This is a genomic window from Rhodococcus sp. MS16, assembly GCF_013277795.1.
GTDB classification, from domain to species: Bacteria; Actinomycetota; Actinomycetes; order Mycobacteriales; family Mycobacteriaceae; genus Rhodococcus_F; species Rhodococcus_F globerula.
Map to the genome: position 1 here is coordinate 1 of NZ_VBTM01000001.1, position 115,343 is coordinate 115,343.

The 115,343-nt window shown below is 62.4% G+C and carries 108 protein-coding genes (1 of these 108 running past the window's edge); 72 read left to right on the forward strand and 36 right to left on the reverse strand.

The features are described 5' to 3' along the window. On the forward strand, window positions 1-1,259 hold a 1,259-nt coding region (locus FEZ60_RS00005; protein ID WP_242484356.1), incomplete at its 5' end, for a thioesterase domain-containing protein. Here FEZ60_RS00005 and FEZ60_RS00010 read toward each other — a convergent pair. From FEZ60_RS00010 to FEZ60_RS00020, 3 genes are read right to left on the reverse strand one after another with little or no spacing between them, the layout of a single operon-like run. Further along, on the reverse strand, window positions 1,143-1,469 hold the full coding sequence (locus FEZ60_RS00010) for an SMR family transporter (protein WP_084702742.1): 327 nt from the start codon (window positions 1,467-1,469) through the stop codon (window positions 1,143-1,145). The two genes, FEZ60_RS00005 and FEZ60_RS00010, sit on opposite strands and share 117 nt — an antisense overlap. Beyond that, entirely contained in the window at window positions 1,466-1,816 is a 351-nt protein-coding gene (locus FEZ60_RS00015; RefSeq protein ID WP_095887787.1) for an SMR family transporter, read from the reverse strand. Before FEZ60_RS00015 ends, FEZ60_RS00010 begins: the two co-directional genes overlap by 4 nt. 14 nt (window positions 1,817-1,830) lie before the next feature. Beyond that, a complete protein-coding gene (locus tag FEZ60_RS00020; protein WP_172935282.1) occupies window positions 1,831-2,175 on the reverse strand; it encodes a hypothetical protein in 345 nt (114 codons plus the stop codon). On the opposite strand from FEZ60_RS00020, the gene map reads away from it, so the two are divergent. Continuing rightward, a complete protein-coding gene (gene map / locus FEZ60_RS00025) occupies window positions 2,174-3,031 on the forward strand; it encodes a type I methionyl aminopeptidase (protein ID WP_033234952.1) in 858 nt (285 codons plus the stop codon). The genes FEZ60_RS00020 and map overlap by 2 nt on opposite strands. 2 nt (window positions 3,032-3,033) lie before the next feature. Then, window positions 3,034-4,548: a cobyric acid synthase gene (locus FEZ60_RS00030; protein WP_172935599.1), complete on the forward strand. Its 1,515-nt coding sequence runs from the start codon at window positions 3,034-3,036 to the stop codon at window positions 4,546-4,548. Between the two features lie 13 nt (window positions 4,549-4,561). Here the strand turns inward: FEZ60_RS00030 and FEZ60_RS00035 are convergent, their stop codons facing one another. From FEZ60_RS00035 to FEZ60_RS00050, 4 genes are all read right to left on the reverse strand, one after another. Then, complete coding sequence (locus tag FEZ60_RS00035) at window positions 4,562-5,422, reverse strand: PhzF family phenazine biosynthesis protein (protein WP_172935283.1); 861 nt, start codon at window positions 5,420-5,422, stop codon at window positions 4,562-4,564. 73 nt (window positions 5,423-5,495) lie between these two features. Further along, window positions 5,496-5,876 carry a hypothetical protein gene (locus FEZ60_RS00040; RefSeq protein WP_033234950.1) on the reverse strand — a complete coding sequence of 127 codons (381 nt, stop codon included), beginning with the start codon at window positions 5,874-5,876 and terminating at the stop codon, window positions 5,496-5,498. 99 nt (window positions 5,877-5,975) lie between these two features. After that, the gene (locus FEZ60_RS00045) at window positions 5,976-6,392 is read right to left on the reverse strand and encodes a hypothetical protein (protein WP_172935284.1); all 417 of its coding nucleotides are present in this window, start codon (window positions 6,390-6,392) and stop codon (window positions 5,976-5,978) included. A gap of 197 nt (window positions 6,393-6,589) precedes the next feature. Next, window positions 6,590-7,393 (reverse strand): hypothetical protein, encoded by an 804-nt coding sequence (locus FEZ60_RS00050; protein WP_172935285.1) that lies wholly within the window; start codon window positions 7,391-7,393, stop codon window positions 6,590-6,592. A 94-nt stretch (window positions 7,394-7,487) separates the two neighbouring features. On the opposite strand from FEZ60_RS00050, the gene FEZ60_RS00055 reads away from it, so the two are divergent. Both FEZ60_RS00055 and FEZ60_RS00060 read left to right on the forward strand, forming a co-directional pair. Then, a complete protein-coding gene (locus FEZ60_RS00055; protein WP_172935286.1) occupies window positions 7,488-8,243 on the forward strand; it encodes a tryptophan-rich sensory protein in 756 nt (251 codons plus the stop codon). Window positions 8,244-8,361: 118 nt separating this feature from the next. Beyond that, window positions 8,362-9,282, forward strand: coding sequence for an NAD(P)-dependent oxidoreductase (locus FEZ60_RS00060; RefSeq protein WP_033234948.1), 921 nt, complete (start codon window positions 8,362-8,364; stop codon window positions 9,280-9,282). Between the two features lie 139 nt (window positions 9,283-9,421). On the opposite strand, the gene FEZ60_RS00065 is transcribed toward FEZ60_RS00060, so the two are convergent. The 3 genes from FEZ60_RS00065 to ctaD all read right to left on the reverse strand — a co-directional run bounded on the left by FEZ60_RS00065 (window position 9,422) and on the right by ctaD (window position 12,088). After that, the gene (locus FEZ60_RS00065) at window positions 9,422-9,724 is read right to left on the reverse strand and encodes a hypothetical protein (RefSeq protein ID WP_172935287.1); all 303 of its coding nucleotides are present in this window, start codon (window positions 9,722-9,724) and stop codon (window positions 9,422-9,424) included. A gap of 106 nt (window positions 9,725-9,830) precedes the next feature. Further along, window positions 9,831-10,235 carry a YtxH domain-containing protein gene (locus FEZ60_RS32305; protein ID WP_045067238.1) on the reverse strand — a complete coding sequence of 135 codons (405 nt, stop codon included), beginning with the start codon at window positions 10,233-10,235 and terminating at the stop codon, window positions 9,831-9,833. A gap of 122 nt (window positions 10,236-10,357) precedes the next feature. Then, window positions 10,358-12,088: a cytochrome c oxidase subunit I gene (gene ctaD, locus FEZ60_RS00075; RefSeq protein WP_172935288.1), complete on the reverse strand. Its 1,731-nt coding sequence runs from the start codon at window positions 12,086-12,088 to the stop codon at window positions 10,358-10,360. Window positions 12,089-12,240: 152 nt separating this feature from the next. Between ctaD and FEZ60_RS00080 the strand changes: the two genes are divergently transcribed. Genes FEZ60_RS00080 through FEZ60_RS00095 form a run of 4 tightly spaced genes read left to right on the forward strand, consistent with a single transcriptional unit; the run spans window position 12,241 to window position 15,149 of the window. Beyond that, on the forward strand, window positions 12,241-12,687 hold the full coding sequence (locus FEZ60_RS00080) for a PPOX class F420-dependent oxidoreductase (RefSeq protein ID WP_045067240.1): 447 nt from the start codon (window positions 12,241-12,243) through the stop codon (window positions 12,685-12,687). 25 nt (window positions 12,688-12,712) lie between these two features. Further along, on the forward strand, window positions 12,713-13,327 hold the full coding sequence (locus tag FEZ60_RS00085; RefSeq protein WP_346343312.1) for a TetR/AcrR family transcriptional regulator: 615 nt from the start codon (window positions 12,713-12,715) through the stop codon (window positions 13,325-13,327). Further along, a complete protein-coding gene (locus FEZ60_RS00090; protein ID WP_172935289.1) occupies window positions 13,324-14,337 on the forward strand; it encodes a TIGR03617 family F420-dependent LLM class oxidoreductase in 1,014 nt (337 codons plus the stop codon). Before FEZ60_RS00085 ends, FEZ60_RS00090 begins: the two co-directional genes overlap by 4 nt. Next, the gene (locus FEZ60_RS00095) at window positions 14,334-15,149 is read left to right on the forward strand and encodes an enoyl-CoA hydratase-related protein (protein WP_172935290.1); all 816 of its coding nucleotides are present in this window, start codon (window positions 14,334-14,336) and stop codon (window positions 15,147-15,149) included. Before FEZ60_RS00090 ends, FEZ60_RS00095 begins: the two co-directional genes overlap by 4 nt. A 22-nt stretch (window positions 15,150-15,171) precedes the next feature. Here the strand turns inward: FEZ60_RS00095 and FEZ60_RS00100 are convergent, their stop codons facing one another. After that, a complete protein-coding gene (locus FEZ60_RS00100; protein ID WP_172935291.1) occupies window positions 15,172-16,203 on the reverse strand; it encodes a phosphotransferase family protein in 1,032 nt (343 codons plus the stop codon). Next, the gene (locus tag FEZ60_RS00105; protein WP_172935292.1) at window positions 16,196-17,341 is read right to left on the reverse strand and encodes a hypothetical protein; all 1,146 of its coding nucleotides are present in this window, start codon (window positions 17,339-17,341) and stop codon (window positions 16,196-16,198) included. Before FEZ60_RS00105 ends, FEZ60_RS00100 begins: the two co-directional genes overlap by 8 nt. Window positions 17,342-17,440: 99 nt before the next feature. On the opposite strand from FEZ60_RS00105, the gene FEZ60_RS00110 reads away from it, so the two are divergent. From FEZ60_RS00110 to katG, 3 genes are all read left to right on the forward strand, one after another. Continuing rightward, entirely contained in the window at window positions 17,441-18,070 is a 630-nt protein-coding gene (locus FEZ60_RS00110; RefSeq protein WP_257012975.1) for a TetR/AcrR family transcriptional regulator, read from the forward strand. Window positions 18,071-18,280: 210 nt separating this feature from the next. Further along, the gene (locus FEZ60_RS00115) at window positions 18,281-18,724 is read left to right on the forward strand and encodes a Fur family transcriptional regulator (protein WP_033235028.1); all 444 of its coding nucleotides are present in this window, start codon (window positions 18,281-18,283) and stop codon (window positions 18,722-18,724) included. Window positions 18,725-18,760: 36 nt separating this feature from the next. After that, a complete protein-coding gene (gene katG, locus FEZ60_RS00120; RefSeq protein WP_116103912.1) occupies window positions 18,761-20,986 on the forward strand; it encodes a catalase/peroxidase HPI in 2,226 nt (741 codons plus the stop codon). A 67-nt stretch (window positions 20,987-21,053) separates the two neighbouring features. Here katG and FEZ60_RS00125 read toward each other — a convergent pair whose 3' ends face one another. Beyond that, a complete protein-coding gene (locus tag FEZ60_RS00125) occupies window positions 21,054-22,859 on the reverse strand; it encodes an alkyl sulfatase dimerization domain-containing protein (protein ID WP_141486059.1) in 1,806 nt (601 codons plus the stop codon). Window positions 22,860-23,016: 157 nt separating this feature from the next. Next, the gene (locus FEZ60_RS00130; protein ID WP_095886004.1) at window positions 23,017-23,604 is read right to left on the reverse strand and encodes an XRE family transcriptional regulator; all 588 of its coding nucleotides are present in this window, start codon (window positions 23,602-23,604) and stop codon (window positions 23,017-23,019) included. Window positions 23,605-23,729: 125 nt separating this feature from the next. Between FEZ60_RS00130 and FEZ60_RS00135 the strand changes: the two genes are divergently transcribed. The 3 genes from FEZ60_RS00135 to FEZ60_RS00145 are packed head-to-tail and all read left to right on the forward strand — an operon-like array spanning window position 23,730 to window position 28,142. Beyond that, complete coding sequence (locus FEZ60_RS00135) at window positions 23,730-25,184, forward strand: MFS transporter (protein WP_172935293.1); 1,455 nt, start codon at window positions 23,730-23,732, stop codon at window positions 25,182-25,184. A 43-nt stretch (window positions 25,185-25,227) separates the two neighbouring features. Then, window positions 25,228-27,135 (forward strand): alkyl sulfatase dimerization domain-containing protein, encoded by a 1,908-nt coding sequence (locus tag FEZ60_RS00140; protein ID WP_172935294.1) that lies wholly within the window; start codon window positions 25,228-25,230, stop codon window positions 27,133-27,135. A gap of 26 nt (window positions 27,136-27,161) precedes the next feature. After that, window positions 27,162-28,142, forward strand: a complete 981-nt coding sequence (locus FEZ60_RS00145) for a linear amide C-N hydrolase (RefSeq protein WP_172935295.1) — start codon at window positions 27,162-27,164, stop codon at window positions 28,140-28,142. Window positions 28,143-28,319: 177 nt separating this feature from the next. Here the strand turns inward: FEZ60_RS00145 and FEZ60_RS00150 are convergent, their stop codons facing one another. Both FEZ60_RS00150 and FEZ60_RS00155 read right to left on the reverse strand, forming a co-directional pair. Next, window positions 28,320-29,717, reverse strand: coding sequence for a DUF1254 domain-containing protein (locus FEZ60_RS00150; RefSeq protein WP_202025560.1), 1,398 nt, complete (start codon window positions 29,715-29,717; stop codon window positions 28,320-28,322). Window positions 29,718-29,958: 241 nt separating this feature from the next. Further along, the gene (locus tag FEZ60_RS00155; protein ID WP_033235026.1) at window positions 29,959-30,267 is read right to left on the reverse strand and encodes an amphi-Trp domain-containing protein; all 309 of its coding nucleotides are present in this window, start codon (window positions 30,265-30,267) and stop codon (window positions 29,959-29,961) included. 161 nt (window positions 30,268-30,428) lie between these two features. Between FEZ60_RS00155 and FEZ60_RS00160 the strand changes: the two genes are divergently transcribed. After that, a complete protein-coding gene (locus tag FEZ60_RS00160; protein ID WP_045067266.1) occupies window positions 30,429-30,974 on the forward strand; it encodes an alpha/beta hydrolase in 546 nt (181 codons plus the stop codon). A 95-nt stretch (window positions 30,975-31,069) separates the two neighbouring features. Here FEZ60_RS00160 and mtr read toward each other — a convergent pair whose 3' ends face one another. Beyond that, window positions 31,070-32,446: a mycothione reductase gene (gene mtr / locus FEZ60_RS00165; RefSeq protein ID WP_172935296.1), complete on the reverse strand. Its 1,377-nt coding sequence runs from the start codon at window positions 32,444-32,446 to the stop codon at window positions 31,070-31,072. Continuing rightward, window positions 32,443-33,474, reverse strand: coding sequence for an alpha/beta hydrolase (locus FEZ60_RS00170; RefSeq protein ID WP_172935297.1), 1,032 nt, complete (start codon window positions 33,472-33,474; stop codon window positions 32,443-32,445). Before FEZ60_RS00170 ends, mtr begins: the two co-directional genes overlap by 4 nt. A 146-nt stretch (window positions 33,475-33,620) precedes the next feature. Here FEZ60_RS00170 and mqo point away from each other — a divergent pair, with 146 nt between their 5' ends. From mqo to FEZ60_RS00220, 10 genes are all read left to right on the forward strand, one after another. Further along, entirely contained in the window at window positions 33,621-35,159 is a 1,539-nt protein-coding gene (gene mqo / locus FEZ60_RS00175; RefSeq protein ID WP_084702743.1) for a malate dehydrogenase (quinone), read from the forward strand. 11 nt (window positions 35,160-35,170) lie between these two features. Further along, window positions 35,171-35,647, forward strand: coding sequence for a GNAT family N-acetyltransferase (locus FEZ60_RS00180; protein ID WP_045067941.1), 477 nt, complete (start codon window positions 35,171-35,173; stop codon window positions 35,645-35,647). Between the two features lie 208 nt (window positions 35,648-35,855). After that, complete coding sequence (locus tag FEZ60_RS00185) at window positions 35,856-37,799, forward strand: VWA domain-containing protein (protein ID WP_258957206.1); 1,944 nt, start codon at window positions 35,856-35,858, stop codon at window positions 37,797-37,799. Window positions 37,800-37,822: 23 nt separating this feature from the next. Then, window positions 37,823-38,437, forward strand: coding sequence for a cob(I)yrinic acid a,c-diamide adenosyltransferase (gene cobO / locus FEZ60_RS00190; protein ID WP_033234930.1), 615 nt, complete (start codon window positions 37,823-37,825; stop codon window positions 38,435-38,437). After that, on the forward strand, window positions 38,431-39,807 hold the full coding sequence (locus FEZ60_RS00195; protein WP_172935298.1) for a cobyrinate a,c-diamide synthase: 1,377 nt from the start codon (window positions 38,431-38,433) through the stop codon (window positions 39,805-39,807). The genes cobO and FEZ60_RS00195 overlap by 7 nt, the downstream gene beginning before the upstream one ends. Beyond that, a complete protein-coding gene (locus tag FEZ60_RS00200) occupies window positions 39,800-40,240 on the forward strand; it encodes a cobalamin biosynthesis protein (RefSeq protein WP_084702745.1) in 441 nt (146 codons plus the stop codon). Before FEZ60_RS00195 ends, FEZ60_RS00200 begins: the two co-directional genes overlap by 8 nt. Continuing rightward, complete coding sequence (gene cobA / locus FEZ60_RS00205) at window positions 40,237-41,463, forward strand: uroporphyrinogen-III C-methyltransferase (RefSeq protein WP_172935299.1); 1,227 nt, start codon at window positions 40,237-40,239, stop codon at window positions 41,461-41,463. Before FEZ60_RS00200 ends, cobA begins: the two co-directional genes overlap by 4 nt. A gap of 11 nt (window positions 41,464-41,474) precedes the next feature. After that, the gene (locus FEZ60_RS00210) at window positions 41,475-42,986 is read left to right on the forward strand and encodes an MFS transporter (RefSeq protein WP_095886014.1); all 1,512 of its coding nucleotides are present in this window, start codon (window positions 41,475-41,477) and stop codon (window positions 42,984-42,986) included. Between the two features lie 79 nt (window positions 42,987-43,065). After that, window positions 43,066-43,494: a CBS domain-containing protein gene (locus FEZ60_RS00215; RefSeq protein WP_033234926.1), complete on the forward strand. Its 429-nt coding sequence runs from the start codon at window positions 43,066-43,068 to the stop codon at window positions 43,492-43,494. 35 nt (window positions 43,495-43,529) lie between these two features. Further along, window positions 43,530-45,038 (forward strand): protein adenylyltransferase SelO, encoded by a 1,509-nt coding sequence (locus tag FEZ60_RS00220; RefSeq protein ID WP_172935300.1) that lies wholly within the window; start codon window positions 43,530-43,532, stop codon window positions 45,036-45,038. Between the two features lie 73 nt (window positions 45,039-45,111). Here FEZ60_RS00220 and FEZ60_RS00225 read toward each other — a convergent pair whose 3' ends face one another. Next, window positions 45,112-45,978 (reverse strand): AraC family transcriptional regulator, encoded by an 867-nt coding sequence (locus FEZ60_RS00225; RefSeq protein ID WP_172935301.1) that lies wholly within the window; start codon window positions 45,976-45,978, stop codon window positions 45,112-45,114. Window positions 45,979-46,153: 175 nt separating this feature from the next. Further along, the gene (gene yaaA, locus FEZ60_RS00230; RefSeq protein WP_151531134.1) at window positions 46,154-46,897 is read right to left on the reverse strand and encodes a peroxide stress protein YaaA; all 744 of its coding nucleotides are present in this window, start codon (window positions 46,895-46,897) and stop codon (window positions 46,154-46,156) included. A 55-nt stretch (window positions 46,898-46,952) separates the two neighbouring features. Between yaaA and FEZ60_RS00235 the strand changes: the two genes are divergently transcribed. From FEZ60_RS00235 to FEZ60_RS00255, 5 genes are all read left to right on the forward strand, one after another. Then, window positions 46,953-48,698, forward strand: a complete 1,746-nt coding sequence (locus FEZ60_RS00235; protein WP_033234923.1) for a proline--tRNA ligase — start codon at window positions 46,953-46,955, stop codon at window positions 48,696-48,698. Between the two features lie 79 nt (window positions 48,699-48,777). After that, entirely contained in the window at window positions 48,778-49,449 is a 672-nt protein-coding gene (locus FEZ60_RS00240; RefSeq protein ID WP_033234922.1) for an O-methyltransferase, read from the forward strand. A gap of 22 nt (window positions 49,450-49,471) precedes the next feature. After that, entirely contained in the window at window positions 49,472-50,131 is a 660-nt protein-coding gene (locus FEZ60_RS00245; RefSeq protein ID WP_172935600.1) for a rhomboid-like protein, read from the forward strand. Between the two features lie 58 nt (window positions 50,132-50,189). Next, window positions 50,190-51,920 carry an acyl-CoA dehydrogenase family protein gene (locus FEZ60_RS00250; protein WP_172935302.1) on the forward strand — a complete coding sequence of 577 codons (1,731 nt, stop codon included), beginning with the start codon at window positions 50,190-50,192 and terminating at the stop codon, window positions 51,918-51,920. Then, entirely contained in the window at window positions 51,917-52,696 is a 780-nt protein-coding gene (locus tag FEZ60_RS00255; RefSeq protein WP_172935303.1) for a ketosteroid isomerase family protein, read from the forward strand. Before FEZ60_RS00250 ends, FEZ60_RS00255 begins: the two co-directional genes overlap by 4 nt. 53 nt (window positions 52,697-52,749) lie before the next feature. On the opposite strand, the gene FEZ60_RS00260 is transcribed toward FEZ60_RS00255, so the two are convergent. Together FEZ60_RS00260 and FEZ60_RS00265 are read right to left on the reverse strand one after the other, a co-directional pair. Next, complete coding sequence (locus tag FEZ60_RS00260; RefSeq protein WP_095886019.1) at window positions 52,750-53,175, reverse strand: pyridoxamine 5'-phosphate oxidase family protein; 426 nt, start codon at window positions 53,173-53,175, stop codon at window positions 52,750-52,752. 50 nt (window positions 53,176-53,225) lie between these two features. Next, window positions 53,226-54,626, reverse strand: a complete 1,401-nt coding sequence (locus tag FEZ60_RS00265; protein WP_172935304.1) for a PLP-dependent aminotransferase family protein — start codon at window positions 54,624-54,626, stop codon at window positions 53,226-53,228. Here FEZ60_RS00265 and FEZ60_RS00270 point away from each other — a divergent pair. Further along, window positions 54,625-55,617, forward strand: coding sequence for a DMT family transporter (locus tag FEZ60_RS00270; RefSeq protein ID WP_172935305.1), 993 nt, complete (start codon window positions 54,625-54,627; stop codon window positions 55,615-55,617). The genes FEZ60_RS00265 and FEZ60_RS00270 overlap by 2 nt on opposite strands. Here the strand turns inward: FEZ60_RS00270 and FEZ60_RS00275 are convergent. The 3 genes from FEZ60_RS00275 to FEZ60_RS00285 form a co-directional block, all read right to left on the reverse strand. Beyond that, a complete protein-coding gene (locus FEZ60_RS00275; RefSeq protein WP_045067289.1) occupies window positions 55,579-56,409 on the reverse strand; it encodes an SDR family NAD(P)-dependent oxidoreductase in 831 nt (276 codons plus the stop codon). The two genes, FEZ60_RS00270 and FEZ60_RS00275, sit on opposite strands and share 39 nt — an antisense overlap. After that, a complete protein-coding gene (locus FEZ60_RS00280) occupies window positions 56,406-56,903 on the reverse strand; it encodes a nuclear transport factor 2 family protein (RefSeq protein WP_033235020.1) in 498 nt (165 codons plus the stop codon). The genes FEZ60_RS00275 and FEZ60_RS00280 overlap by 4 nt, the downstream gene beginning before the upstream one ends. 92 nt (window positions 56,904-56,995) lie before the next feature. Next, window positions 56,996-57,595 carry a TetR/AcrR family transcriptional regulator gene (locus tag FEZ60_RS00285; protein ID WP_172935306.1) on the reverse strand — a complete coding sequence of 200 codons (600 nt, stop codon included), beginning with the start codon at window positions 57,593-57,595 and terminating at the stop codon, window positions 56,996-56,998. A gap of 106 nt (window positions 57,596-57,701) precedes the next feature. On the opposite strand from FEZ60_RS00285, the gene FEZ60_RS00290 reads away from it, so the two are divergent. Then, window positions 57,702-59,114, forward strand: coding sequence for a DHA2 family efflux MFS transporter permease subunit (locus tag FEZ60_RS00290; protein ID WP_172935307.1), 1,413 nt, complete (start codon window positions 57,702-57,704; stop codon window positions 59,112-59,114). Between the two features lie 52 nt (window positions 59,115-59,166). On the opposite strand, the gene FEZ60_RS00295 is transcribed toward FEZ60_RS00290, so the two are convergent. Together FEZ60_RS00295 and FEZ60_RS00300 are read right to left on the reverse strand one after the other, a co-directional pair. After that, window positions 59,167-59,613 (reverse strand): ferritin-like domain-containing protein, encoded by a 447-nt coding sequence (locus FEZ60_RS00295; protein ID WP_095887792.1) that lies wholly within the window; start codon window positions 59,611-59,613, stop codon window positions 59,167-59,169. Continuing rightward, complete coding sequence (locus tag FEZ60_RS00300) at window positions 59,610-60,113, reverse strand: hypothetical protein (protein ID WP_287162376.1); 504 nt, start codon at window positions 60,111-60,113, stop codon at window positions 59,610-59,612. Before FEZ60_RS00300 ends, FEZ60_RS00295 begins: the two co-directional genes overlap by 4 nt. 268 nt (window positions 60,114-60,381) lie before the next feature. Between FEZ60_RS00300 and rimP the strand changes: the two genes are divergently transcribed. The 11 genes from rimP (at window position 60,382) to truB (ending at window position 71,562) form a co-directional block, all read left to right on the forward strand. Next, window positions 60,382-60,987: a ribosome maturation factor RimP gene (gene rimP / locus FEZ60_RS00305; protein WP_033234911.1), complete on the forward strand. Its 606-nt coding sequence runs from the start codon at window positions 60,382-60,384 to the stop codon at window positions 60,985-60,987. Beyond that, window positions 60,984-62,015, forward strand: coding sequence for a transcription termination factor NusA (gene nusA / locus FEZ60_RS00310; protein ID WP_033234910.1), 1,032 nt, complete (start codon window positions 60,984-60,986; stop codon window positions 62,013-62,015). The genes rimP and nusA overlap by 4 nt, the downstream gene beginning before the upstream one ends. A 44-nt stretch (window positions 62,016-62,059) precedes the next feature. Further along, complete coding sequence (locus FEZ60_RS00315; protein ID WP_045067292.1) at window positions 62,060-62,410, forward strand: YlxR family RNase P modulator; 351 nt, start codon at window positions 62,060-62,062, stop codon at window positions 62,408-62,410. A 108-nt stretch (window positions 62,411-62,518) separates the two neighbouring features. After that, window positions 62,519-65,521, forward strand: a complete 3,003-nt coding sequence (gene infB / locus FEZ60_RS00320; protein WP_172935308.1) for a translation initiation factor IF-2 — start codon at window positions 62,519-62,521, stop codon at window positions 65,519-65,521. A 139-nt stretch (window positions 65,522-65,660) separates the two neighbouring features. Beyond that, a complete protein-coding gene (locus tag FEZ60_RS00325) occupies window positions 65,661-65,951 on the forward strand; it encodes a DUF503 domain-containing protein (RefSeq protein WP_033234909.1) in 291 nt (96 codons plus the stop codon). Window positions 65,952-66,100: 149 nt separating this feature from the next. After that, window positions 66,101-66,586: a 30S ribosome-binding factor RbfA gene (rbfA, locus tag FEZ60_RS00330; protein WP_033234908.1), complete on the forward strand. Its 486-nt coding sequence runs from the start codon at window positions 66,101-66,103 to the stop codon at window positions 66,584-66,586. A gap of 12 nt (window positions 66,587-66,598) precedes the next feature. Next, entirely contained in the window at window positions 66,599-67,603 is a 1,005-nt protein-coding gene (locus FEZ60_RS00335; RefSeq protein ID WP_172935309.1) for a bifunctional oligoribonuclease/PAP phosphatase NrnA, read from the forward strand. A 70-nt stretch (window positions 67,604-67,673) separates the two neighbouring features. Further along, window positions 67,674-69,032, forward strand: coding sequence for an MATE family efflux transporter (locus tag FEZ60_RS00340; RefSeq protein ID WP_245006139.1), 1,359 nt, complete (start codon window positions 67,674-67,676; stop codon window positions 69,030-69,032). After that, on the forward strand, window positions 69,017-69,940 hold the full coding sequence (locus tag FEZ60_RS00345; protein WP_172935310.1) for a metallophosphoesterase: 924 nt from the start codon (window positions 69,017-69,019) through the stop codon (window positions 69,938-69,940). The genes FEZ60_RS00340 and FEZ60_RS00345 overlap by 16 nt, the downstream gene beginning before the upstream one ends. 14 nt (window positions 69,941-69,954) lie before the next feature. Continuing rightward, window positions 69,955-70,614 (forward strand): 4'-phosphopantetheinyl transferase, encoded by a 660-nt coding sequence (locus tag FEZ60_RS00350; RefSeq protein WP_045067296.1) that lies wholly within the window; start codon window positions 69,955-69,957, stop codon window positions 70,612-70,614. Window positions 70,615-70,638: 24 nt separating this feature from the next. After that, a complete protein-coding gene (truB, locus tag FEZ60_RS00355; RefSeq protein ID WP_045067298.1) occupies window positions 70,639-71,562 on the forward strand; it encodes a tRNA pseudouridine(55) synthase TruB in 924 nt (307 codons plus the stop codon). A 19-nt stretch (window positions 71,563-71,581) separates the two neighbouring features. Here the strand turns inward: truB and FEZ60_RS00360 are convergent, their stop codons facing one another. Continuing rightward, window positions 71,582-72,250 (reverse strand): metal-dependent transcriptional regulator, encoded by a 669-nt coding sequence (locus tag FEZ60_RS00360; protein ID WP_230590186.1) that lies wholly within the window; start codon window positions 72,248-72,250, stop codon window positions 71,582-71,584. Between the two features lie 210 nt (window positions 72,251-72,460). Here FEZ60_RS00360 and FEZ60_RS00365 point away from each other — a divergent pair, with 210 nt between their 5' ends. The 21 genes from FEZ60_RS00365 (at window position 72,461) to FEZ60_RS00465 (ending at window position 95,549) form a co-directional block, all read left to right on the forward strand. Then, window positions 72,461-73,441, forward strand: a complete 981-nt coding sequence (locus tag FEZ60_RS00365; protein ID WP_045067300.1) for a bifunctional riboflavin kinase/FAD synthetase — start codon at window positions 72,461-72,463, stop codon at window positions 73,439-73,441. A 157-nt stretch (window positions 73,442-73,598) separates the two neighbouring features. Continuing rightward, window positions 73,599-73,868, forward strand: coding sequence for a 30S ribosomal protein S15 (gene rpsO / locus FEZ60_RS00370; protein ID WP_033234901.1), 270 nt, complete (start codon window positions 73,599-73,601; stop codon window positions 73,866-73,868). A 427-nt stretch (window positions 73,869-74,295) separates the two neighbouring features. Next, window positions 74,296-76,566 (forward strand): polyribonucleotide nucleotidyltransferase, encoded by a 2,271-nt coding sequence (locus FEZ60_RS00375; protein WP_172935312.1) that lies wholly within the window; start codon window positions 74,296-74,298, stop codon window positions 76,564-76,566. 127 nt (window positions 76,567-76,693) lie between these two features. Further along, window positions 76,694-78,097 (forward strand): pitrilysin family protein, encoded by a 1,404-nt coding sequence (locus FEZ60_RS00380; protein WP_230590176.1) that lies wholly within the window; start codon window positions 76,694-76,696, stop codon window positions 78,095-78,097. A 29-nt stretch (window positions 78,098-78,126) separates the two neighbouring features. Then, entirely contained in the window at window positions 78,127-79,245 is a 1,119-nt protein-coding gene (locus FEZ60_RS00385; protein ID WP_095886024.1) for an alcohol dehydrogenase catalytic domain-containing protein, read from the forward strand. Window positions 79,246-79,420: 175 nt separating this feature from the next. Beyond that, window positions 79,421-81,115: a cutinase family protein gene (locus tag FEZ60_RS00390; RefSeq protein WP_033234898.1), complete on the forward strand. Its 1,695-nt coding sequence runs from the start codon at window positions 79,421-79,423 to the stop codon at window positions 81,113-81,115. 156 nt (window positions 81,116-81,271) lie between these two features. Continuing rightward, window positions 81,272-81,601 carry a hydrogenase maturation nickel metallochaperone HypA gene (locus FEZ60_RS00395; protein WP_172935313.1) on the forward strand — a complete coding sequence of 110 codons (330 nt, stop codon included), beginning with the start codon at window positions 81,272-81,274 and terminating at the stop codon, window positions 81,599-81,601. Window positions 81,602-81,603: 2 nt separating this feature from the next. Beyond that, window positions 81,604-82,398 (forward strand): hydrogenase nickel incorporation protein HypB, encoded by a 795-nt coding sequence (hypB, locus tag FEZ60_RS00400; RefSeq protein ID WP_045067305.1) that lies wholly within the window; start codon window positions 81,604-81,606, stop codon window positions 82,396-82,398. 164 nt (window positions 82,399-82,562) lie between these two features. Continuing rightward, window positions 82,563-83,636, forward strand: coding sequence for a hydrogenase expression protein HypE (locus FEZ60_RS00405; RefSeq protein WP_033234895.1), 1,074 nt, complete (start codon window positions 82,563-82,565; stop codon window positions 83,634-83,636). Between the two features lie 36 nt (window positions 83,637-83,672). Then, a complete protein-coding gene (locus FEZ60_RS00410; protein WP_172935314.1) occupies window positions 83,673-85,466 on the forward strand; it encodes a nickel-dependent hydrogenase large subunit in 1,794 nt (597 codons plus the stop codon). 111 nt (window positions 85,467-85,577) lie between these two features. Further along, window positions 85,578-86,468 carry a NifU family protein gene (locus FEZ60_RS00415; protein ID WP_172935603.1) on the forward strand — a complete coding sequence of 297 codons (891 nt, stop codon included), beginning with the start codon at window positions 85,578-85,580 and terminating at the stop codon, window positions 86,466-86,468. A gap of 14 nt (window positions 86,469-86,482) precedes the next feature. After that, window positions 86,483-87,085, forward strand: coding sequence for a DUF5947 family protein (locus FEZ60_RS00420; RefSeq protein WP_084702856.1), 603 nt, complete (start codon window positions 86,483-86,485; stop codon window positions 87,083-87,085). Next, window positions 87,082-87,720: a DUF6084 family protein gene (locus FEZ60_RS00425; protein ID WP_045067309.1), complete on the forward strand. Its 639-nt coding sequence runs from the start codon at window positions 87,082-87,084 to the stop codon at window positions 87,718-87,720. Before FEZ60_RS00420 ends, FEZ60_RS00425 begins: the two co-directional genes overlap by 4 nt. Continuing rightward, complete coding sequence (locus tag FEZ60_RS00430) at window positions 87,717-89,132, forward strand: hypothetical protein (RefSeq protein WP_095886027.1); 1,416 nt, start codon at window positions 87,717-87,719, stop codon at window positions 89,130-89,132. Before FEZ60_RS00425 ends, FEZ60_RS00430 begins: the two co-directional genes overlap by 4 nt. A gap of 122 nt (window positions 89,133-89,254) precedes the next feature. Continuing rightward, window positions 89,255-89,743: a hydrogenase maturation protease gene (locus FEZ60_RS00435; RefSeq protein WP_045067313.1), complete on the forward strand. Its 489-nt coding sequence runs from the start codon at window positions 89,255-89,257 to the stop codon at window positions 89,741-89,743. Window positions 89,744-89,745: 2 nt separating this feature from the next. Next, window positions 89,746-90,015, forward strand: a complete 270-nt coding sequence (locus FEZ60_RS00440) for a HypC/HybG/HupF family hydrogenase formation chaperone (RefSeq protein WP_033235014.1) — start codon at window positions 89,746-89,748, stop codon at window positions 90,013-90,015. Beyond that, the gene (hypF, locus tag FEZ60_RS00445; RefSeq protein WP_172935315.1) at window positions 90,012-92,312 is read left to right on the forward strand and encodes a carbamoyltransferase HypF; all 2,301 of its coding nucleotides are present in this window, start codon (window positions 90,012-90,014) and stop codon (window positions 92,310-92,312) included. Before FEZ60_RS00440 ends, hypF begins: the two co-directional genes overlap by 4 nt. Before the next feature lie 16 nt (window positions 92,313-92,328). Next, entirely contained in the window at window positions 92,329-92,628 is a 300-nt protein-coding gene (locus FEZ60_RS00450; RefSeq protein ID WP_033234887.1) for a HypC/HybG/HupF family hydrogenase formation chaperone, read from the forward strand. Further along, window positions 92,625-93,737 carry a hydrogenase formation protein HypD gene (hypD, locus tag FEZ60_RS00455; protein WP_033234886.1) on the forward strand — a complete coding sequence of 371 codons (1,113 nt, stop codon included), beginning with the start codon at window positions 92,625-92,627 and terminating at the stop codon, window positions 93,735-93,737. Before FEZ60_RS00450 ends, hypD begins: the two co-directional genes overlap by 4 nt. Beyond that, window positions 93,727-94,797: a hydrogenase expression/formation protein HypE gene (hypE, locus tag FEZ60_RS00460; RefSeq protein ID WP_045067318.1), complete on the forward strand. Its 1,071-nt coding sequence runs from the start codon at window positions 93,727-93,729 to the stop codon at window positions 94,795-94,797. The genes hypD and hypE overlap by 11 nt, the downstream gene beginning before the upstream one ends. Further along, entirely contained in the window at window positions 94,797-95,549 is a 753-nt protein-coding gene (locus FEZ60_RS00465) for a DUF6390 family protein (RefSeq protein ID WP_033234884.1), read from the forward strand. Before hypE ends, FEZ60_RS00465 begins: the two co-directional genes overlap by 1 nt. Before the next feature lie 15 nt (window positions 95,550-95,564). Here the strand turns inward: FEZ60_RS00465 and FEZ60_RS00470 are convergent, their stop codons facing one another. Beyond that, the gene (locus FEZ60_RS00470; RefSeq protein WP_172935316.1) at window positions 95,565-95,720 is read right to left on the reverse strand and encodes a hypothetical protein; all 156 of its coding nucleotides are present in this window, start codon (window positions 95,718-95,720) and stop codon (window positions 95,565-95,567) included. Window positions 95,721-95,909: 189 nt separating this feature from the next. On the opposite strand from FEZ60_RS00470, the gene FEZ60_RS00475 reads away from it, so the two are divergent. Further along, entirely contained in the window at window positions 95,910-96,959 is a 1,050-nt protein-coding gene (locus FEZ60_RS00475) for a biotin/lipoate A/B protein ligase family protein (RefSeq protein WP_033234883.1), read from the forward strand. A 32-nt stretch (window positions 96,960-96,991) separates the two neighbouring features. On the opposite strand, the gene FEZ60_RS00480 is transcribed toward FEZ60_RS00475, so the two are convergent. Together FEZ60_RS00480 and FEZ60_RS00485 are read right to left on the reverse strand one after the other, a co-directional pair. Then, window positions 96,992-98,152: a hypothetical protein gene (locus tag FEZ60_RS00480; protein WP_172935317.1), complete on the reverse strand. Its 1,161-nt coding sequence runs from the start codon at window positions 98,150-98,152 to the stop codon at window positions 96,992-96,994. Continuing rightward, on the reverse strand, window positions 98,145-99,089 hold the full coding sequence (locus FEZ60_RS00485; RefSeq protein WP_172935318.1) for a metal-dependent hydrolase: 945 nt from the start codon (window positions 99,087-99,089) through the stop codon (window positions 98,145-98,147). The genes FEZ60_RS00480 and FEZ60_RS00485 overlap by 8 nt, the downstream gene beginning before the upstream one ends. A 187-nt stretch (window positions 99,090-99,276) precedes the next feature. On the opposite strand from FEZ60_RS00485, the gene FEZ60_RS00490 reads away from it, so the two are divergent. Continuing rightward, window positions 99,277-99,885 (forward strand): TetR/AcrR family transcriptional regulator, encoded by a 609-nt coding sequence (locus FEZ60_RS00490; protein WP_033234880.1) that lies wholly within the window; start codon window positions 99,277-99,279, stop codon window positions 99,883-99,885. On the opposite strand, the gene FEZ60_RS00495 is transcribed toward FEZ60_RS00490, so the two are convergent. Together FEZ60_RS00495 and FEZ60_RS00500 are read right to left on the reverse strand one after the other, a co-directional pair. Next, window positions 99,882-100,610 (reverse strand): energy-coupling factor transporter transmembrane protein EcfT, encoded by a 729-nt coding sequence (locus FEZ60_RS00495; RefSeq protein ID WP_045067321.1) that lies wholly within the window; start codon window positions 100,608-100,610, stop codon window positions 99,882-99,884. The two genes, FEZ60_RS00490 and FEZ60_RS00495, sit on opposite strands and share 4 nt — an antisense overlap. Continuing rightward, a complete protein-coding gene (locus tag FEZ60_RS00500) occupies window positions 100,607-102,640 on the reverse strand; it encodes an ABC transporter ATP-binding protein (protein WP_084702754.1) in 2,034 nt (677 codons plus the stop codon). Before FEZ60_RS00500 ends, FEZ60_RS00495 begins: the two co-directional genes overlap by 4 nt. A 103-nt stretch (window positions 102,641-102,743) precedes the next feature. Between FEZ60_RS00500 and dapB the strand changes: the two genes are divergently transcribed. Then, the gene (dapB, locus tag FEZ60_RS00505) at window positions 102,744-103,508 is read left to right on the forward strand and encodes a 4-hydroxy-tetrahydrodipicolinate reductase (RefSeq protein ID WP_033234877.1); all 765 of its coding nucleotides are present in this window, start codon (window positions 102,744-102,746) and stop codon (window positions 103,506-103,508) included. Between the two features lie 28 nt (window positions 103,509-103,536). Next, on the forward strand, window positions 103,537-104,004 hold the full coding sequence (locus FEZ60_RS00510; RefSeq protein ID WP_033234876.1) for a hypothetical protein: 468 nt from the start codon (window positions 103,537-103,539) through the stop codon (window positions 104,002-104,004). A gap of 6 nt (window positions 104,005-104,010) precedes the next feature. Here FEZ60_RS00510 and FEZ60_RS00515 read toward each other — a convergent pair whose 3' ends face one another. The 3 genes from FEZ60_RS00515 to FEZ60_RS00525 all read right to left on the reverse strand — a co-directional run bounded on the left by FEZ60_RS00515 (window position 104,011) and on the right by FEZ60_RS00525 (window position 106,946). Continuing rightward, entirely contained in the window at window positions 104,011-104,679 is a 669-nt protein-coding gene (locus FEZ60_RS00515; RefSeq protein WP_233366178.1) for a DUF3105 domain-containing protein, read from the reverse strand. Between the two features lie 37 nt (window positions 104,680-104,716). Beyond that, window positions 104,717-105,664, reverse strand: coding sequence for a hypothetical protein (locus tag FEZ60_RS00520; protein WP_233366177.1), 948 nt, complete (start codon window positions 105,662-105,664; stop codon window positions 104,717-104,719). Between the two features lie 121 nt (window positions 105,665-105,785). Continuing rightward, the gene (locus tag FEZ60_RS00525) at window positions 105,786-106,946 is read right to left on the reverse strand and encodes an isochorismate synthase (RefSeq protein WP_045067324.1); all 1,161 of its coding nucleotides are present in this window, start codon (window positions 106,944-106,946) and stop codon (window positions 105,786-105,788) included. A 154-nt stretch (window positions 106,947-107,100) separates the two neighbouring features. On the opposite strand from FEZ60_RS00525, the gene FEZ60_RS00530 reads away from it, so the two are divergent. The 3 genes from FEZ60_RS00530 to FEZ60_RS00540 all read left to right on the forward strand — a co-directional run. Further along, window positions 107,101-107,331 (forward strand): phosphopantetheine-binding protein, encoded by a 231-nt coding sequence (locus FEZ60_RS00530; RefSeq protein WP_045067325.1) that lies wholly within the window; start codon window positions 107,101-107,103, stop codon window positions 107,329-107,331. Between the two features lie 40 nt (window positions 107,332-107,371). Beyond that, complete coding sequence (locus tag FEZ60_RS00535; protein ID WP_045067948.1) at window positions 107,372-107,824, forward strand: flavodoxin family protein; 453 nt, start codon at window positions 107,372-107,374, stop codon at window positions 107,822-107,824. Between the two features lie 243 nt (window positions 107,825-108,067). Further along, on the forward strand, window positions 108,068-115,343 hold the 5' portion of the coding sequence (locus FEZ60_RS00540) for a non-ribosomal peptide synthetase (protein WP_172935319.1). The gene runs 5,180 nt beyond the window's last position; 7,276 of the gene's 12,456 nt are visible here — the first part of the coding sequence; its start codon is at window positions 108,068-108,070; its stop codon lies off the right edge, out of view.

The following is a 115,343-nucleotide window of genomic DNA, read 5'->3' on the forward strand; positions in this document are numbered from 1 at the left end:
CGGTGGTGGTGGTTGACGAGTTGCCGGTCACTCCGAATGGGAAGATCGACCGGGATGCATTGCCCACACCCGACTTCGAAGCCCAGCGCGCAGAATATCGGCCGCCTCGAGAAGGCGTGGAAGCCGCCGTCGCCGCAGCGTTTGCAGATGCACTGGGTATATCGCGAGTGGGCGCCGACGACAATTTCTTTGCACTCGGAGGCAATTCGTTGACAGCCACCGCAGTGGCTGCGCGATTGCATCAATCGATTGAGACCGAAGTGCCGGTTCACTGGATTTTCACCGAGTCGACGCCCGCGACGTTGGCGCACCGAATTGCGACGTGCACAGCGGAGACGAACGACGCGGTCGGGGTAATGCTTCCCCTGCGGGCCACGGGGAATCGTGAACCGCTCTTTTGTGTCCATCCCGCGGTCGGGTTGGCGTGGTGTTTCAGTGGATTGGTGCAGTATGTGGACAGTGACCGCCCGATCTACGGAATCCAATCACCCGCACTGACAGATTCGTCCGTGCATTTCGATTCGCTCGACGATCTCGCGGCCCGCTACGTCCGTGAGATCCGATCCGTGCAGCCACACGGGCCCTATCATCTGCTCGGATACTCGGTGGGTGGCCAGATCGCACATGCAATGGCGGCCAGGCTTCGTCGTGACGGTGCTGACGTTGCAACGCTCGCGATGATGGACAGTCGCTTGATGACGGAGGTTGACGCTCCGATGCCGTCTGTCGCGCGATTGGTCGCCGAGTTCGCCGAGGTTGATTCTCTCGATGCGCTCGAGGAAGACCCCACATTCGATCAGGTCGCGGAGTTGTTGCGCCGCAAGGGCGGATTCTTTTCGACACTGACGGCCGATCACCTCGGGACTTTGTACCGGCAGTACTGCAAGCTGGTCGATGATGCCGTGGCGCACCACCCGTCGAACCTTGATCTCTCCGATCTTCTCTACTTCAGCTCTGTGGAATCGCGCGAAGCCGAAAGGAATGGCGGACCCGAAGGCTCGATCGGGGCAGCGGACTGGAAGGACTACATCGTGGGCGACATCCACGAGTACAAGATCCCCACGACGCATGAGCAGATGACGAGCCCTCCGGGTTTGGCAGTCATCGGTCCGATCCTGAATCGCCACCTGGCGTCGGTTGGCCTAGTGACCGGCGCCGAGTTCGATGAGGACAACACCGGCGGCAATCAGGGCAATTCCCGCCGCCATGAGCTTCGTCAGGGCTTCGCGAAACAGGATTCGGCACGCGAGGGCAGTTAGCGCCACCCCGCAGGCCGTCCAGATTCCGTACGCCACTCCGAGGGCAAGGCCGGCGTCGAGCGCGAGTGTCAGAAATGCGAAGGAGGCCACATAGCCCGCGCCCACCACGACGAACCACTTCTTGTTGCTTCCAGTTTGCGACGCCATACGCAGCGCCAGGGTGGCGGAAACCTCGGACAGGATCGCCGCGATCAGAAATATCCAGGTCACGCGGGGTCACCCGATTCGCGAGTGGCGGCTGCTTGCGAGCCGAGTTCGACACACAAGACTCCACCGATGACCAAGGCAATGCCAAGTCCCATCGTCGCAGTCAAGGGATCGCCGAAGAGAAGCGTTGCGAGAATTGCGGTCAGGACAACTCCGGTCGCTCCCCAGATTCCGTATGCAACACCAAGTCCCATACCTGCGCGGAGAACGAACGACAGCGCGGTGAAGGCTGCCACGTATCCCACCGCGACCACTACGTACCAGGCAGGGTGATCGAGAGCTGCGCGCAACGAGAGCGTGGCGGTGACCTCGGTCACGATTGCGGCAATCAGTAGTAGCCATTTCTTCACAAGCCGTGATTCTGTCAGAGCAGTAGCCGCTGCTCCGACGGAGAACTTGCGGCGACGCAGATTCTCGACTGCGTCACTCCCGGGTGCAGCGCATGGACTCGGTGATCGATCGCGCCTCGCCCCCGTCCGGCGGAGGTTTCCTCGACAGCGAGTACCTGGCAGCGGCCCACGCCGTCGTCCAACGGAATATTCGAGCTGTGTATGGGCTCGACGACACACAACCGGCTTCGGCGACGCTCAGACGTGGACGCGGATCGTGCAGCCAACGACTTGCCGTGCTGGAGGGGCTGGCCCGCAGTCGCGGGAACTCTGGAGTGCGTCCGGCTAGCGCCGTGATCGGGGGCTAGGCTGTTCGGCATGTCTGTGCGTACACCGTTGGTCCCCGGAACCGTCTCACCCGTCCTTGCTGTGCCCTCGAAGATCGAGCGGCCCGAGTACGCGTGGAAGCCGACAGCCAAGGAAGGCAACGAGCCTTGGGTCCAGACGCCGGAGACCATCGAGGCGATGCGCGTCGCGAGCAAGATCGCCGCGCGGGCGTTGCAGGAAGCGGGCAAGGCCGTTGCACCCGGCGTCACGACTGACGAGCTGGACCGCATTGCTCACGAGTACATGATTGATCACGGTGCGTACCCGTCGACGTTGGGCTACAAGAGCTTTCCCAAGTCCTGCTGCACCTCACTGAACGAGGTGATCTGCCATGGAATCCCCGATTCCACGGTCATCCAGGACGGTGACATCGTCAACATCGACGTCACCGCATACATCGGCGGCGTGCACGGCGACACCAACGCCACCTTCCTCGCCGGTGATGTATCCGAGGAGCATCGACTTCTTGTCGAGCGCACCCACGAAGCCACGATGCGGGCGATCAAGGCCGTCAAGCCGGGCCGCGCCCTCAACGTCATCGGTCGAGTCATCGAGTCTTATGCTCACCGATTCGGATACGGCGTAGTGCGTGATTTCACGGGCCACGGCATCGGCGAGACCTTCCACAACGGCCTCGTGATCCTGCACTACGACGAGCCCGGCGTCGAAACGATCATCGAACCCGGAATGGTCTTCACCATCGAACCGATGATCAACCTCGGCGGCATCGACTACGAAATCTGGGAAGACGACTGGACCGTGGTCACCAAGGACCGCAAGTGGACGGCTCAGTTCGAACACACTCTGGTTGTCACCGACACCGGTGCCGAGATCCTGACTCTGCCTTGACCCTGCGCGGTGCCCTGCTCGTAGCGGGTACGACCTCCGACGCGGGCAAGAGTGTCCTTGTCGCCGGGTTGTGTCGGATGCTGGCGCGTCGCGGTGTACGCGTCGCGCCCTTCAAGGCGCAGAACATGTCCAACAACTCCGTCGTCACTCTCGACGGCGGGGAGATCGGCCGTGCTCAGGCACTTCAAGCCCGTGCCTGCGGTCTCGAACCGAGTGTGCGGTTCAACCCGGTACTGCTCAAGCCGGGAAGTGACCGGACATCGCAGCTGGTCGTTCGTGGCAAGGCGATGACAACTGTCGGTGCGCGGGACTACATGCAGCACCGTGCGTGGCTGCGCGGCGTCGTCGCGGAGGATCTGGCGTCTTTGCGCGGCGACTTCGACGTCGTGATTTGTGAGGGTGCCGGTTCACCGGCTGAAATCAATTTGCGGGCAACCGATCTCGCGAACATGGGATTGGCGGAAGCGGCTTCCATACCGGTAATCGTGGTCGGCGACATCGACCGCGGTGGGGTGCTGGCTCATCTGTTCGGAACGGTCGCGGTTCTCTCGCCGAGTGATCAGGCCTTGATTGCCGGCTTTGTGATCAACAAATTCCGTGGTGACGTCGGGCTGCTCGAGCCCGGCCTCGAACAACTCCGCGAACTGACCGGACGCCCGACGCTGGGTGTCATCCCGTTTGCCGACGATCTGTGGCTCGACGCGGAGGATTCGCTGGGAGTCACCGGTAATGCACCGGTGGGTCGCCCCGGACAGCCCGTCGGTTCGGCGTGGTTGACGGTCGCGGCAGTTCGGTTGCCGCGCATTTCCAATTCGACGGACGTCGAAGCTCTCGCCTGCGAACCGGGGGTTGCGGTTTCGTGGGTCACCGACCCGGCACGTATCCGCGACGCAGACCTCGTGGTGATTCCAGGCAGCAAGTCCACCGTGAGTGATCTCGAGTGGTTGCGCAGCACGGGCCTGGCCGACGAGATCATCGCTCGAGCAGGCCGCGGGCAAGCCATCCTGGGAATCTGTGGTGGTTATCAGATGTTGGGCAGATCCATCGTCGACGACGTCGAATCAGAATCGGGCACTACTGCCGGACTCGGATTGCTCGAACTCGACATCAAATTCGCTTCGGACAAAGTGCTGGCTCAGGTCGACGGTCACTACGACGGTATTCCGGTGTCCGGGTACGAGATTCATCATGGACGGGTGATCCGCAACAACGATCTTCCGTTGTTGACCGCTGCCGACGGTTCGCCGGAAGGAAGTGTTCGAGGGTCGGTTCGCGGCACCCACTGGCATGGACTTCTGGAAAGCGACGCCTATCGCCGCACCTTCCTGACGGACATTGCCGGTGCGGGGTTTGTCGTGGCGCCGGATACCTCGGTGGCTGCGGTTCGTGAACAGCAACTCGACCTCCTTGCAGACCTCGTCGAGAAGTACCTGGATAAGGACGCACTCGAGGAACTGATCGGCGGGGGAGTGCCGAATGGATTGCCCGTCATCACCTCTCACGTGAATCGCGTCTGACGCGCGCTGATTGTTACGCGGTGATCGGGACAGCTGTTCCCGTCACGGCCATGCCGCCCTGTGTCGGAATATCGACGAGTAGGACGCTCGGCCGGCCGACGTGTCTGCCCTGGTGGATTGTGATGCGCCGAGGAGTGTCAGCGGGATCGAGTGCCCGCAGGTATCCGCCGGTGGAAGCCGCCGCAGATCCTGTTGCCGGGTCTTCGGTGATGTTGCCTACCGGGAAGAGGTTTCGGGCTTCGAAAGTGTTGGCGTCCAATTGATGCAGGAAGGTCACGGTTCCGGCCCAGCCTTGTGCGTCCATGAGTGTGCGCATTGCCGCGGGGTCGAAGGTGAACTGGTCGAAGGTCGATTTGTCACTGAGAACCACAATCGGATGGGTGTTTCCGGCATACGACAGCTGCGGCGGAAAGTTGGTGTCGATTGCTGACGAGTCGATGCCCACGAGGCCGAGCAGTGCAGTGAGCACGGCATGGTCGATGGGCGATACTGCAGGTTCCACGCTGGTGAACGTTGCGAGAATGCCTGATGCCTCTGTTGTGGTCGTGATCGACACCGGCCCGACGGATGTCTCGAACGTGAAGGTTCCTGCGCCGTCGCGTTCGGTAAGCGCGACCGCGGTGGCAATGGTGGCGTGACCGCAAAACGGAATTTCCGCAATAGGGGAAAAGTATCGAATAACGTTGTGTTGCTTGTCTTCCTCGGATCCAGGCTTGGTGACAAATGCAGTCTCCGCGTATCCGATGTCCGTCGCGATGGCCTGCAACTCCGCGTCGCTCAGCCCCCGTGCGTCCAGCAACACTCCTGCGGGATTGCCGCCCGCGGGATCGGAGCTGAATGCGGTATATCGAAGGATATCGGGTGTGATGGCCATGAAACTATCGTCCCTCGTGGACGTGCCGGCAACAAATGGCCGGATGGTCGGAACTGGACTGCGAGCGTTTCGATCAGCCCGCGTAGCGCCAGCTGTAGGCGCACAGCAAGCCCCAGGTGGCCGCGAATCCAGCGACCTTGAGCCGCGTTGCGGTTCCGGGCAGCGTCGATCCGAAGATTGCGGCGTCACCGAGATCGGCTGCGGCTCGGAACGCGACAGCGCCGCGACGCGCCGGCCCGTACGGTGCCATGGCCAGCAGAAGTCCGCTCGCGACATCGCGCGCTCCAACCGCCCTGATCACGGTCGCTACTTCCGGTGCGATGCTGCCGTCAGCCTTGGTGAGTTTGCACGGCTTCGCAAGAATTCTCGGTGAGAGGACGAGGGCGGCGCTGTAGGCGGCGGTCAGGACACCGAGAGCTTGAGGGAGCAATCGCGCAGTGGGGATTGGCGTCATGATCTCTGTGTACCCACAATCCGTTGTCCTACCTCCGTCGCACATACCGTCTGTTTGTGCTGAGGACTCCAGCTGGACGCTCGTCGTCCGTGGATGGAATCAGGGGTCAGCCTTCAGTGTCATGTCCATGGTGACGGTCACAGCCCACATCTGGGTAGGGCCTGCGACTGCGGACGGACACTGCTCCAGAGCGACGCTGTCCACCAGCGTTTGCAGAACGAACCAACTGAATGAGGTTGTGCTGGTGTCGACCATTGCCGACGTCGTCCCGGTGAGGATCACCGACACGCTGCCAGGGTCGGCTCCGACGGTGCAGGTGAGAGTGCTGCAGGTAGGCGTGTGGCGCAGAAGAGTGCTCGCTGCTTCGTCGACCGCGAGAACGAGGTCTGCGACAGCGTCGGCTGCAAGATCGTGGTGTCTGCCCCTCGACCGGACGAGAGCTCGCAGGATATGGAGCTGATCAGCGGTGGCGGCCACGGAAAGTGAAGGTAAGGGGAAAAACTCGTCGACAACCATGAGTGCTCCTACGATGCGTTGCGGTGTCGTGTCAGGAAGCAGCGGCGGCGGACCGTCCTGATGACTACCAGTGCGCGCATCAAAAGGTGCTCTTTCCAGTGGCCTCCCGTCGAAACGATTCGGCAGGGACAGGCCAGATGCCGTCTGTAGTGCATTCGTAGCCGGATCGAATGCGGATGGGTCGGACGTGGGAAATATCAGGTGTCGAACTCGGCAGCAAGATCCCTGGCCTGCGTCAGCTTCGTCGCCGCCCGCTCCGCGGCTTCCTCGGCGGTGCGCCGAGCGGACTCGGCAAATCGGGACTCCTGCTCGGCCTGTGACAAAGCCTCTCGGAGATCGGAGACCTTCTGCGCCGCCTCGTTCACCCTCGCAGTAGCCGAGTCGAGTTCCGAAGTAGCCTGATGTGCAGCAGTTTCCGCCTCGCTGACGCGAGCCTGGGCTTGTTTTCGCGCGGCCTCAGTCGGCTGTCCTTTCGGCTCGGCGTCGGAAGGCGCCGGTGCGGTCGGTTCAGGTACCGATGCGAGCGCGGCAGGGCCGAAGCCGCTGTACGACACTGAGCCCAGCATCCGGCCGCGACGTAGATCGGCGCCGATATCGGGTTCGGAGAGCGCCGCCGACAGTGACTGCCCGATCTCGCGCATCACTGTCTCCGACAGCGGGCGGCCACGATCTTGTGCCGCCGACGCGGCGCGGTCGGTCAGCGCTGAGATGACGGCCGCTCGCCGGGAAGCCAGAGACCGCAACTCTCCAGCGCGTAGGGCCTGTTGTGCGGATCGCAGTGCTGCCCCGAGTTCGAGCAAACGATCGACGCTTTCCGGCTCGACCCGAACGAGAAGGTTGAGAGCCCATCCCGTTGTCGTGGGTTTGCGCAGGGCATTCAGATTTTTCGCCAGCGTCGTATCGCCCAACTCCTTGGCGCGCGCGACTGCGGCGCGTCGCGCGCCGATGAATTCGGACGGGTCGAGTGCGTAGAGTTCGTCGGCTGTGCTGTCGAAGTCCACACATCATTGTTACACCGGGAACGCCGTGGCACCGCGATCGCCAACGGGAGTCGTACTCGGACTCGCTGGGCATACATCCGGTATGGGTCAGGTTATGAAACTCGTCGTTGTTGTCAGCGCCGTGATCGCAGTAGTCGGATCGTTCATCGGTTCGGGAGCCTGGATCGGCACGCCTATCGCGGAGGCAGCAGGAGGTGCACTGAGCGCTACGTCAACGCTGGTGGCACCGGCCGGGACTGCGTTCTCGATCTGGTCGGTTGTCTACGGCGGATTTCTCGCATACGCGATCTGGCAGTTCCTGCCGGGCAGAACTGTGCGTCACGAGGCCTTGCGTCCCGCGATAGCGGTGTCGATGCTCCTCAATGCTGCCTGGATTCTCTCGGTGCAGGCCGGATTGTTGTGGCTGAGCGTCGTGATTATCGCGAGTCTGCTGGCCGTGCTTGCGCGAGTGTTCGTGCTGCTTCAGCGACAGCGCCCGGAGAACGGGATCGACGCGGTGATCACGGACGGCACCATGGGTCTGTATCTCGGCTGGGTGTGCGTCGCAACCATTGCCAACGTCACCGCCTGGCTCGTCGATCTGGGTATCACGAGTGCCGCGACGACGTGGGCAGTCATTGTTCTCGCCATCGCTGCCATGGTCGGAGTTGGCCTTGCGACCGGTTCGCGCGGCGCGATCGCGCCGTCGATCGGCATTGTGTGGGGACTGGCGTGGGTGGCGCAGGGCCGACTGGGCGGCGAAGTGGCGAACACGGCAGTCGGTATCTCGGCAGTGCTTGCCGCCCTGCTGGTCGGTGTCTATACCGCCGGCGTCAGGCTCGAGCTGACCGGCGCGCACCCGGCGAAATGAATTTTTGATCCCGGTTGGTGAGAGAAGTCATCCCGAAGCGATTCCGGTTTACCTAGATTCATGAATCGAAGTATTTCTCCACCTTGAAGTAATTCTCTACGTAAAGAAGAGGCATTCTGTGAAGATCCTGATTGTTGGCGGAACTGGCATGATCGGTGCCCACACGGCACTTCACCTTCGCGACATGGGAAACGACGTCACCGTCGCGGCGCGTAATCCACTCGCCGATGACTCGCCTGTGCGAGATTTCCCGGTCCTGCTCGGTGACTACACGGAACAAACTTTCACAGCGGATCAACTGGCACCGTTCGACGCGATCGTCTTTGCCGCCGGTCAGGACGTGCGACACATGGGCCGCGGCGTCGACGAGGCGGAATTCTGGGAGAAGACACAGTCCGGTGGGGTGCCGCGGTTCGCGGCCCTGGCCAAAGAGGCTGGTGTTGCCCGGTTCGTCCAGGTGGGAAGCTACTACCACCATCTGCGTCCCGAATTGGCAGAGACGATGCCGTACATCGCTGCGCGAAAGGCTGCCGACGAAGGAGCACGGGCGTTGGCCGACGAGACCTTCAATGTCTCGACGCTGAACCCGCCCTCAATTCTCGGCGTCATCAGTGGAACGTCTGCCAAGCGTTACCGCAAGATGTTCTCGTGGGCTGCGGGCAACGAGGCACAGATTCCTGATTTCGCTCCGGCCGGCGGCACCAATTTCATGTCGGTGCGGTCTTTGGCGGAAGCGATCTGGGGCGCGCTGCAACACGCGGAATCCGGCAAGGCATATCTGATCGGCGACCAGAATCTCACCTACCAGCAGTATTTCCAGTTGCTGGTTGCTGCGGCAGGCGGCGACCGGGAGATCGGCGAACGCAATGAGGAGCACCCCATCCTTCCGGACAGCTTCATCGTCCAGGGGCGCGGCAACGTCATCTCCTACGAGCCGTCTGACGCCGACACCGCGCTCCTCGGTTACACCCGGAACGACTGTGCGCGAGCACTTACCGAGATGCACGAGACAGTGAAGGAAGCCGTCGACGCACGCTGACGTCGTGGCCCGCTGTCCTTTTGGTGATCCTGTTTCGGTGTGTCGCCAAGCCCACGCCAGTGGACAGCGGGCCGGCCGGCCCAGCGAGCCAGGCCGCGGCTTGCGGCCGCGCTACGCGCCGCTACCGCGATCCTCGTCTTCAGTCCTCGTCAGGGTAGTTCCAGTCGAACACAACCTTCGCGGGCGGAACCGCCTCCGCGACGCGAAGCTGCAACGACTTCTCGAAGGTGGGACGCCACTTGTAGAAACCGCTGAAAATTACGGGATGCTGTGACACGACGTGCACGTCACGGGTCCCTTCGGGATTTTCTCGCCGTGAGATGACCACCTCACGTTCGAGCCGATTTTCCTCAACTACCTGCTCGAACAATGTGTAGATCGCGTCGGCGTCTGCCGGCGTGAGGCCATTCACACCAAAACGGACATCGATATTCACAGACATCCGACAACTGTAGGTCGAGGTTCACCCGACAGTTGCATTGAGGTGACGGATGTTCGGCTCGGGTGCACGCGATTTCCGTTGTCCCGCAACCAACGCCTCTGTCAGGTCAGGCTTTCGGATCCGGGTTTTGGTTGCGGCTGGTGTGCCCCTGGCCGGAATCGCTTGGTGCGGCATCGTCTGGCGGGGCCGGGGTGCCGGGCGAGTTGCCTTCCGCTGTCGGAGTTGGGGTCGCAACCTCATCGGGTGTTTCTCCGATGGCTGGACCGCTCGCAGTGCTTGTCTCGGCGTTGTGGTGGCTAGCTTTTTTGGCAAGGTCGCCGACCTTGTGTTGCACCTGCGGTGCCTTCTCCTTGACGGTTTCCGCCACTTCGCTCACTTTTTCCTGGACAGTCGGGTTGTGCCACAGTTCGAGGGACTGGTCCCTCATCTTTTCGTAGGTTTGTCGTCCGGATCTGGTGCCCACGACGAATCCCGCAGCGGCGCCCGCTATGAAGATCAGTGCTTTCTGCATGACGTCTCCTGGTGTCGTCCGGCATGGAACGAGGTGGACGAGTTGTCACTGATCGCTCGTCCACCCACGAATACCCGTCAACAAGCCTGCTAACCGCGCGAGCGGCGGTATGACGGAGCGTCTTAACGATCAGCGTTGTCTTCCAAGGAAATTGCGCGCGCGGAGTGGCCATCGCTGGTGATGTGAGCTTCGGCGCGCATCCGGTCGACCATGTGTGGGTAGTGAAGTTCGAACGCGGGGCGTTCTGATCGAATTCTGGGAAGTTCGGTGAAATTGTGCCGGGGCGGGGGACAACTGGTTGCCCACTCGAGCGAGTTTCCGAATCCCCACGGATCGTCGACCGTGACCACTTCGCCATATCGGTAGCTCTTGAAGACGTTCCACACGAACGGCAACGTGGATGCACCGAGAACGAACGCGAAGAGCGTGGACACGGAATTCAGCATCGTGAACCCGTCGGAAGGTAGGTAGTCGGCGTATCTGCGCGGCATTCCTTCTGCGCCCAGCCAGTGCTGCACAAGGAATGTGCCGTGGAATCCGACAAACGTGGTCCAGAAATGCCAGACGCCGAGCCGGTCGTCCAGCATCCGGCCGGTCATCTTCGGGAACCAGAAGTAAATGCCGGCAAACGTCGCGAACACGATTGTGCCGAACAGAACGTAGTGGAAGTGCGCGACGACAAAATAGCTGTCCGTGACGTGGAAGTCGAGTGGTGGGCTCGCGAGGATGATGCCAGTCAATCCGCCGAACAGAAACGTGACCAAGAAGCCGAGGGAAAACAGCATGGGTGACTCGAAAGTCAACTGTCCCTTCCACATTGTGCCGATCCAGTTGAAGAACTTGACTCCGGTGGGCACCGCGATCAGGAAGGTCATGAAGGAGAAGAAGGGCAATAGAACGGCGCCGGTGGCAAACATGTGGTGTGCCCAGACGGCGATGGACAGCGCCGCAATGGCGAGAGTGGCGTAGACCAGACCGTTGTAGCCGAAGATCGGTTTGCGGCTGAAGACCGGCAATATCTCCGAAATGATGCCGAAGAAGGGGAGGGCCACGATATAGACCTCGGGGTGGCCGAAGAACCAGAACAAATGCTGCCACAGGACGGCACCGCCGTTGCTCGCGTCGTAGACGTGTGCGCCGAGGTTTCGGTCGGCGAGGAGTGCCATCAGGGCTGCAGTCAGGATCGGAAAGGCGATCAGGATCAGTATCGACGTGATGAAGATGTTCCAGGTGAAGATCGGCATGCGGAACATCGTCATTCCCGGCGCGCGGAGGCAGATCACGGTGGTGATCATGTTGACCGCTCCGAGAATGGTTCCGACTCCGGCCAATGTAAGACCGGTAATCCAGAGGTTGGCTCCGGCGCCGGGTGAGAACGTGTCGGTGGACAACGGCGCGTACGCAGTCCAACCGAAATCGGCCGCGCCGCCAGGGGTGACGAACCCACTGATCGTAGTAATCGCGCCGAACAGGTAGAGCCAGTAACTGAGGGCGTTCAATCGGGGAAACGCGACGTCAGGTGCTCCGATCTGCAGCGGCAGTATGTAGTTCGCGAAGCCGAAGACGATCGGGGTCGCGTACAGCAGAAGCATGATGGTGCCATGCATGGTGAACAGTTGGTTGTACTGCTCGTTGGACAGGAACTGCATTCCTGGAACAGCTGTCTCGGCACGCATCATCAACGCCATCACGCCGCCGATCAAGAAGTAGGCGAACGACGTGAACAGATACATCAAGCCGAGTTTCTTCGGATCTGTGGTCGTCAACGTGTCAAGAAGCGCCTGGCCCTTCCGCAGGCGGCGTGGGGGATACGGCCGTCGGCCTACGAGGGCGCGGACTGGTACTGCGGTCATCAGGTCTCCCATCGCACGTATGGAAGCGCGACTGCAAGAGTTGTTACCCGTACTTGAAGCTGGCGAAACAGCGCTGAACTATCTCGGATGGTGTGGATTCTCGGCGGATCCCGGTGCGGAACAATATCCATTCCTGCGTCGTTGTCCGGGCTATGAGCGACGATACGGAAGTCCGGGACGCACTCTTCGAGCTTGTTGCCAATGGGAAACAGGGTGTTTTGGCAACAATCAAGCGGGACGGCAGGCCGCAGCTGTCCAACATCATTTACCGCTGGGATTCCGAGTCGCGAACGGCATCGATCTCGATTACGGCGGACCGCGTCAAGAGCAAAAATGCCGAGCGTGACCCGCGGGTGTCACTGCATGTGAGTGCTCCGGATTTCTGGAGCTATGCAGTGATCGAAGGCATTGCGAAGTTGACTCCATCAGCTTCCGATCCACACGACGAGGTGGTCGACGCGCTGGTTGATCTCTATCGAGACATCAGTGGCAATGAGCATCCCGACTGGGAGGACTACCGCCGCGCGATGGTGGCGGAACGCCGCCAGATCCTGAGTGTGCGAGCAGATCATGTGTACGGCATGTCGGGCACCGGTTAATAACGTTACGAGCTACTATGTAATGGTGAATTCGGAGACACCACGCGCCGGCCGGCCGCGCGACCCGGGCAAGGACCAAGCTGTGCTGGTTGCAGCGCGCCGCCTCCTGGCCGAAGTTGGCTACCAGCAGACGACGATTGCCGCCATCGCCCGGTCGGCCGAAGTGAATACGCCGGCTATCTACCGCCGATGGCCGACTCGCGAAGCATTGATCGAAGAAGCAGTGCACGGGACCGGAGGCCATCCGTTGCCCGAGGTGTCCGGAGATCTCCGAACAGACCTCGCGACGTGGGTGCGGATCTTCCTGGTTCGAGCCGCGCGACCTGCGGCCAGGGCCGGTGTTCCGGGACTGCTCGCGGACCCTCAAAGTGAGGACGCCCGGCAGCGTTTGCTGGCCATCGGCGCTCCGGTTCGCAAAGCCTTTCAAGAGATGTTGGACGACGCCGCTGCTCGGGGAGAAATCCCGGTCGACGTCGACGCGACGTTCCTGTTCGACCTACTCTCGGGCGCCACCACTATGCGTGGTCTCACGCGTGGCGCCGAGGACGAGGACCGTTTCGTCGATTCACTTGCAGGTTCGCTGTTCGTGTTGGCAGTGCATGCAAGCGAGACGATCGGTCTGAAAGCAGGGCACGAATGAAGATCGATCTCCAGTTGGATTCACGTCCCGAAGACTCGGCAGCGCGCGCGAAGGAACTTGTAGCGCTGGGCGCCGACGGTCTTTTCACGTTCGAGGGCGCACACGACGTTTTTGTCCCGCTCGTCGCAGCGTCAGGTGTGGTCGAGGCGGACCTCATGACCAATGTGGCGATCGCGTTGCCCCGCAGTCCGTTGCACCTCGCACATGTTGCGAACGACATACAGGCATTGAGCCGCGGTCGATTCCGGCTCGGTTTGGGTTCGCAGATCCGTCCCCATATCGAGCGACGCTACGGTAGCGAGTGGTCGCGGCCAGCCGCACGAATGCGGGAAGCAGTACTTGCGATCAAAGCGATCTTCACTGCGTGGGAAGAGCGTTCGCCCCTGGATTTCGTGGGCGAGTTCACCCAGCACACGCTCATGCCACCAACGTTCGATCCTGGACCTAATCCGTACGGTCCGCCGGAAATCTGTCTGGGGGCGTTGGGGCCCTTGATGACTCGGGCTGCTGCGGAAGTGGCAGACGGGTTGCTGGTCATGCCCTTCAACAGTGCCCGTCATTTTCGCGAGCGGACCATGCCCGCGATCGAGGAGGGGCTCGAACTCGGCGGGCGTACCAGGGCGGATCTTGCGATCTACCCGCAGGTGCTGGTTGGTGTCGGGCGCACCGCAGACGAACTCGCCGACGCCGAGCGCGGGGTCCGGAGTCTGCTCGGGTTCTATGGTTCCACGCCGGCGTATCGGCCGGTGTTGGAGGTCGACGGCTGGGAAGATGTTCAGCCCGAACTCAACTCGCTCTCCAAGCGGCGCGAGTTTGCTGCCATGACGGACCTGATCGATCGAAACATGATGAACACGCTTGCAGTGGTGGGCACCCCCGAGGAATGTGCGGCAAAGATCATCGCGCGATTCGGCGACCACGCTGAGCGCGTGTGCTGCTACTTTCCTGGATACTCGGTATCTGATTCCCATGTTGCGGAGATGATTTCGGCGCTCGGGAAAATGCGATGACAAGCGGGGTGCTGGTGGAGGTGGACGCCGGCGTAGCCGTAGTCACCCTTGACCGGCCGGAGCGGCGCAACGCGTTCACCGGGGCGATGGGTCGAGCACTGGGTGAGGCGTACCGGAATCTTGACGCCGATGACGACGTTCGTGCCATCGTGCTGACCGGTGCGCCGCCGGCATTCTGTGCGGGCGCAGATCTAGAGGGAGGCGCGGACACGTTCGATGCGCCTGTCGGTGACGGCTTTTCGGCATCGCCGATCAACCCACCGGCCTTCGATTTGCGTAAGCCCGTGATCGCGGCGGTGAACGGACACGCGATAGGTATCGGACTGACTATCGCGATGCAAACAGACATCCGGATTTTTGCCACGGATGCCAAGTATGCGATTCCGCAGGTTCGCCGGGGAGTGTTGCCCGACGCGATGTCACATTGGACCGTTCCGCATATCGCCGGTATGGCGGTTGCTGCCGATATCCTGTTGACCGGTCGCACATTTGACGGTGCGGAGGCTGTTCGGCTGGGACTCGCGAGCCGTTGCCTGCCCGCAGACGACGTGTTGCCCGCCGCCCTGGACATCGCTCGGGATATCGCGGTGAACGTTGCCCCCATGTCGGTTGCGCTGTCCAAACGTCTACTGTGGCAGTCGGCCAGACACGGCTACGGTCCCGAGCGGGTAGCGGACCTCGAGACAGAGTTGCACTTGCGTGTGATGGGTGAGCCCGACTCGTCCGAGGGGGTTCGCGCCTACCTGGAACGGCGTGACCCACACTGGGTCTCACGGCTGTCAACCGACTGGCAGGAGATTGCTCCGCAATGACTCAGTGTGGGGTCAGGCCGCGCTAGGCGTGTGCCAACAACTGTTCGAGGCGGCGGCTACAGAATGCGGTGATGTCCGCGTGTTCACCGAGTTGTAGGTGCGTGGACAGTCGCAGTAGCGGAACCGATAACAGCACCGCAGCGAGCACCTCGTTGAACAACAGGTTCCGGACCGGCCATCCTGTCAGTTCCTCGTAGCGGGCGATCGTCTGCTCCCGGGTCGGTGTGCCAGGCAGAGATGGGTGACCCTCGAACTCGCTGCAGGCCCAGTCGAGGAACAGCATCCACGCCAGGTCGGCTTCGTGATCACCCAGATACGCCATTTCCCAGTCGAGTACACCGGCAACGGAATGGTCCGGGCTGTACAGAATATTCGACATGCGCGCATCGCCCCAACACAACGTGACATGTTCGGGCTCGTAGATATTCGCGCGGAGCCACGACAGTGCCTTCTCCATTACCGGCGACAGACTCGGCGCTGCCCAACGCACGGCCCAGTCGAGATAGTTCACGGCCTGCTCGATCGGTTTGTCCCCGAACCTCGGCATGGAGAGAAAGTCGAGGCGAAGCTCGCCGGGGTCGAGTTGATGGATCTGGGCCATCGTCTCGACGCAGCCCCACCACATCCGCGCCCGACTCTGCTCGTCGGCTTCAAAGTAGTTTCCGGCGGTGTGATACGACGGAAAATCGCTGGGAGCCTCGGCATTTCCGATGCGTTCCATGACGTAGTACGGCCCGCCGAGAGCATTGTCGTCGTTGTCTATCCAGAGCATCCGGGGGACAGGCAGATCGGTACCGGCAAGTCGCTTCGACACCAAATACTGGCGTCGTAGGTCGTAGTCGGGAAACAGGGAGATCTCGGGTGGGCGTCGGAACACGAAGCCCGCCCCCGAATTTTCGGACCCTTCCAGCTCGAACAGGTAGGTCTCGGTGGAGAACCCGCGCTCGGTGCGTTGCCAGGCGACGATCTTCGCTTCCTGTGCGCCTGGAATCTGTTCGCGAACAACGGGTTCCAGGGTCGATGCTAGAGCCTGCGCGGCGACACGTTCAGTCATTGTGTGCGTCCGTCCGGTTTGCCGACCAGTCCGTGTACCCGTACCGGGGGTTCACACCCATGAAAACCATCTCGACCAGTCCGTGCCCGATCTTGTCACCCATCCGAACCTCGCACAATGTTTCGCTGAGCATGCTCACGTGGCGGATCTCTTCGAGGTTGGTGATGTCCACTGTGAAGCTGTCGCTGAAGTCCTTGCCGCGGTACATGCCCGAGGCGTAGCCGCGGTATTCGTCGTAACCGGCGAGTCCCGGCCAGAAATCGCACACCGGATTCACTTCGATGACGTCGGTGGTTCGGTCGGCGCGATGCACGGTGAAGGTACCGGATTTCACGACGCGCAGATCGTCACGGAACTTCAGGTCGTGTTCGACGTCGATGATGGGTAATGGGTCCTTGCCGCTGTCGATCGGGAAGAGCACTTCGCCCTCGAACTGCCAACGCGCTCCCGTGCTCGTCTCGCGCTGCGCGAAATGCACTACCTCGTCGTCGAATTGGAAGATCCCCATGTAGTACAGGACTCCCTCCGGAACCTCCGAAGGCTGCAGGTTCGCGCCCTCCGACAGGCTGCCGCCCCCGCCGCCGTGGCGAACGCCCCACGAGTGGTCACGGCCGAACCACCAGTTGTCGGGATCGATCTCGATGCGCTCGCCGTCGATCTCGATCCAGCCGGTGATCGTGCCGTTCTGGTAGAAGCGACGGGCGTCCTCGCGGACCCGGCCGCGCGTCCGGTGGAATGCTGCCGTCTGCTCGTAGACCGGAAAGTCGCCGGAGAAATCGAGTTGCAGGCTCAGTCCGTGCTCGTTCGACTCGACGGTCGAGCGAACCTTGCGCAGCGGTTCGACGATCTCGTAGGTGTACGGCCCGACGTTCCAGGCCGCAAGGGCGCCGGTCTGCGGGTTCAGTTCGGTCGACAGACGAACTACACGAGCCTCCTCGCCCTTGCGTGTGACCATCGCGTAGGCGTCGAGGACGTTGCGGTTCGGGTATTTGGCCAGGCCGGTCATGACGGAGACCTCGCCGGTTTTGTCGAACCCGTACATCACGATGCGTTCGGTCCAACGCAGGTCGCTTTGCGAGACGTGGTCGAGTGTCGTGGGTAGTTGGTGGATGAGCAGTTCGTCGTGCGGAGTGATCACTGCGGGCCCTTCGTGGTGGATGGATGCCTTCAATCTATTACGGAGCGCATCGCAACGTAATAGTTTTCGGCAAATATATCTCCGGTAATGTCCGCGGATGTGGATGAACGCAGAGATCGTCGAACCGGTACCGCTGGCGTGGGGAGGCCCCGCGATCCTCAGGTGGACCTGGCCGTTCTCGCCGCCACCCGGGAATTGCTCGTAGAGCTCGGCTACCAGAAAACCACCATCACGGCGATCGCCCGACGAGCAAACTTGGGTACGGCAGCGATCTATCGGCGCTGGGCAACTCGCGAATCGATTATCGAAGAAGCGGTCTTCGGCATGCAGAATGGTGCATTGCCCGCGACTACCTCGAATTTGCGCGAGGACCTACTGATCTGGACGCGATGGTTCCTCACGCAAGTGGCGGAACCGGCAACTCGCGCAGCCATTCCGGGCTTACTCTCTGCATATCAACAAGAGGAAGGCGCTTACCAGCGACTGGTTCTCAGTTCCGAGTATCCCGCCCGACTGGCACTCCTCGAGCGGGTGCGCGCCGAGTACCCGGAGCGGTCCGAGGCGGACGTTGCCGCCGCCACCGATGTCGCCTTCGATTTCCTCGTTGCGGCCACGATTGTCCGCGGACTCACCAGTGGACTCACCGACGCCGACGCTTTCTGCACCCGAACCGCCGCATCATTGGCGCTGCTGATCACCTCTACTCGCAGCGATATCAACGAGGAGTAATTGCATTCAGGCTAGGTAAGGGATTCGACCCTGCGCGTCGGTCGGCCCGTTGGTTCCGCTCGGATACTGCGCCGGAGGATAACGGCCACCGAGACGTCTGTGGCAACAATCCGGAATCAATTCGAGCTCGAAACCATTCGGTTGGCGTCAATTCCAACTATTTTCGCGAAAGTCTTGGATCAGTCCAGAAATCCGCGTCATAGTAGTGGGGTGTCCTCGACGCCGGACTTTCCAGCACAACTGCGTGACGCAGAGCTCCGTGTGACCCGACCACGGGTTGCGGTGCTCGAAGCGCTGCATGCGCGTCCACATGCCCCGACGGATTCGATTTTCGATGCTGTTCGGGCGGTTCTACCGGGAGTGTCTCGCCAAGCGGTGTACGACGTACTGCATGCGTTGACCTCAGTGGGAATCGTGCGGCGGATTCAGCCTTCCGGTTCAGTGGCTCTCTACGAGTTGAGGGTTGGTGACAACCATCATCACGTCGTCTGCCGATCGTGCCGGACGGTGTCGGACGTCGACTGCGCAGTTGGCGAGGCACCTTGTCTGACGCCACCGGATTACGACGGTTTCGAGTTCGTCGAAGTCGAAGTTGTCTTCTGGGGGATGTGCCCCGACTGCGCGGCATCACAGAGTTCGCGATCACACCCGTGATCGGAGTCGGATCTATTTGCTCATGGAGGGATTAACGTGTCCGATAGTTGCCCGATGGCCCCTGAAGGAAAGTCGCAGGGGGGAAGCGAAAGTGAAAATCCCGCGATCTCGGCTCCGACGCCCACGGCGCATCGCCCGATGACAAACCAGGACTGGTGGCCGAACCAGCCAAACCTTTCGGTGTTGCGTGTTCATTCGCCCAAATCCAACCCTCTGGGTTCGGACTTCGATTACGCGGCGGAGTTCGCGAAACTCGACGTCGACGCTCTCAAGCGCGACGTCATCGACTTGATGACAACGTCGCAGGACTGGTGGCCCGCAGACTACGGTCACTACGGTGGGCTGTTCATTCGGATGAGTTGGCACGCCGCGGGTACCTACCGCATCGCGGACGGCCGCGGCGGTGGAGGTCAAGGCGCACAACGGTTTGCGCCGCTGAACAGTTGGCCGGACAACGCAAGCCTCGACAAGGCTCGCCGCTTGCTGTGGCCCGTCAAACAGAAATATGGCAAGCAGATCTCGTGGGCCGACCTTCTGGTTTTTGCCGGCAACTGCGCCTTGGAGTCGATGGGGTTCAAGACCTTTGGCTTCGGGTTCGGTCGCGAGGACATCTGGGAGCCGGAGGAAATGTACTGGGGCCCGGAGGACTCGTGGCTCGGAGACGAGCGGTACAGCGGCGACCGTGAGCTGTCCGGTCCGCTCGGCGCGGTGCAGATGGGTTTGATCTACGTAAACCCGGAGGGGCCGAACGGGCAGCCCGATCCGGTCGCCGCTGCCCGCGATATCCGCGAAACCTTTGCGCGCATGGCGATGAACGACGTCGAGACGGCGGCGCTGATCGCCGGCGGACACACCTTCGGTAAGACTCACGGGGCCGGCCCCGCCGATCTCGTCGGGCCCGAACCCGAAGGCGCTCCGATCGAACAGCAAGGCTTGGGCTGGAAGAGTTCCTTCGGCACTGGCGTGGGGAAGGATGCGATCACCAGCGGCCTCGAGGTCGTGTGGACGAATACGCCGACGCAGTGGGACAACTCGTTCCTGGAAATTCTCTACGGCTACGAGTGGGAACTGACCAAGAGCCCCGCTGACGCGTGGCAGTGGACGCCCAAGGACGGCGCCGGTGCCGGCACGATCCCGGACCCGTTCGATTCGTCGGTGAAGCGTTCTCCGACCATGCTGACCACCGACCTTTCGCTGCGGCTCGATCCCGCATACGAGAAGATCACGCGCCGTTGGCTCGATCACCCGGACGAATTTGCCGAGGAGTTCGCCAAGGCCTGGTACAAGCTGCTGCACCGCGACATGGGACCTGTCACTCGCTATCTCGGTCCGTGGATTCCGGAACCGCAGCTGTGGCAGGATCCTGTTCCCAACGCCGCTGCCCCGGTGATCGGCGATGCGGATATCGCTGCCCTCAAGAGCAAGGTACTGGAGTCCGGGCTGTCGATCTCGCAGTTGGTGTCTACCGCCTGGGCGTCGGCGGCGAGTTTCCGTGGCACCGATATGCGCGGCGGCGCAAACGGAGCCCGGATTCGCCTCGAGCCGCAGAAGAGTTGGGAGGCAAACAGTCCCGCCGAGTTGTCGACGGTATTGAGTGCACTCGAGCAGATCCAGCAGGACTTCAATTCCCAGTCCGGCGGAGCGAAGGTCTCGCTTGCCGATCTGATTGTTCTGGCGGGAACCGCGGCGGTCGAGAAGGCCGCCAAGGACGCCGGCCACGAAGTCTCTGTCTCGTTCACCCCCGGTCGGGCGGACGCGTCGCAGGAACAGACGGACGTGGAGTCCTTTGCGGTTCTCGAACCCCGGGCAGACGGATTCAGGAACTACCTGCGCGGCGGGGAGAAGATTCCGGCCGAAATCCTGCTTGTCGATCGGGCATACATGTTGACGTTGACCCCACCGGAGATGACGGTGCTGGTCGGCGGCCTTCGCGGGCTGAACGCCAACGTCGGGGGTACCGCCCACGGTGTGCTGACCGATCGGCCGCAGACGTTGACCAACGACTTCTTCGTCAATCTCCTCGACATGGGCACGGAGTGGAAGCCGTCTACGTCGTCGGAGAACGTCTACGAGGGTCGTGACCGGGCCACCGGTGACGTCAAATACTCTGCCACTGCCGTCGATCTTGTCTTCGGATCGAACTCGGAACTGCGTGCTCTCGCAGAGGTGTACGCAAGTGCGGACGCACAGCAGAAGTTCGTGGAGGACTTCGCGAGCGCGTGGACCAAGGTGATGGAACTCGATCGGTTCGACCTCGACTGATCGCCGCCCTGCTGAATACGTAAGGCCCACCTGGCAATCAATTGCCGGGTGGGCCTTACGTATTCGTTCAGGGAGTCACAATCGCAAATGCCGGATCGGGACTGTCGAGTAGCCCGAGGAGCCGCTGTATCGTCGCCGGGTCGCCGGAATGCTCGATACCGTCCAGTCCGCCGCCGGCCAGCAACCCGAGCAACTGGGCTTTGGTCAACGTGAGGGTGAGATCGGCGGTTGCCTTGGTCCGCGGGTTGGGTGTCTGTATCAGCGCGCCATTGGAGAGAGTCATGCGGACTTTTGTGTCGAGATCGGTGAAAATCCACTCGATGCAGAGCTTTTCACCCCCGGCGCGGGGCCCGTTGACGCGGATGGCGAGTGTGTCGAAGAGTTGCTCCACCGTCAGTGCCGCTGCCATTCCGGTGCCGAGATCGATGGGTGGTGGGGTGATTTCGCCTCGCAGTTCCTTCGCTCCGGTGAGGTAGAAACCGCGCCAGGTCGGATTTTCGGCGCCGTAGCCGAGCGTGGTGTAGAGATCTGCGAGAGCGTTTCTCGCTTCTGTGTTGTCTGGTTCGGCAAATACCGCGTGCTTGAGCAGTTCGGCCGCGAACCGCGTGTCACCGGCATCGATGTAGCCGCGCGCCTTGTCGAGCACTGCCGGTACGCCACCGATCACGTCGACGTATCGGGCCGCCAACTGCTCGGGCGGGTGCTGCCAGAGTGAGCTGGGATGACCGTCGAACCAGCCCATGTATCGCTGGTAGATCGCTTTGACGTTGTGACTGACCGATCCGTAGTAACCGCGCACGTGCCAGGCGTCGTCGAGCGACGCGGGAAGCGTGATCGCCTCGGCGATTTCGCTGCCGGTGAGTCCGATGTTGACCATCCGCAACGTCTGATCGTGCAAGTACGCGTACATGTCCCGCTGTTCGGTCAGGAACTGCACGATGTTCTCGGATCCCCATGTTGGCCAATGGTGTGACGCGAACACGACGTCGGAATCCGGCGCGAACAATTCGACAGCCTCGTCGAGGTAGTGGGACCAGATGCGTGGGTCACGTACCAGCGCGCCGCGAAGTGTGAGGATGTTGTGCAGGTTGTGCGTGGCATTTTCGGCGACGCACAAAGCGCGGCTGCCCGGAAAGTGGAAATTCATCTCCGACGGTGCTTCGGTGCCCGGCGTGATCTGGAAGACGATCCGCACTCCGTCGACGGTTTCCTCCTGCCCGGTACGGGTGATGTCGACAGTTGGGGGGATCAGACCCACCGATCCACCGGATGTCTGAATGCCCAGTCCGAGACTGGCTTGGCCCTCTGGTCCGACGTCCAATGTGTAGCCATACTGGTAGTTCGCGCGACGGTTCATTGCCGTTCCCGCATAGACGTTTTCCGATACCGCGTGTTCGAGAAATCCTTCGGGCGCGATGATCGGCACGTCGCCGGCGCCGTCCGGCAGAACTCCCATCACGCCGCCGAAATGGTCTGCGTGTGAATGGGTATAGATCAAGCCGGTGACCGGACGGTCACCGCGGTGCTCGCGGTAGAGCGCAAGACCTGCGGCAGCGCACTCGGCGGAGATCATCGGGTCGATCACGATGACGCCGGTATCGCCCTCGACGATCGTCATATTGGAAATATCGAACCCGCGGATCTGATAGATCCCGTCGGTGACCTCGAAGAGTCCGTTCTTGACGCAGAGCTGCGCCTGACGAAACAGGCTCGGATGAACTGTGTCCGGGCACGGTTCGTCGAGATAGCTGTAGCCGGACAGATCGAAAACAATCCGTCCGTCGGCGTTCTTGATGGTAAGCGGTTCGAGCGTGGCGATGAAGCCCCGCTCGGCGTTGTCGAAATCCGTGCGGTCGGAGTAATCCAGCGCCATATCGATGCAGCTCCCTCGAAGAGTCGATGATCACGTCCTCACATGGTCGAATTCCGCACGGCTCGGCGCATCATCCGCGGCGGGTGAATCGAGTGGCACCGAACGCGACCGAACGCCTCGTGCCGACTCGCCGTCGCAGGCAGATCAGTCGGAGGTCTCACTTTTGTGCGGCAATAGTTTTCGAGTTCGTGCGCACGCGGGCCTTGTCGCCGCTGGGGCCGAACAGGTGCAGGATCTCGACAACCTGGTCATCTGCCGGGCCGAACCAATGGGGCTCCGCGGTGTCGAACTCCGCGACTTCTCCTGGCCGGAGGACAACCTCATGCTCGCCGAGAATCAGGCGTAGGTCGCCGGCGAGAACGTAAAGCCACTCGTATCCGGCATGTGTGACGAGTTTCGGCGGGCGAGGCCCGATCACCTGCTTGAAGACCTGAACCCGGCCCGGGTAGCGCGTCAACGGCACTACAGCGCTCCCATTTCGGCGGCGACTCGGTGTGAGGTGAACTCTGGGGTCCCCGGTGGCGGGCGCCCCAACCAGTTGGTCCAGTGCCACACGGTGGGTTCGGGCAAGAGGCACAAGCAAATCGAGGGTAGGACGACGCTTGCCCGACTCGAGTCGTGACAGTGCGCTGACGGAGATACCGGTGGCGTCGGACAGAGCTTCGAGGGTCATGTCGCGATCGCGACGAAGTGCCCGCAATCTCGGTCCGATAGCGCTGAGCATCTTCTCCAGTTCGGTATCCATGTGCTCATCTTTGCAGTTTCCGCAAATTTCCTACCGAGTTCGCAGGCCCGGTTGCGACGATCCTTTCGACAGGCGACCACGGCACAGCATCAGCACAACAGCATCAGTACAGAGGGAGTCCAACCATGAAACCTTCGAGCGGAATCGACAGACCGCAGGCGATCGGAATGCATGCCCGACGGCGGTGGGGCGTCCTGGCAATCTGCTGCACGAGTTTGTTCGTGGTCGGATTGGACACGACCATCGTCAATGTCGCGCTGCCGACGATCGGGGCAAGTTTCCACGTCGGCATCCGTGGTCTCGAATGGGTCGTCAACGCATACACACTCGTACTGGCGAGCTTGCTGATCTCGTCCGGAGCCCTGGCCGACAGGTTCGGCCGTAGACGCGTTTTCCAGATCGGACTGGTCGTGTTCGGAGTCGCGTCGATAGCGTGCGCACTTGCGCCGTCAGTAGGCGTGCTGATCGCCGCGAGAATTGCACAGGGCGTTGGCGGTTCGATGTTGAGTCCGGTCGCGCTCGCAATCGTGGTCAACGTGATGACCGACCCGAAGGAGCGAGCCAAGGCGATCGGCGTGTGGGCCGCGGTCTTCGGTCTGAGTATGGCCGTCGGGCCGATCGTCGGTGGAGTGCTCATCGAGAGCTTCGGTTGGCGCTCCGTGTTCTGGGTCAACGTCCCGGTGATCGTGATTGTTCTGGTGTTGACTGCTGTGTTCGTGCCGGAATCGCGCGCTCCGCAGGCGAGAAGGCTCGACCTGCCGGGACAAATACTGTTGGTCGCTGTTGTGGGCGGTGCGGTGGGGCTGCTCATCGAGGGCCCACGAATCGGATGGACGTCACCCGGTGCTGTGGTCGGTTACATCGCAGTCGCGCTCGCTCTGGCTTCGTTCATTGCTGTCGAATCGAGGAAAGCCGAACCACTCGTCGACCTTGCACTGTTTCGGCACAGACCGTTTTCTGCGGCGGTTCTCGGCGCAGTTGTGGTGTTCGTGGCATTGAACGCGACGCTGCTGCTCGGCACGCTCTACCTGCAACAAGCGCGTGGCATGACCCCGGCCACCGCGGGCGTCGTCATTCTCCCGATGGCTGTTGCAGCAACCGTGTGCGCACCGTTGTCGGGGATTCTGGTCGGACGCGTCGGGCCGCGGTTACCGCTGCTGATCGCCGGCGGCTTCACCGCGTTGGGTGGCCTGTGTCTCGTATCGCTCGACAACAACACCGGTCTTCCGACTGTGCTTGTCGCCTACCTGTTTCTCGGTATCGGGTTCGGTTTCTCGAATGCCCCCATCACCAACACTGCTGTCAGCGGACTGCCTCAATCGCAAGCTGGACTCGCTGGTGGAATCACATCCAGTGCAAGACAGTTCGGCGCTGCTCTCGGCGTCGCACTGGCCGGTGGCTTTGTCGCGAACACTGTCGATTCGGACGTCGCGCAGGCGTCACACGCGGGGTGGATGCTCGTTGTCGCGTGCGGGTTGGTGGTTCTTGTCATCGCGTGTGCATCGGCTCAGCCGACATTGGCTCAGTCAGCATCGGTTCACCCAGCACGGGTGATTCCAACTACCCCGCCCGCCCGATAGAGATGGGGGTGTAACCGATCGTCGTAACCGAACGGGGAGTGCCATGTGCCAGAACCATCAAGACGCAACAGCGGCCACTGTGACGGTGAATCGCGAAGCCGTCGCGCGGTATGCCATGGAAGACCGGCAAGATTTCGTGGATGCGGATCGTGGCTTGATCGCTCCATTGCCGGGAGAGGTGTTCGGCGACGACGGTCACGTGGTGTTCGACCCGGAGGCGATGGCTTACCTCACCGACGACACTCCTGCGCCGGATACCGTCAATCCGAGCTTGTGGCGTCAGGGCCAATTGATGCGCCGGGGCGGGCTGTACCAAGTCACGGATCGTCTGTATCAGGTGCGAAACAACGACCTCGCCAACCTGACGGTCGTAGAAGGCGACGAGGGCCTGATCGTCATCGATTGTATGGCGGGCGTTGAATCGGCGCGCCAGGGCATGAAGATGATTCGTGAGCACGTCAGCGACAAACCGGTGGCGGCAATTATCTACACGCACACTCACATCGACCACTACGGCGGCGTCAAGGGAATCGTCGATGTCGACGACGTTGCGTCGGGGAAAGTACCGATCATCGCGCCAGGCACGATCGCGTCGTTCGACAAGTTTGCAATCGGTGAGAACGTGGTTGCGGGTAATGCCATGGCCAGGCGTTCGTTCTATGCCTTCGGCGGACTGCTCGACCTCGGGCCGAAGGGGATGGTTACGTGCGGGATCGGAACGATCAGCACCAAAGGTCCACTGGTCTCGTACATTTCCCCCACGGATAGCATCACCGAGACCGGAACGAGACGAGAAATTGCGGGTCTGGAGTTCGAATTCCTTTATGCGCCGGACACCGAGGCTCCCGAGGAAATGCACATCTGGATCCCCGAACTCGCGGCCTTGACCTGTGCGGAGAACGCCAATCATTCGCTCCACAACATCCAGACATTGCGGGGGGCACGCACGCGCGACGCTCGGAACTTCGCCCGATATCTGGACGAGACTCTCGAACGATGGGGAGACGACGCAGCTGTTCATTACGGTCCGCACACCTGGCCGGTGTGGGGCAACGAGAATCTGGTTACCTTCATCGAATCACAAAGAGACACATACAAATACATCCACGATCAGGCTCTGCGACTAGCGAACAAGGGATACACGCCGCTCGAAGCTGCCGAGGTCATCGAGTTACCGGACGAACTCGGCCGCAAGTGGTACAACCGCGGATATCACGGAACACTGCACCACGACGTTCGCGCCGTCTACACCAAGGAACTGGGAATGTGGGACGGCGATCCGGTGTCGCTCCATCCGCATCCACCGGTGGAGTCGTCCAGACGGTTTGTCGATCTCCTTGGTGCACAAAAGATTCTGGACGAGGGAAAGCGGGCTTTCGATGCGGGGGACTACCGCTGGGCAGCTGAGATCCTGCACAAGTTGGTGTTCGCGCAACCGGAGAACACCGAGGCGAAGAACCTCCAGGCCGACGTCTACGAACAGATGGGGTATCAAGCCGAAGGGCCGCAGTGGCGCGGGATCTACCTGACAGCCGCCCTGGAATTACGTGAAGGCTCGCAACCTCCGCCCTACATCACGGCAAGTGAGGACAGTGTCCTCGCGATGCCCATCGACATCCTGTTCGACTTCGTCGCAGTACATCTCATCGGCGACAAGGCAGCTGACGTCGATCTCCGCATCGATTTCGTGTTCACCGATCACGACGACGAGACATGGACGACGTGGGTCAAGCGTGGCGTTCTCAATGCCAGGCGGGGGGCGGCGTCGAACACGCAGCTGACGGTCTCGGGGCCGAAACCTGCGCTGATCGGCGCACTTCTGCAACCAGGTGCAGCGCCCGAGTTGGCCAGGGCCGGGAAAATCTCGCTCGACGGCGACGATTCGGCTTTGAAGACGCTCGGAGGGTTATTGGATACCTTCGATCCCACCTTCAATATCGTCACGCCGTAACCCAGAGACGAAGGGAGAGTTTCTCGATGTGTACGCGATTGGTTTACCTAGGACCGAACGACACCGTGATCACTGCCCGGTCGATGGACTGGAAGCTCGATCTCGGTACCAATCTGTGGGCATTTCCCCGTGGGATGGAGCGTGAAGGCTGCGCCGGGGCGAATTCGATAACGTGGACGTCGTTGTACGGCAGTGTTGTGGCTTCCGCTTACGACATGTGTACGACGGATGGGGTGAATGACGCCGGACTGTCCGCAAATCTGTTGTGGCTCGTTGAATCCGAGTATCCGGAATACGACGGATCAACGCCTGGCTTGTCGATTGCTGCGTGGGCGCAGTACGTGTTGGACCGGTGTGGGAGCGTCGCGGAAGCCGTCGAGGTGCTGGCAGCGGAGCCCTTCACCATCGTGACTGCGGCCGTTCCGGGAGAAGACCGCCTGGCAACACTGCACATGTCGCTCTCGGACGCCAGCGGTGACAGTGCCATCATCGAGTACATCGGTGGCCGACAGACAATTCACCACAGTCGTGAGCATCAGGTGATGACAAATTCTCCGATCTTCGACAAACAACTCGCCGTCAACGAGTACTGGAAGCAGATCAACGGAACCGTCATGTTGCCCGGTACCAATCGAGCTGCGGATCGTTTTGCCCGTGCCTCGTTCTACGTCGACGCAGTCCCGAAGACCGACGATCCGAGGGCAGCATTGGCCGCGACCTTCAGTGTCATTCGGAACGTGTCAGTGCCCCTGGGTATTTCGACTCCCGACGAGCCGAACATCTCATCGACACGGTGGCGCACCGTTGTCGATCACAAACGCGGACTGTACTTCTTCGAATCGGCCATGACGCCGAACACTTTCTGGGTGGATGTGTCGTCGATCGATCTGAGTGAGGGGTCAACCGTCCGGAAGCTCGAACTCGGGCCGGACGAGAGCACTGTCTACTCGGGTGATTCCACTGATCAGTTCAAACCCGCTGAACCGTTCACATTTGCCGGGTTGTAGGGGTGGGCGATGCTGCGGTGACGGAACAGCTACCGACCGCTCGCCACTGTTGCCCTGGCCGCGTGGGGGGCTTTCGGTTTGGCATCCTCCCATGGGAGAAATGCTTTTGACCTCCAGACCTGTCACCCGTTCAGGGCGGGGCAGGGCTAACAGTGGGCGGTCGATGCCCAGCTAGCTTCAGTGTTTTGCCGGGGTGAAGTCTCCGGGACGCCAGCTGCCGTCGAATGCTGCGGCTTCGGGTCCGTAGATACGGATGTATGCGAACCATCCGCGACCTGGAACCGTTTCCAGCCAGTTGTCCGCCGCATCGTCTGGTTGGGTCGGACCGAAGTGCAGCGTGATCTCATTGCCAGAGGTCAGAGCCGATGACAGTTCGAACAACGATCTGAGCGCTCCCTTGTTGCCGTCCGTCTGCACTTGCGAACGTGTTTGCGCGTCGTAGATGGTGACGGACCAGAAGAGCTTGCCAGGGACCGGCAGCGGGATAGTGAGTGTGTAGGCGTTGGCGCCGTCCAGGTATGTCCCGGTGCTGTCGCGTGTGGCGAGCCAATACAGCGATCCACTGCCCTCCACGCGCCGGAACATCGCCGGCGACGCGACGATGGCCTGCGCGAACCACCGCTCACGGGCTTCGAGATCGAGACCTGCGGGTGTCTCGAAGTCCGCGTTGTCGGGAACCAATCCCACCCATTCCCACTGCCGATCGGTCCAGGCGGCCTGGTCAGGGCGTGTTCCGGCGAATGCCGTCACCAACATTTGATCACGGCCGATTCGGGCGGCCTTCGTGAGTGCTGCAGCGTCGCGGTCTGTCGGTGCGAACGGGGTTCCTTTCCCGATTCCGAGTCCGTCGAGCAGTCCGTGCATTGGCCGGAACTCCTCTACAAGCGGTTCTTCCTCGAGGATGCCGTGCAGGACTCGCCAGAATTCGAGGTTGTCCTCCCACCGCAGACAGGTGCTGTCGACGGTCTTGGTGCTGGTGTCGATCACATCGAGTAGTTTGTCGGTGCCGAGGCGGTAGATCTTCACTCGGAGGAGTGCGTCCTTGGCTGCATCGAGATCGCCCCCTACCGGGAGGGCTCGTACTGCCACCAGCACTTTGAAGGAATTCGACCGACTGACGTGATGATCTGCCGGTACTTCTCCGGTGTGATCGGGGGGAAGTATGGCGTATGTTCCTCCAGCGCCCTGGTCGGGCCCGGGGATACCCATATCGGTGATCCACCTGTGGTGATGATCGTCGACGAGACCGATGTACGCTCCGGGCGGCAATTCGATGACCATCGGCCCCTCAGTGAGGTCCAAAGCCGCTGCCCCGTAGGGGGTATCGGAGTTAAGTGTGAATCCGACCTGCCGAGGGGTTGTCGCTGCAATTCCCATTGCCTTGTTGTCGTCGAAACCTAGTTCGCGGTTGCCGTTGAAAATCCCCTCAATGGACACTGTCGGGTACCAAAACCGGTAGGCGACGAGTGCGCGCTCCAGATAGGCGTCCTCGTGGGCTTTCTTCGCGGTCGCAGCGGTCGGGTAGCCCCCGGAGAATTCATAGGGTGTCAAAGATGTCGGATGTGCTTGGTCCATGCCACAGATCATCAACCGTCGGTATCGACGACGGCATCACCCGCGTCGGATGATCCCTAGAACTCTGGCAGGCATTGCGTCCGACGCAATGGCAGATCGATTTGCGGTGTAGTCGCGTGTGGGGCGCGCGACTCTATTCGGAGCCGTTACCCGATTCTGTTGTCACACGGAGAGTTACGAAGTGGCGACGGCCGGGACCTCTGAAAGCTCGGCCGGAGCGCACCGATGGAATGTCGACGAATTACTTGGCGGCGCTCTTGCGAGGCCGACCGCGTCGAACTGCCTTAGTCGGAGGCGTGGACTTTGCGGCCGGCTCAGCCGGGGGATCGTCGCGCCAGTGAATCTCGATTTCGATTTCGACTTCGTTGCCGTCTACCTCGATCTCGAGTTCCCACCGAACCTGTTCAGGGACAGCGATTTCGATCGAGTCGCCGCCCGATCCCAGTTCCACTTCCGAGCCGCTGGCGAGCGCTTGCCCGAGCGCGATCAGTCGCTCGGCGACTTCCGCTCGCGAGAGTGCGGACTTACTTTTGATCTCCAATTTGGGCACGATCACTCCTGACCTCGGCGGATTCATTGTTCACGGTAATTGGACCATCGAAAGATTGTGGGAGTTTCGCGCGACCGCTGATTACCGCGCTCCTGTGTGAGTTGTCATTTTCAGTCCGCTGCTCGCCGACCTGGGGATTGGATCGCGTACCGTTGCCTTTCATGGAACTGACTCGAGTAGCGGTGGGCAAGGGGTCGTGCACCGTTCGGATCGACGGACCGGTCAGTAAGCACGCGGTCCTCCTTCTTCCGGGCAAGGGCGACCCTGTCGACGTATACGACAAAGTGTGTGAACGCCTCCACAATTCGGATTTGCGCACGGTAGCGGTCGAATCGATCGAGAATCTCGACGAGAAGACGGCAGTGGTTCTGCTCGACGAGTTGAACATCGCCTGGGTAAACCTGGTGGGACACCGGGAAGGGGCAGACCTTGCGTGGCTATTGGCGGCGCGCCAGTTCGGCCGCTTCGCGAGCTTGATTTCGGTGGATCGTGGACATCCGTCGGCGGCCGACATCGCCGGAGTTCCGCCGGTGGAGGTGCCGACAACCATCGTGGTCGGCAGTGCTGGGCGGGCGATCGCCGACGCCAGTGGACGGTTTGTGTACTCCGATTTCCGGGTGGCCGAAGTGCCTGGCGTCGATGACATCGTGAAGTCCGCGCCCGCTGAACTCGCCACGGAGATCGTGTTGCGCACCAGCCCCTGGTAGACCCGAGAACCACCAAGGCGGGCATCCCCCGAGGGGGTGCCCGCCTTGTGCGTCCGTTCGAAACAGATGTCGAGTGTTCCTAGATGTCGAGCGTTCTAGATGTCGAGTCCGAGCAACGCGTTCTCGACGACCTCGGCCAGGGCCGGGTGGATCCAGTACTGCCCACGGGCCATGTCCTGCGCGGACAGCCCGAAACTCATGGCCTGGATGAGTGGCTGGATGACGGTCGGCGCGTGGGTTCCCATGACGTGAGCGCCCAGGAGTCGGCCCGTGCCGCGCTCCGCGATGACCTTGCAGAGACCTTCCTGATCTTCCATCGCCCAGCCGTAGGCGACGTCGCCGTACGCCTGGACCTTGACGGTGATGTCGAGTCCGGCGTCGTGCGCCTGCTTCTCCGTCATTCCGACATCGGCGATCTGTGGATCGGTGAACACCGCGGCCGGGACAAACCGGTGATCGGTGGCGCGCAGCCCGGAAGTGTCGTTCCACGCGTCCTGGAGCAGGTTGTGCTGAACAACACGCGCCTCGTGGTTGGCCACGTGCTTGAGCTGATAGGGGGAGGAGACGTCGCCGAGTGCAAAGACGCCTTCCGCGGTGGTGCGCTGGTACTCGTCGACGACGATGGAGCCGTTGTTGTCGAGTTCGACGCCGGCCTTGTCGAGGTCCAGAAGATCTCCGTTGGGCTTGCGGCCCACCGCAACGAGCAGAACGTCGCCGGAAACGACTGTGCCATTTGCCAGTTCGACGGCGATGTTCTCACCGTCCGCGCGGACCGACTGCATCGGTGATCCGAGATGCACGTCCCACTTCTTGACGGCGAGTTCGGTGAAACGCTCCGAGATCTCGTCGTCGAGATGACGCAGGAGGCGCCCACTGCGGCCGATGATCGACACGCGAGAACCCAAGGCGGAGAACACATGTGCAAACTCGGTGGCAATGAAGCCCGAGCCGACGATCACGAGGTGCTCGGGGAGTTCCGGCAAGCGCATGATGTCTTCGTTGGTGTAGTACTTCACGCCAGACGAGGCGATCTCCTCGGGAATGATCGGGCGTGAACCGGCCGCGATCACAACCTGGTCGGCAGTGATGGTCTCACCTGTGCCGGTGTTGATGGTCTTCGGTCCGGTGAAGGTGGCGTGGCCGCGGTAGACGGTGGTGTTGGGGCTGTCCTCGCTGCGGTAGCGTTCGCCGCCCGCGGAGATGGGATCGATCCGGCCGAAGACGCGCTTGACGATGTCGGACCAGCGGACGCCGTCCAGGGTGGCGTCGACGCCGAACTTCTCGGCATGCGACACCGTGTTCGCGACCTCTGCCGCGTAGACGAACATCTTGGTCGGTATGCAACCGACGTTGAGGCACGTGCCGCCGAAGGTGCCTTCCTCGAGGATGGCGATTTTCTTGCCGTCGAATCGCTCGTCGGGCAACGAATTCCCCGAGCCGCTTCCGATGATGGCAAGGTCGTAATGCGTCACTGCGCGTTCTCCTGTGTGGTGGTGTCTGCGTCTGCGGTCAGATGGCGCTCTAGCCACTCCAGCCACTGATCGAGTTCGGAAAAGGCTGTGGCCAACGGCTTCTGAGTCGAGAGGAAGACGTCGTGGCGCGCGCCGTCGATGGGAACGATGGTAGTCCGATCACCGAGGCAACCTGCCCACCGTGCGATCTGCCTCACATCCAGGACGGAATCTGCCAGGTCGACGCCGGGGTGGTACGCCCTGGCGAACTCCGATTTCTTCGAGCGCAGGATCAGCGCCGGCACACCGATGTCCAGGCCGCGGTGCAGTTGCGCGTGTCCGCCGCGCACGGCACGCATCCACCCGAACGTGACCGGGCAGCCTTCGAGCGGCTTCCAGTCGAGGTTGTAGTCCCACTCGCCGTTGGCGGAGACGTGGAGGCTCGAACCGTACGTCGGCAAGCCGGTGCCGGGGATGACAGTCTTCGCGGACACCCGTCCCAGTGCGTCGATGGCGGCGGTGCCGACGCTGCGCACCATCGCCGGACCCTGCAGGTCGAACCACGGGCTGTTGAGCACAAGACCCGCGATGCCGTGTCCTGAGCTGCCGCCCGGCTTGCGCTGGAGTCGGTCCAGCCACAGCGGAACGATGAGCCCACCGGTCGAATGCGCCATCAGGAGCAGTTCGCTGCCGTCGGTTTCGGAGTTCACGATGCGCAGGGCCTCGTTGAGTTCGGCGTCGTACAGTGCGAGATCCGACACATAGTGAGCGGTGTGGCCCGGTTTCAGTGAACGCCCGCACTTGCGCAGATCCAGTGCAAAGAAGGCGTAGCCCTGCTCGGCAAAGTGCTCCGCCAGATGTTTCTGGAAGAAGTAATCGGTGAACCCGTGTACGTACAGAACTGCACGGTTCGCCCGAACTGCCTCGCCAGGCGGCTGATAGCGGACGAGTGTCGCGTCGACCTCACCCTCACCGTCCGGATCGGTTCCGAGAGGAATGGTCAGCTGCTGATATCCGTCTCCGAGGACGTCTGGAACCCATGTAGTCACAGATCACAATCTAATCGTCGTTTCCCGGCGGCGTTGTAGAGCACAATTGGGGGTGGTAAACGGCGCACTTACGCCCAGGTAACCTATTCGGCGTAACACAGCAGGCGGATGCGCGCACGGCTAATGACAAGGAAGTCGATTCTCCAGTGTCGAATCAGAACGCGGTAGAGACGAAGACGGATGTAGTGCTCGTAGGTGCGGGCATCATGAGTGCCACGCTTGGTGCATTGTTGCGCCAGCTGCAGCCGGACTGGTCGATCTCGACCTTCGAGAGGCTCGACGCCGTCGCAGCCGAGAGCAGCGACCCGTGGAACAACGCGGGAACCGGTCACTCCGCGCTCTGTGAGCTCAACTACACCCCCGAGAACTCGGACGGTACGGTCGACATCAAGAAGGCCGTCAACGTCAACGAGCAGTTCCAGGTGTCCCGGCAGTTCTGGGCACACGCTGTCGAGCAGGGCGTGTTGACGCAGCCCAAGGAATTCATCAACCCCATCGCGCACGTGAGCTTCGTTCACGGCGAGGCAAACGCCAAGTACCTGCGTGCCCGCTACGACGCACTTGCCGGCCACCCGCTCTTCCGTGGCATGGAGTACATCGACGATCCGGCCGAGTTCACCAAGCGCCTGCCGCTGATGGCAAAAGGCCGCGACTTCTCGGATCCCATCGCCCTCAACTGGAGCCAGGACGGCACCGACGTCGACTTCGGAGCGCTCACCAAGCAGCTCGTCGGCTACATCGGCAAGACCGGCGGCAACATGTACTTCGGTCACGAGGTCACCAACCTCACCCAGAACTCCGACAAGACGTGGACCGTCAAGGTCACCAACCGTCGCACCGGTGAAAAGCGCGTCGTGCGTTCACGATTCGTGTTCGTCGGAGCCGGTGGCGGCGCTCTGCACCTGCTGCAGAAGTCGGGCATCAAGGAAGCCAAGGGCTTCGGCGGTTTCCCCGTCAGCGGCGCGTTCCTGCGATGCACCAACCCTGAGCTGATCGACCAGCACAGCGCCAAGGTCTACGGCAAAGCTGCCGTCGGCGCTCCGCCCATGTCGGTTCCGCACCTCGACACGCGTGTCATCGGCAACAAGCCAGGCCTGCTGTTCGGACCGTACGCCGGCTGGTCGCCCAAGTTCCTCAAGCAGGGTCGCTTCACGGACTTGCCCGGTTCGGTCAAGCCCAACAACATCCTCTCGATGCTCGGCGTCGGCGTCAGCGAACTCGGTCTGGTCAAGTACCTGGTCAGTGAGCTCACCAAGAGCGAAACCGGACGCATCTGGGATCTGCGTGAATTTGCGCCCAAGGCGGAGACCAAGGACTGGGAGCTCATCACCGCAGGCCAGCGTGTCCAGGTGATTCGCCGGGCCAAGGGCAAGGGCGGCGTCCTCGAATTCGGTACCGCCGTGGTGGCTGCCGAAGACGGAAGCATTGCCGGACTGCTCGGTGCGTCACCAGGCGCGTCGACGGCTGTTCCCGCGATGCTCGACGTGCTCGAGCGCTGCTTCCCGACCGAATTCCAGGGCTGGAAGGGCAAGCTGCGCGAGATGGTTCCGTCCATCGGCGTCAAGCTCACCGACAACGAAGGACTTTTCAACCAGGTCTGGGATTGGTCCTCGAAGGTGCTCGAGCTCGATTCCTCGGCGTCAACCGATTCTCTTCCGGTCGCGGAGACCGCTGCAACTGTGTGATAGTCGCAACCATGACGGCAACAGCAGCATTGAAGCGTTCATGGGCACTCGACCTCGACAACAAGACTTTCTACGAGTTGTTGAAGCTTCGGGTAGAAGTATTTGTCGTCGAGCAGGCCTGCCCGTACCCCGAGTTGGACGGGCGGGACCTGCTGACGGAAACCCGCCATTTCTGGCTGGAGCAGGACGGCGAGGTGGTGTGCACTCTGCGCCTCCTCGAAGAGCACGACGACGGCACGAAGAGCTTCCGAATCGGTCGACTCTGCACGTCACGTGAAGCACGCGGACAGGGCCATACGACGCGATTGCTGCAAGCTGCGCTGGCCGAAGTGGGCGAAGCGCCGTGCCGCATCAACGCTCAGACCTATCTGGTCGACATGTACAGCAAGCACGGCTTCAAAGCTGACGGCGAAGAATTTATCGAGGACGGCATTCCGCACACCCCGATGCGTCGCGGTGGCGGCGAGGCGTTTGTGCTTGCCAGCTGAAACGCAGTCATACACCCGACCCAGTCGGCTCACGGAATTGTGGGCCGACTAGGGTTTTTTCGATACCGAATGCTCGCGGGGAAGTCCTGTTCGATTCAGGTGCGGTCCCGCCACTGTAAAGATCTCACGAGATCCCAGCCAGATTGCCGCGACGTTCGGATGAAGCCAAGTTCTCGGCGAGGAAACCGAGAGGTGGAGGGATGTCGACGTGCGTGTAGAAGACGATCAGGCAGCGGTGGCGGGTTTCCCGTTCAGCGCGGTAGTAGGCCAGGACCAACTGCGATTGGCGTTGATCCTGTGCGCCGTACACCCCGGAATCGGTGGCGTGCTGGTTCGCGGTGAAAAGGGCACGGCAAAATCCACCGTCGTTCGAGCCTTGACGGCTTTGCTACCGGCTGTCGACGACGCCGGTGTGACGCGTCCGGCCAGGCTGGTCGAACTGCCCGTCGGGGCGACGGAGGACCGCGTGATCGGCTCGATCGACCTCGAGAAAGTATTGCGCGACGGTGAGCGTGCCTTCCAGCCCGGACTCCTGGCCGCGGCGCATCAGGGGGTTCTGTACGTCGACGAAGTGAATCTCCTGCACGACCACCTGGTGGACGTTCTTCTCGACGCGGCCGCGATGGGCCGAGTGCATGTCGAGCGGGACGGAATTTCGCACTCCCACGCCGCGAAGTTCGTCCTCGTCGGAACAATGAATCCCGAAGAGGGAGAACTGCGTCCACAGCTCCTGGACCGTTTTGGTCTCGCGGTGGACGTGTCGGCGTCTCGCGACGTGGATGTGCGGATGGAGGTAGTGCGTCGACGCCTCGACTACGAGCGCGATCCACAGGCGTTTGCCCGCAGGTATGCGCCGGCCGATCAGGAACTCGCCGCCGAAATCCTTTCTGCGCGTAACAAACTGGATGGCGTGGAGCTGAGCAACCGCGAACTTCGGCGCATCGCGTCGCTGTGCGCGTCTTTCGACGTGGACGGTATGCGCGCCGATCTTGTTCTCGCCCGTACTGCCACCGCTCATGCTGCGTGGCGTGGCGGCAGCGAGGTCACTGAGGAAGACGTACGAGTCGCAGCGGAACTGACACTGCCGCATCGCCGCCGACGCGATCCCTTCGACGAGCCGGGCCTCGATCAGCAGCAACTCGACGACGCGATGGATCGTGCAGACGATGATGCTCGGGCCGGCGAGCCTGAACCACCAGAGAATCCTGAAGGCGGCGAGCCTGAGGGTGGGGAATCCGACGGCGGCGAACCCGATGACGGGGGCCCTGATGATGACGGCCCCGACGATGATGGGCCGCAAGACGATCCGGACGGTCCGGGCGGGGGAGTTCGCTCGACCGATCGACCGTCTGCCCCACCGAGCAGTGCGTTCAAGGCCAAACTTCTCGAAGTTCCCGGTGTCGGTGAGGGGGCGCCAGGCCGGCGTTCGCGCTCCACGTCGTCGCGTGGACGCGTCGTGCGGTCCACCACCGACCGCGGGCACGGTCTGCACCTGACGAGCACGGTGTTTGCCGCTGCGGAATCGCAGATTGCGCGTGGCCGGACGGTGGGCCGACTGCGGTTGGCGCCGGCCGACCTGCGCGGCGCGATTCGTGAAGGGCGCGAAGGCAATCTGATCGTGTTCGTGGTGGACGCGTCGGGGTCGATGGCGGCGCGCGACCGGCTCTCCGCTGTGACCGGCGCCGTTGTCTCGCTACTCCGCGACGCATACCAGCGCCGCGACAAGGTTGCCGTCATCACCGTCCGGGGCCGCGAAGCCGAACTGGTTCTGCCGCCGACGTCGTCCGTGGACATCGCTGTTCGCCGGTTGCAGTCCATGCGAACAGGTGGCAAATCGCCACTCGCAGAAGGCTTCTTGCGTGCCCGCGAGGTGATTCTGCGTGAGCGGCTCAGGGATCCGCAGCGCCGCGCGCTCATGGTTGCGCTGACAGACGGGCGCGCCACCGGCGGCAAGGACGCGCTGCACCGCGCTCGCGTTGCCGCGCACTTACTGGCCGATGCATCGGTCGCTTCGATCGTCGTGGACTGCGAAACCGGGCTCGTCCGTTTGGGGTTGGCCGCCGAATTGGCCCGAGAACTACGAGGTGGATGCGTCCGCCTCGCCGAATTGTCAGCTCAGCAGGTCGCGGGTGTCGTCCGCGCCGCCGCCTAACGTTTTCATTTCAGGAGATCACCATGCCTAAAGGCGTACCCGACACTGTCCCCGACGACGGATTGACCACACGTCAGCGTCGTAACGCACCGGTGCTTGCCGTCCACACCGGACCGGGAAAGGGCAAGTCCACCGCAGCATTCGGGATGGCGCTGCGTGCCTGGAACCAGGGGTTCGACATCGGCGTCTTCCAGTTCGTGAAGAGCGCAAAGTGGAAAGTCGGCGAGGAAGCCGCCTTCCGCGCACTCGGAAACCTGCACGACGAGAGTGGCGTCGGCGGTCCGGTGCAGTGGCACAAGATGGGTGAGGGCTGGTCCTGGACTCGTAAAGCTGGCAGCGAAGAAGACCATGCGGCAGCAGCTGCGGAGGGATGGCAGGAGATCGCCCGTCGCCTCGCCGACGAAACGCACCGCTTCTACGTCCTCGACGAGTTCACCTATCCGCTCAAATGGGGCTGGGTCGACGTCGACGAGGTTGTGCAGACCCTGCGCGATCGACCGGGAAATCAGCATGTGGTGATCACCGGCCGTGACGCGCCGCAGGCGTTGATCGACGCAGCCGACCTGGTGACCGAGATGACCAAGATCAAGCACCCGATGGACGCCGGCCGAAAGGGCCAGCGAGGCATCGAATGGTGAGTTCGTCCACTCCCGCCGTTGTCATCGCGGCACCCGCATCGGGTAGCGGAAAGACCACGGTGGCAACGGGATTGATCGGTGCACTCCGGCGATCCGGCAGCAGTGTGGCACCGTTCAAGGTGGGTCCGGATTACATCGACCCCGGCTACCACGGACTTGCGGCGGGGAGGCCAGGTCGCAACCTCGACACGGTGCTCGTCGGCGAAGAACGCATAGCGCCGCTCTATCAGCACGGCACCGCCGAGTGCGATATCGCAGTGGTCGAAGGCGTCATGGGCCTGTTCGACGGCAAGATCGACGAAGCCAATGTGCAAGCATCGGCGGAAGGGTCGACGGCGCAGGTGGCCGCGGTTCTGGGTGCACCGGTTGTTCTGGTCATCGACGCTCGCGGCCACAGCCAGAGCCTGGCCGCCGTGTTGCACGGCTTTGCCACCTACGACGCTAGTGTGCGGATCGGCGGCGTCATCCTCAACCGCGTCGGCAGCGCCCGGCACGAGCAGGTTCTGCGCCACGCGTGCGACAAAGTGGGGATACCGGTACTCGGGGTTGTTCCGCGCCTGGCCGAATTGGAAGTGCCGTCGCGTCACCTGGGGTTGATTCCGGCTGCCGAGCACGGCACCGCGGCAGTCGCCGCGGTGGACGCGATGTCGGAGTTGATCGCAACTCACGTCGATCTCGGCGCGGTGCGCGCCTTGGCCGCATCGAATGTTGTTGCACCTGTGTGGGATCCAGTGCAGGACGTGGGGGAGCATCGCAGCTCGCGGCCCGTGGTGGCGATGGCTGGCGGGCCTGCCTTCACCTTCGGATACGCCGAACATCGTGAACTTCTCACTGCCGCAGGCGCGGACGTGCAGGTCTTCGATCCGCTGCGCGACGAATTGCCGTCCGGTACTGCCGCGTTGGTCCTTCCCGGCGGATTCCCGGAGGAGCATGCCGTTGACCTCGCGTCGAATACTGTTCTGCTGGCGCAGGTTCGAGAGCTGGCCGACGGCGGAGCACCGATCCACGCCGAGTGCGCGGGACTGCTCTACCTCGCCCGCAGCCTCGACGGTCATGCCATGGCCGGAGTTGTCGGCGTCGACGCCGTTTTCGGTAAACGACTCACACTCGGTTATCGGGAGGCGGTGGCGTTGACGGACTCGAGTCTCTTTGCGGCGGGTTCGCGTGTCGCCGGGCACGAATTTCACCGAACGTCTCTCGTCAGCGCCGACGCCGACGGGTGCGCAACCGCATGGGGTTGGCGACCATGGGACGGCGGCGCAGTGCGCGAGGGATTTGTCCGCGGTGGAGTTCACGCGTCGTATCTCCACACACATCCGGCGGGTCAGCCCGAGTCGATCGCCACCTTTGTCGAGGCCGCGCGTGGCTGAGGTCTATGTCGGACTCGGGTTCACTACAACTGCCTCTGCTGTCGAGATCGTCGACGCCGTGCGAGGGATAGTGCCGCAGGGCGCGACGCTCGTTGGTCTTGCCACCGCCGCGGTCAAAGCCTTCGCCCCGGCGCTGATCGACGCCGCGCAGATCCTGTCAGTCGATGTCGCGGCGTTCACGTCGGAAGAACTTGCAGCCGTGCACGTTCCGTCACCGTCAACGCGCGTAGAGCAGGCTGTCGGCACTGCGAGCGTTGCCGAGGCGGCAGCGATCCTGGCTACCGGTCACGGACAGTTGACAGTGGGTAAGACCTCGACCGGTGCGGTGACAGTAGCCGTGGCCAGTAAAGTTCCCCCAGCGAGCGCAGGTTTTCCAGCGCGCACAGCTTTTCCAGCGAGCACAAAGATCGACGATGAAATGGAGTGCGAGTGAGCGAGCCCACCGCAGACGAGACCAACTACCTGGTCGGACTCAACCTGACCGATCGACGCGTTGTCGTATTCGGCGGCGGGACGGTCGCTCAGCGCCGCCTCGGCCTGCTGGTCGCGTCGGGCGCAGCAGTTCACGTCATCAGCCGCGAGGTCACGCCGGCAGTCGAGGGCATGGCAACGGCAGGGCAGATCACACTCGAGCTGCGTCCGTACCAGGAGGGTGACCTCGAGGGTGCCTGGTACGCAATCGCGTCGACGGACGAACCGGAGACCAATGCGGCAATCGTCGCGGAGGCCGAGCGTCATCGAGTCTTCTGCGTGCGCGCCGACAACGCCAAGCACGGCACCGCCGTCACACCCGCAAGTGCCGAGTACGACGGTATGAGCATCGGCGTCCTGGCCGGCGGCGATCATCGTCGTTCGGCAGCCGTCCGTACCGCCGTGGTCGAAGGTCTGCAGTCCGGTGTCCTCGCGGATACGGCCGAACCGGCGGCGCCTGGCGTTGCACTGGTCGGCGGTGGGCCAGGTGACCCCGATCTGATCACGGTGCGTGGTCGACGGTTGCTGGCCCGCGCCGACGTTGTTGTTGCCGACCGCCTGGCGCCGCCGGAGTTGCTGGCTGAGCTCGGTCCCGACGTCGAGGTCATCGATGCCGCGAAGATTCCGTACGGCCGGGCCATGGCGCAGGAAGCCATCAACGCTGCGCTGATCGACAACGCGAAGGCCGGAAAGTTCGTCGTCCGGCTCAAGGGCGGCGACCCCTACGTCTTCGGTCGTGGCTACGAAGAACTCGAAGCGTGTGCCGCGGCCGGAGTTCCGGTGACCGTAGTGCCCGGAATCACGAGTGCCATTTCCGTACCGTCGGCAGCCGGCATTCCCGTCACGCATCGCGGTGTCACGCACGAGTTTGTCGTCGTGAGTGGGCACGTTGCTCCGGATCATCCGGATTCGCTGGTCGACTGGTCGGCTTTGGCGAAGCTGCGCGGCACGATCGTGCTGCTCATGGCCGTCGAACGTATTGATCAGTTCGCGGCTGCACTCATCGAGGGTGGGCGTGCCGCGAGCACTCCGGTCGCGGTGATCCAGGAGGGCACACTACGTACGCAGCGTGAGTTGCGGGCCGATCTGGCGACCGTTGCTCAGCGCGTCAAGGACGAAGAGATCAAGCCCCCGGCCATCATCGTGATCGGACCGGTGGCGGGCTTTTCCGTCAACGCTGGGTAACGTGAAGTCTTGTGTCTGATTCCCCAAAATCTGAAACCGCTCAATCCGCGGCCCCAGCGGTCAATGCGCCGGTAGCGACCCGAGTCATCGGACTCGCCATCATCGTCCTGAGCGGTTTGCAGATGATGGTGGTGCTCGACGGCACCGTCGCCAACCTTGCGCTTGCGCCGCTTCAGGCTGATCTCGGCCTCAGCGACAGCGGCCGAAATTGGGTGCTGACGTCGTATGCCCTGGCGTTCGGCGGGCTGATGTTGCTCGGTGGGCGACTCGGTGACGCGTACGGCCGCAAGAAAATGTTCATCGCGGGCGTCACGCTCTTCACCGTGGCGTCGTTGCTGTGTGGTCTTGCGTTGAACGAGGGCATGCTGATCGCGGCGCGGGCACTACAAGGTGTTGGCGCGGCCGTCGCATCGCCGACGGCTTTTGCTCTGGTTGCCACGACGTTTGCGGCCGGACCGGCGAGAAATCAGGCCATCGCGATTTTTGCCGCCATGACCGGTGTCGGGTCGATCGCGGGTCTGATCATCGGCGGCGCGTTGACCGAGGTGTCATGGCGACTGATCTTCCTCATCAATGTCCCCATCGGCATCGTGCTCGTGGGGATGGCATTCCGGGCACTTCGTGAAACAACGCAGACTCGGCTTGCTCTGGATGTGCCGGGCGCGATTCTCGCCACGCTCGGCTGCACCGGCATCGTCTTCGCATTGACCGAGGGGCCGGAAATGGGCTGGGGGAGCGTCGCCGTTATCGGTGCGTTGGTCGCCGGACTGATCGCTCTCGGAGCATTCCTCTTCGTCGAACGCACCGCCAAGAATCCGTTGCTCCCGTTCTCGTTGTTTGCCGATCGGAACCGCGTTGCGACCTTCCTGGCGATCTTCTTCGTCGGTGGCGCAATGTTCAGTATGACCGCGTTTGTTGCGCTCTTCGTGCAGGACATCATGGAGTACTCGCCGCTGCGCGCAGGTTTGGCGTTCATTCCGTTTGCCATCGGACTAGGTGCCGCAGCAACGGTCGCGTCGAAGTTGGCGGTGCGTGTCCAACCTCGTTGGCTTGTTCTGACCGGTGTGCTGATCATGATCGTCGGACTTCTCTACGGTTCCACCCTCGACTCCAGTTCCACCTACCTTGCCAATCTTTTTGTCCCCGTCATCGGCATCGGATTCGGTATCGGACTGGCGATGGTGCCGCTGCCACTGTGCGCGATCGCCGGTGTTCCCGAGACGGAGATCGGCCCGTTGACCGCCATTTCCCAGGTTGCCCAGACGCTTGGCGGCCCACTCGCGCTGTCGGTCATCGGCGCGATGGCAACGTCGAAAACTCTCTCGCTCGGCGGTATTTCGGGCAAGGCTGCCGACATGAATCCGGCCCAGCTGATTGCCCTCGGAGAGGGATACACCTTTGCACTTGTCGGCTGCGCGATCTGCGCGGTACTTGCCGGCATTGCGGCCGCGTGCATCAGATTCACTCCTGCTCAGGTAGCTCAGGCGCAGGCTGCGGAGAAGGCAGCTCAGGGAATTAGCTGATCAGCCCTGTTTTTGTGCGTCGCAACTGGATACGATCGTTGCAAGAGGGCCGAGATTCTCGAAGGATCGGAGTGCCGTGATGCGGATCGCGGATATCTTGCGCAACAAGGGCAACAGCATTGTCACCATCGACGCTCACACCACCGTCAACGCGTTGCTGTGCGATCTTGCCCGCCACAACATCGGCGCCATGGTCGTCCTCGACGGCGACGCTGTTGTCGGAATCATCTCCGAGCGCGATGTCGTGCGGCGGTTGCACGAGCGGGGTCCGGAATTGCTGGCCACCGAAGTGTCCGAGGTGATGACAGCGTTGATGTACACGTGCGTGCCTGCTGATTCCGTGGACAGCATTGCCGCGATCATGACCGATCGCCGAATCCGCCATCTGCCGGTCATCGAGGACGGCGAACTGCTCGGAATCGTCAGCATCGGTGACGTGGTCAAGAGCCGGATCGACGAGTTGCAGAGCGAGCGCGATCACCTCGAGTCGTACATCGACCAGGGCTGATCGATGGGCTGTCTCACGGTGGCTACTCTCGTGTGATGGCTGCAATCCAGGATTCCACGGCAGGCACGGACACCACCGTTGCCGGCCTCGAGAGCACGTTCGCTGACGAGTTGGGCGCTTTGACAGTTCCGTGGCAAGGTACTGCCGCACCTGACCCGCAGTTGCTCGTCGTGAACGAGCGGCTGGCTGCGTCGTTGCGGTTGGACGTAGAAGCGCTGCGAAGTGTGGACGGGGTTGGCGTCCTGTCCGGGTCGACGGTGCCGGTCGGGGCAAAACCGGTGGCGATGGCGTATGCGGGTCATCAGTTCGGTGGATACGCACCGATCCTCGGGGACGGTCGGGCGTTGCTACTCGGTGAACTGTTGACCAGTGACGGTCGGCGAGTGGATCTGCATCTCAAGGGCTCGGGGCGCACGCCGTTCTCTCGGGGCGGTGACGGATATGCGGTTGTCGGGCCGATGCTGCGCGAATATCTGGTCAGTGAGGCGATGTATGCCCTCGGTGTCCCCACTACACGCGCGCTGTCTGTCGTGGCGACGGGCCGGGACGTTCGCCGCAACGGCGCAGAACCCGGTGCCGTGCTTGCACGGATCGCGTCGAGTCACCTACGCGTTGGGACCTTCGAGTTCGCGGCCCGGCAGGGCGAGGTCTTGCAGTCGCTCGCCGATTACGCGATCGCCCGGCACTACCCGGAGCTGACCGAACTGCCGGCAACGGGTACACACAATCGCTACCTGAGGTTCCTCGAGGGGGTGGTCGAGGCGCAGGCGTCACTGGTGGCGCGGTGGATGCTCATCGGTTTTGTACACGGAGTGATGAACACCGACAACACGACAATTTCGGGGGAGACCATCGATTACGGTCCGTGCGCCTTCCTTGACGCGTTCGATCCGGCGGCAGTGTTCAGCTCGATCGACAGCAGCGGCCGCTACGCGTTCGGCAATCAGCCCGCCGTCTTGAAGTGGAATCTGGCGCGCTTCGCGGAAACACTGTTGCCGCTGATCGATTCCACACCCGACGATGCGATTACCGCGGCGTCGGCAGTTCTCGACACCTTCGACGAGCGTTACGAGGGCCACTACGCGGTCGGGATGGCGGCAAAGCTCGGTCTAGCCCACCCGATTGTCGATCGGGCGCTTGTCGACGATCTGCTGACATTGTTGGCGGAACACGGTGCTGATTGGACGGGCAGTTTCCGTGCTCTCGCGGACGAACTGCGCGGAAATTCCGCGCGCCTCGACGACCTCGTGCCACGGGATCACATCGCGCCCTGGTTGCAGCGGTGGCACGGCGCCCTGACGGAACAGGGACGCGCGGCGGTGGAGACCGCGAGCGCGATGGATCGCGTCAACCCGCTATATATTCCGCGAAATCATCAGCTCGATGCTGCTCTGTCTGCCGCGACCGACGGCGACCTCGTTCCCTTCGAGAAGCTGCTCGAGGTTGTCACGCATCCATTCGACCGACGCGACGAGTGGTCCGACTACACCGAGGCGGCTCCGCAGTCTTTCAGCGAAACGTTCCAAACCTTCTGTGGCACTTGATTTATGATCGAGCGCCGCCAGCACAAGGTGAAATTCGGGCCCGCCAGCACCTCACTGCCGGCGGGCCGCTTGATCACGCGCGTTCCACCGGGAGCCACAGCTCGCACGTGGCCGTACTGAAATCATCGGCGCGGTCGAGAACTGCGACGATCGACGGACCCGGCCGGAGTCGCCACGGGTTCGACGGAAACCAGTCCGTCGCGGTCGCTGCCCAGGTCGCCTGCAACGCAGCCGGATACTCGCCCTCGGTGCGGAACACCGCCCACCTACCGGCGGGAACCTCGATCGTGTCGAGATCGTCGGGCACCGGCGTCGTGTCGGTGACGGCGACGCCGTGCAGGTAGGTCAACTCGCTTCCCTCGGTGTAATCCGGGTCGACGTCGGCGCTCACTTGGAGCAGGCCGGCCGGTTCGGTGTTGCCCAGCGCTTTGAGGCGGGCGTGCTCTGCAGTCGGCAGAGAAGCGATGTGGGCTTGGATGTGGGGGTTGACGCCCTCGTGGATGAGGGGCACGCGCGTGGCGTGGCCGACGAGGCGGAGCGCCGGTCGATCGGTGATGCGGGTATCCATGGTGATGTTCCCTTCTACGGTCAGGCGGAACCTGAGCTGCGGTTGCGTTCGAAGGGGGCCGCCATCTCGCTTGACGTCGCCGGGGCTGACGCCGTGCACGGATCGGAAGGCTCGGCCGAAGGCTTCGGTCGACCCGTAGCCGTAGCGGACCGCGATGCTCAGCAGGTTCCCGTTTCCGAGAACGTCTGCCGCTGCGACCGACATGCGGCGACGCCGGATGTACTCCGACAGCGGCATGCCTGCCAGGGACGAGAACATCCGCCGGAGGTGGTATTCCGTCGTGCCGAGCTCAGTCGCCAATGAAGCCACATCGAGGTCGTCGTTCAGACGATCCTCGACGAGTTCGACCAGTCTGTTCAACTCCGCGATCATGGCGCCTCCTTCGACACCCACACTTCCGGGTCGTCCCGATCGGCACCCTACTATCGCGGTCCGATCGGATCGTCTTCGTACGCGCAGTCGTCCTCCGACATTCCGTCTTCAGAAGTGCTGTGCACAAACCGTCCAGCTGACTTTGCGGTGCAGGGTTGATCGGCTGGTGAAGTCATCAATCCGTCAGGATGATCAATTCGCGGTCCGATGCGATTTCCACGCGCAGGCCCGCCTTCGATGCGACTCGGGCAACTCCCTTGATGTCGCTGGGTTCGGCGCGCGAGACCACCAGGGCGCGCGCGAGCAGACCCTTGTGATGCTTGTTGAAGTGACTGACCACGGTGCGACTGCCGTCCGGCTTCTCGGTGAGGACCGTTGCGATCAAGGCGTCCGGAACAGGTCCGAGGTCTTGGTAGGTGCCGGATCGTAGATCGATGACAAGTCCGTCGGCTTCGGCGGCCAAGGCCTTCGGCAGCTCCGGCTTCCACAGCGAGCGCAGCGTCCCCATCCCCGGCAGCTTGGACCCGCCGGAGAGGCGGTAGGCGGGAATCAGATCGCCTGCCCGGACGGCGCCGAACAGGGCAGAACCGATAGCGATTCGATCGAGTGCCTTGGCCTTCTGAGCGCGCGTGAACGACTTCGCATCAAGGGCGTCGAACAGCACCCCGGTGTAGCGCTGGAGTGCCGGGCGGGTTGCCGAGACCCACAATTTCGCGTTGCGTTCCACCTCGTCCGCCTGGGTCGGTCCGAGCCCCAGCGCCTGGCACGAGGCCTCGACGTCCGCGGCCAGATCGACGAGCGTCTGCACCAGCAATTCGCGCGTTTCGGTCAACTGGGGCATCGACAGTTCAGCCAGATCGAGGGGCGCGTCCTTGCCGCCGTCGGACTTGGTTTCTGAGGGAGGCAGCAATACAAGCACCCCGATACCGTACCGACGCCCGCGGACGGTACAGCGCCGACTATCCTTGTACCTCGTGATTACCCGTCTGTCCCACCTGTTCCTGCGTACCCTGCGTGACGATCCCTCGGACGCCGAAGTTGCGAGCCACAAACTGCTGGTTCGGGCCGGCTACGTGCGCCGAATTGCTCCAGGCGTCTACTCGTGGTTGCCACTGGGATTGCGGGTGCTGCGCGAGGTAGAGCGCGTTGTCCGCGAAGAGATGAATGCCATGGGCGGCCAGGAAATCCTGCTCCCCGCCTTGCTGCCGCGTGAACCCTACGAGGCATCCAACCGGTGGACCGAATACGGCGCCGGACTGTTCCGCCTCAAGGACCGCAAGGGCAACGACTACATGCTCGGCCCGACCCACGAGGAGCTCTTTGCTCTGACGGTCAAGGGTGAGTACAACTCCTACAAGGATTTCCCGGTCACCCTGTACCAGGTGCAGACCAAGTACCGCGACGAAGAGCGTCCGCGCGCCGGCATTCTGCGTGGCCGCGAGTTCGTCATGAAGGACTCGTACTCCTTCGACCTCACCGACGAAGGTCTGACGGCGTCGTACCAAGCGCACCGCGACGCGTACGAGAAGATCTTCACGCGGTTGGGCGTCAAGTACGTCATCGTCTCGGCTACGTCGGGCGCGATGGGCGGCAGCGCATCCGAGGAGTTCCTCGCCGAGAGTGAGATCGGCGAAGACACCTACGTGCGCTGCCTCGAATCCGGTTACGCCGCAAATGTCGAGGCCGTCAAGACGGTTGTGCCCGAGGCTATTCCGTTCGACGGTCTGCCTGAGGCCAAGGTCTACGACACCGCGAACACCCCCACCATCGACACCCTGGTGGACTGGGCGAACGGTGCCGACCTCGGCCGCACGATCACCGCTGCCGACACCCTCAAGAACATCATGGTCAAGACCCGCCTGCCCGGCGGCGAATGGGAACTTCTCGGCATCGGCATCCCCGGCGACCGTGAGGTCGACGAAAAGCGCCTCGAAGCTTCGCTCGAGCCCGCCGAGTTCGTGATGATCACCGAGACCGACTTCAAGAACAACCCGTTCCTGGCTAAGGGCTACATCGGCCCGAAGGCACTGCAGGCCAACGGTGTTCGTTATCTCGTTGATCCGCGCGTCGTGGATGGCACCAGCTGGATCACCGGCGCCGACGAAGACGGCAAGCACGTTGTCGGCCTTGTTGCCGGGCGCGACTTCACACCCGACGGAACCATCGAAGCCGCCGAGGTTCGCGACGGCGACGCATCTCCCGACGGAGCCGGCACGCTGGTCTCGGCCCGCGGTATCGAAATCGGTCACGTCTTCCAGCTCGGCCGCAAGTACACCGATGTGTTCAACGTCGACGTCCTCGCCGAGAACGGCAAGCCGGTTCGCCCGACCATGGGTTCGTACGGCGTCGGCGTCTCGCGCCTCGTGGCCGTCATCGCCGAGCAGCACCACGACGAGAAGGGCCTGCGTTGGCCCGCCGAGGTCTCACCGGCCGATGTCTACCTCGTCATCGCGAACAAGGACGAGACCGCGCGCGAAGGCGCCGAAGGCCTCGCGGCGCAACTCGACCGTGCCGGACTCGAAGTGATTCTCGACGACCGCAAGGCGTCGCCTGGCGTGAAGTTCAAGGACTCCGAGCTGATCGGTGTTCCGCTGATCGTTGTCGTCGGCCGTGGTTGGGCCGACGGTAAGGTCGAAATCCGCGACCGCTTCACCGGCGAAAGCCGCGAAATCGACGCCGATTCGGCAATCGAGGAAATCATCGCCGCAGTTCGCGGCTGATCCGAGAAGATGTGCGGGCCGCCGCAGACACCGTTCGAGGTGTCTGCGGCGGCCCTTCTTTTCTGCCACAATCGTTCCTATGGAACGCGAACCGGATTGGGCAGAAGTCGACGGTTACCTTGTCTCCACGTTGGTAGGTGAAGATCCGGTCCTCGATGCGGCACTCGCCGCCAACACCGCGGCCGGCCTGCCGCCTATCGACGTAGCGCCGAACCAAGGCAAGTTGCTACATCTGTTTGCTCGAATGTGCTTGGCGCGCAACGTTCTCGAAATCGGAACCCTCGGCGGGTACAGCACCATCTGGTTGGCCCGCGCCGTCGGACCGTCGGGACGCGTCATCAGTCTCGAATTCGAGCCGGCACACGCCGAGGTGGCGCGCGCCAACATCGAACGCGCCGAACTCGCCGATCGGGTCGACATCCGCGTCGGCGCTGCCCTCGACAGCCTGCCGTTGATCGCGAAAGAAGAACTCGGTCCCTTCGACCTGGTGTTCATCGACGCGGACAAGGAAAACAACAGCGAATACGTCCGGTGGGCCCTTGCGCTGTCCCACCCGGGAACCGTCATCGTCGTCGACAACGTCGTGCGTGGGGGACACGTCTCGAATCCGGACATCGACGACGAGCGAGTCAAGGCCAGTCGTGCCGTCCTCGAGATGATCGCGGCCGAACCGCGACTCGACGGCACCGCGATCCAGACTGTCGGATCGAAAGGGTGGGACGGGTTCGCCGTTGCAGTAGTCAACGAGTGAGCGCACACTCGAAGCGGTGAGGATGCTGGGGGCAGCAAAGGCGGTATGGCAGTGGGTGCGGAGCGCACCCGGGACGTATATCTGGTTGTTGGCCCTGCTCTTCACCACACTGTTCCTGCGGCATCTTCCCGACAATGTCGAGGAACACTTTCTCGGTAAACGTTCCACCAATCTGCATCACCTCTCCGAAGACCCGATCCGCGTCCTGTTCTCGAGTGCCTTCTGGCTCGAAGGTGGTGGCTGGCTGGGGTATTTGGTTCTGTTCACTGTTTTTCATGCCACGGCAGAGCGCTGGCTCCGGACGTGGCGGTGGTTGTGCGTTGTCGTGATCGCGCACGTCGGCGCCACCTACATCAGTGAAGGTGTTCTCTACGAAGGCATTCGGCACGGATATGTCGCAGAGTCGGCGGTCAACACACTCGACGTCGGGGTCAGCTACGGATTGGCCGGTGTCGTCGGTGTTCTCGTGTACCGGATTTCGACGCCCTGGCGTTACGTCTACCTCGGCGCAGCAGTGATTTTCTATGCGGTGCCGTTGATCTTTGCTACGACATTTACTGCGGTCGGGCACATGTCGGCGTTACTTCTCGGAGTGGCGTGTTATCCGCTGACGCGGGCTCGGACGGGGGTGTGGAATCCGGCGGATCTATTGCCGTCGCGGAGGGCCGCGCCGGCTTCGTGAACTCTTCCCAACCTAAGTTACTCACTGGTAGGTTTACGGCATCGACGAAAGGTATGACGTGTCTGACACCGACGGATTGCTGTTCAACCCCCACACCGAAGATTTTGCCCGTTTTGATCCCGAGACTCGCAGGCTGCTGCTGGCAACAGTCGAATGGTTCGAAAGCCGTGGCAAGAATCAGCTCCTGCATGACGATCTCGAAGCTGTTTGGGTGTCGGACTTCCTCGACTTCGTCAAGAAGGAGAAGTTGTTCGCGACATTCCAGACTCCGGCGGCCTACGCCGACGGCGACGAGAACCGTCGCTGGGACGGTGCCCGCAATGCGGCACTGAGTGAGGTCTTCGGCTTTTACGGACTCGCGTACTGGTACGCGTGGCAGGTCACGATCCTCGGACTCGGACCGATCTGGATGAGTGACAACGACGCCGCAAAGAAGCGTGCAGCGCAGGAACTCACCGACGGCGGAGTCATGGCGTTCGGACTCTCCGAGCGCGACCATGGCGCCGACGTCTACTCCACCGACATGCTTCTCACTCCGGCCGACGGCGACGTTGCCTTCCGGGCCAGCGGTGAGAAGTACTACATCGGCAACGGCAACGTCGCCGGAATGGTGTCGGTATTCGGCCGTCGCACCGATGTCGACGGACCCGAGGGGTACGTGTTCTTCGTTGCGGACAGCGCGCACCCGAACTACCACCTCGTCGACAACGTCCTCCGTGGTCAGATGTACGTCAGCAACTTCCGTTTGGAGGACTACCCGGTCCGCGAGGAAGACATCCTGCACACCGGTGTCGCTGCGTTCGAGGCAGCGCTCAACACCGTGAACGTCGGAAAGTTCAACCTCTGCACCGGTTCGATCGGAATCAGCGAGCACGCGTTCTTCGAGGCAATCACCCACGCGCAGAACCGAATTCTGTACGGAAATCCCGTCACCGACTTCGCTCACGTCCGAGCGGCGTTTGTCGACGCGTACTCCCGGCTGGTTGCGATGAAGCAGTTCAGTGCGCGGGCTGTCGACTACTTCCGCAGTGCGAGTCTCGATGACCGTCGCTACCTTCTGTTCAACCCGATGACCAAGGCGAAGGTCACCTCAGAAGGTGAGCGCGTTGTCGGACTTCTGCACGACGTGATTGCTGCCAAGGGGTACGAGAAGTCCACGTACTTCCGTGAAGCCGCGCAGGTGATCGGCACACTGCCCAAGCTCGAAGGCACCGTTCACGTCAATGTCGGCTTGATCCTCAAGTTCTTGCCGAACTACCTCTTCAATCCGGCAGAGTTCCCGGAGATTGTCACGCGCGACGACGCTGCGGACGACGAGTTCTTCTGGAATCAGGGACCGACTCGCGGCGCCGCGAAAATTCAGTTCCACGAGTGGAAGCGGGTGTACGAGAAGCGCTCCGGTATCCCGAATGTCGCTCGTTTCTACGAGCAGGCGATCGCGTTGACCGAACTGCTGACGTCGGCGGCCCCGGACGCGGCGCAGCAAAAGGATCTCGATTTCATGCTCAACGTCGGGCACCTGTTCTCGCTCGTCGTGTACGGGCATCTGATCCTCGAGCAGGCCGACATCGCCGGACTCGACGCCGATGTCGTGGATCAGATCTTCGACTTCCAGATTCGCGATTTCTCCGGCTATGCGATTGCGCTGCACGGGAAACCGTCGTCGACACCGGAACAGCAAGCCTGGGCGCTCGCAGCTGTGCGCAAACCCGTCGTAGACAGTGAGCGCTTCGACCGCGTGTGGCAGCAGGTCAAGGCATACGACGGCGCGTACGAGATGCGCGCATGAGCGCGGTGGCAACCCGCGATCAGTTGATGGCGGTAGTCGAGGGATCTCCCAAAGCTGTCGGCGCACACGATCGTTCGGCGTGGGTGTCGCTGTTCAGCTCGGATGGTCAGGTCAACGATCCGGTTGGTTCGCGCCCACACAACGGGCGGGCGTCGATCGAGAAGTTCTACGACACATTCATCGCCCCGAATACCATCACGTTCCATGTCGAGCGCGACATAGTGTGTGGCCGAACAGTGTGGCGCGATCTCAGTCTCGCTACCGAAATGTCGACGGGCGTTGTCCTGAACGTGCCGATGCATCTGCGCTACGACCTGGTCGGCGAGCCGGATTCGTTGCAGATCGGAACCCTCTACGCCCATTGGGAATTGGCGACCATGTTGAGTCAGCTTGCCACCGCGGGCGCAGCAGGCGTCAAGGCTGCGGCCAAGCTCACGCCGCAGTTGCTGTCCAACCAGGGGATCGGGGGAGCGATTGGCTTCTCCAGCGGCATCCTCGGGGTCGGGTCCAAGGGAAAGCGGGCGGCAACACGATTCCTCGACGCCGCAAAGGTCGGCCGGATTCCGCCCATTCCGGTCGAGCTTCCGGCGGGCACGCACCTGTCTACCGCAGACGCCAACGATCTTCTGGCCGGCGTGAGCCGGGGCAAGGTCCTCGCTGCCGGCCGCACGGTCACGGCAAGCGTTGTCGTCTGCGGTGAACCGGGCATCGCGCTCTTCGGATTCGAGCCCTCGGGGCATCGGATCAACCGGGTGCGGTTCTTCACCGAGAGCTGACGTTATTGGCTCGGCGCATCGATACCGGCGCGCCGAGCCTGCGTCGTCCTTGTTTAGAGAGCGCCGAGATCGGCGGACAGCCAGGTGTGCGGATTCATGTGGATCGCGACTTGCTCACCCAGTTGAGAGCGGGCAAAGTCGAGATATCCGTCAACCTTGTCCGGGGTCAAATATCGCCGCGATACTTCGACCAGCATCTCATCGGTTCCTGGCACGATTTTGTCGACGGAACCTTCGACGCTCACATAGCGGATGGTCGGCTCGAGTCGTTGAGCCATGAGGGAGAAGTGCCCAGCAGACTCTATGAGCTGGGCCTTTTTCGATCCTTTTCCCGTGAGAATCCAGGGGCTGCCACCTGGTGAGTAGAGATACCAGATGGGGACTGTCAACGGACCGCGCTCGGAGTTGTTCGCCACCGACAGCGCTGCTACGTGCGGCTCGGCCAGAAACTGTTCACGCTCATTCTCGGAGAGTGCCATCACCTGAGACTACAGCGGTGTTCGACAGGCTGGCCAGCGTTGTGGCGCCCTCATTTCGGGACGAGTTGATCGGCCAGGATCCGGGCGGCTTCCTCGAAACGATCTGGATGTGAACCGCCGAAGTTCAGACGAATGTATGCGGCGGTTGGTTCCGCCGGAAACCACTCGGCCCCAGGGGAAATCGAGAGGCCGTGCGTGAGGCACCTGGTTGCAAACGTTTCGGAATCGAAACCCTCAGGCAGCCGAAGCCATAAGTTGAGACCACCGGCGGGTTTGTGGGTGAGCGTGAGTTCCGGTGCATGAGTATCCAATTCGCGGATCAGATGGTCACGCCGTTCGCGCAGTAGTTCGCGAACGTTTCGCCGATGAGTAACCCACGAAGGTTGGGTGAGGACGTCGACCGCCGCAGCTTGGAGAATCCCGGAAACGTACAGGTCATCGATGGTGCGATCGGTTTCGATTCGTCGTCGCGCCGGACCGCGTGCAACAACGGCCGCGACCCGCAGTGCCGGCGACGTGCTCTTGGTGAGCGACCGGACGTAGATCACGTGGCCGTCGGGGTCGTTCGCAGCCAGGGGAGTGACGTCCATGTCTATTCCGAAATCGTGCGCCCAGTCGTCTTCGATCACGAATACACCGTGATCGCGCACGACCTTCATGATCGATTGCCTCTCAGCGTCCGACCAGAGTGCTCCGGTTGGGTTGGCAAAATGTGGTTGCGCATAGAACAAGCGCGCCCCGGAGAGTTCGAACGCGGTGGCAAGATCATCCGGATCCGGCGCGTGCGTCCCGCGGGCGACGGGCACAACGGTCAGCCCGGCCTGTTTGGCTGCTGCGATGGCACCCCAGTACGTGGGCGACTCCATCACGATGGCATCGCCGGGACCTGCAAGCGCGCGGAACGTCGAAGACAGTGCACTCTGCCCTCCGGGTGTGATCAGGACGTCGGAATCGCGCACCGTGGTAGCGCCGCCTGTGGTGAGCTCGTGGGCGAACCACTCGCGGAGTTCTCCAAGCCCTGCGGTGTGCGGTCGACGTGCCGCAAGTGAGCTCCGCGCAGCCCTCGAAAGTGCTCCGCGGATCTGACGAAGGGGAAGCAACTCGTCCGTTGGGTAGCCGCTGTGCAGCGAGATCGTGTCTGCCGTAACCGTGAGCATGCTTGATCCGATGGGATTGGCGTCGACCCGGCTCGGCCCGAGACTGGTTGTCTGCCAAGAATAGTCGGATATCTGAGGCGCTCGCGTGCGGGCGACGAAATTTCCCGAACCTGGGCGGGTTTCAACCAGGCCTTCACCCACGAGTTGGCGGATTGCGTGCTGCACAGTGACAGGCCCCACGCCGTGCGTTGCGGCCAGCGCCCGAGTGGAGGGGAGTTGCATTCCGGCGGTAGACGACGTGATCAGCGTGCGTAAGCCGTCGACTACCCGTCGGCTACTGCTATCGTGGGACATGAATGACAATAGTAGCGCTATCGCGAACGAATCGGCACCGCTATCGGGTCTGTGGTGGGGGCTCCTGGGAGTTCTGGCGTTTTCGTTCACGGTTCCACTGACCAGAATCGCAGTCGCTGACCTTGATCCGTTGTTCATCGGCGCCGGCCGGGCTGTAGTGGCGGGAGGGTTGGCGACGATTGCGCTGCTGGCTTCGCGCGCCGCCATTCCCAGCCTTCGGCAATGGGCACGGATTGCCCTTGTCTCCATCGGAGTTGTTCTCGGGTTCCCTCTACTCACCACGTTTGCAGTGCAAACATCACCGGCCAGTCATGCCGCCGTCGTGATCGGGCTATTGCCTGCCGCGACGGCCGTACTGGCCGTACTTCGGGGGAAAGAACGGCCGAGTCAGGCATTTTGGTGGGCGAGTGCGGCCGGCGCGATATCGGTGGCAGTGTTCGTCGCATGTGCAGGCGGCGGACTCGGTTCGTTCCACCTCACGGATCTTCTGCTGGTCGGGGCAGTGATCTGCGCTGCACTCGGGTACTCCGAAGGAGCGTTGCTGGCCCGCGAAATCGGATCATGGCAGACAATCGCCTGGGCGTTGATTCTTGCACTGCCCGTTACGGCCACCATGACCGTTGTGTCGGTGGTGAATACGCCCGTCCACGCCGACGCCAATTCATGGCTCGCGTTTGCCTACCTCGGTGCCATCAGCATGTTTCTCGGTTTCTTCCCCTGGTACCGAGGCCTGGCGATGGGGCCGATCTCCACAGTCAGTCAGACGCAGCTGGTTCAACCGGTTCTCAGCATCGCGTGGTCGGCCTTGATCCTGGGCGAGGAATTGTCGCTGTCCATCGTCGCGGGCGGCATCGTGGTGATCGGCTGCGCGTGGCTTGCGCTCAAGGCGCGCGTAGCGGCGCCGGGCACCGCGAGGGTGCGCGACGCCGCTACGGCGTCCGGTGTGCGTGGCTCAGAAGAGCGGGCCGCCACCGAATGCAGCACGATGTGACGCCGGCTGCTTGCCGTTGGCGTCGGTGATTCCGTAGTCGAGTGCAGTTTCCGCGGTGATCAGCGTGTGCCCGCTGCGGGAGTTGACGTCGGGATCGTTGGCCAGTGCCGTGATGACCTGCCCGACGAACTCCGGGGTTTCCGCCTCGGCGAGGGAGAAGCCCTCGAAGCTCTCCATTCCGCTGGCTTCCATTCGCTCGTTGCGAATCAAACCGAGCCAGAAGGACAGTGCGGTGACTCCGGTACCTTTCAACTCGACGGCCATGTCCGCGGCCATCTTGTCGAGGCCGGTCTTCGACATCCCGTACAGCACCGAGTGCAGGTATCCGCGGCTGCCGAACGACGAGATATGGCCGATGACACCGCTTCCGCGCGGAACCATCAACTTGGCGGCTTCTACGGACGCGACATAATGTGCGCGCAAACCGATCCCGATCAGGGAGTCCCAGTCGGCGACGGGGCGCTTCCAGAACGGATCCGTGAAACCTGCGTAGCCGGCAGGGTTGGCCCACACGTTGTTGACGAGGAGATCGAGACGCCCGGACTGCTCGTCGGCAATGCGGGCAAAGAGATCAACGATTTGCTGATCATCGCTGTGATCACACTGCACGGCGATTCCCCGGCCACCACGCTCGGTGATCTCCGCAGCTGCAGCGTCGAGTGGGCTGTTGGTGCCGACTTCACCGCGCGCGGTCACGTACACGGTCCAGCCGTCGCTACCGAGTGCCAACGCGATTCCCTTGCCGACACTGCGACTCGCGCCGGTTACCAGCGCGACTTTTGATCCAGTCATTCTTGGCTCCCCACTGATCCCTCGGCGAGGACGGTCTCGGCTGACAGGGGAGTGGTCATCGACCACGTCTCCGTGAAGTGGCAGCGACTCATCTTCCAGGCTCCGTCCTCGATCACATACGCGTCGTCGTATTCGCCCGTCATCAATTTCTGAGTCCGAGCGACGGTGTCGATCTGGCGGAACTGCAGCGTCCATCGACCGAGTGCGGAAGTCTCCGAAGTTATTTCGATATCGGGGTGAAGTCCGTGGTGCATGTCGAGGACCGCGTAGTGGCCGTCGACTTTGCGCAGGGCGACTGCGGTGAAGATGTCGGCCATCGGGCCCGCGTCGTCGAACGCCCCCAGCTGGCCGTAGTCGATGGACGCGCCGCTCTTGATGAAACTGTTGCGGAACGCGACCGGGTCCTTGGCATCACAGGCGCGCCAGTAGTTGTACTTGAGCTTTTTGATCTCTTCGATCTGCTCGAGGGCGTCGATGCGTTGTGCAAGATCCAACGTCGGTCCTTTTCGTCCGGTTTTACGTGATGTGTCGAACCCGACTCTATGGTGCGTTCGATCACACATGTGACGTAAATCCCAGTGGCCGGTCAGGTGTCCGAGTCGGATGCAGGCGCGGAGCCGGTGGCGGAGAGTGTTGTTGCGGCCGATTCGCCGAAGACGCTGACGCACAGTTCCCCTAACGCGGGATCCTCGTCGATGTGGTCCGGCGCTTTCATCGCGAGCAGATTGTTGATGAGCATGCCGTTGGCGATGAACATCCGGGCCTGCTCGGGGGTGCAACCGGTTCGATCACGCACCAGGCTGTAGATCTTCGACATCGCGAACCGTGAGACGGTGGCGATGTCGTCTGTGCCGGTGGCGAACCCGTGCAGCATGACGAGCAGTAGGTCGCGGTCCAGGATCAGCTCGCCGTAGGCGGAACCGAGTTCGGCCCAGAACTCCGGATCGTCAGGCTCGATATCAAGTGTGTTCAGCTTTTCGGTGAAGGTTCGGACGATCTCGTCGAGTGCTCGCGCGAACACGGCGCGGAACAGTTCTGCTTTCGTTCCGAACATGCGCACGATGTACGGCTGCGAGACGCCGGCTTCCTTCGCGACCGCATCGGTGCTGGTGCCGGAATATCCGCCGCGGGCGAAGGCCCTGGTGGCTGCTGCAAGGACAAGTGCCCGGCGCTGGGGCGCGCTCATCCTTCGTCTGGGTGGGGCGGAATCTTCGCTCGGCATATTGACAGGTTATCAATTGATAACTTAGCGTCGAATAAGTAATCAACTGATACCTAAGCGAAGGCGTGCAATGACTGTTTTGGCGAATGCCGGTGCCGCACCCGGTTCGGAAGGGACCCGCAGGCGATCAGTACCGGTTGCGATTGCGATCGTCGCGGCGTCCCTGCCGATGTTCATGGCAACCCTCGACAATCTCGTGATGACCAGCGCATTGCCGGTGATCGAGAAAGATCTGAATGCGTCCGTGAGCCAGTTGCAGTGGTTCATGAATGCGTACACGCTTGCGTTTGCGACGCTGATGTTGTCGGCGACGACGCTCGGCGATCGCTGGGGTAGGCGACGCATGTTCGTCGGCGGGATCGGACTGTTCACCGCGGCGTCAATTGCCTCCGCGCTCTCGACATCGGCAGGACTGTTGATCGCGGCACGCGCCGTTCAAGGCGTCGGCGCTGCTGCCATCATGCCGCTCTCGCTGACACTGCTCGTGGCTGCGGTTCCGGAAGCCAAGCGCGCCATGGCAATCGGCATCTGGGGTGGAGTATCGGGGCTCGGTATCGCGATGGGTCCGGTGGTGGGCGGCGCTGTGGTCGACGGTTTTTCGTGGCAAGGGATCTTCTGGATCAACGTGCCGGTAGCAATCGTCGCAGTTCCGCTCGCAATGTATGCACTGCGCGAATCGACCGGGCGGAAGCAGCCTTTGGACGTCGCCGGGGTCGCGCTGGCCGGACTTGGTGTGTTCCTCGCTGTCTGGGGCATCGTTCACGGCAACGACGACGGTTGGGGTTCCTTCGGTGTTGTCGCATCGCTGGTGGGTGCCGTAGTTGCCTTGGGGCTGTTCATCGTTCGCGAACGAACCACGTCGCACCCCGTGATGCCGTTGCGTCTGTTCCGATCCAGAAGCTTCTCGATGGCAAACGTGATCGGACTGACCTTCTCGGTCGGCATCTTCGGTGCGGTGTTCCTGCTCTCGCAGTACCTCCAGATCGCGATGGGGTTCACACCGTTCGAAGCCGGGTTGCGGACGCTTCCGTGGACGGCGGCGCCGATGGTTTTTGCGCCGCTCGCGGGCTTCCTCGCCCCGAAAGTGGGACTGCGGCCGCTGCTTCTCACCGGTCTCGGTCTGCAAGCCGGCGCGTTGTTCTGGTTGGCTGCTCGCATCGGTCCCGACGCCACGTACGCGTCACTCGTCCCCGCACTTCTCATGGCTGGAATCGGCATGGGGCTGACCTTCGCGCCCAATGCCACCGCGGTACTCGTCGACATGGACGCGCCGGATCACGGCACGGCCAGTTCGACCAACGCAACACTTCGCGAGATCGGCGTCGCATTGGGAATCGCAGTCCTGACAGCGGTGTTCCTGGCCGCAGGTGGAGCGTTGACGCCGCTGGGATACAGCGAAGCACTGACGCCCGCCCTGCGAGTCGGCGGATGTTTTGTACTGGTCGCGGTAGTGGCGGCGTGGTTTGTGCCGACTCGGAAGTGAGTTTTGCTGTGCGCCTTTATCAACCGCGGGCGGTTAATAAAGGCGCACAGCACTATTCGCCGGGAAACGCCGATGTTGCGGGAGTTGTCCCGAGTGCGAGATTCCAGCCGGCCCCGCGGATCGAGGCGTCTGTGAGCGCCTCGACTCCGAAAGTGCGGAGATCGTCGGAATCGGCCTGTTCGATCAACGCGCGATACGCAGTTGCGGTGTCGGCTTCGATCTGTGCCGCCAGCTGTGCCGCCGTGATGGCGTCGGTGACCGGGAAGGGGATGTCGTAGCCGGCGGCGGCAATCGGGGGAGTGAGGCCCGCGTCGACGGCAATGACGGACAAAGCGTCGCGGCGCGCCCGGTGGGTCGCCATGTGGGTGGCAACCTCGTTGGCCCGAGCCGGGTTGGAGAACGCTGCCACGACGCCGTAAGCGAAGATTGCGGCGTTCTCGGATTCGATGGCGTCGAGCACGGCTGAATCACTGGTTGTCGACGTGCGCAGAATGCTCATGGCAGCAGTACCGCCGCCTGGGTGGCGCACGCCGCGCTGATCGAACCGAGCAGTCCGGCGCGATAGCCGGATGTCGTCCGGGCGAGATCGGCAGCGCTGCGAGCGGACTCCGCTAATGACGCGCGCACAGCGTCGATCCCCGCGGGCGCTGCGGGCGCGGTCGACGACGCTGACGGCGTTGACATGGTGCCGGCACCCCCGCCTGCCGCTCGCGCGATCTCGGCGTCGAGGGCATCGGCATGAGCGGTGCGCTCCGCGCTGATCGTCGTGAGCGCGGCAACACGTTCCGGTGCCAGCGCGATCGAATTGCTTGCAGCGGCGGCGTCTGCTCGTGCGCGATCGGCCTGCGAGGTCAGCTGGTCGACTTCTACGGCGGCCTGGGCGGAGCCGTTGTCAGTACACGCTGTGGCCGCGAAGGCGATGGCGCCGATCGATGCCGCACCTGCGATCTTCAGCGCACTCCGGCGGGAGTGGGAGGTGGTGGATAGGGGCGTCAGCACTCGTCCATGGTGCCAGGTACCGCGCGATTCGTTCGAATCAGGCAAACGTGTTCACGTGTGATGTGTAACGGTCGGTCTGGTCGCAGGCATCTCGAAGGGGCGGTACTCTTGGATGCTTGGCCGGACAGTGTGGCGAATGGTGTCTTTGGCATGCCCACAAACTGGGTACCTGCTACTTCGAGACCTGCATCACACAGGCCTGAGCCACACAGACTGACAACACCGAGTCGATGCGAGTCGACGACAACTGAAACGAGGAGTTCGCGAGATGCCGGTGCCATCCAAGGACAGGGTTATCGAGCTGGTCTCCGAACTCGTGCAGTCCAAGGGCTACGACGTCGAGGACGTCGTAGTCACTAATGCGGGCAAGCACAGCGCCGTTCGCATCATGGTCGACAGTGACGCCGGTATCGAACTGGATGCCGCTGCCGAGATCAGTCGGCTCGTCTCCGAGTTGTTCGACAGCCTCGAGGAAATCGGGGAAGCGCCGTACACGCTCGAGGTCACGTCGCCCGGGATCGATCGGCCGCTGACAGCAGAGCGACATTGGCGTCGCGCACGTGGGCGCAAAGCACGCATCGATCTTGCCGACGAGACCGTCGTCGGTCGAATCGGTGTCCTCGGCGAGGATTCGGTTGCAGTGGTGATGAACGGTCGCGGCGGGCTGACAGTCCGCGAGATACCACTGGCAGACGTGCAGAAAGCTGTTGTGCAGGTCGAGTTTTCGAAGCCGAGCGACGCAGAGCTGGAGCTTGCCGGAGGAATCCCGGAGGGTCGGGCAGTGCATACGGACCTCGACGAGTCCGATGCACAGGTGCTCGATTCCGAAGAAGACGTAGAAGACGTAGATAACGAAGAAGGGTTCGACAAGTGAATATCGACATTGCAGCGTTGCGGGCGATCGAGGCCGAAAAAGGCGTCCCGATCGAAACGGTGATCGCCACGATCCAGACTGCGCTGCTGACGGCATACCGACACACCGAGGGCCACAAGCAGAACGCTCGGATCGACGTCAATCTCAAGACCGGATCGGTGCGAGTCATGGCTCACGACACCGACTCCGACGGAAATATGGTGGGCGCCGAGTGGGACGACACCCCCGAGGGCTTCGGCCGGATCGCGGCGACCACCGCGCGTCAGGTGATTCTCCAGCGTCTGCGTGATGCCGAGCACGAGCGCAGTTTCGGCGAGTACTCGACGCACGAAGGTGAAATCGTCGGTGGTGTGATCCAGCGAGACACCCGCGCGAACTCGCGTGGCATGGTTGTCGTGCGAATCGGCAGCGACGCGCATGGCACCGAAGGCCTGCTCCCGCCGGCCGAGCAGGTTCCGGGTGAAAGCTACGAGCACGGCGAGCGCATCAAGTGCTACGTCGTCGGGGTTGCCCGCGGCGCGCGCGGCCCGCAGATCACGCTGTCGCGCACCCACCCGAACCTGGTTCGGAAGCTGTTTGCACTCGAGGTTCCCGAAATTGCCGACGGCAGCGTCGAGATCATCAATGTTGCCCGCGAAGCTGGTCACCGTTCCAAGATCGCGGTTGCGTCGCGCGTTCACGGGCTCAATGCGAAGGGTGCATGCATCGGTCCCATGGGGCAGCGCGTGCGTAACGTCATGAGCGAACTTGCGGGCGAGAAGATCGACATCATCGACTACGACGAGGACCCCGCGACATTTGTGGGCAATGCGCTCTCGCCGTCGAAAGTGGTCTCCGTCACTGTTGTCGACCTCGATGCCCGCGCAGCTCGGGTTATCGTGCCTGATTTCCAGCTGTCGCTGGCCATCGGCAAGGAGGGTCAAAATGCCCGCCTTGCTGCACGGTTGACCGGTTGGCGTATCGATATTCGAAGCGATGCAGCACCGGTCGACGACGCGTCGGATCGCTCCGGCGCGTCAAACGGATAACGGTGGAATGCAGTGTTCCAGACAGTTCGACGGTAGAGTAGACGATGGTTCGACGTGAGTCCTCGGATTTTGCGCGCGCGACGCCCGGTTCGCCGGTCAGAACGTGTGTGGGATGCAGGGAACAAGGGTCGGCTGCCGATCTGTTGAGGGTCGTGGTTGGTGGGCAGGGGCCGGAGGGTTCCCTGCTTGTCCCCGACGTATTGCGAAGGCTCCACGGTCGAGGTGCATGGCTGCACCTGGATCCGAGTTGCCTGAGCCTGGCAGAGCGGCGCCGAGCATTCAGCAGAGCACTGCGAGTGTCCGGAAATCTGGACACGTCCGCTGTCGACCAGCTGGTCGACGCAGTTCACACAAAAGCAGTACCTCTCGAGAAGAACAGGCACAAGCACTCATGAGCACACCGTGAAGCACCAACGATGAACGTCCATCGGCTATAACCCGAGGTCGTGTGGGACCCACATCTGTGGGATGCCTCCTGCTCGACCTCATCAGTGAGGAGAGCAGTGGCAGGCAAGGCCCGCGTACACGAGTTGGCTAAAGAGCTCGGTGTTACCAGCAAGGAACTACTCGCAACGCTCAAAGAGCAGGGCGAGTTCGTAAAGTCTGCGTCATCCACAGTGGAGGCGCCCGTCGCACGTCGTCTGCGGGAATCATTCCCGTCTGCCGGTGGTGCAGAAACCAAGCCCGCGTCCGGTGACGCAGCGGCAAAGCCCGCAGCAAAGCCAGGCGCACCGTCGCCGTCGGCAGCAAAGCCCGGCGCACCGCGTCCCGGGCAGCGTCCCGGCCCCAAGCCGGCCGCACCGGCTCCCGCAGCACCGGCAGCCCCGGCTGCTGCAGCTCCGGCAGCCCCGGCAGCACCGTCCGCTCCCGCAGCACCGGTTCCTACGACGCCGGCAGTCCCCACGCCGACGTTCAATGCGCCCGCTGCACCCAGCAACGCTCCGAAGCCGGCTCGTCCGGCTCCGGCAGCTCCCGCGGCACCGGCAGCTCCCGCTGCAGCTGCTCCGGCAGCACCGTCGACCGGCGCAAAGCCCGGTGGACCTCGTCCGATGCCCAAGGCTCCGCGCGTCGGAAACAACCCGTACTCCTCGGCTCCGGCTGAGCGTCCGGCACCACGTCCGGCTCCGGGCCAGAGCGGTCCTCGTCCGGGCGCTCCGCGTCCCGCGGCGCAGGGTGGATCTCGTCCGGCTCCCGGCCAGGGTGGACCCCGTCCGGCTCCCGGCCAGGGCGGTCCTCGTCCGGCTCCCGGCCAGGGCGGTCCTCGTCCGGCTCCCGGCCAGGGTGGACCCCGTCCGCCCGCAGGTCAGGGTGGACCTCGTCCGAGCCCCGGCTCCATGCCTCCTCGCCCGAACCCGGGTGCAATGCCTGCTCGTTCCGCTCGTCCCGCGCCCGGTGGCGGCGCAGGTCGTCCGGGCCGTCCCGGTGGCGCTCCCGGCGGTCGTCCCGGTGGCGGCGGCGGTGGATACCGCGGTGGCGGAGCTCCCGGCGGCGGCGCAGGTGCCGGTGCAGGTGCTCCCGGTGGCGGAGCTCCCGCAGGTGGTTTCCGCGGTCGTCCCGGCGGCGGTGGCCGTCCCGGTCAGCGCGGCGCTGCAGCAGGCGCATTCGGTCGTCCCGGCGGCGCTGTTCGTCGTGGACGTAAGTCGAAGCGGGCAAAGCGCGCCGAGTACGAGAGCATGCAGGCTCCCGCAGTCGGTGGCGTCAGGCTGCCTCGCGGCAACGGCGAGACCATCCGTCTCGCTCGCGGCGCGTCGCTGTCCGACTTCGCAGACAAGATCGATGCGAACCCCGCAGCACTTGTGCAGGCACTGTTCAATCTCGGCGAGATGGTCACGGCAACGCAGTCGGTCAACGACGAGACGCTGGAGCTTCTCGGCGGCGAAATGAACTACGTCGTTCAGGTCGTCAGCCCTGAGGACGAAGACCGTGAGCTGCTCGAACACTTCGACCTCACCTACGGCGAGGACGCCGGCGGAGAAGAGGACCTCGAGTCCCGTCCGCCTGTGGTCACCGTCATGGGCCACGTCGACCACGGTAAGACCCGTCTGCTCGATGTGATCCGTAAGGCCAACGTCCGTGAGGGCGAAGCCGGCGGCATCACGCAGCACATCGGTGCTTACCAGGTGCTCACCGAGCTCGAGGGCAACGAGCGTCTCGTGACGTTCATCGACACCCCCGGTCACGAGGCCTTCACGGCCATGCGTGCACGTGGTGCCAAGGCCACCGACCTCGCGATCCTTGTTGTCGCAGCCGACGACGGTGTCATGCCGCAGACGGTGGAAGCGATCAACCACGCCCAGGCGGCCGACGTGCCGATCGTGGTCGCGGTCAACAAGATCGACAAGGAAGGCGCTAACCCGGACAAGATCCGTCAGCAGCTGACCGAGTACGGACTGGTCGCCGAGGAATACGGCGGAGACACCATGTTCGTCGACATCTCGGCGAAGCAGGGTCTGCACATCGATCAGCTTCTCGAAGCTGTGTTGCTGACCGCGGATGCTTCCCTGGATCTGCGCGCAAACCCGGACATGGATGCACAGGGTGTTGCGATCGAGGCTCACCTCGACCGTGGCCGTGGCCCCGTTGCCACAGTGCTCATCCAGCGCGGAACGCTGCGCGTCGGCGATTCCATCGTCGCCGGTGATGCATACGGCCGCGTCCGCCGCATGGTGGACGAGCACGGCGAGGACGTCCACGAGGCACTGCCTTCGCGTCCGGTTCAGGTCATCGGCTTCACGTCCGTCCCCGGTGCAGGCGACAACCTGCTCGTGGTCGACGAGGACCGTATTGCCCGTCAGATCGCTGACCGTCGCAATGCACGTAAGCGCAACGCGTTGGCAGCGAAGAGCCGCAAGCGCATCAGCTTGGACGATCTCGATGCAGCTCTGAAGGAACATTCGCAGCTGAACTTGATCCTCAAGGGCGACAACTCGGGAACCGTCGAGGCTCTCGAAGAGGCACTGCTGGCTATCCCGATCGACGACGAGGTGCAGTTGCGCGTCATCGACCGCGGTGTCGGTGGCGTCACGGAGACCAACGTCAACCTGGCAGCGGCTTCCAACGCGATCATCATCGGCTTCAACGTCCGTGCCGAAGGCAAGGCGACCGAGCTGGCGAACCGCGAGGGTGTCGACATCCGGTACTACTCGGTGATCTACCAGGCCATCGACGAGGTCGAGAAGGCTCTCAAGGGTCTGCTCAAGCCGGTGTACGAAGAGGTCGAGCTGGGCAAGGCGGAGATCCGCGCGATGTTCCGTTCGTCCAAGATCGGCAACATTGCCGGTTGCTTGGTCACGTCGGGCAGCATCCGTCGCAACGCCAAGGCACGTCTCATCCGCGACAGCAAGGTTGTCGCCGAGACGGTCACCATCTCCTCGCTCAAGCGGGAGAAGGAAGACGCCACCGAGGTTCGCGAAGGCTACGAATGTGGTCTGACCGTCACCTACTCCGATATCAAGATCGGTGACGTTCTGGAGTGCTACGAGCTTCGTGAGAAGCCGCGCGACTAGTAGTCGCCGCGGGCGCTGGGGGCGCTCGTGAGTATTGACTGACATGGACTCTCCTGGACATTGACCACAATGTCCGGGAGAGTCCATTCGGCTATGCCGACGAGGAAGCGGTCTGGGACGAGAAACGGTCTGGGGGAATATGTTCGTAGGTGCATTGGAGTTCGACATTCTTTTCGGAGATGTCCACTCCCTCAAGGAAAAGCGTTCGCTGGTGTCGCCGATTCTGACCGAACTGCGACGTTTCGGGATCAGTGCGGCGGAAGCCGGGGAACAGGGGCGTCTTCGCCGCGCCTTGGTCGGTGTTGCTGCGGTCAGTTCGTCGATGGATCATCTGCACGACGTACTCGATCGTTGTGAGCGAGCGGTTGCAGCGCGACCGGAAATGCAGTTACTTGCCGTACGTCGGCGCGTCTTCGGTCCCGAGGACTGATTTGGTCGGTGGGCGGCGATGCACAAGACTGGTGTCGGTAATAATTCTTGTAAATCGAACATTGTGAACGATCGAGTTATCTCGTATCGGATGTGCGTGAAATCGAATGTCCGTGGAATCGAAAGTCCAGGGAGAAGGAGACAGAGATCATGGTGGATCCCGCCCGGGCCCGTAAGCTCGCAAAACGAATCGGCACGATTGTCGCGACCGCAATCGACCACGAGATCAAGGATCCGCGGCTTGCTTTTGTGACCATCACCGACACGAAGGTCACCAACGACCTGCACGATGCGACCGTGTACTACACCGTTATGGGTGAAAAGGTCGATTCCGCACCCGACGTCGAAGCTGCTGCAGCCGGTCTCGAGAAGGCCAAGGGTGTTCTCCGGTCGAAGGTGGGCGCCGGCACCGGTGTCCGTTTCACCCCGACGCTGACGTTTGTCGCGGACACCGTTCCCGATACTGCGCGCCACATGGAAGAGCTGTTGGCTCGTGCGCGTGCCGCCGACGGCGAGCTCGCCAAGGCTCGCGAGGGAGCTCAGCCTGCCGGTGATGCAGATCCGTACAAGGAGCCACGAGTAGCTGCTGACGACGATGACGACGTCGTTGCCTCGGATGCTCGAGATCTCGACTGACCCGCAGCGAGGATGACGATCACCGCACGCGCTGACGGAGACCCTTGCGAGGATCCTTGCCGGGCAGGCTTCGCGCGGGCAATCGAAGTGCTGGATGCGGCTCGGACGGCAACTATCCTGTGCCACATCCAGCCTGACGCAGACACTATCGGCAGCGGTCTGGCATTGGGGTTGGCGCTCGAGCGCAGGGGCGCTTCGGTTCAGGTTGCGTTCAGCCGGCCTGCGCACCTGCCCGAGTCCATGCTGGGATTTCCCGGTCTGCATCTGTTGGTTCCACCGACTTCCGTGCGTTCCGAAGTGGACGTCCTGATCACCGTCGACGTGGGAAGCACCGGGCGCTTGGGCGCTCTTGCGGATCGGTTGGCTGGTGCGGCCAGCACTGTCGTCGTGGATCATCATCGATCCAATTCGGAATTCGGTGCGATCAACGTCGTGGACGAATCCGCAGCATCGACGACGGCTCTGCTGGCACGGTTGTTCGATTTTTGGGGCGTGGAGATCGATCGTGACGTGGCCCATTGCCTGTATGCCGGTCTGGTGACCGATACGGGGTCCTTCCGTTGGGGCGGGCCGTCGACGCATGTTCTTGCGGCCCGGCTGTTAGCCACCGGTATCGACGGCGACACCATCGCTCGGCAACTTCTCGACACGCATCCGTTCGGCTGGCTGCCGATGCTGTCGTCGGTTCTCGGCTCGGCGACGCTGGTACGAAGCGCCGCGGGCGGTCGTGGTCTCGTATACGCGGTGATCCGCCGCGACGACATCGGAGATCTGCGCTCCGAGGAAATCGAGAGCGTTGTCGACATCGTCCGGACGACGTCGGAAGCCGAGGTTGCCGCTGTGCTCAAGGAATCGGAAACCGGCAGCTGGTCGATATCGTTGCGCGCGAAGACCGATGTCGACGTTTCGGCTGTCGCGGAGAGTCTTGGTGGCGGTGGGCATCGGCTCTCGGCCGGCTACACCTCGACCGATTCGAGTGAGCAGACGGTTGCAGCGTTGATTGCCGCACTGGGGTGAGTGTCCGATCGTGACCGCATCCGATAGTCCTGCGCCTGCAACAGCGACAAATCCCGGCGCCGAGGTCGACGTGACCGGCCGTCGTATCTTCGGGTTGGCGTTGCCTGCGCTAGGTGTGCTGGCAGCCGAGCCGCTCTATCTCCTGTTCGACATCGCAGTCGTGGGACGGCTCGGAGCCCTTCCGTTGGCGGGTCTGGCGGTGGGCGGGCTCATCTTGTCGTTGGTGAGCACTCAGTTGACGTTCCTCTCGTATGGAACCACCGCTCGCGCGGCTCGACTGCACGGCGCCGGCCGCGATCGCGAGGCGGTCGGTGAAGGTGTTCAGGCAACGTGGTTGGCGTTGGTGATCGGGCTGCTGTTGGTGGCGGTGGTGCAGGCGATTGCCGGGCCGTTGACCTCGGCGGTGGCGGGCGGTTCCGATATCGCGGATGCGGCCGAGAGTTGGTTGCGCATCGCGGTGCTGGGTGTGCCGCTCATTCTGGTAGCCCTCGCCGGCAACGGTTGGATGCGCGGGCTGCAGAACACGATCCGTCCGCTGCGCTTCGTTCTTGTGGGACTGGGGATTTCGGCAGTTCTGTGCCCGATCCTGGTTCACGGATTATGGGGTGCGCCGCGCCTCGAACTCGAAGGTTCGGCGGTTGCGAATCTTGTCGGTCAGAGTATTTCCGGCATCTTGTTCGCGTGGGCGTTGTTCCGCGAACCAGTCTCGGTCAGACCACGTGTGTCGATCATGCGCGCGCAGATGGTCATGGGCCGAGATCTGATTCTCCGCAGCCTCGCTTTCCAAGCCTGTTTCGTGTCGGCTGCGGCGGTTGCGTCGCGATTCGGAGCAGCCGTGGTGGGCGCGCATCAGGTGGTTCTGCAGTTGTGGAACCTGGTTGCGCTGCTTCTCGATTCATTGGCGATCGCCGCGCAGACGCTGATCGGGGCCGCGCTGGGAGGCGGATTTGCGGTTGCTGCCAAGAAAATGGCGTGGCGGATCACAGTGTGGTCGACGGTCTTCGCAGTGCTGTTGGCCGTTCTGTTTGCCGCCGGGCACTCGGTGATCCCGCAACTGTTCACGGCAGACGACGAGGTGCTTGCGCAGATGTCGATCGCCTGGTGGTTCTTCGTCGCGATCATGCCGTTCGCGGGAGTGGTGTTTGCCCTCGACGGGGTTCTCCTCGGCGCCGGTGATGTGACCTTCATGAGAAATGCCACCATGGCGTGTGCGGTGGTCGGATTTCTGCCGGCAATCTGGATGTCGCTGGCCTTCGACTGGGGGTTGGCCGGAATCTGGGCGGGCCTGACCGTGTTTGTCGTACTGCGGATGATTGCGGTGTCCTGGCGTGCGCTGTCGGGAAAGTGGGCTGTGACGGGAACCGAGACAACTGCACATGCAGTCGAGCGTTCGAGTGAGGAAGCTGAGGGATCGTGGCAGCAAAGCTGATGGCAGTGAGCGACATTCATGTCGGTCACAACGGCAACAAGCCGATGACGGAGGAACTGTTCCCGGACTCGCCGGACGACTGGTTGATCCTGGCCGGCGACGTGTCGGAGAAGACCGACGATATTCGCTGGGCGCTCACGCTCCTGCGCTCGCGCTTCGCGAAGGTCATCTGGATTCCCGGCAACCACGAACTGTGGACCACGGCCAAGGACCCGGTGCAGATTCACGGCGCTCCGCGGTACGAGTACCTGATCAACATGTGCCGCGAGATCGACGTCATCACGCCCGAGGATCCGTTCCCGGTGTGGGAGGGCGAAGACGGTCCGGTGACGCTCGTCCCGATGTTCCTGCTCTACGACTACTCGTTCCTGCCCGTCGGGGCGCGAGACAAGGAACACGGCCTCGAGATCGCGCGGGACAAGAATGTCGTCGCCACCGACGAATTTCTGCTGTCGTCGCAGCCGTACGCAACCCGCGACGCGTGGTGCCGTGCCCGCATCGCGTACACGCAGGAGCGTCTGGACGCGTTGCCCGAAGGTACGAAGACCGTGCTGATCAATCACTTTCCGTTGGTTCGTCAACCGACTGACGTGCTGATCTATCCGGAATTCGCGCTGTGGTGCGGTACGACGCTGACCGCGGACTGGCATGTGAAATACAACGCCGTGTGCTCGGTCTACGGGCACCTGCACATCCCGCGAACCACCTACTACGACGGCGTCCGCTTCGAGGAAGTGTCGCTCGGATACCCACGGGAGTGGCGTCGGCGCGGCCTGCCCGAGAAACTGTTGCGGCAGATTCTGCCGGTGCCGGAGTACCCGCCGGGAACGTTGAACAAATGGGGCGGCCACTTCAAGGTGACGCCGGAGCAGGAAGCCGAAGTCGAGCGTATGCGCTCGGGTCGCTAGAAAGGCACCGACACGTGATCGAACAGATTCTGCCCGGCGGCATCGCGATTGCCGAGGCGTTCGAGGATCCGCCTGGACTTGTCCCGCATCCCAGCGAAGAGGCGCTGATCGGCCGTGCGGTGGAGAAGCGTCGTCGCGAATTCGTGACGACGCGCAATCTTGCCCGCACCGCCATGGGGAAACTGGGTGTCCCGGCGGCCCCCGTCATGCGGGGGGAGCGGGGAGCGCCGTTGTGGCCGAAAGGCGTTGTCGGCAGCCTCGCGCACTGCGACGGATATCGCGGCGCGGTGCTGGCGTACTCGATGCAGGTTCGTTCGCTCGGTATCGACGCCGAACCCCACGGACCGTTGCCGGACGGGGTGCTTCCGGCCGTCAGCATCGAGGACGAGCGAACCTGGCTGGGCGAGCAGGCCGGCGACGGTCCCGTCCACTGGGATCGAATCCTGTTCTGCGCCAAGGAAGCCACATACAAGGCGTGGTTCCCACTGACACAACGGTGGTTGGGGTTCGAGGACGCACACATCACGTTCGAATCCGAATCGGATACGTCTGGCACGTTCCGATCCAAGTTGTTGGTCCCGGGGGAGACGACCTCCGGTGCGCCGCTCACCGAATTCGACGGTAGGTGGATGGTGTCCGACGGACTGATCCTGACGGCAATTTCGGTGCAGTGAGTCCGGCTGGCAGAATCGAGACCCGTGTCAGCTCGCGAAAAGCCTTCCTCCGGACTTGTCGGCGCCGGAATCTTGATCGTCGACAAAGAAGCAGGCCTCACCAGCCATGACGTAGTGGCCCGGTGCCGCAAGCTGTTGAATACCCGCAAGGTCGGCCATGCGGGAACGCTTGATCCCATGGCAACCGGTGTGCTGGTTCTCGGCGTGGAGCGTGCCACCAAACTGCTCGGCCTGCTGGCACTGACCACCAAGGCGTATTCGGCGACCATCCGGTTGGGTGCGTCGACGACCACCGACGACGCGGAAGGTGAAGTACTCACCTCAGCGGATGCGTCGGCCGTGACGGATGAGGAGATCGCCGCAGTGGTGGCGACGCTGACCGGTGACATCGAGCAGATCCCGGCCAGTGTCAGCGCCATCAAGGTGGACGGTCAGCGTGCTCACGCTCTGGTGCGAGCCGGTGAAACCGTCGAACTTGCCGCGCGTCCGGTGACGGTGTCGACGTTCGAGATTCTTGCCCGACGCGACATCGAGGGCGGATTTGTCGACCTCGACGTCGACGTGGAGTGCTCGTCCGGCACTTACATTCGTTCGCTGGCGCGTGATCTCGGGCGAACGTTGGGTGTCGGCGGTCATCTGACGGCACTGCGTCGCACGCGCGTCGGACCGTTCACTCTCGAACACGCGCGCACGCTCGAAGATCTCGCCGAGGCTCCCGGCGTGAGTCTCGATATCGACCAGGCCGCCCAGACTGCGTTCCCACACCGTCAGATCACAGTGGCCGAGGCCGAAGCCATCAGCCAGGGGCGGTGGCTCGAACCGATCGGGCTCAAAGGTGTCTACGCGGCCATCGATCCCAGCGGCCATACGATTGCCCTGCTGCAGGAAAAGGGAAAGCGTGCGAGCTCGGTCATGGTCGTGCGCCCGGCGACACTGCGCCAAGACTAGTCACTCCGGACCAGGCTGATCAGACCAGCCAGATGGCTTGGGCGACAGGGCTTCCCAGATCTATGCAGTCGGGGTTGTCGCCCAAGCGTACGGAGACCGTGCCGGCAAAATCGCGACGCTCCTCCACGGTGATCTCGACGTCGAGTGTGACGCCGACGGAATCGAAGTAGCGAAGCATCTCCGGATCGGAGTCGGAAATACGCGCAACCCGCCCGCGCTCACCGTTGGCGAAGTCGCTGAGCTGGCGCGCCGGGGGAGTGGGAATCGACCCGTCGGCGGCCGGGATGGGGTCGCCGTGCGGATCGCGTTCGGGGAAGCCGAGTTTGGCATCGATGCGCGAGATCATCAGGTCGGAGACGGCGTGCTCGAGAATTTCGGCTTCGTCGTGAACCTCGTCCCAGCCGTAGCCGAGTTCGTGAACGAGATACGTTTCGAGCAATCGGTGGCGTCGCACCATGGAGACAGCTGCCGCCCGGCCCGTGTCCGTCAACGCGATCGATCCGTATCGGGCGTGATCGACCAGACCCTGATCGGACAGTTTGCGGATGGCTTCGGACACCGTGGAGGCGGAGACGCCCATCTTCTCGGACAGCAACTTCGTGGAGATGCGTTCGAGTGACCACTCCTGAATGGTCCAGATGACCTTCAGGTAGTCCTGCGCGACCGAGGACAGTGCAAGCGTGTCGATCGATCCGTCCGGGTGGGAATCCGCGTCGCCGGATTCGGCGGCACCATCCGGTGCAGAGTGTGTATCGGAGGGTCCAGTCTTGTGAGCTGCCACGACACTTAGCTTAGGCTACGAATTGCGGAAGTTCCGTACCTGCGACGTAGTGCAGTGGCAGACCGCTCGGCGGGTCCAACCGAAACTACTGACGGTGCGCCCCGTAGGCTGCCTTTCGTGCTGAGGTGGCGTGGTCTCGACGAAGTTCCGGCCGATTGGGGTCGTTGTGTGCTCACTATCGGTGTGTTCGACGGTGTGCACCGTGGGCATGCCCAATTAATTGCCCGGGCAGTAGCCGCGGCGCGAAAGCGCGGGGTTCCCAGTGTGCTCATGACGTTCGATCCGCACCCCATGGAAGTTGTGCGACCGGGTAGTCATCCGGCTCAGTTGACGACGCTGGCGCGTCGTGCGGAATTGGCCGAAGAGTTGGGCATCGACGTCTTCTGCGTCATGCCGTTCACCGCGGATTTCATGAAGCTGACTCCGGAGCGGTACGTCCACGAAATCCTCGTGGAGCGCCTGCACGTTGCCGAGGTTGTCGTGGGCGACAACTTCACGTTCGGCAAGAAAGCCCTGGGTAACGTTGATCTGCTTCGCGAAATGGGCGATCGATTCGGATTTGCCGTCGACGGTGTCCAATTGCTCGCCGAGCATGCGGTGACGTTCTCGTCGACCTACATTCGCTCGTGCGTCGACGCCGGTGACATGGCTGCGGCAACCGAGGCGCTCGGTCGACCGCATCGCGTCGAAGGTGTTGTGGTGCACGGCGACAAGCGTGGCCGTGAACTCGGATTTCCGACGGCAAACGTTGCGCCTCCGGTGTTCTCGGCTATTCCGGCCGACGGCGTTTACGCGGCCTGGTTCAGCGTTCTGGGGGCAGACGAGGAGTTGGGCACGCTCGTACCGGGAAAGCGGTACAAGTCGGCAGTGTCCGTCGGCACCAATCCGACATTCTCCGGTCGCGCTCGCACCGTCGAGGCTTTTGTTCTCGACGCCGACGCGGACCTGTACGGACAACATGTCGCCGTCGACCTGGTCGCGCGGATCCGCGGGATGGAGAAGTTCGATTCCATCGAGTCGTTGATCGCGGAAATGAATCGCGATGTCGAGCGCGCTCGTGAAATCCTGGATCACGACTCGGAACAGAGTGTCGGCTGACGTCCGGGAACAGAGTGTCGGCTGACACACTTGCCGTCGACCGGTAAATCGATCGCAACGGTCCTGGTAGAATCTTCTCTCGGTGTGTGCTGCGGTTTGCGGCGGCCGCGTCCGATCTAGTTCCTTTCACGCAAACGTCATCACAGGAGTGAATCAAGTGGCATTGACCACGGAAGAAAAGAAGGCCGTTCTCGGCGAGTACGGCTTGCATGAGACCGACACGGGATCGCCCGAAGCTCAGGTGGCAATGCTCACCAAGCGCATCACCGATCTCACCGAGCACCTCAAGACCCACAAGCATGACCACCACTCACGTCGTGGACTGCTCTTGATGGTCGGTCGTCGTCGTCGTCTGCTCAAGTACGTGGCAAAGACGGACGTCGCTCGTTACCGTGCGCTCATCGAGCGCCTCGGCCTGCGTCGCTAGATTTTTGTCACGACGCTGATCGAAAGCAACACGGCAGGCTCCGGTTTGCCGAACACTCCGTTAGCCGGCGAAGCCACGCATATACTGGGCTTCGCTGGCTTTCGGCGTTAGCTGCCGCAAGGCAGTTTCCGCTGTCGGCGCATTTGCACAGTTGGTGCAGTGCGAAGTCAGCACACCGTATGCATCAGAGAACGTGGTGTCGGTTGTCGGTAGTGGTTCTCCGGACCGGGCGAATGCCCTGTGGTTCCGGCGGACTTCGATCGACGGCCGCCCCGAACGTCAGTGACGTCCCGAAGCAGAGACCAGTTCGCACGTAGGAACCTCTGCAATTCAAGAGGGGGACGTCCCTCGGTGCGCAGTTTCCACCAGGAGGGTGGGAACGCCCGCGCGGGTACGGCGAAGACGAGAGGGAAGTGAAGAGAAAAAGATGACAGAGAATTCCGTAGTAGAGGTCGACGAAGGCGTGTTCGAATCCACCGCCGTGATCGACAACGGGTCCTTCGGTACCCGCACCATCCGTTTCGAGTCCGGACGCCTTGCTCAGCAGGCCGCCGGTGCCGTCGTTGCCTACCTGGACGACGAGACCATGCTGCTGTCCGCCACGAGCGCCAGCAAGCACCCCAAGGAGCATTTCGACTTCTTCCCCCTGACGGTGGACGTCGAAGAGCGCATGTACGCAGCGGGCCGCATCCCCGGCTCGTTCTTCCGTCGTGAGGGACGTCCCTCCACCGACGCGATCTTGACCTGCCGCCTCATCGACCGGCCGCTGCGCCCGTCGTTCGTCGACGGTCTGCGTAACGAGATCCAGGTCGTCGTCACGGTCATGAGCCTCAACCCGCAGGATCTGTACGACGTCGTGGCTATCAACGCCGCATCCGCGTCGACGCAGATCGCGGGCTTGCCGTTCTCCGGTCCTGTCGGTGGCGTGCGCGTTGCACTCATCGTCTCCGAGGACAACAAGGCCGGCCAGTGGGTTGCATTCCCGACGGTCGATCAGCTCGAGAACGCCGTGTTCGACATGGTCGTTGCCGGCCGCGTCGTTTCCGGCAGCGGTGACAACGCCGACGTCGCGATCATGATGGTCGAGGCCGAGGCCACCGACAACGTCATCGCGAAGATCGCCGACGGCGCTCAGGCTCCCACCGAGACCATCGTCGCCGAAGGCCTCGAGGCTGCCAAGCCGTTCATCGCCCGTCTGTGCGCTGCGCAGGCAGCACTGGCATCCAAGGCTGCAAAGCCCACGGGTGACTACCCGGTCTTCCCGGCGTACCAGGACGACGTATTTGCTGCCGTCGAGGCTGCTGCGTCCGAAAAGCTCAATGCCGCACTGACAATCGCCGGCAAGCAGGAACGCGACGACAAGACCGACGAGGTCAAGGTCGAGGTTCTCGAGCAGGTTGCACCGAACTTCGAAGGCCGCGAGAAGGAACTGGGAGCAGCGTTCCGCTCGCTCACCAAGAAGCTGGTTCGCCAGCGCATCCTGCGCGATCAGTTCCGCATCGACGGCCGCGGCGTCACGGACATCCGTTCGCTGTCCGCCGAGGTTGCGATCATCCCGCGCGCACACGGTTCCGCACTGTTCGAGCGCGGCGAGACCCAGATCCTGGGTGTCACCACACTCGACATGGTGAAGATGGCTCAGCAGGTCGACTCGCTCGGCCCCGAGACCAGCAAGCGCTACATGCACCACTACAACTTCCCGCCGTACTCCACCGGTGAGACGGGTCGAGTCGGTTCGCCGAAGCGTCGCGAAATCGGTCACGGCGCACTTGCCGAGCGCGCACTCATGCCGGTTCTGCCCAGCGTCGAAGAGTTCCCGTACGCGATTCGCCAGGTCTCCGAGGCGCTGAGCTCCAACGGTTCCACCTCGATGGGCTCCGTGTGTGCTTCCACGCTTGCACTGCTCAACGCCGGTGTGCCGCTGAAGGCTCCGGTTGCCGGTATCGCCATGGGTCTGGTCTCCGACCAGGTCGACGGCGAAACCCGTTACGTGGCACTGACGGACATCCTCGGCGCCGAAGATGCTTTCGGTGACATGGACTTCAAGGTTGCCGGTACCAAGGACTTCGTCACGGCTCTGCAGCTGGACACGAAGCTCGACGGCATCCCGTCCAAGGTCCTCGCCGGCGCACTCGCGCAGGCCAAGGATGCTCGTACCACGATCCTCGAGGTCATGGCAGAGGCCATCGACACCCCGGACGAGATGAGCCCGTTTGCACCTCGCGTGACGGCCATCAAGGTCCCGGTCGACAAGATCGGCGAGGTCATCGGCCCCAAGGGCAAGATGATCAACTCCATCACCGAGCAGACCGGTGCCAATATCTCCATCGAAGACGACGGCACCGTGTTCGTCGGCGCCACCGATGGACCGTCTGCACAGGCCGCGATCGACATGATCAACGCCATCGCCAACCCGCAGCTCCCCAAGGTCGGCGAGCGGTTCCTGGGCACGGTCGTCAAGACCACCGCCTTCGGTGCCTTCGTCTCGCTCCTGCCGGGTCGCGACGGTTTGGTGCACATCTCCAAGCTGGGCAGTGGCAAGCGTATTGCCAAGGTCGAAGACGTGGTCAACGTCGGATCCAAGATCCGTGTCGAGATCGCCGATATCGATGCTCGCGGCAAGATCTCGCTGATCCCCGTGGAAGAGGGCAACGACGACGCTGCCGCTCCGGCTGCTGAAGAGGCTGCTTCCGAGTAGCACTTCTTCTCGGTTTGTTCGATGCGGCCCCGCGCGGATTTCCGTGCGGGGCCGCATCTGTACTGTCTGTAGACACATACTTTCCGGACCTGATCATTCTCCGCACCGAGGACTGCTGAACTTTTTCATGGCCAAGACCCCAGGCAAGACCACTGCCAAGACCTCAGGCACGACAACTGCCAAGAATGCTGCGAAGAAGACGCGCAGCCGCAGTACTGCACTCGCAACTCCGATCGACGCTCTTCCCGAATCCGGAGTCCAGCGGACAGTTCTGCCTGGCGGACTCCGCGTCGTCACGGAGTTCATCCCGGGTGTGCGCAGTGCGTCGGTCGGCGTCTGGGTGGGCGTCGGATCGCGTGACGAGCAGCCCAGCGTTGCCGGCGCGGCACATTTCCTCGAGCACCTGCTGTTCAAGTCGACGCCGTCGCGGACAGCGCTCGACATCGCGCAGGTCATGGACGGAGTGGGCGGAGAACTCAACGCGTTCACGTCCAAGGAGCACACGTGCTTTTACGCGCATGTGATCGACGAAGATCTGCCGATGGCCGTGGATCTTGTCGCCGATGTCGTTTTGCGCGGCCGGTGCCGGTCCGCTGACGTCGATGTCGAGCGGCAAGTGGTCCTCGAAGAGATCGCGATGCGCGACGACGATCCGGAGGATCTCCTCGGCGACGCGTTTCTGACTGCTCTGTTCGGTGACCACCCGGTGGGTCGCCCCATCATCGGCAGCGTGGATTCCATCGAGTCGATGTCCCGCAATCAGTTGCATTCCTTCCATGTGCGCCGGTACACGCCGCAGCGGATGGTTCTTGCCGTCGCCGGAAACGTCGACCACAAGCAGGTCGTGACATTGGCGAAACGCGCATTTGCCGGTCACCTCGAGCGTGGTGTGAAGCCGGCACCGCGCCGCGAAGGAACTTTGCGTCTGCGCACGATGCCGGAACTGAGTTTGACGCATCGTGACAGCGAGCAGGTTCATCTTGCGCTTGGTGTACGGGCTTTCGGCCGTCACGAAGGTCATCGGTGGGCGCTGTCTGTGCTCAATACCGCGGTGGGCGGCGGCTTGAGTTCGCGTCTGTTCCAAGAGATTCGGGAACAGCGTGGTTTGGCGTATTCCGTGTATTCCGGGGTGGACACCTTTGCGGACACGGGGGCGTTCTCGGTCTACGCGGGGTGCCAGCCGGAAAACCTGGGTGAGGTCACCACGGTGATCCGCGAGGTTCTCGCTCAGGTGGCCGCAGGCGGCATCACGGACGCGGAGATTGCGCGCTCCAAGGGTGCGCTTCGGGGCAGTCTTGTTTTGTCACTGGAAGATTCGGGTTCGCGGATGAACCGTATCGGTCGCAGTGAACTCAACTACGGAAACCATCGCAGTGTCGCCCAGACATTGGCGTCCATCGACGCCGTCACTGCGGAAGAAGTTCTCGAAGTGGCACAGACTTTGCTGACACGGCCGTTTGCCGCCGCCGTGGTCGGTCCGTACAAACGTGTCCGGGATCTGCCGGCGTCAGTGCGTGGGATTGTTCGTTAGTCGGTAACCAGCGAAATCAGGTTGCGCAGTTGAAGATTCGTGGAGCAGTGCTCGAAGAAATCGGACGGAGCCGCCCGTACGCGTCGTCGATGCCGATCACGGTGTCGGAACTCGAACTTGATGCTCCCGGTCCCGGTGAGATCCTCGTGAGGATCGAGGCGGCCGGACTGTGTCACTCGGATCTCTCCGTCGTGGACGGCAATCGTGTTCGCCCGGTGCCGATGCTGCTGGGGCACGAAGCGGCCGGTCGGATCGAGCAGATCGGTGACGGCGTGGACGCCCTGCGGGTGGGGGATCGTGTTGTCATGACGTTCCTGCCTCGGTGCGGCGAGTGCGCCGGCTGCGCAACCGACGGCCGGATGCCGTGCACGGTGGGCAGTGCCGCAAACAACGACGGCAGTCTTCTCGGCGGTGCGCACCGACTGCAGCGCGACGGTGTGAGCGTCAAGCATCACTTGGGAGTATCCGGATTTGCCACGCACGCTGTCGTGAATGCCAAGTCGGTGGTGGCCGTCGACGACGACGTACCGGCGGATGTTGCAGCTGTGCTGGGCTGCGCAGTCCTGACGGGTGGCGGAGCGCTACTCAATGCGGCAAAACCCCGTTCCACCGACACCGTGATGGTTGTCGGTTTGGGCGGCGTCGGTATGGCAGCAATTCTGACGGCCCGAGCGTTGGGTGTCGCGACGGTCATCGGCGTCGACGCGCTCGAGTCGAAGCTGGCTCAGGCACTCGAACTGGGCGCGACCGATGTCTTCACACCGTCCGGTTTGTCCGAGAGTGGTGTGCGCGCAGACATTGTGGTGGAAGCTGCGGGCAATGCTCGCGCGTTCGAGACTGCCGTGTCCGCCACGGCTGCGGGTGGCACCACTGTCACGGTGGGACTGCCCGCGCCGGACGCGCGTTCGTCGATTTCGCCGCTCGGACTGGTCGCGGAAGCTCGGACCGTCATCGGCAGCTATCTCGGCTCGGCAGTCCCGGCGCGTGACATCCCGATCTACGCGCAATTGTGGCGCGACGGAAAGCTACCGGTCGAGAAGCTCATCTCGTCAAGAATCGAGCTGAGCGACATCAATTCGGGGATGGACGAACTGGCGGACGGGAAAGCAATCCGACAGGTCATTATTTTCGACTCAGAGCACGACTGAACAGGGATTTTGTCGGGTGAGGGCATGGCCTCTCCGGCCGAATCGAGCACGCATAGCCCTCGCAGATCGTTATCCGATGTAACGCTTCTCCCGAACTGGACGACTACTCGAATGACGTTGCGTGACGCCCCGGGGGTCGGTCGTACGTTTTCCGAAAGTGGATTGGGGAGAAAATATGCCGGTTCGTGGGTTCTTTTCACGACATCGAATACTTGCGGGCGCACTGGCGCCTGCAGCGCTCGGCGTTGCAGCGCTGGTAGCTGTGGCGGTAGCCGTGGACTCACCGCAGTCCAGCACGATCGAGACGCAACTGACGTCGTCGGTCACCGAATGCCACGACATGGTGAGCATCGCAGTTGCCGGTCGGCACGACACTCCGGACGCGAACACGGTCAAGATGCTGCTCGGTGCGGACGGTAAGCCGCTACCTGCCGCGCTGTCAGGCGATTACACGAGTGACCGCGTCGATCAGGTGATCAATCCGGCCGGTTCGGTCAACACGACCAAGCCAGGTTCGTATGCGGCCGTATATATCGCATACCCGGCAAACATGGCGTCGTACGAGGATGCCGTTGCCGCCGGCGCGGCAAACACCCAATCCGTGATGAGTGCGATCGCGAAGGAATGCCCCAAGACGCAGTTCTCGATCGTCGGGTACAGCGAGGGTGCTGACGTCGTCCGCCGTGTTGCCATGGACATCGGAAATCAGGAAAGCAACGAGTTCGGGGTAGACCCGGACAAGGTTGTCGGTGTGGTCATGCTCGCGGATGCGGGACGTGAAGAGGGAGACGGCACGTTCATCGGCGCCCAGAATCCGTTCACCAACCCGGACAATTTCGACACGAAGTACCAGAATGGCACGTCGGCGACACCCGGTCAGGGCGTCCTCCCCGACACGGCGGGCAGCTTCGGCAAGCTGAACGGCAAAGTCGCCTCGTTCTGCTCCGACGGTGACTTCACGTGCTCGGCTCCGAGCAATATTTCGCTCTTGCTCCTGGCTGCGAACGTCGGACGCCAGCTGAACATCGACGATCTCGAATCCCAGGGACTCACCCCGACCACCGGTATCAACGTTGCCGTTGTGCTCGGTCAGATCGTCTTCGAAGCATTCAACGACATTTCATCCGATCCCGATTGGATGAAGGGTGACGAGACCTTCCTCCAGGTGATGCTGAAGGTATCGGATCCGGACTACAAGCCAGGTACGGCCACCACGGTGACCACCGTGGCCGACGAAGACTCGATTACCGCCGAGAAGGTCTCTCCGCTGGCGTACCTGCCGCAGAAGCTCTTCAAGGAGATCGTCGGACTGATCGCCACCAACCAGAACACGATCCCGGTGATCATGAGTGATCCGTACCAGATGACACTCGGTCCAGACGTCGGACATCATTTCGACTACTGGCGCGACGCCGATGCCGCGAACGGCAAGCCGTTGACTTCTGCGCAGTACGCAGCAGCGTGGCTTACGTATCTCGCGCAGCAGGCCAAGGACGGTAAGCCCGTCGATACGACGGCAAAGCCCACGGCTGTAGAGCTTGCCGCTGCCGTCGACGCGTACATGGCTGACGACGCAGCCGAAGGCGATGTCGCTGCCGAAGGCACCGATAATCAGGCTCCTGCCGGAACCACAGGTTCGACGGACTCCGCCACCGCGCCGGGAACGTCGCCGGATGCTCCTGTCGCCGGATCTGTTTCCGAGACCTCAGGTGCAGTTGCAACACCGAGCGAATCGGTGGTGCCCACCACGGGCGCAGCAGTCTCGAGTGCTCCGACATCGGAGACAGCGAGTTCAAGTGCGGCCGCCACTACCACCACGACGGTGACGTCTACGACGACCACAACCAAGGCGCCGACCACGGGACAGTAGCCTCTCCCCGGCAAGCATCAGGCTGCGATCCGCATGTACATGCGGATCGCAGCCTTTTTCTATGCCACGGTTTTTCTAAGCCACCGTTTTTCTAAGCCATGGCTCTGCCCTATCGTGGAATGTACGGTCCCTTCACATGTGAATTGCGGGTCTGCCGTGCATGAACTGTCGATTGCCCAGAGTGTGGTCGATGCCGTGTGCGAGAAGGCAGGGCCGCGACGCGTATGTGGTGTCCGACTCGAAGTGGGACGACTGTGTGCAGTTGTGCCTGATTCGCTTCTCTTCTGCTTCGACGTCGTGACCGCGGGTACTCGGGCCGAAGGCGCGAGTCTGCGCATCGACGAGATCGCGACGAGCGTGCGTTGCCGGGAATGCGGCGAGGTTTTCTCACCGCCGGACATGATCTTGCTCTGCCCCTGTGGCAGCGCCGACGTCGAGATCCTCGCCGGGCGTGAACTACGGATATTGTCGATGGAAGTGAGCTGATCATGTGCGCAACGTGCGGCTGCGGTGAGGGCGCGGGGGTGCGAATCTCCGGTGAATCGGGGCACAGTCAGGATCATGAGCACCCGCACGACCACGAGCACCCGCATAGTCACGATCATTCACACAGTCACGAACATTCCCACAGCACGACCGTTGTTCTGGAACAACAGGTACTCGCCAAGAACGACGAAGTTGCCACCCGCAATCGCGAGTGGATGCGCCGGCGCCGGATTGCCGCACTCAATGTTATGAGTTCGCCGGGCGCGGGTAAGACAACGTTGCTGGTTCGCACGATCAACGACTTGCGCGGCCGATTTCCCGTTGCCGTTATCGAGGGCGACCAGGAAACTGCGCTCGATGCCGAGAGGATTCGGTCAACGGGATCTCCTGTCGTTCAGGTGAATACAGGTGCGGGCTGCCACCTGGATGCGGAAATGATCGATCGTGCCATTAACGTGAATCGCCCTCTCGACGATTCTCTTCTCTTGATCGAAAATGTGGGAAATCTAGTGTGTCCCGCACTTTTTGACCTCGGCGAGGAAGGCAAGGTTGTCCTAATTTCTACGCCGGAGGGTGCCGACAAGCCGATGAAGTATCCGCATATCTTTGCCGTCGCGGACCTCGTCATCGTCAACAAGATCGATTTGCTTCCCTATGTGGAATTTGACGTCGAGGCATGCATCCGTCAGGCAAAATCGCTGAATCCTGCTGTGCGCGTTGTTGTTTTGTCGGCAACGACGGGTGAGGGTTTGTCGCAGTGGTATGACTGGATCGATTCTCGAATGGCGCTTTCCTGAGTTGTCGTTGACAACTGATCTGCTCGGGTACTTAATGAAATGAGTGGGTGCCACGTTGCGGGTCGAATATCGGCTCGGGTGGTGTTCGATACCGGCGGCAGGAATCCGGTGGAACCAGACCCGGTGTAGCAAGTGGTGCCGTCGCACACGTGAAAGCGGCTGATATGACTACTCAGAATGCGACTGCGGACACCGCAGCAGCGAAGGCGGAAGAAACTCTCATCCATGTTCTGTGGATCAACGCCGGACTCAGTTGTGACGGCGATTCGGTGGCGTTGACCGCGGCCACGCAGCCGAGCATCGAAGAGATTGCACTCGGTGCGCTGCCCGGCTTGCCCCAGGTTGCGGTGCATTGGCCACTGATCGACTTCGAGTGTGGGCCAGAGGGCGGCGCCGACGATTTCCTGGAATGGTTCTGGAAGGCGGATCGGGGTGAACTCGATCCGTTTGTCCTTGTTGTCGAAGGGTCGATCCCGAACGAGAAACTGCACGACGAGGGCTACTGGTGCGGTTTCGGCAACAACCGCGAGACGGGGCAACCGGTCACGACCAGTGAGTGGCTGGACAGGCTGACCCCCAAAGCGACTGCGGTTGTTGCTGTCGGCACGTGCGCGACGTACGGCGGAATTCACGCCATGGCGGGAAATCCGACCGGCGCGATGGGCGTACCGGACTATCTGGGATGGACGTGGAAATCCAAGGCCGGTATCCCGATCGTCTGTGTGCCGGGATGCCCGATCCAACCGGACAATCTGTCGGAGACCCTGACCTATCTGTTGTACATGGCAACTGATCAAGCGCCGATGATTCCACTGGACGAATCGCTGCGACCACAATGGCTGTTCGGCGCGACGGTGCACGAGGGCTGTGATCGCGGTGGCTACTACGAGCAAGGAGAGTTTGCCACCGAATACGGTTCGCCCAAGTGCATCGTGAAACTGGGCTGTTGGGGTCCGGTCGTGAAATGCAATGTGCCAAAACGTGGTTGGATCAACGGAGTGGGTGGATGCCCCAACGTTGGCGGCATCTGCATCGGGTGCACCATGCCGGGGTTCCCGGACAAATTCATGCCATTCATGGACGAACCACCCGGCGGCAAGCTTTCGTCCACCGCTGTGGGTATGTACGGCAGCGTGATTCACAGTCTGCGCCGGATCACTGGTCACACCTTGGACAAGGAACCGCATTGGCGCGAACGGGGTTCGAAGTTGCTCACCGGCGCCACTCGCACGTGGTGAACAACTCGAGATACATCGAAACTGGGAGGCACTGACATGACGGCCATCGTTCCCGAACCCACCTCTACCGCGGATCGTGACGGTCTGGTGGAGATGGCGTGGGATCCCATCACCCGCATCGTCGGAAGTCTGGGCATCTACACCAAGATCGACTTCGCGAACCGGGAAGTTGTGGAATGCCACAGTACGTCGTCGATCTTCCGCGGCTATTCCCTGTTCATGAAAGGGAAGGATCCGCGCGACGCGCATTTCATCACCAGTCGCATCTGCGGTATTTGTGGAGACAACCACGCGACGTGCTCGTGCTACACCCAGAACATGGCGTATGGCGTAAAACCACCGCATCTGGGCGAGTGGATAGTCAATCTCGGTGAAGCCGCAGAATACATGTTCGACCACAACATCTTTCAAGAGAATCTTGTTGCGGTCGACTACTGCGAGAAGATGGTGTCCGAGACCAATCCCGGTGTCCTGGCGCAGGCGGAGAACACCCGCTGCCGGCACGAGGATCAGCACGGCTACCGCACCATCGCCGACATCATGCGCACTCTCAATCCCTTCACCGGTGAGTTCTATCGTGAGGCCCTTCAGGTTTCACGCTCGACCCGTGAGATGTTCTGCCTGATGGAGGGCCGTCACGTCCACCCGTCGACGCTCTACCCGGGCGGCGTCGGAACAGTGGCCACCATCGAACTGATGACCGACTACATGACGCGGTTGATGCGCTACGTCGAGTTCATGAAGAAGGTCGTGCCCATGCACGACGATCTGTTCGACTTCTTCTACGAAGCCCTGCCCGGCTACGAGAAGGTAGGTCTGCGTCGGACTCTCCTTGGATGCTGGGGGTCGTTCCAGGACCCGGAATACTGCAATTTCGAGTACAAGGACATGACCGAGTGGGGACGCAAGATGTTCGTGACCCCCGGGATTGTGGTCGATGGCAAACTGATCACGACCGATCTGGTCGATATCAATCTCGGTATCCGAATCATGCTGGGCTCTTCGTATTACGAGGATTGGAAAGACCAGGAGATGTTTGTCGAGACCGACCCTCTCGGTAACGCGGTGGATCGGCGTCACCCCTGGAATCAGCACACCAACCCTCATCCGCAGAAGCGTGATCTGGAGGACAAGTACAGCTGGGTGATGTCGCCTCGATGGTTCGACGGCAAAGACAATCTTGCTCTCGATACCGGCGGCGGCGCACTCGCCCGCTTGTGGAGCACGGCGCTGGCGGAGTTGGTCGACATCGGCTACGTCAAGTCCACCGGACACAGCGTGCAGATCAATCTGCCCAAGACAGCGCTGAAGGGGCCGGTCACACTCGAGTGGCACATCCCCGAACACGGGAGCAACACGCTCGAAAGGAACCGTGCACGTACGTATTTCCAGGCATACGCGGCCGCATCGGCGTTACATTTTGCGGAGAAGGCTTTGGTGGAGATTCGCGCCGGCCGGACCAAGACGTGGGAATCGTTCGAAGTTCCGGACGAGGGTATCGGCTGCGGCTTCACCGAAGCCGTCCGCGGAGTTCTTTCCCACCACATGGTGATTCGGGACGGCAAGATTGCGAACTACCACCCGTACCCGCCAACTCCGTGGAACGCGAGCCCGCGTGACAGCTACGGCACTCCCGGGCCGTACGAGGATGCGGTGCAAGGTCAGCCGATCTTCGAGGAGAACGATCGGGACAATTTCAAGGGTATCGACATCATGCGCACAGTCCGCAGTTTCGACCCGTGCCTGCCGTGTGGCGTACACATGTATCTCGGTGGCGGTAAGACCATCGAGAAACTGCATTCGCCGACACAATCCGTGACGGGGGAGTAGCCCGTGGTGCACGGTGACAGGGAGCACGGTGACCGGGAGCGCGGTGAGAACGCGAGCGGTGCACCGCCTGGTGACTACTGGCGTGGAGCGGGCGAACGCATCGAAACTCTGTTGCAGGCCAGCGCAGGGGGCGGACCGGTAGCACGTGATCGTGCAGAGCAGCTGGTGCGTGAAGTAGTGCAACTCTACGGCGCAGCTCTCGAACGCACTGTGCACCTTGCGGATTCCGCGATGGTAGATGAGATGACCCGTGACGACCTGATCTCGAGCCTTCTGCTCGTGCATGGCCTACATCCGCACGACGTGGAAACCCGCATACGTACGGCGCTGGACAGTGTGCGCCCGTACCTCGGGTCGCACGGCGGCGACGTCGAATTGATCGAGGTGACCGATGGTGTGGTGCGGTTGCGGCTGCTCGGCAGCTGCAACAGTTGTCCGTCGTCGTCCGTCACGCTCGAATCAGCCGTGCAGGACGCCGTGACGGCTGCGGCGCCCGAGACGAGCGGCATCGAGGTCGAGACCCCAACCGAACATGAGCCCAAAGCTGGTGTGATCTCGGCGCAGTCGCTGTTCTCGCACATCCACCACGACGCCGCCGGCCACTGGATCGGTGTGCCGGAGTTCGCCGAGGTCGGCGAAGGTGAGGTGGCAGGTTTTTGCGTCGAAGGCGCAGATCTGTTGGTATGCAGGCTCGGCGACACCCTGTACGCCTACCGCGATCACTGTCCGGTCTGTGATCGCTCGATGGCGGGGGCGATGCTGGAGCGAATGATGGGGCGACCCGCACGTAGCGGCGTGGTGCTGACCTGTCCGAACTGCGGCACTCACTACGACGTCCGAACTGCAGGCGCGCGCGTCGATGCCCGTGCCGGTGTTGATGCCGGGGCGGAACATCTTGCGCCCCTGCCGCTTCTGCCTCGCGACGGGATCCTGTCGGTGGCAGTGCCTGGCAGCGCTGCACCGGGAAGTTCAGCAGCTGACGTTCAGGTATCGGTGATGTAGTGGCAAAATCCACTGTGGGAGAGGTTCTCACGAGAATAGCGTCGGCGCGATCGGTACCAACCGGTCCGCGATGCGAGATGTGCGCGGTCGGCATCGGCGAGGACCATCAGCACGTCGTCGATGTCTCGGTGCGCGCCCTGATGTGCGTCTGTCGACCGTGTTACCTGCTTTTTGCCCCGGTGGACGCTGATCTGCGGTACAAGGCAGTTCCGGATCGATACGAGGAACTCGACGATTTCGAGCTGGGCCCTGGTCGATGGGAATCGCTGGAAATTCCGGTGAATCTGGCGTTCTTCTTCCGCAATTCCGTGTTGGACAAATTCATCGCGTTTTATCCCGGTCCGGCGGGGGCCACGGAATCCGAGCTACCCATCGATGCTTTCGAGGCGGTGCTGCGGGAGAATCCTCGAACGAGCACGATGCGAGCAGACGTCGAGGCCTTGATCGTTCACGTTGTTCCGGGCGAGGTGGCTCCCCGATGTTTCATTGTGCCGATCGACGCCTGTTACGAGTTGGTAGGGCGATTGCGGAAGGTGTGGCGCGGTTTCGACGGCGGCCAGGATGCGCACACCGAGATCGCGGAGTTCTTCCACAGAGTCGAGGAACGGTCGCGATGACCGCCTTGGAGTTCTCCGTCGTGGACATCATGGTCGACCCGTACGCGGTGACCCCCAATCTCGTAGTGAAACTGAAGATTTCGGAGTCCACCGGAACACCTGTCCGGGCGCTGGCCGTGCGAGCACAGGTTCGGATCGAACCACACCGACGGCCGTACTCCGCATCTGAAGAAGACGCGCTGCTCGATTTGTTCGGTCGGCGTGAACGTTGGTCGAGTACGCTACGAACCTTCCTCTGGATGGAATGCTCGACGGTGGTCCAGGGGTTCTCAGGAGTCACGGTCGCCGATCTTCCTATGCCGTGTACGTACGACGTCGCGGTGACCGCATCCAAGTACATGCATGCCCTGCAGGACGGCACGGTGCCGGTAGTCGTGCTACTGAGCGGCACCGTCTTCACCGACGGCAGTCGCGGATTCTCGGTCGAGCAAATTCCGTGGGACAGATCGGCGTCGTACGAGATGCCGGTGGCCACGTGGAAGCACATGATCGAGACGCATTACCCGGGTTCGGGTTGGGTACGCCTCGATCATGACACCATTGCCGAACTCACCCGGTTCAAAGCCACACACGGTTACACCGACTTGGAATCCACGGTCGGCGCGCTCTTGGCGGGGATCGAGGTGCCGCAATGACACACGCGGGTGTCGACCATGACGTTCGAGCCGTAGCCGACGCGATCCTGTACGAGGGGTACCTGCTCTACCCGTACCGGGCGAACTCGGGAAAGAACCAGTCACGCTGGCAGTTCGGTGTGCTCGGTCCACCGGGGGCATCAGAGTTGGGTGTCGGTGAGCAATCAGGGATGTCGGCCCAAGCCGTCGTGGCCGCGGATGCCGGCGATCTGCGTGTCACGTTGCGGTTTCTCCACCTTCAGCGCCGAACAGTCCAACGACGTATCGATCCGGACGGCTGGGAGTCAGTGCATCACGTGACTTCCGGTGACCACGAATGGATTTCGTGGGACGAAGCAAGTGAATGTGAGATCGAGTCGGGTCCGCACCGGCTCACGGACCTTGGCGAAGGGCGAAGCCTGGCTTTCGAGGTTCCGGCCTTTTCGGAGATCGAACCGATCCTGGATGCGACCGGCGCATCTATCGGTCGCATTGTGCGCACCCGGGCTGCGCTGTCCGGACTCGTTGATCTTCGGGCTGCGTCGGGGAGGCCTGATCAGGTTGTGTTGTCGATGGATGTTCGAAACACCACCGCGATCGTGGCCGTCGACAAGCATTCGGCGCCGGCGTATTCCATGCTCGGGGCGCATGTGATCATGCAGTGCGATACGCCGTCGTTCGTCTCACTTTTCAGCGTGAATGACGAGCAGACACACGAATACCCGTTGATTCAAGATCGGTGCTATCCGGTGTTGGCCGGTACCCCGAATCCAGCGTTGCCGGACCGCTCGACCACGGTTCTGGTATCGCCGATCATTCTGTACGACTTTCCTGTGATCGCGGGGCAAAGTGAAGGATCGCTGTTCGATTCCACCGAAATCGACGAGATCCTGTCGCTGCGCATTCTGACGATGACGGACGAGGAGAAAGCGCAGGCGCGGGCGACAGATCCGAAAGCCGCCGAGATCATCGATCGTTGTGAGGCCCTGACACCCGAAGGGTTTGCCGACCTTCACGGAGTGCTTCGTGATCCTCATGCCGGGCAGGAAGACGCGCAGGGAAACTCGGCTCCCATGCTTCCCGAAGTGCCAGACGGTGTCGACTGGTGGTCGCCCGAGGCCGATACGAGGGTGTCGCCGCGAATCGACGGCATCTTGGTGGGCGGTGTGCGGATAGCCGGGGGAAGCACCGTACGCGTGCATCCGTCGCGGCGGGCCGACGCTCAGGACCTGTTTTTCGACGGCAAGCTCGCTCGCGTTGCCACCATCCACGAAGACGTGGACGGCGACATTCACGTAGGGGTGACGCTGCTCGACGATCCCGCGGCCGACCTGCACAACTGGTACGGCCGCTATCTGTATTTTGCTCCGGACGAGGTGGAACCGGTGCCCGGAGCGCAGACGCAGAGCAATCGAGAGGAGAACACACTATGAGGGGCATGGGAATGCTGTCGACGGTACTTCTCGGCGCAACAGCGATCGCTGCGGCCGTCGTGTTGGTGGTGTCGATGCCGGATATTCAACGGTATCTACGGATGCGAAAGATGTAGTCACGCATGCGCGTTCTGGTTGCGGGTGTCGGGAATATCTTTCTCGGCGACGACGGGTTCGGGCCCGAAGTCGTGCGGGTGCTGCAACAGGAGCAACTGCCGGCGGGAGTGCAGTTGGTGGACTACGGAATTCGAGGGGTGCACCTGGCCTACGACCTTCTGGAAGCGTGGGAGGCCTTGGTGCTGATCGACGCGCTGCCGCCGAGCGGGAAACCCGGCGCGGTCGAGGTATTCGAGCTGGAGGCCGAAAGGGATGACAGCACGGCAAGGTTCGACGCGCATTCGTTGGATCCGAACTCCGTGTTCTCCAGTCTGCGGGCGCTCGGTGGAACAGCGCCGCGAACGTTTGTCGTTGGTGCGCACGTCGAATCGGTGGACGAGGGGATCGGATTGACACCACAGGTTCAGGCTGCCGTGACCGGTGCCGCGTCAGTTGTTATCGGCCTTGTCAGGTCGATGGCGGCGGACGCCGCAACCGCTGATCAGGGGGCATGACCATGTGCCTGGGTATCCCTGGACGCGTCGTGGCGCTGCTCGACGGATACGGCGGACAACTGGCGCTCGTCGATGTGGAAGGTGCGGCGCGCAAGGTGAATATCGGGATGCTCGATGAGAATACCGTCGGCGCTGGTGACTGGGTTGTCATCCATATGGGCTTTGCCGTCGAGAAGGTGGACGCGACCGGCGCTGCCGAGGCGCTTGCGGGTTTGGAGCTGATGGGTCGATCACGCCCCGAGGTCGAGGGCGAGGGTGGGGGCGAGCCATGATCACCGCCATCCGACTTCATGTTCAGGGGGTGGTGCAGGGAGTCGGATTCAGACCGTTCGTGTATTCACTCGCAACCGAATTGGGGCTGACGGGCACGGTGGGCAACTCGCCGCGAGGAGTGGTGATCGACCTCGAGGGCGAGGATCTATCGCTCGCGGAGTTCGCGACAGTACTGCGGGTGCGCCAGCCGCCGTTGGCCAGGATCGACTCGGTGGAGTGCGTGCCTGCTCAGGCGTGTGGGCGGGCCGGGTTTCGGATCGTGGACACGGACACGACGACTGCAGGGCGGACGTTGGCACCGCCTGATGTTGCGACCTGCGACGATTGCCTGCGCGAGATGGCCGACCCGGGGAACAGGCGGTATCGGCATCCGTTCATCACGTGCACCAACTGTGGTCCACGGTTCACGATCATCGAGGAACTTCCGTACGACCGGGCAGCGACAACGATGCGCGGGTTTCCGATGTGCTCGGAATGCGCGGCCGAGTACGCCGATCCACGTAATCGTCGCTTTCATGCGCAGCCGATTGCGTGTCCGCAGTGTGGCCCGACCCTGACCTTCGTCGATACAGACGCAGATGCTGCTGCCGTGCCCGTGAACGGCGAAGATGCCGTACACCGGGCGCGAGAGTTTTTGCGCGACGGCAAGATTGTTGCAGTCAAAGGCATCGGGGGGTATCACCTGGCGTGCGATGCCCGAAACGAGTCGGCAGTACAGGAACTACGAGCTCGTAAGCGCCGCCGCGGTAAGCCGCTTGCCGTGATGGTGCGAGATATCAACGGTGCGTACGCGGTGGGACGGGTCAACGAGACGCAGTCGCGGGCGCTGACCGAATGCTCGCGTCCGATCGTGTTGGTGGACAAGGCGTCGAAGTACGACCTTGCGCCTTCGGTCGCGCCGGGAATCCCGGATATCGGAATTATGCTGGCGTACAACCCGATCCAGAACCTCCTGCTCGGTCTTCCCGGTGATGCGGTTGGGCCGACAGCGCTGGTGATGACGTCGGCGAACCTCGGTGGTGAACCAATCCTGTTCCGCGGCACTGATCTGGAAAGAGTGTCCGCGCTGGCAGACAGTGTCCTGACCCACGATCGCCCGATTCGGGTGCCGTGCGACGATTCCGTCCAGCGTGTAGTCGACGGCCGCCGAGTGATGCTTCGCCGTTCCCGCGGATATGCACCTTTGCCGATCGAACTGCCATTGGACGTCGCACCGATTCTGGCGGTGGGCGCAGATCTGAAGAACACCTTCGTGATTGCCGACGGAACGTCCGCCTGGCCGAGTCAACATATCGGAGACATGGGTGATGTTGCCGTGTTGGACGGGTTCGCGGCGGCCCGGACACACTTCGAATCGATTACCGGCGTCACCCCGAGTCAGGTTGTGTGCGACGAACATCCCCGGTACCACTCGTCGGCGTGGGCCAGAAGGCATGCGGCGGGACGGCCGGTGCGCACTGTGGCACACCATCACGCGCATATCGCTGCGGTGATGGGTGAGAACGGCTGTGACGGCTCCGAACCGGTTATCGGAATGGCCTTCGACGGAACGGGCTACGGAGCGGACGGAGCGGTGTGGGGCGGGGAGATGCTGCTCGCCACGTACAAAGGTTTCCGTCGTCTAGCGCATCTCGGGTACGTAGCGCTGCCGGGCGGTGACGCCGGCGTGGAACGTCCGTACCGCATGGCGATGTCGCACCTGCGATCGGCGGGAATCGGCTGGGACAGTGAGCTTCCACCAGTTGCAGCGTGTCCGGTTCGTGAACGCTCCGTCCTCGGTCATCAGTTGGAGACGGGATTCGGCTGTGTGGAGACTTCCAGTATGGGGCGGCTTTTCGATGCCGTTGCCGCACTTGCCGGTGTCCGCCAAGGTGTGGAGTACGAGGCTCAGGCAGCAATCGAATTGGAAGGCATATCCCGGGGAATCGACTGCGGCAGTGAGTACTACGTGTTCGGTGAACGCGAAGATGCCGGCGGGTCGTGGATCGCCGATCCCGGTCCGGTCATACGTTGCGTGGTTGACGACTTACGGAACGGTGTGTCGGCAGGTGTGATCGGTGCGCGCTTCCACGAGAGTGTTGCGCGTTTGGTAGTGACCTGGGCGCAGGCAGCGCGCGCCGCAGCCGGCGTCGACGACGTTGCCTTGAGTGGCGGTGTCTTCCAGAATCCGTTACTCCTGGCGCGGGCGCGGGTACTGCTGTCAGACGCTGGATTCCGCCCGCTGACGCACCACGAGTTACCGCCGAACGACGGTGGTCTTGCGTACGGCCAAGTGCTGGTCGGGAGTTCGCGATGAAGTCAGGAGGGTAGCCATGTGTTTAGCCGTACCGGGACGTATCGAATCGCTCGAGGATCGTGACGGAACCACGATGTCCGTCGTCAACTTCGGGGGAGTCCGCAAAGAGGTGTGCCTCGAGTACATTCCGGGCGCCGCGGTCGGAGAGTACGTCGTTGTTCACGTCGGGTTCGCGATTCAGAGGCTCGACGAGGAATCAGCACAACGCACACTTGCGGAGTTCGAGCACCTCGGCGTGCTCGACGAGGAGTTCGGCGACGGATTTGCTCGCGCAGCCAAGGCTCTGGGAGTCGATCAGAAGGAGAATCAATCATGAAGTATCTGGACGAATTCTCCGACCCCGAGTTGGCCGGTAAATTACTCGATCAGATTCGCACCCTCGCTACCCGCCGATGGGCGATTATGGAAGTCTGTGGTGGCCAGACGCATTCGATCATCCGCCACGGAATTGACCAATTGCTGCCCGAGCAGATCGAGATGATTCACGGGCCGGGGTGCCCGGTCTGTGTGACGCCGCTCGAGATCATCGACAAAGCGCTCGAGATCGCCGCCCGCCCGGACGTGATCTTCTGCTCGTTCGGTGACATGTTGCGAGTACCAGGTAGTGCGTCCGACCTCTTTCGGATCAAGAGTGCTGGTGGTGATGTGCGCGTGGTCTATTCGCCGCTCGACGCGCTGACCATCGCGAAGGAGAATCCGGACCGGGAGGTCGTGTTCTTCGGGATCGGGTTCGAAACCACTGCGCCCGCAAACGCGATGACTGTGTATCAGGCGCACCGACTCGGCATCAAGAACTTCTCGTTACTTGTCTCCCACGTGCTCGTCCCGCCCGCGATGGCGGCGATCATGGACTCCCCGGAGTGTCGGGTGCAGGCGTTTCTCGCCGCAGGTCACGTGTGCAGTGTGATGGGAACATCGGAGTACCCCGCTCTGGCAGAGAAGTACCGGGTGCCTATCGTCGTCACGGGGTTCGAACCCCTTGATTTGCTCGAGGGCATCAGAAAGACCGTGCTGCAGTTGGAAACCGGCAGGCACGAGGTGGAGAACGCCTATGCCCGGGCTGTGACGGCCCAGGGAAATGTGGCAGCCAAGGCGATGCTCGACGATGTGTTCGTAGTATCCGACCGGACGTGGCGCGGTATCGGTCCAATCCCGGACAGTGGTTGGCAGTTGGCGCCGAAGTATGCGGAATTCGATGCGGAACAAAGATTCTCGGTAACCGACATTCACACCGACGAGTCATCGGTGTGCCGTTCCGGAGAAGTTCTCCAAGGCTTGATCAAGCCGAACGAGTGCGCTGCCTTCGGGAAGGAGTGCACGCCGCGTAATCCGTTGGGGGCCACCATGGTCTCGTCCGAAGGTGCGTGCGCCGCCTACTACCTGTACCGACGCTTGGAACTGCAGGAGGCGGGTCATGGGAGCTGACAACAGTGCGGTGGTGGACCCTGGGGCGTGGGTCTGCCCGCTGCCGCTCCGTGATTCGCCGAACATCGTCATGGGACACGGCGGTGGTGGCGCGATGTCCGCCGAGCTGATCGAGCACTTGTTCCTACCCGCATTCGGCGACGCGGCCGACGCGGAACTCGGCGACTCCGCGGTGCTCGACATCGGCGGCGTTCGGGTGGCGTTCTCGACGGACTCGTACGTGGTCAAACCGATGGTGTTTCCGGGTGGAAACATCGGCGATCTGGCCGTGAACGGCACGGTCAACGATCTTGCCATGGCCGGCGCGCAACCACTGGCCATGTCGACCGCCTTCATTCTCGAGGAGGGGACACCGCTCGCCGACATAGCCACGGTGGCGGCCACGCTTGGCGACGCGGCTCGCTCAGCCGGAGTGCGTCTGGTGACCGGCGACACCAAGGTGGTCGACGCCGGTCACGGCGACGGAGTCTTCGTGAACACTGCGGGCATCGGCATCGTGCCAGCTGGTGTCGACATACGGCCGAACCGGGCCGAGGTCGGTGATGCAGTGATCGTCAGTGGTGACATCGGAGTTCACGGCGTGGCGGTGATGAGTTGCCGGGAGGGTCTGGAGTTCGGAACCGAGGTGCGCAGCGACTGCGCCGCACTGAACGGCCTGGTTGCGGACATGATCGCCACCGGCGCGGACATCCACGTCCTTCGCGACCCGACGCGCGGCGGAGTTGCAGCGACGCTCAACGAGATTGCCCAGGCGTCGAATGTCGGCGTTGCGATCGTGGAACGGAACCTGCCGATTCCCGACGCCGTTCGGGATGCCTGTGGATTGTTGGGTCTGGATCCGCTGTACGTGGCCAACGAAGGCAAATTGGTTGCGTTTGTCGCACCCACCGACGTCGATCTCGTGCTCGATGCCATGCGTGGACACCCGTTGGGAAGGGGGGCAACGGTGATCGGGGAGTGCGTGAGCGCGCACTCCGGAATGGTGGTTGCCCGAACCGCGCTTGGTGGCAATCGGGTAGTGGATCTCCCTGCTGGTGAACAGCTTCCGCGGATCTGTTGATGACCGGCGTTCACGTTAGCGGCCCGGCTCTGTTTGCGAGGTACGCATATCCGCCGAACGAATTGGGGTATTGCGGAGCCGACGATCCGTCGGCGCTCTTGCGTCAGGCGGCCGGAACGGTGACAGAGCAGGACCGAGGCCGAGCGCAACAGTTCGACGGTGCGTGGCCGTATCTCGAGGCACTGGCCCGGGCATCGGGCGTGGACGACCCACTCGACCCACGCGTGATCGAGGCTTACTGGTTGGGTGGGTCGCTGCTGGATTCGGTGAACTCGGAAGAGTTGGTGGCGCACCTACGGCATGAATTCGGGACGCGCAACGACGGAGGGTTGCTCCCAGATCTGGATCGCCGAGATCGCGCTCTTGCGCATCACAGTTTCCACGTTCTTGCCGTGTATCCGTGGGTGCGCCTTCTGCGGAAGCACGGTGCGGTGCCACTGTCCATCCTCCAGAACTGCCGAATCAGGTGGGGCGAAGTACGTGAAGTAGGTGACGAGTATGCCGAGGTGGAGTCCTCGCCGCTCGCGTTCGACGGTAACCGACTGACCCGCGGTCCGAAGGCGATCGAACACGTGCGGTGGAACGTCGACGGCATTCCACTTGCTCCCGCTCCGGTGCGAGGGAACGTGGTAGCGCTGCACTGGGATTGGCTGTGCGACAGCATTTCGGTGAAGCAAGCCGAGGCCTTGGATCACGCCGAAGAGGCGGCACTCGAGATCGTCAACCTGCGACTGCGGGAGCGCAGAATGTAGGCGCGTCAGGCGGTGCTAGTCCAACGACGCACAGGCAGTGCACCACGGTCGACCGTCGACGCCGTCGACTCGATCCGAAGGGTCGATGCGCGCGGCAAGGATGCAGCTCTCGTTGTCGTGGTAGACGTCGAGATCGGAAGGAACCGTCGAGTGGAACGCCGGGACCTTCATGTGCACCTCCGTTGTGGCTCGTCAGGTTTCGAGCCGAATGGGCTAATGATCGCACCCTGGGCATCATTTCGCTCGACGGTGGCACGACCAGGTGGGGTGCTTTGTCTCACCGAGCATCCGATGTGTGACTCTGCCCTCTGCTCCGACGGCGCGCGCCGACGTGCGATCCCGCGGGGATAGGCTGAACACATGCGCGGAGAGTACAAGGTTCCTGGTGGCAAGCTCGTTGCAGTCGATGTCGAGGTCGAGGACGGGCAGCTGTCCGACGTAGCGGTTTCCGGCGATTTTTTCCTCGAGCCGGACAGCGCGCTGGATGACATCAACGGAGCGCTGACGGGTATGCCGGCCGATGCCAACGTGGAACAGCTGGCGGACGCCATCATCGCGACGCTCGACGAGTCTGTGTCGATGATCGGGTTCACTGCGGAGTCGGTCGGCATCGCGATTCGCCGCGCGCTCGGTCATGCCACCAGCTGGGCGGACCACACATTCGACGTCATTTCGCCGGCGGTCCTCGATCCCGCGATGCACGTTGCGCTGGACGAGGTCATCGCGCGCGAGGTGGCGTCCGGTGAGCGTCCGGCCACTTTGCGTTTCTGGGACTGGGATTCGCCGCTGGTCGTGATCGGCTCGTTCCAATCCGTACGCAATGAAGTCGACTCGGAGGCTGCTGCGCGCCACGGTATCGGTGTTGTGCGCCGGATCTCAGGCGGCGGTGCGATGTTCATGGAACCGGGTAACTGCATCACGTACTCGTTGGTGGTACCCGCGTCGTTGGTGGAGGGGCTGAGTTTCGAACGGTCGTACGCCTTCCTGGACCAGTGGGTGATGGGCGCGCTTGCCGAAGTCGGAATCACCGCGCGCTACGTACCGCTCAACGACATCGCCTCGGACAAGGGCAAGATCGCCGGCGCAGCCCAGAAGCGGTTCGCCGACGGCACAGTCGTTCATCACGTGACGATGGCCTACGACATCGACGCGGAGAAGATGACGCAGGTTCTGCGAATCGGCCGAGAGAAGATGTCCGACAAGGGAACCAAGAGCGCGGCCAAACGAGTGGACCCGCTCCGCTCTCAGACCGGAATGACACGCGCCGCGATCCTGACAGCGTTCGAGAATTACTTCCGATCGCAGCACGACACCCGCACCAGTGCCTACACCGAGGCAGAGTTGGCGCAGGCGCGTGAGCTGGTGGAGACCAAGTTCAGCACCGAGAAGTGGACGCACCGCGTGCCGTAGGGTGCGTCCACCTCGAGCTGTTTTCAACCAAGTTATGCGGTGTGAGGAGCGGGTTGCACTTCGGTGGACGGAGAGTCGCCTGCTGCTGCACTGCGGCGCGTCACGGTGAATGTTGCAGCGACACAGAGTATTGCGACGACGAAGCACGCCAGCGTATACCAGAGATTCCCGATCGGGTCTCCGTTGCTGGTCGAACCGTCGACGGCACCGAAGAAATCGGGTAGGGCGCTGGCCCAGAGAACGGCCATGATGCACAGGTACACCACGCTGTAGTACTGGACAAACCTGTTGGTGTACGGGGGCGCGTCAGACGGCTGCGTACGCAACCGGGTCCACTGGCGGATCAGCAGTGTTATCGCGACAACCGAGAGGATCACCAGCTCGGCTGCGTAGAGCACTCCTCGGACCGTGTCGCTGCCCGCGCCGAAGACTGTCGCGGGCAACGGCAGGATGAACGTGCCCACTGAGGCCAGGACGCCGATGACGATTGTGCGCCAAACCAATTGGAGCCCGGTGAAATGTTGGCCGTTGTCGACGTGGCGGCCAACGAAGAACTGGACGCAGAATGCCAGCGACATCGGCCACAAGGCTGCGAACACAACAACGCTCGGCAGTGGGACGGCGTCGAACATCGGTTGGTTGATCGGGTTGGCTGTCGACCATTCCCACCACCGAAGCTGCGGTCCGAGATGGTCGAAGATCTCGTAGAACGCGTGGTGAACGAAGCCCACGCAGACTGCGCCGGCGAGCACACCGTACCGACGGAAAACGCCCAGCATCTTGACGATTTCGAAGGCCAGCGTTGCCATCAGCGGATAGATCGCGATGATGTAGAGGGGGAGTCTGCCCCACAGGAAATCGACGGTGAACACGTTGTGTGCGAACATCGTATCCACGTGCTTTTCGATGCCGAAGGCCGCGGGAAAGTACAGCGGCGGTTCGATGATGAACAGATAGGCGGTGGCGCCGAACCAGAGTACGAGATTGGTGGGATCGCCGTTTCGCCGCAAGCGCACAATCGCGAGAACCAGAGCGAGCACCGAGCCGATGATGATGGTCCACTCGAGAACCGGCAGAGTCCAGTTCTCCAGCCCGAAGGGATTGCGGATTTCGACCAGACCGCCCGCTTCTGCGCAGGAGAAGCCGAGTTCCGTGGCGAGTTGATCGAAGGTGGGGGAACAAAGATCAGCCATTGTTCGACCGCCCTGTGCTGTTCGATTCAGCTGTATACCAGCGGGTTACGTCGTATCCGGCTTCGAAACGTTCGAACCACACGTCGGCCAGGGCGGGCAAGTTCTCGGTGGCGGGGTTGTGCTTGGGCAGTTGGCTGCGGATAACTCCCCGCAGCGCGGTGAGTTGCTCGCCGAGCGGCAATACGTCGAACGCGCGAGACATCGGACCGTTGTCCTGCGCCTCGAGCCCGGGTATACGCTTGCGAAGAAACTGCATGTTGCGATACGACGCGAACATGGCCATCGCGTCGACCTGCCGATCTTCGCGCGGCACATGCTTGTTGAAGCCCAGGGAGGCCAGCCTGATCACTTTCATGACGTGCCGGAAAATTGACGGTGCCATGCGCATCCGGTAGAGGTCGCTGCCGACGACGGAGTCGAAGATGATGAGGGCGGAACTTCGGTGTTCGACTTCCTCGACGAAGTGCCAGATGAACAGCGACGCAACCCTGTCGTCGCCGGGGCGGAAAAGTGCAGATTCGTTGTCGAGCATCAGCTTGAACACCGAGGTGAAGGTTGCTTCGAGGTCGGCGGTGTATGCCAGTCGGTAGTTCACCGACGTTTCTGCAGTGAGCTTGTCGAACTCGCCGACCACGTCGTCGAGAGTTTCCTGCAGGCCGGGATATCGCCTGATCAAGCCTTTGACGTGTTGACGATGCGCCGAGGAATGCTGTCCCTCTTGGCGCATGAACGCGTCGGCTTCCTCGGCAACTGCGCGATCCGTCAACAGCGGTTTGGTTTGCATGATGAGCTTGACGATCATCTTCTCGAAACCGATGGCCAGGAAAGAGACGGCATTGGCCATGCTCGAGAAGGCCGGATTCTCCTCGTTCCACAGGAAGGGGACGTCGTAGTCCTCGAAAGCAAAATTCATCTTTCGCACGTGTAGATCAGTCACTTCTCGAAACCTCGTCTTTCCGGACGGTCGGGTAGGTGGCTGCCCGGATGCCCCGATAGCCACGCTCTGAATGTGACCATACACAGATTGGCGTTTGTGTATGGTCACAATTCCGTGATGCGCACAGAATTGGTGTCGACTGGCAGTGTTAGCCTGGGTTTCTCGATTCGAGTGAGGAATACAGGCAGTGGCGCGAAGACGTGGGTGGGGCGGAAATCCGCCAGTCGACGATGACGACGCAACTCGTCGAATCGTCACCGCGGCAGTCGATTTGATCGGGCGAACGGGCTCGGCAATCAGCATCGCCGATATCGCGGAGTCGCTGGGCGTGATCCGTCAGACGGTGTATCGGTACTTTCCCAACTCCGACGCCCTGATGCGCGCAGCGGCAATCGCATCGGTCGCCGGATTTCTAGATCGGCTCACTGCCCATGTGAGCGGCATCGAAGATCCCGTCGACGCGATGACCGAAGGCGTTGTCTACACACTGACCGAAGTCCGCAGAATCCCACATCTTGGCATCTTGCTGACGGGAACGTACTCGAACCTTCACCCCGACGGTCTCACATCGGATGAGGCTCAGGCCTTCGGAATTGCGATGATCAACCGCTTCGACGTCGATTGGAAGAAGTACGGCTACGACGACGCTGCTCTTCGGGAACTCGTCGAATACGTCCTGCGCACGATGCAGTCGTTTTTCATATCCCCCGGTAATCCACCTCGGAGCGACGACGAACTACGGCAATACCTGCGCCGTTGGATGGGCGCTGGGATCACTGCACAACCACAGTCCTAGATCACGGTCAGTACGATCGCTCCGGCGCAGGAAAGAACGACAACGATGATCGCCAGCAGATCAGCTCGACGCGGACGCTTCGGATAGGCGGCGATCAATCCCGTTCCGCCGCGTGCGGAGATGGCTTCACCCATCTCGGCGGATCTCCGGATCGCCACCGACATCGTGGTAGTGATCAGATCGATAATCGTGTTGTCGGACGCGCTGTGCACCACGCCTTTCGGCCGGAGTCGGCGAGCCGCGGCCAGCGTGAGCATCTCCTCGATCAGGAGGGGGAGTGAGCGAATGCAGAGCGCTGCCGCTGTTGCCCACTCGTCCACCGGGATTCGTAGGAACCGCAGCGGACGTCCGAGTGTCGCCAGTGCGGGTGCGACGTCGCTCATCGAGGTGGTCCAGGCCAACATCAGTGACGCGCACAGCAATATGATTCCGAAGGTGACTGCCCGAAGGTAGAGGTACACGGCGTCGAGACCGATCGGGAGATTGACCAGGGCGCCGCCCAGCAGTAGCAGCCATATCCACCATGGTGGGCGCGGGATTGCCGCCGGTGGAATGTGGCCGATCGCGGCAGTAATGACGAGCAGTCCGGTGATCACGGCAATGGACGGCCACGACGGCGCGATCACCATGACAAGGCTGATGAGAACCACGGCAATGATCTTCGTGCCGGCCCATAGTCGGTGGATCGGTGAGGTGGTGGGAACTTCGCGCAGGAGTGTGGTCATCGCCGGGTCTCTTCCAGTGTGACGGGATTTTCGGTCAGGACACCGTCAGCGAGATGAATTGTCCTGCTGCACACGCCATCCATGCCGTCGACGTCATGGGAAATCACGACCAGCGCGGTGCCGTTGCGCCTGATCCAGGTCAGGACGTTCATGATGGCCGCTCGCCCGGGTGGGTCGAGGCCTGCGAGGGGTTCGTCGAGGATGAGCATCTGGGGCTGTCGGACGAGCAGACCGGCGAGCACCACTCTGCGCATCTGCCCGCCGCTCAGTTGGTCGATGCTGCGGCTGGCAATGCGACGATCAAGTCCGACAGCGTCGAGTGCCCAGGAAACCTGCGTCGACCCGATTTCGGGCCCACCGGCGGCCTCGATGTCTTCGGAGACGGTTCGACGTTGCAGTTGCAGCCGCGAGTGTTGGAAGGTCAAGCCCACCGAACCCACCTGCCGGGCAATCGGTTTGCCGTCGAACAACGCCGTGCCCGACGTGGGTACCGTTAATCCGGCCATGATCCAGGCCAGTGTGGATTTTCCGGAGCCGTTGCCGCCCAGGACCAGTACGCCGTCACCTGAGCCGATGGTGAGATTGACGTCGGACAACGCGGTCCGCGACCACGGAGTCCGATTGTTGTAGGTGTGCGAGAGGTTCTTGATTTCGAGCAGGGCTTTGGTGCTGCGCGGCCAGTAGGTGGGAACCGTCGGCGCTCCGGTGCCGACCATCCAGCCCGGCTCATGTTCGATCTGCCGGCCGTTCTCGAGCTGGATAACCCGGTCTGCTTGGCGGGTGTCGGCCTGATGATGGGTGACAAGAACAACGGCCATATTGTGCCGACGGGGGAGAGCTGCGAGCAGTTCCACCAGTTCTTCTCGACCGGTGCGATCGACCATCGCGGTGGCTTCGTCGGCGATGAGCAACGCGGGTCGACGCGCGAGGGCAGCGGCGACAGCGAGGCGTTGCATCTCGCCACCCGAGAGTGACGACGTTTCACGCATCGCCATTCCACCCAGCCCGACTTCGGTCAAGAGCGCCTCGATGTCCGGAACATGATCGGGTTGCAGGCCCCACACCACGTCGTCGGCGACGCGCGTTCCGAGGATCTGGCTTTCGGGTCGCTGCAAAACCACCGCCGTACCGTCGTGATGGCCGAGTCCCGCAGCGCCAGGTCGAACCAGGAGTCCGGTGGACGGTGCCCGGCCGGCGAGAAGGCGCGTCAAGGTCGATTTTCCGGAACCGTTGTGCCCGACGACGGTGACAAATTCGCCGCGGTCGATCGAGAAGTTGATGTCCGTCAACGCCGGCGACGAAGAACCCGGGTAGGTGAAGCCGACGTGTTCGAGCGTCAACGGCAACGGGTTGATCGACCGGTCGTCGGGCGTCGTGGCCAGCGGATCCACCGTGGGAAGTGCGGCCAACCGATCGAGAACTGCGCCGAGAACGAAGTAGGAGACGACGGTGCTGATGATGATGCCCAGCGTCGCGGACGCGGCGATCCAGAGCCACCAGTAATCGATGATGGCTCCGATACTGCTTTCGATCGCATCCGCGATCCCGATGAAGTACGGAAATCTTCTGAGAATTTCCGCGACGCCGCGAGCCGTGTTGTCGAGTGAATCCAACAACAGATTTCGTAGCGGCGAGAGAATGAGCAGCAGAACTATCGAGAACAGGGCCAGAATCGGCCCGACAACGAACGACGCCAGTAGCGCGGAAAAGAATCCGCGCCCCCGCCTTTTTACGTTGCCGATAATTCCGCCCAGTAGGGCGCACAGCGCAACGGCTGAGGCAGAACCGGAGCCGGCGGCAACAAACGCAACTGCGGTGGCTGCAACCCCGGAGGCGACCACAGCGCGGATTCTGAACCGCTGAGCAACGATCCCCATCGGAACAGCCGCAACAAGGTGGAGAGCACTCGCCAGAGGAATAACTGTCGCGATGACGGAAAGAGCGACCGTGAATCCGGCCATCACGGCACCGGTCGCCACCTCGAGTGGACGCAAGTTGCCGGTTGGCTGAATTTCTGGGCGGTTGCTCACCAACTCCAGTGTGCCAGTCGTGACGAAACTCCTGTTGCACTGATGGTGAGCCCATCTGCCCGGTTGCGTAGGCTTTACCCCACAACAATGCATCGGACGGAGCGTGGAAGACGTGAGTGCAGCACCCATCAGGGTTGGGGTTCTGGGAGCCAAGGGCAAGGTCGGCCAGGCAATCTGCGCAGCAGTCGAGGCTGCCGCTGATCTGGAACTGGTTGCGCAGGTAGATACCGGCGATCCGATCGAGACGTTTGTCGACACCCGCACTCAGGTCGTGGTCGACTTCACACATCCCGATGTCGTGATGGGAAACCTGGAGTTTCTCGTGGCCAATCGCATTCACGCCGTTGTCGGCACCACAGGGTTCGACGAGAGTCGGCTTGCGACGGTGCAGTCGTGGGTCGACGCCCAGCCCACCACAGGGGTCCTGATCGCGCCCAACTTCGCGATCGGTGCTGTGCTGTCTATGCGCTTCGCGGCTGCCGCAGCTCGGTTCTTCGATTCCGTCGAAGTTATCGAACTGCACCATCCTTACAAGGCTGACGCGCCTTCCGGCACTGCGTACCGCACTGCGGCGATGATCGCTGCGGCGCGCGCCGAAGCTGGTGTCGGTCCCAGTCCTGACGCCACGACCACTGAACTCGACGGTGCCCGCGGCGCCGATGTAGACGGTGTGCGCGTGCATTCGGTGCGCATGGCCGGGATGGTCGCGCACCAGGAGGTCATTCTGGGCACGCAGGGCGAGACGCTCACCATCCGTCACGATTCCATCGACCGAAACTCCTTTGCTCCGGGTGTCCTGCTCGGCGTTCGCCAGATCGCGTCTCGCCCCGGCCTTACCGTCGGCATCGATTCGTTCCTGGATTTGTGAGCACTACAGAGCCGTGAGTACCAAGAACATGAACAACAAAACCACCCGCACGCTCATCTTGATCACGGCGATCTGTATTGCCTTGGCGGTGTACTTCGTGCTGCTGGGCCAACGCGGAATTCAGCTCATCCAAGACGGCGGCGGCGTGGCCATCGGCCTGGGAATCGGTGTGCTCATCCTGCCGTTCCTGGGACTGTGGCTGGTGATCGCAACATTGCGAGCGGGATTCACCCATCAGCGCCTGGCTCAGCAGATCCACGACGAAGGCTTGGCCGTCGATGCGTCGACGCTCCCGAAATTGCCGTCGGGCCGGATCGAGCGCGCTGCAGCCGACGAGTTGTTCGCGACGGTCAAAGTTGATTGGGAAGCTGATCCCGACAACTGGAAGCAGAACTTCCGTCTTGCCCGCGCCTACGACTACGCGGGTGACCGAAGCCGTGCCCGCGAAACCATGCGCCGGGCAGTGGAATTGGAACGACGCGAGCGCGGCAAGTAGACCCGTCTACTCCGGAACGGTGGTGGGGGACGCCGGATCCGGAGTGGTGGGGTCGAACGGCGGCGGGTTGTCCGGGTCGAAGCTCAACGGCGGAATCGAACACGTCGCTCCCACTTCGGGATACGTCGCGGGATTGAGTCGAAGCGCCGAGATGAACTGATCGATTCGGATGTCGGATGCTTGGTCGAGTTCGAGTTGATGTCCCCACGACTGCAACGAGATCGGCGCGTCGAGCGTTGGATACGGTGACATCAGCATATGGCTGTTTCCGCTGACCCTTCCAGCGAGGAGTTCGACGTCGCCGGCTGAAACAAGGTCAGGGTTGTACGTGATCCAGACCGCGCCGTGTTCGAGTGAATGAACGGCATTTTCGGTTCGGATCGCCTGTGGATACACAATTCCGGTGCATTTAGCCCATACCCCGTCGTGCCGCCCGCCGAACGGTGGTGAATGTGTGTATGCCACACGCTCATTGGGCTGGACGTGAAGTGCCGTTGGGTATTCGACATACACAACCCCGTCGATCGCTTCCGACGGATCAGGGTTGTCGGCGCTCGGAACAAACGCATCGGGGAGCGGCGCGCCAGTGACCGCGTGGGTGCAGCCCGCTGCCCCGAGGGCAACGGTGCATACCAGTGCAATGGCAGCGCCGCTCATCCGAATTCGTGTATTCACCCCGCGATGATAGCGGTCCCGCGGATTGACCCCGAGTCTACGAACCCGTTGAGCCCAGGGGTCCCGCCGAGCCTCCCGCCACGGCAAGGGCGGTTGCTCCGCGAAGGATGAGCAGTGGTGGCAGTGGCCCCTGGTAGGCCTCGGATCCGCTGATCAGATCTCCGTCGTTGTTGAATGTAATTGCCTCGCCCTGTGGTTCGTTCGGGAGCGGAACCCGAATCGCTCTGGTGGACAGGGCTTTGACTACGTCACCGTCGGGGGCTGAATACAGGTAGACGTCGGTGTACGTGCGCAGAGCGACCACCGTGCCGTCGGTGCTGACTGCGCCGCCGGTGACGGCCATTGTTCCCGCTCCGTCGACCGGACCGCCGGGAGTTGTGGTCGGAGAGAATTGCAGGTGTCCGACCTTGTTCAGTTGTGTCGGGACAGTCGTGCTCAGGTCATGCACATTCTGATTACCCGCCGGTGCGTAGATATCGCTCGACCCGAGATAGTCCTTCGTCACGATGACGGGCAGCCCGTCATGCGAGATGAGCAAGGTCTCGGCGTCATGTGCGCCGTCGGGATAGGTCAGCGCACGTGGTGTGGCAGCTTCCGCGCCGGAGGGATCGAATCCGATCAGCGCCACGGACGTACGGACCTTGTTGTTGTCCCCGATGTCGGCAAGCCACAGAGTGCCGTCGGTAGTGGAGTCGAGATCTTCGACATCGTAGGTCTCAGTCCCCACCGGTATCCAGCGAGTGACGTGGCAGCCTGCGTCGAGTTCGGCAATCCTGTTGTCCGCCCCGCTGTCGCCGATGGCGTACATTCCGGTGGACGTATCCGCCAACCCGGACAGTTCGGTGAGGCCGGTGTCAGTCGGGGTGCACAACACCTCGAAGGTTGGAGATACCTGCTGCGCAGATGCGGTTCCGAACTGAATCCCGGTGACGAGGATCGTCACTGCGCCGACGACCATCGCAGCGTGGCGGGTTGAGGCGCGCATTCGATTCACAGGGAACCCTCCAGGCGAGAAGCCAGAGACGAATTAGGATGTATCGCCCAAAACGGTACTGAACGCCCGACCTGTTGGTGTCAAAATGAGTGCATCGACCGGTAGTGAGCCACTATTCGGCAAGATCTTCGGCTAGATCGAATGCGCTGAGAATCGTTCGGAACTTGGTACTGGTTTCACGCAATTCCGTATCGGGATCCGACGACGCGACAATTCCGCCACCGGCATAGGCCTTCGCCGAGAGGCCGTCGGCCGCGATCTCGGCGCATCGGATGGCAACCATCCATTCGCCGTCGCCGGTCCGATCGCACCATCCGATGGCACCTGCGTAAAAGCCACGATCGTCCTCGGTCCCGGTGATGTGATCGCGAGCGGCATCGGTCGGTGTTCCGCAGATCGCCGGAGTGGGGTGCAGTGCAAGCGCGAGCTCCAGTGCCGTTGTGTTCGGGTCGGCCAGTACCCCTTCGATCTTGGTTCCGAGGTGCCAGAGTTGAGGCGTGCGGAGCAGTTCGGGAGTGCTTGGCGCTGAGAATGATCGGCACAGCGGTCCGAGAACCGCGCTGATCGAATCGACGACAAATTTGTGCTCGGACAAATCCTTGGTGGACGCCAGGAGTTCCTGGGCGTGTGCTTCGTCTTGCTTCGAATCAGGGTGTCGTGCAATCGAACCTGCGAGCGGGTGGCAGGTGACGATGTCTCCGCGGCGTTCGATCAGGACTTCCGGCGTCGAACCGACCAAAGCTCGCCCGCGGTATTTTCCGCCGGCGGGGGAGAGGTCGACGCAGAACCCGTTGTGCGAGTGATCGAGCGAGATCAATTTTCTCGTGAGTGCTGTGGGCGAGATCGGCGATTCGGTTGCGATCGCGAGCGTGCGTGCGAGAACAACCTTGTCCAGTTCGCCTGCCTGCAGTCGCGTGATCGCACCGCGAACTCGCCGGGTGTGCTCGACGGGGCTTGGTTTGCATCCGGCAACTTTCGCGGAGGGAAGATTCACCGCACCGGAGTGATGTAGATCACCCCTCGTTCGGGTGAAACTCAGCGGCGCGGTGAGCGCGCACGGTGTTGAGGGAGCGAAGGGGAGGGCGCCCACAACCGAGTCGATCCGCCCTGTCTTGAGTCCCTCTACAGCGTCGAACGCCGAGTCGAATTCTTCCACCACTCCGGAGGTCTGAACCGAGGTCTGCCTGCGGGAGAGCAGGAAAACTGAATCCGCTCCGTTGTCGGATCGGTTGGTGTGCAACGGGTATTCGGCGACTTCGGCCAGTGCAAACATGGACGCCCTTCCAGATTGTCCGGAACTATTGCTATGTTGAGGCTAGCCTTAGTTGTGCGAGATTTGTGTGTCCAGTTTCAAGTTGGGTACCAACGTACCAATATGGTTAGGCTGGCCTAAAGTCATTCCGTATTCGTACTATACGAGGAGATCGATGAGCAGCACTGTGGACCGGGCCCGGATTGTGCGTGACGTTGCCGAAGTTCTGTCGATGAGGGCAGAACAACTCGGCGACGACACGGATCTGACCGATGAGGGCCTGGACTCGGTGCGGCTCATGATGCTGGTCGAACAGTGGCGCGCCGACGGAGCGGATGCAGATTTTGCCGAGTTGGCGGAAGAGCAGACCGTCAATGCATGGGTTGAGGTTCTCTGCTCGCGGTAAGCGGCCTTGTCTGCGGTAAGCGCGTCGTATTCTCGTGGACGTGAAGACTTTGTTGGTGGTTCACCATTCGCCCTCGCCCGCTACGCATGAATTGCTTGATGCCGTGCTGGCAGGCGCGCATGATCCGGAGATCGAGGGCGTCGAAATTATTGCTGTCCCGGCATTGGCAGCGACCGTGCCCGACGTACTCGGTGCTGACGGATATATATTCGGAACCACCGCGAACTTCGGCTATATGTCCGGGGCATTGAAGTACTTTTTCGACACTACCTATTACCAATGCTTGGGTGCGGTGTCCGAGCGTCCATATGGGTTATGGGTGCACGGAAACAATGACACTGCCGGTGCTGTGTCGTCGGTGCGGGCACTTGCAGCCGGTCTCGGTTTGGTTCCGGTGGCCGAGCCGCTCGAAGTGATTGTGCCCGTGGACAAAAACGTTCGTGAGCAGTGCTACGAATTGGGCGGAACCGTCGCTGCCACCGTGATGGGCTGACGCATTCCGTTTCGGGTTCGATCCCACATTTTGATACAGCAGCGGTGTTGTCGGAAATGAAGTAGTTGTTCTTTCAATAAGATTCGGTATTTCACCTGCGGTAATTGTCGGAAAGCGTCGACTTGGCGGCGGTTGCGAAAATTGCCCTGAGTGAGTCTTCCACTTTGCCGCATATTTAGTTTAGGCTGCCCAAAATGAGGTTAGGCCACCCTTGCGTGGCACGTCCGCGGCGAAAGGATCAGTGTGAGCGTTTTTCCAGGTTCGAACTCCATCGAGGCAAGCGAGAATTTGCTTGCACTGACAGGAGCTCAGCTCGGAATCTGGAACGCGCAGAGACTTGATCCGGAATCGCGGAGTTATCTCGTCGGCGAGGTGCTCGAGATTGTCGGCGACGACGCGATCGATACCGCACTTCTGGCAGATGCCATCCGGGCGACGATCGGCGAGGCCGAGACCATGCGGCTGCACATGATCGAGACGCCTGACGGACCTCGACAGATCATTTCCGACGCTCCCGTCGGTGACATCCCGATAGTCGACCTGCGGGCGGAGCGTGACCCGGTTGCGGTTGCGCACGCCCTCGTCGACGCCGAACGAGGCCGGGCGTCGGAGTACTGCCGGGCGATGGTGGAACGCCCGCTGTACACGTACTCGCTGATCAGGCTCACCGATCGCGAAGTCTGGTGCATCCAGCTCTATCACCACCTGATCGTCGACGGATACAGCGCGGCAATGATCTCGCGCCGCGTGGCCGACCATTACACCGCGCTCGCGCGCGGAAGTGAGGTAGCACCAACACGATTCGGCTCGATCGAGCAGCTGATTGCCGAGGACGAGGAGTACCGCGGCGGTGAGCAGTTTGCCGAAGACCGCGACTACTGGCGTGACGCTCTTACCCCGTTGCCGCCGTTGGACGGTCGAGGCAAGCAGGTTGCCGGGCCCGCCGAGCGAACCGTTGCGGTCCGCAGTGTGATGTCGGCCGACACCCTGACCAAGCTCAAGGCAGTGGCGGCCACAACGGGTACGACCTGGGCCGAAGGTCTTATTGCCTGCTACGGAGCATTCTTGCATCGCCTGCTTGGTGAGTCGGACGTTGTCATCGCGATGCCGCTGATGGCTCGGGTCGGTCGCACGGCGCTCCGGACTCCCGCGATGGCTGTCAATGTGCTGCCACTGCGTCTGACGGTCCGCAGCGGTGATCGACTCGGCGACCTCAGTAAGCAGGTCGCGGCGTCGATGAAGAGCATGCGTGCTCATCAGCGTTACCGCGGCGAGAACCTGGCCCGCGATCTCGCGGTGGCCGGCAGCGGTGCGTTGCTTCACGGAATCGGTATCAATCTCAAGGCATTCGACTTCGCATTGGACTTCGCAGGTGCTGTGGGCGTGCTGCGCAACGTTGCAGGCGGTCCGCCGGAAGACCTCGGCTTGACTGTTACACCCATTGCCGACGGTGAGGTGCTCCTCGGGTTCGAGGTGGACGCCCGCACCAACACTCGTGAATCCGTGGAACGACGCCTCGCGGGATTTGTCAGCATCATCGACGCGATGGTCGGGGAGGACGATCCGGCTGTCGGGCAGGTGGACGTACTCTCCGTCGCCGAGGCCGACCGGATTCTGGTCGACCGTGAGAGCGCGCCGAGCGCCGGCCGGATCGAGCACGTTGCAGATGTGTTCGATCGTGTTGTCGCCCAACAGTTAGAGGCCACGGTCCTGGTGTGCGGCGACGATTCTCTGACCGGCGGCGAGCTGGGCGCTCGCGTCTACCGACTGGCGCGCGCGTTGCGAGCCCGGAGCGTCGGACCTGACGACATAGTCGGGATCGCAATACCGCGCACAGCCGACATGGTTGTTGCACTGCTCGCGACGCTCCAAGCCGGGGCCGCGTACGTGGCATTGGATCCGGAGCATCCGGTAGAGCGCCTGCGGGCTCTGATCGACGACGCTCAGCCCAAGGTTGTGCTGACCACTGGTGCACTGGCGGAGCAACTTTCGGGGGATTCCCGGCCGGATCCAGTAGTCGTGGAGTCCGAAACGCTCCGCGACGAACTCACGCGTTACTCCGATCTACCTATCTCCGCGAGTGAACTGGCTGCTCCGCGTCACGCAGACCACCTCGCCTACGTCATCTACACATCCGGATCGACGGGGACACCCAAAGGCGTTCTGGTGCGAAGCGGCGGACTCGCCCATTTGCTACACCACCACAGTGCGACGATCTACCGTGACGCTGCGAACCGAGTGGGCCGGCGGCAACTGCACACCGCTCATACGGCCTCGTTTGCCTTCGACGCATCCCTCGACCAGTTGCTGTGGATGCTGTGTGGGCATCGAGTGCATGTGTACGACGAAGAGCTTCAGAAGGACGCCGACGCACTGGTTTCCGCATTCGCGCGCGATCGGATCGATGTCGTCGACACCACCCCCTCGATGGCTACGGCACTGGTCGACAGTGGATTGTTGACGGGCGCAAACCCACTCGCATTGTTGGTTGTCGGCGGTGAGGCCGCGCCCCCTGCGCTCTGGGATGCGATCATCGCTGCGAATGTGCCGGCCCAGAACCTGTACGGACCCACGGAAGCAACCGTCGACGCGATTGCTACTTCCGTCCGCGGCGCCGAACCCCGAATTGGCTACCCGCTCGCGGGAACTCGCGCGTATCTCCTCGACAGCGCGTTGAAGCCGGTTGCCGACGGCGAGCGCGGAGAGCTCTATCTGGCCGGTCCTCAGTTGGCCAGGGGATATCTCGGGCGGGAAGCCGCGACCGCTGAACGATTTGTTGCCGACCCCTTCGGGGCTCCCGGTGACCGCATGTACCGGGCCGGCGACCTGGCCCGTTGGGTGCCGGGCCGCGGATACGAATTCATCGGCCGCGGTGACAAGCAGGTCAAGATCCGTGGTCATCGCATCGAACTCAGTGAGGTCGAAGCGATTCTGGGTGCCGTGCCCGGCGTCGGCGCGGCCGCAGCCGTCATTCGCACCGACGGTGGACGCCCCAGTTTGGTGGGTTACGTCGTGGCTGTGGCCGGTGCTACTTTGCCGCCGCAGGACGAACTGCGCCGTGATCTTGCGACGCGAGTGCCGGATCACCTGGTGCCTTCGGTTGTTGTTGTCTTGACTGAACTTCCCGTGACTGTCAACGGAAAACTTGATCGCGCGGCGCTACCCGCTCCGGTTCTGGAATCAGAAGGTCGTGCCGCATCCACACCCCGCGAGCAGATCCTCTGCGCTGTGGTGGCGGAGGTTCTGGGACGGGACCGAGTTGGTGTCGACGAGGACTTCTTCGGTCTCGGTGGTGACAGCATCACCGCCATCAGCGTCAGTAGTCGGCTACGTGCGCGCGGAGTGCTCATTGCTCCGAAAGAGCTTTTGGCGCAGCGCGATTTGGGGACCATCGCAGCGGCGGCCCGCGAGGTCGCCGACGATGACAACCGCGCCGCTGCTGTAGTCGACGTAGCGACCGGCTCAGTGATCGCACCACCGATCGTGCGTGCATTGACCGACAAGAACCCCACCGACGAGTCCATTGCCGGTTACGCACAGTGGACCGCTGTGCGTATCGACGAGGTGGTCGCGTTCGACGACATCCGATCAGGGGTCCAAACGATCCTCGATCGCCACGATGCACTGCGACTTCTACTGCGACGGGGAACTGGCGGCGCCGCCACCGAATTGATCGTTCGTGACTCGGGTGCCGTGCGCGCAGAGGGGCTCGTGAGTGAGATCGCGGGAAGTGCTGACACTGAACTGATCCAGCGCACCGCCGAAGAAGCTGCGGCGCAACTCGATCCGCGTGCAGGCAATCTCCTGCGCGTCGTGTTGCTGCGAACCCCAACCGGTCACCCGGATCAGTTGATCGTCATTGCGCACCACTTGATCGTCGACGGCGTTTCCTGGCGGATTCTGCTTCCCGATCTGCACGAGGCAACCGATGCTGCGCGCGAACGTCGATCCGCCACGCTGGGTGTCTCAGGTAGTTCGTGGCGTCGGCACGCGGGCGTGCTCGCGGAGTTCGGGGCTTCGGGCACACTGCGATCCGAACTCGACTACTGGAAGACCGCCGCCGGCATCACGGCAATCGGCAGTGGGAGCGCTGCTCCGATCGGCGCTCGTCGACTCGACCCCACGACGGACACCGTGAGTACCGCGGCCCGCACCACAACCGTAGCGTCGGCAGCAGTGACCGAAGCGGTTCTGGCCACGCTTCCTGCGGCGTACCGAGCGCGGGTAGACGAGGTATTGCTGGCAGCGTTGATGTTGGCGTTGCGTTCGTGGCAGAACAGTCGTGGGCACGAATTGGGTCACACGCAGACGGTGACCGTCGAAGGACACGGTCGTGATCCGCTGACCGAAGACACCGACTTCGCCGGAACGGTCGGCTGGTTCACCAGCGAGTTCCCGGTATCGGTGCCCACCGGCGCGATTTCGAGCCGAGACGCACTGACCGACGCTCTGAGCGGTGGCGCGGCGGCCGGAGCTCTGCTGCGTAGCGTCAAGGAGGCGAAGCGCGCTGTTCCGGGCGGGGGCGTCGGCTACGGGGTGCTTCGCTACCTCGATCCTGTTGCGGCGCCGGAATTCTCCGACGTCGTTGAGCCTGAACTTCTGCTCAACTATCTGGGACGCTTCCCGTCGTTGCCGGGAACCGGGTGGAGGCTACCCGAGCATGACGCGTTCTCCGTGATCGAACCGGCATCCAAGGCGATGTCGGAAGTGTTGGCGCTCAATGCGTTTGTTCGCGAAGACGGTGACCCCCAATTGGCTGTCGAGTGGACGGCAGCGGGCCGGGTGCTGGACGCCGCGATCGTCGATGAACTGCAAGGACATTGGGACCAAGCTCTAGCGGCACTCACCGCGCATGCGGCACTCTGTGCTGGCGGATTGACCCCCTCCGACTGCTCGGCTGATTGGGTCGATCAGGACGGCATCAACGAACTGGAGTCGATTCACGGCCCGCTCGCCGATCTTCTTCCGTTGTCCCCGTTGCAGGAAGGGTTGCTGTTCCACGCCGTTCGAGACGGCGTTGCAGATGTTTACACCCTCACCGCTCGATTTGATCTCACCGGACCCTTGGATGACGCGCGACTGGCTGACGCATTCGAGACGGTCATCGACCGGCATCCGAACCTGCGCGCAGCGTTCCACTACGAACAGTTCGATCGCCCGGTGCAGGCAATTCCGCGTTCGGCCAAGGTCGCTTGGCGATCGGTCGATCTGACGGCGGTACCGAAGGCGGCAGCACTGCGTTCGGCGCAGCGACTGGAGGACGAGGCTGCCGAGCACATCTTCGACGTCGGACTGCCGCAGCTGCTGCGCGCCCTACTGATTCGTCTACCCGGTGATGTCCATCGGCTGATCCTCAATGCGCATCACCTGCTCACCGACGGCTGGTCCACGCCCATCGTCCTGCGTGAATTAATGAACGTTTACCACGACGGTGACGCCGGTCTGCCGACGCCGACTCCGTACGGCGACTACCTGGCATGGATCGCCGACCGCGACGAGGATGCGCAACGGGCAGCGTGGAGCAAGCGTCTGCGTGGGCTGACCACTCCGACGCTCGTTGCTGACGGACAGTCGGAACGGGGCGTGCCGGTGCAGGTTCCGGTACCGCTGTCGGACACGGACGCCGCAGCGCTGATCGAACTCGGACGCACCCGCGGTTTGACTGTCAACACCCTGGTCCAAGGGGCCTGGGCTGCAGTCCTTGCCGAGCTGACGGGGCAGTGGGACGTTGTTTTCGGAGCGACAGTCTCCGGTCGTCCCGCCGATCTTTCCGGTGTGGAAGCTATGGTCGGATTGTTCAGCAACACGATTCCAGCGCGGTTCGACATCGCTGCCGACGTGCCTCTACTCGAACAGTTTGCCGGTTTGCAGAACGCACAATTCGATATGCAGGACGTCGAGCACGCCAGCCTGGCGGAGATCGAGCGAATCGCGGGAATCGGGCAACTGTTCGACACACTTCTCGTTTTCGAGAATTTCCCGAATTCCGGAGCCGGCCAGCCCAGCTCGCACGAGCTGCGCGTCAGTAGCTTCACGAACCGTGGTGTCACGCACTACCCGATGACGCTGATGGCACCGCCGAGCCTGGGCCTCGATCTTGTGCTCTACCACGATCCTGTTGCCATTCCCGCAGACACCGCTGCGCGGGTGGTGACGCGATTGGGTGAGATTCTGGGCGGTGTTGTTCATTCGCCGTCGTTGCCCGCGGGGGACCTCCTCGACGTCGTGAAGCGCGTTTCGATGCGCAGACCTTCCCCGGCGCCGATCAAGTCGGATGTGGCAGCGCCTGGTGCCGTGGATCCTGTCGTCGTGGACGCACTGTGCCGTTGCGCTGCAACGGTGTTGGATCTTCCCGTAGTGAACCCGGCTGATAACTTCTTTGCTCTCGGCGGTCATTCGCTGACCGCTATGCGTTTGGTGGGAAGCCTGCGCAAGCTGGGCTTACGCGTATCGGTTTCGGATGTGTTCGATACGCCGACCCCGTTGGGGCTGGCCGGCGTCGCACGGATTGACGACACGAAGTTCGTTGCGCTCGAGCTGGACTCGACCGTGGCAGCGCCCGTGGACGTTGTCGGGGATCAGAGCGAGGCGCCGCGCGGCGGCGCCGAGCCGGGAAATCCTGACGACGAAAAGTACTGGGTTCAGGTGCTCGGCGGTCTGCCGTTCGACGTGGATCTTCCCTACGATCGAACTCCGTCCCCGGCGTACCGTGCCCACACGTACATTCGGCAGCTGGGCGAAACCGTCGACCGGGATTCGATGCTGCTCGCTGCAGTTGCCGCCGCGCTGAGTACCTTCGGTGCCGGCCGCGACATAGCGGTCGGATTGGTCGACGCCGAAGCGGAGTCGATCATCCGGGTCGATCTGAGCGGCCGACCGACCTTTACCCAGGTCGTGGACCGGGTCGAGAACGCCATGTCCGGCGCCGGTTTGCATTCCGACGTGAGTCTCGATCGACTCGCGAACCTACTGGATCGTTCTCGGGCAAGTCTGTGTGCCGCTCGCGTGGGGCGTGCCGACGCAGTCGTCGATCTCGAGTTTGTGCGCGCTGGTTCCGAGATTCACCTGACCGTCAATGCCGAGGTGTACGACGGATCCACCGCGGACGCCCTCCTCGACACCGTGATCTCGGTACTCGAGCGCGGCGCCCGGCACGGGGACCTTCCCGTTCCCGAATTGCTGCCGACAGTGGCTCGTCCGCATAACGACCCACCGCGGCGAGTTGACGCTCCAGCGGGAATATCGATCCTGTTCGAGCGGAATGTCGTCGCAGCACCCGACGTCATCGCGCTGGTCTCCGGCGAGTCGACGCTCACCTACCTCCAATTATCGCGCCGGGTGGACGAATTGGCGCGCGAACTTGTTGCCGCCGGTGCCTGGCCGGAGCAGGTTGTTGCCGTTGCCCTCGACCGATCCGTGGATCTGGTCGCAGCACTGCTGGCTGTTCTGCGCGTCGGCGCGGTGTACCTGCCACTCGATGTCGATTATCCGGCCGAGCGGCTCGAATTCATGATCGAGG

Excerpts from the sequence above, each read along its gene's own strand:
- FEZ60_RS00130 (WP_095886004.1), bottom strand. The coding sequence starts at position 23,604 with ATGGATACCGAACTGGAGAAGATGCTCAGCGCTATCGGACCGAGATTG.
- FEZ60_RS00245 (WP_172935600.1), top strand. The coding sequence starts at position 49,472 with ATGCTGGGGGCAGCAAAGGCGGTATGGCAGTGGGTGCGGAGCGCACCC.
- FEZ60_RS00125 (WP_141486059.1), bottom strand. The coding sequence starts at position 22,859 with ATGGCGCTGGATTACTCCGACCGCACGGATTTCGACAACGCCGAGCGG.
- FEZ60_RS00090 (WP_172935289.1), top strand. The coding sequence starts at position 13,324 with ATGAAGATCGATCTCCAGTTGGATTCACGTCCCGAAGACTCGGCAGCG.
- FEZ60_RS00225 (WP_172935301.1), bottom strand. The coding sequence starts at position 45,978 with ATGATCGCGGAGTTGAACAGACTGGTCGAACTCGTCGAGGATCGTCTG.
- FEZ60_RS00260 (WP_095886019.1), bottom strand. The coding sequence starts at position 53,175 with ATGGCACTCTCCGAGAATGAGCGTGAACAGTTTCTGGCCGAGCCGCAC.
- FEZ60_RS00450 (WP_033234887.1), top strand. The coding sequence starts at position 92,329 with ATGTGTTTAGCCGTACCGGGACGTATCGAATCGCTCGAGGATCGTGAC.
- FEZ60_RS00390 (WP_033234898.1), top strand. The coding sequence starts at position 79,421 with ATGCCGGTTCGTGGGTTCTTTTCACGACATCGAATACTTGCGGGCGCA.
- FEZ60_RS00435 (WP_045067313.1), top strand. The coding sequence starts at position 89,255 with ATGCGCGTTCTGGTTGCGGGTGTCGGGAATATCTTTCTCGGCGACGAC.
- FEZ60_RS00240 (WP_033234922.1), top strand. The coding sequence starts at position 48,778 with ATGGAACGCGAACCGGATTGGGCAGAAGTCGACGGTTACCTTGTCTCC.
- hypD (WP_033234886.1), top strand. The coding sequence starts at position 92,625 with ATGAAGTATCTGGACGAATTCTCCGACCCCGAGTTGGCCGGTAAATTA.
- FEZ60_RS00220 (WP_172935300.1), top strand. The coding sequence starts at position 43,530 with ATGGCTGCAATCCAGGATTCCACGGCAGGCACGGACACCACCGTTGCC.
- FEZ60_RS00145 (WP_172935295.1), top strand. The coding sequence starts at position 27,162 with ATGTGTACGCGATTGGTTTACCTAGGACCGAACGACACCGTGATCACT.
- FEZ60_RS00275 (WP_045067289.1), bottom strand. The coding sequence starts at position 56,409 with ATGACTGGATCAAAAGTCGCGCTGGTAACCGGCGCGAGTCGCAGTGTC.
- FEZ60_RS00055 (WP_172935286.1), top strand. The coding sequence starts at position 7,488 with ATGAAACTCGTCGTTGTTGTCAGCGCCGTGATCGCAGTAGTCGGATCG.
- ctaD (WP_172935288.1), bottom strand. The coding sequence starts at position 12,088 with ATGACCGCAGTACCAGTCCGCGCCCTCGTAGGCCGACGGCCGTATCCC.
- FEZ60_RS00475 (WP_033234883.1), top strand. The coding sequence starts at position 95,910 with ATGCGCGGAGAGTACAAGGTTCCTGGTGGCAAGCTCGTTGCAGTCGAT.
- hypE (WP_045067318.1), top strand. The coding sequence starts at position 93,727 with ATGGGAGCTGACAACAGTGCGGTGGTGGACCCTGGGGCGTGGGTCTGC.
- FEZ60_RS00255 (WP_172935303.1), top strand. The coding sequence starts at position 51,917 with ATGAGCGCGGTGGCAACCCGCGATCAGTTGATGGCGGTAGTCGAGGGA.
- FEZ60_RS00335 (WP_172935309.1), top strand. The coding sequence starts at position 66,599 with ATGACGATCACCGCACGCGCTGACGGAGACCCTTGCGAGGATCCTTGC.
- FEZ60_RS00440 (WP_033235014.1), top strand. The coding sequence starts at position 89,746 with ATGTGCCTGGGTATCCCTGGACGCGTCGTGGCGCTGCTCGACGGATAC.
- FEZ60_RS00035 (WP_172935283.1), bottom strand. The coding sequence starts at position 5,422 with ATGGCCATCACACCCGATATCCTTCGATATACCGCATTCAGCTCCGAT.
- FEZ60_RS00525 (WP_045067324.1), bottom strand. The coding sequence starts at position 106,946 with ATGTTTGCACTGGCCGAAGTCGCCGAATACCCGTTGCACACCAACCGA.
- FEZ60_RS00140 (WP_172935294.1), top strand. The coding sequence starts at position 25,228 with ATGTGCCAGAACCATCAAGACGCAACAGCGGCCACTGTGACGGTGAAT.
- cobO (WP_033234930.1), top strand. The coding sequence starts at position 37,823 with ATGCCTAAAGGCGTACCCGACACTGTCCCCGACGACGGATTGACCACA.
- FEZ60_RS00470 (WP_172935316.1), bottom strand. The coding sequence starts at position 95,720 with ATGAAGGTCCCGGCGTTCCACTCGACGGTTCCTTCCGATCTCGACGTC.
- FEZ60_RS00180 (WP_045067941.1), top strand. The coding sequence starts at position 35,171 with ATGACGGCAACAGCAGCATTGAAGCGTTCATGGGCACTCGACCTCGAC.
- FEZ60_RS00530 (WP_045067325.1), top strand. The coding sequence starts at position 107,101 with ATGAGCAGCACTGTGGACCGGGCCCGGATTGTGCGTGACGTTGCCGAA.
- FEZ60_RS00100 (WP_172935291.1), bottom strand. The coding sequence starts at position 16,203 with ATGACTGAACGTGTCGCCGCGCAGGCTCTAGCATCGACCCTGGAACCC.
- FEZ60_RS32305 (WP_045067238.1), bottom strand. The coding sequence starts at position 10,235 with ATGCAGAAAGCACTGATCTTCATAGCGGGCGCCGCTGCGGGATTCGTC.
- rimP (WP_033234911.1), top strand. The coding sequence starts at position 60,382 with ATGCCGGTGCCATCCAAGGACAGGGTTATCGAGCTGGTCTCCGAACTC.
- FEZ60_RS00065 (WP_172935287.1), bottom strand. The coding sequence starts at position 9,724 with ATGTCTGTGAATATCGATGTCCGTTTTGGTGTGAATGGCCTCACGCCG.
- FEZ60_RS00270 (WP_172935305.1), top strand. The coding sequence starts at position 54,625 with ATGAATGACAATAGTAGCGCTATCGCGAACGAATCGGCACCGCTATCG.
- FEZ60_RS00325 (WP_033234909.1), top strand. The coding sequence starts at position 65,661 with ATGTTCGTAGGTGCATTGGAGTTCGACATTCTTTTCGGAGATGTCCAC.
- FEZ60_RS00295 (WP_095887792.1), bottom strand. The coding sequence starts at position 59,613 with ATGAGCATTCTGCGCACGTCGACAACCAGTGATTCAGCCGTGCTCGAC.
- FEZ60_RS00095 (WP_172935290.1), top strand. The coding sequence starts at position 14,334 with ATGACAAGCGGGGTGCTGGTGGAGGTGGACGCCGGCGTAGCCGTAGTC.
- FEZ60_RS00160 (WP_045067266.1), top strand. The coding sequence starts at position 30,429 with ATGGAACTGACTCGAGTAGCGGTGGGCAAGGGGTCGTGCACCGTTCGG.
- FEZ60_RS00465 (WP_033234884.1), top strand. The coding sequence starts at position 94,797 with ATGACCGGCGTTCACGTTAGCGGCCCGGCTCTGTTTGCGAGGTACGCA.
- FEZ60_RS00425 (WP_045067309.1), top strand. The coding sequence starts at position 87,082 with ATGACCGCCTTGGAGTTCTCCGTCGTGGACATCATGGTCGACCCGTAC.
- FEZ60_RS00315 (WP_045067292.1), top strand. The coding sequence starts at position 62,060 with ATGGTTCGACGTGAGTCCTCGGATTTTGCGCGCGCGACGCCCGGTTCG.
- FEZ60_RS00405 (WP_033234895.1), top strand. The coding sequence starts at position 82,563 with ATGACTACTCAGAATGCGACTGCGGACACCGCAGCAGCGAAGGCGGAA.
- FEZ60_RS00480 (WP_172935317.1), bottom strand. The coding sequence starts at position 98,152 with ATGGCTGATCTTTGTTCCCCCACCTTCGATCAACTCGCCACGGAACTC.
- FEZ60_RS00430 (WP_095886027.1), top strand. The coding sequence starts at position 87,717 with ATGACACACGCGGGTGTCGACCATGACGTTCGAGCCGTAGCCGACGCG.
- FEZ60_RS00135 (WP_172935293.1), top strand. The coding sequence starts at position 23,730 with ATGAAACCTTCGAGCGGAATCGACAGACCGCAGGCGATCGGAATGCAT.
- FEZ60_RS00080 (WP_045067240.1), top strand. The coding sequence starts at position 12,241 with ATGAGCGACGATACGGAAGTCCGGGACGCACTCTTCGAGCTTGTTGCC.
- FEZ60_RS00265 (WP_172935304.1), bottom strand. The coding sequence starts at position 54,626 with ATGTCCCACGATAGCAGTAGCCGACGGGTAGTCGACGGCTTACGCACG.
- FEZ60_RS00290 (WP_172935307.1), top strand. The coding sequence starts at position 57,702 with ATGACTGTTTTGGCGAATGCCGGTGCCGCACCCGGTTCGGAAGGGACC.
- FEZ60_RS00215 (WP_033234926.1), top strand. The coding sequence starts at position 43,066 with ATGCGGATCGCGGATATCTTGCGCAACAAGGGCAACAGCATTGTCACC.
- FEZ60_RS00375 (WP_172935312.1), top strand. The coding sequence starts at position 74,296 with ATGACAGAGAATTCCGTAGTAGAGGTCGACGAAGGCGTGTTCGAATCC.
- FEZ60_RS00150 (WP_202025560.1), bottom strand. The coding sequence starts at position 29,717 with ATGGACCAAGCACATCCGACATCTTTGACACCCTATGAATTCTCCGGG.
- FEZ60_RS00410 (WP_172935314.1), top strand. The coding sequence starts at position 83,673 with ATGACGGCCATCGTTCCCGAACCCACCTCTACCGCGGATCGTGACGGT.
- FEZ60_RS00040 (WP_033234950.1), bottom strand. The coding sequence starts at position 5,876 with ATGACGCCAATCCCCACTGCGCGATTGCTCCCTCAAGCTCTCGGTGTC.
- FEZ60_RS00520 (WP_233366177.1), bottom strand. The coding sequence starts at position 105,664 with ATGCGCGCCTCAACCCGCCACGCTGCGATGGTCGTCGGCGCAGTGACG.
- FEZ60_RS00020 (WP_172935282.1), bottom strand. The coding sequence starts at position 2,175 with ATGCCGAACAGCCTAGCCCCCGATCACGGCGCTAGCCGGACGCACTCC.
- map (WP_033234952.1), top strand. The coding sequence starts at position 2,174 with ATGTCTGTGCGTACACCGTTGGTCCCCGGAACCGTCTCACCCGTCCTT.
- hypB (WP_045067305.1), top strand. The coding sequence starts at position 81,604 with ATGTGCGCAACGTGCGGCTGCGGTGAGGGCGCGGGGGTGCGAATCTCC.
- FEZ60_RS00510 (WP_033234876.1), top strand. The coding sequence starts at position 103,537 with ATGAACAACAAAACCACCCGCACGCTCATCTTGATCACGGCGATCTGT.
- FEZ60_RS00285 (WP_172935306.1), bottom strand. The coding sequence starts at position 57,595 with ATGAGCGCGCCCCAGCGCCGGGCACTTGTCCTTGCAGCAGCCACCAGG.
- rbfA (WP_033234908.1), top strand. The coding sequence starts at position 66,101 with ATGGTGGATCCCGCCCGGGCCCGTAAGCTCGCAAAACGAATCGGCACG.
- FEZ60_RS00045 (WP_172935284.1), bottom strand. The coding sequence starts at position 6,392 with ATGGTTGTCGACGAGTTTTTCCCCTTACCTTCACTTTCCGTGGCCGCC.
- FEZ60_RS00195 (WP_172935298.1), top strand. The coding sequence starts at position 38,431 with ATGGTGAGTTCGTCCACTCCCGCCGTTGTCATCGCGGCACCCGCATCG.
- FEZ60_RS00495 (WP_045067321.1), bottom strand. The coding sequence starts at position 100,610 with ATGACCACACTCCTGCGCGAAGTTCCCACCACCTCACCGATCCACCGA.
- FEZ60_RS00380 (WP_230590176.1), top strand. The coding sequence starts at position 76,694 with ATGGCCAAGACCCCAGGCAAGACCACTGCCAAGACCTCAGGCACGACA.
- hypF (WP_172935315.1), top strand. The coding sequence starts at position 90,012 with ATGATCACCGCCATCCGACTTCATGTTCAGGGGGTGGTGCAGGGAGTC.